The sequence below is a fragment of the Defluviimonas sp. D31 genome (genome assembly GCF_033436765.1).
Classification (GTDB): Bacteria; Pseudomonadota; Alphaproteobacteria; order Rhodobacterales; family Rhodobacteraceae; genus Albidovulum.
This window is the reverse complement of sequence record NZ_JAWQFN010000001.1, coordinates 318,561-416,638: the sequence shown is the minus strand read 5'-3', so window position 1 is coordinate 416,638 and position 98,078 is coordinate 318,561. Positions and strand designations below refer to the sequence as shown.

The following is a 98,078-nucleotide window of genomic DNA, read 5'->3' as shown; positions in this document are numbered from 1 at the left end:
GGCGCTGCGCGCCGCGGGGATTTTCTCGCGCGGGGTCGGCGGCCGGTTCGAACTCAGCCTGCGGCCGGTCGGCGCGTCGGGCTCCTATGACGGCTCCGTGCGGATAGCCAACATCCGCGTCGTCGATGCCCCGGTGCTTGCGGCACTTCTCGACGCGGTCTCGGTTGTCGGCCTGCTCTCTCAGCTCTCGGGCCCCGGCATCCTCTTCTCAAACGTCGCCGGCGAGTTCCGGCTGACGCCCGGCGCGGTCGATATTCGCAGCGGCGCGGCGACGGGCCCCTCGCTCGGCATTTCGGTTTCGGGCCGGTATGAGACCGCGGCCAAGCGCATGGACTTGCAGGGCACCGTCTCGCCGATCTATATGCTCAACGGGATCGGCCAGATCTTCTCGCGCCAGGGCGAGGGGCTCTTCGGTTTCAACTACCGCCTTGCGGGCAACGCGGATGCGCCCCGCATCAGTGTCAACCCGCTCTCGATCCTCACCCCCGGCATGTTCCGCGAGATCTTCCGCACCAGCCCGCCGAAACCCAGCCAATGAAACTCTCCGATTTCGACTTCGAACTGCCCGACACGCTGATCGCCACCCGGCCGGTGCGGCCGCGTTCGGCGGCGCGGCTCTGCCTTGTCGAGGGCGACGAGATCCGCGATCTCCATGTCGGCGACCTCGTCGATCTGCTCGGCCCCGGCGACCGGCTGGTGCTGAACGACACCAAGGTGCTACCGGCGCGGCTCGCCGGAACCCGGGCCCGGGCGACCGGGCAGGGCGATGCGGTCGCGCGGATCGAGGTCACGCTGCTGGAGCCGCGTCCCGACGGGACCTGGGCCACGCTCGTCAAGCCCTTGAGAAAGCTCAAGGAGGGCGAGCATATCCGCTTTTCCGATCGGCTTTCGGCCGTGGTGGCGCGCATCGAGGAGGGGCAGGCGGAGCTCGACTTCAACCTTTCTGACGAAGAGTTCGACGCGGCGCTCGCCGAGGCCGGCGACATGCCGCTGCCGCCCTATATCGCGGCGATGCGCGCGCCCGACGACCAGGACCGGCAGGACTACCAGACCGTCTTTGCCCGCCGCGCGGGCGCGGTCGCGGCGCCCACGGCCTCCCTGCATTTCGACGACGAGCTGCTCGCGCGTCTCGCCGCGAAGGGCGTCAGCTTCACCCATGTCACGCTCCATGTCGGCGCCGGCACCTTCCTGCCGGTGAAGGTCGAGGATGTCGCGACCCACAAGATGCATGCCGAATGGGGCGAGGTGACCGACGAGGCCGCGGACGAGATCAACGCGACGCACGCCGCAGGCGGCCGGGTGATCCCGGTCGGCACCACCGCGCTCCGGCTGATCGAGAGTGCGGCCGGTGCCGATGGCCAGGTCCGTCCCTGGCGCGGGCCGACCGACATCTTCATCTATCCCGGCTATGCGTTCCGCGTGACCGACGGGCTGATGACCAACTTCCACCTGCCGAAATCGACGCTTCTGATGCTTGTCTCGGCACTGATGGGCGTGGAGCGGATGCGCCGCGTCTATGACCACGCGGTCGCGGAAGGTTACCGGTTCTTCTCCTACGGCGATGCCTCGCTTCTCCTGCCCGAACGGCGCAATCCAGCCACGCCCGGTCGCGACCGGGCCTGAAAGCCCGCGCCGATCCTGCACACTTCCCGCCGCCTCTTGATCCGAAAGACATTCCGATGCTGATCGTACTTCGCAACTCCTGGGCCCTGCTGCTGGGCATGATGCTGCTGATGATCGGCAACGGCGTGCAGGGTACGCTTCTGGGCATCCGCGGTGCGATCGAGGGGTTTTCGACGACGCAGATGTCCTTCGTCATGTCGGCCTATTTCCTCGGCTTCCTGTTCGGCTCGCAGATGACGCCGAACATGATCCGGCGCGTCGGCCATGTGCGGGTCTTCGCCGCGCTCGGCTCGATGATCTCGGCGGTTCTTGTGGCCTATGCGGCCGCACCCGACTGGATGGCCTGGGCGGTGATGCGGGTGGTGATCGGGTTCTCCTTCTCGGGCGTCTACATCACCGCGGAGAGCTGGCTCAACAACGCCTCGACGAACGAGACCCGGGGCCAGGCGCTGTCGCTCTACATGATCATGCAGATGCTCGGCATCATCTCGGCGCAGGGTCTGCTAAACGTCGGCGATCCGTCGGGCTACCTGCTGTTCGTGATCCCCTCGGTGCTGGTCTCGATCGCCTTCACGCCGATCCTGCTCACCGCCAGCCAGGCGCCGGCCTTCGAGCTCACGAAGCCGCTGAGCTTCTTCCGTCTCTACCAGATTTCGCCCCTCGGCTGCGTCGGCATCTTCCTCCTCGGCGGCATCTTCTCGGCGCAGTTCGGCATGGCCTCGGTCTGGGGCGCGACGGTGGGGCTGTCGGTGCGCGACCTGTCGATTTTCGTCGCCTCGATCTATGTCGGCGGGCTGGTGCTGCAATACCCGATCGGCTGGCTCTCGGACCGGATGGACCGGCGCAAGCTGGTGCTCGCGCTCGCGGTGCTTGGCGCTGTTGCGACGATCGTGCCGGTCGTCATGGAGCCGAACTTCGTCATGCTGGTCGCGGTCGGCGCGCTGATGGGCGGGGTGTCGAACCCGCTCTATTCGCTCCTCGTCGCCTATACCAACGACTTCCTCGAAGGCTCCGACATGGCCGCCGCCTCGGCGGGGCTGATCTTTATCAACGGCGTCGGCGCGATCGGCGGCCCGATCCTCACCGGCTGGATCATGGCCGAGATCGGACCGGCGGGCTTCTTCCTCTTCATCGCGGTGCTCTTCGCGATGATGGCGGTCTATGCCGCCTGGCGGATGAGCCGGCGCCCGGCGCCGCCGACCGACCATCCCGGCGCCTTCATGCCGCTCGCGCCGACGGCCGGCCTCGTCGCGGTCGAGGCCGCGATCGAGGTGCAGGCCGAGGCCCAGGACGCGACCGCGGGCACAAGCGAAACGAAAGCACCGGGGGAGGCGCCGACCGGCCGCGACACGGTCGACTGAGCATCATCGCACTGGCTTTTCGGGCCGCATCCTGCAAATCTGAAGCCCGGATCACAAGGATGCGGGGGGCAAGGGAATGTCTGAACCTGAAGCCGTGGTGGAGTTCTGGCTGCACGAGGTAGGACCGTCCGGCTGGTATGTCGCGGCCGACGATGTGGACGCGGAGATACGCGCACGGTTCGGCGCGGAGTGGCAGGCGGCCCACGCCGGCCAGCGCGAATTCTGGTGCAACGGGCCGCGCGGCACGCTGGCCTACCTGATCCTCACCGACCAGTTCCCGCGCAACATGTTCCGCGGCAAGCCCGAGGCCTTCGCCACCGATGCCCGCGCCCTCGCGGCCGCAAGGGCCGCCGTCGATCTCGGCTACGACCTCAAGGTGAAGGAGCCCGAGCGGGTGTTCTTCTACATGCCGTTCGAGCATTCCGAAGAGATCGGGGACCAGGATCTCTCGGTTGCGCTGGTCGAGCGCAACATGCCCGAGTCGGGTGCTGGCTACCTTCCCCATGCGCTGGCCCATCGCGAGATCATCCGCCGCTTCGGCCGCTTCCCGTTCCGCAATGCCGCGCTCGGCCGGAAGAGCTCTGCCGCAGAGGCCGAATTCCTTGAAAGCGGCGGCTATCGCGCGATCTTGGATGAACTCGCCAGCGCCTGAGCGCAGCCATGCGTCCTGCGCATGGCGTTCCTGCGGCAGGCGCATTGTGTAGAATCAAAAAGTAGTTTAATGGCAAACTACTTTTTCCGAGGGAGGTAGGACATGGCTGCGAAGACTTTCGACATGATCGTGATCGGTGCGGGTCCGGGCGGCTATGTCGCCGCGATCCGGGGCGCCCAGCTCGGGCTCAACGTCGCGATCGTCGAGCGCGAGCATCTGGGCGGCATCTGCCTCAACTGGGGCTGTATCCCGACGAAGGCGCTTTTGCGTTCGGCCGAGGTCTTCCACCTGATGCACCGCGCCAAGGAATTCGGGCTCAAGGCCGACGGGATCGGCTATGACCTCGACGCCGTCGTGCAACGCTCGCGCGGTGTGGCAAAGCAGCTTTCCGGCGGCATCGGCCACCTGATGAAGAAGAACAAGATCACCGTCTTCATGGGCGAGGCGACGCTGCCGAAGAAGGGCACCGTGTCGGTCAAGACCGACAAGGGGACCGAGGAACTGTCGTCCAAGGCGATCGTGGTCGCCACTGGCGCGCGGGCGCGGGAGCTGCCGGGGCTCGAGGCCGATGGTGATCTGGTCTGGACCTACAAGCACGCGCTGATGCCGAAGCGGATGCCGAAGAAGCTCCTGGTCATCGGCTCGGGGGCGATCGGGATCGAGTTCGCGTCGTTCTTCAACACGCTCGGCGCCGATACGACGGTGGTCGAGGTGCTCGACCGCGTGCTGCCGGTCGAGGATGCCGAGATCTCGGCCTTCGCCAAGAAGGCGTTTGCCAAGCAGGGCATGAAGATCATGGAGAAATCCACGGTCAAGAAGCTCGACCGCGCCAAGGGCAAGGTTACCGCGCATATCGAGGCTGGCGGCAAGACCGAGACGATGGAGTTCGACACCGTCATCTCGGCCGTCGGCATCGTCGGCAACGTGGAGAACCTCGGGCTGGAAGGTCTCGGCGTGAAGATCGACCGCACCCATGTCGTGACGGACGAGTATTGCCGCACCGGCGTCGAGGGGCTTTACGCGATCGGCGACATCGCCGGCGCGCCCTGGCTCGCCCACAAGGCCAGCCATGAAGGCGTCATGGTCGCCGAGCTGATCGCCGGCAAGAAGGCCCATCCGATCAAGCCGAACACCATCGCTGGCTGTACCTACTGCCATCCGCAGGTCGCCAGCGTCGGTCTGACCGAAGCCAAGGCCAAGGAGGCCGGCTACGAGGTCAAGGTCGGCCGCTTCCCCTTCATCGGCAACGGCAAGGCGATCGCGCTCGGCGAGGCGGAGGGTCTGGTCAAGACCGTCTTCGACGCAAAGACCGGCGAGCTTCTCGGCGCCCACATGATCGGCGCGGAAGTGACCGAGCTGATCCAGGGCTACGTCGTCGGCCGCACGCTCGAGACGACCGAGGGCGAGCTGATGGAGACGGTGTTCCCGCATCCGACGCTTTCGGAGATGATGCACGAGGCGGTGCTCGACGCCTACGGCCGGGCGCTGCATATCTGACGGCGCGCGACGGCCGGCGGGGTCACGCATGTGACCCGCCGGCGGTCGGTCCTTAAGGCAGGGCCGTAGTGGCGCCAGAGCGGAACGGGCGGTCGGTGCCCGGGACTGGGGGGAGCATGATCAAGACGACGATTGTCGGCGGGATGCTGGCCCTCGTGCCGCTTGGCTTCCTGGTTATCGTGCTCGAAAAGGCGTGGCTCGTTGCCAACAAGGTGGCCGGGCCGATAGAAGCAGCACTGCCCGAAGCGCACGCCGCGAGGCCGGTGTTGGTGAGCTTGGCGGCGTCGGTCCTGATCCTTGGCTTCTGCTTCCTGTCCGGGCTCGCGGTGCGCCATCGCATCGTGAAGTCGCGCGTCGCGGCGGTGGACGCGATCCTCACCGATACGATTCCGGGCTATGTCGCGGTCAAGGCCAAGGTCAGCGGCCTCGCGGAGTCAGAGGAGCGCGAGGGGCTGTTGAAGGCCGTTGTGGTCCGGTTCGACGACCATTGGCAGCTTGCCTACGAGGTCGAGCGGGACGGCGATCATGCGACCGTGTTCCTGCCGGGATCGCCCTCGGTCTGGTCAGGCACGACGATCATTGTCGAGACCGAGCGGATCTCACCGCTCGACTCGCCGCTCGCCGGGATCAACCGCGCGCAGCGCGCCCTGGGGCGCGGGACCCTGGGCATTGCCGGCCGGGCGATCGGGAACGGCGGCGAGCCGCCGAGCGCTTGATGGGTCAGCGGGTGACGGCGCCGCCCGCGGCGCGCCAGTCGCCGAAGCCGCCAAGGTTGTAGACCTCGCGGTAGCCGAGTTGCGCGAGCATCTGCGCCGCCATCTGGCTGCGGGCGCCGGACGCGCAGTAGAGCGCCACGGGGCGCTCGCAGGAAAGCTCCGCCAGGCATTCGGGGCTCGACGGGTCGCATTTCATGCGCAGGACCGCGAGCGGGACGTGAAGCGCGCCGGCCGCCTTGCCGGAAGCGGCGATCTCGGTGCCGTCGCGGACGTCGATCACGGTCAGCTCTCCCGCCGCGGCGCGGGCGACGGCGTCCTTCGGCGAAAGACCGGGCGCGCCGGAGGTGAGGGAGCGGATGAAGGACAGCATTGAAGGGCCTTTCACTGAGTTGATCTCGCCGTCTGATCTGGCGTGTCGGCCCTTCATATCAAGGTCCGGGCGGAAAATAAATTCAAAAAGATGAATTTGAAGAGGTGTGTCCGCATTTCGTGCAGTCCGCCCGAGCCATGATGTCAGCATGCATTGAGCAGTTCTTGTTATGTTCTTACTTTCCGGTTGGAGACTCGCGCGACATGCACTATTTGTTAACGCCTGATCCCCGGGGGCAGCATGGCCGAGCAGAAATTCATCGAGGTGCGCGGCGCGCGCGAGCACAATCTGAAGTCCATCGACGTGGATATCCCGCGCGACAAGCTTACGGTGATCACCGGGCTGTCGGGCTCGGGCAAGTCCTCGCTGGCCTTCGACACGATCTATGCCGAGGGCCAGCGGCGCTATGTGGAATCGCTTTCCGCCTATGCCCGCCAGTTCCTCGACATGATGGGCAAGCCCGATGTCGACCACATCTCCGGCCTCAGCCCGGCGATCTCCATCGAGCAGAAGACGACCTCGAAGAACCCGCGCTCGACCGTCGGCACGGTGACCGAGATCTACGACTACCTGCGGCTTCTCTTCGCCCGCGTGGGCACGCCCTACAGCCCCGCCACCGGCAAGCCGATCGAGGCGCAGCAGGTGCAGGACATGGTCGACGCGGTGATGGCGATGGGCGAGGGGACGCGCGGCTATCTGATGGCGCCGATCGTCCGTGACCGGAAGGGCGAGTACAAGAAGGAGTTCCTGGAGCTTCGCAAGCAGGGTTTCCAGCGGGTGAAGGTCGACGGCCAGTTCTACGAGCTGGAGGAGCCGCCGACGCTCGACAAGAAGTACCGCCACGACATCGACGTGGTGGTCGACCGCATCGTGGTGCGCGAGGGGCTGGAGACGCGGCTCGCCGACAGCTTCCGCACCGCGCTGAACCTCGCCTCCGGCATCGCGATCCTCGAGACCGCACCGGCCGAGGGCGAGCCGGAGCGCATCACGTTTTCCGAGAATTTCGCCTGCCCGGTCTCCGGCTTCACCATCCCCGAGATCGAGCCGCGGCTCTTCTCGTTCAATGCGCCCTTCGGTGCCTGTCCGTCCTGCGACGGGCTCGGGGTGGAGCTCTTTTTCGACGAACGGCTTGTCGTGCCGGACGTGACGCTGAAGCTCAAGGACGGCGCGCTCGCGCCCTGGAACAAGGGCAAGTCACCCTATTTCATCCAGACCATCGACTCGCTTGCCAAGCATTTCGGCTTCGATGCGCGCAAGCCGTGGAAGGACCTGCCCGAGAAGGTGCAAAACCTCTTTCTCCACGGCTCGGGCGACGAGGAGATCAAGTTCCGCTTCGACGAGGGCGGTCGGGTCTACGAGGTCAGCCGCACCTTCGAGGGCGTGATCCCCAACATGGAGCGCCGCTACCGCGAGACCGACAGCGCCTGGGTGCGCGAGGAGTTCGAACGCTACCAGAACAACCGTCCCTGCGGCGCCTGCGGTGGCCACCGGCTGCGTCCCGAGGCGCTGGCGGTGAAGATCGCGGGCCTGCATGTGGGCGAAGTGGTGCAGATGTCGATCAAGGAGGCCTATGCCTGGATCGACACGGTGCCCGGAAAGCTGACGAGGCAGAAGAACGAGATCGCGCGGCTGATCCTCAAGGAAATCCGCGAACGTCTCGGATTTCTGAACAATGTCGGGCTCGAATACCTGACGCTTTCGCGCAATGCCGGCACCCTTTCGGGCGGCGAGAGCCAACGGATCCGGCTCGCCTCCCAGATCGGGTCGGGCCTGACAGGGGTGCTCTACGTTCTCGACGAGCCCTCGATCGGGCTCCATCAGCGCGACAACGACCGGCTGATCGGCACGCTGAAGAACCTCCGCGATCAGGGCAACACGGTGCTGGTCGTGGAGCATGACGAGGAGGCGATCCGCGAGGCCGACTATGTCTTCGACATCGGCCCCGGTGCCGGGGTCCACGGCGGCCAGGTCGTGGCGCGCGGCACGCCGGAGGAGATCGCGGCCGATCCGGCCTCGCTGACCGGGCAGTACCTCTCGGGCAACCGCGAGATTGCGGTGCCGAAGCATCGTCGCGAGGGCAACGGCAAGAAGCTGACCGTGGTCAAGGCGACCGGCAACAATCTGAAGGAGATGACGGCCGAGTTTCCCCTGGGCAAGTTCGTCTGCGTCACCGGCGTTTCCGGCGGCGGCAAGTCGACGCTGACGGTGGAGACGCTCTACAAGAATGCCGCGCTCAGGCTCAACGGCGCGCGCGAGACGCCCGCGCCCTGCGAGACGATCAAGGGTTTCGAGCATCTCGACAAGGTGATCGACATCGACCAGCGCCCGATCGGGCGCACGCCGCGCTCTAACCCCGCGACCTACACCGGGGCGTTCACGCCGATCCGCGACTGGTTCGCGGGGCTGCCGGAAGCGAAGGCGCGCGGCTACGCGCCGGGGCGGTTCTCTTTCAACGTCAAGGGCGGGCGCTGCGAGGCCTGCCAGGGCGACGGCGTGATCAAGATCGAGATGCACTTCCTGCCCGACGTTTATGTCACCTGCGAGACCTGCAAGGGCCATCGCTACAACCGCGAGACGCTGGAAATTCTCTTCAAGGGCAAGAGCATCGCCGACGTTCTTGAGATGACGGTGGAGGATGCCCAGAGCTTCTTCCAGGCGGTGCCGGCGATCCGCGAGAAGATGGATGCGCTGGTCAAGGTCGGGCTTGGCTACATCAAGGTCGGGCAGCAGGCGACGACGTTGTCGGGCGGCGAGGCACAGCGGGTGAAGCTGTCGAAGGAGCTTTCAAAACGCTCGACGGGCCGCACGCTCTACATCCTCGACGAGCCGACGACGGGGCTGCATTTCGAGGATGTGCGGAAGCTTCTCGAAGTGCTGCACGAGTTGGTCGAACAGGGCAACACGGTCGTCGTGATCGAGCACAATCTCGACGTGATCAAGACCGCCGACTGGATCATCGACATCGGTCCCGAGGGCGGCGACGGCGGCGGGCGCATCGTGGCTTCGGGCACGCCCGAGGAAGTGGCGGCCGAAGAGCGCAGCCATACCGGCCGCTACCTCGCGCCGATGCTGAAGCCAAAGCGGGTCGCGGCCGAGTAGGGCTCAGCGCCGGCGAAAGTTGCGGATGACCTCGAGCACGCGGTGGTCGGTCGCATCGACCCGGTAGACGACGTAGTCCGCCTTGTAGTAGCGCCACGCCCCGTCCACGGGCGGCAGGCCATAGCGATCTATGTCGAGCAGCATGCTGTGGTCGTAGATCGGAAAAGCATCGCCGACCGCGAAATCCGGCTGACTGCGTTGCTCGACGGGGATGACGACGCACTTCGCCGTGGCGGACTGGGTGAGGCAGGTCTGTGCCGCCGCGTTGCCGCCGAACGAGATCAATACGGCGGCGGCGGGCGCCAGGATATGAACCGATGTCCGCATGCGGAATCTCCCGGAATCACTTTGAACAATGAGCCATTGTAACATGTATCCGACCGGATCGGGGCGTTGTCGTTGGCCCGGCTTCGCGGCGGCGGGCCGATGCGGCTTGCTTAGAGACACTAAATTGCGCAGGAATGTTGCGAACGAAGAGTGGAAGGGCTGCATGGTCGTATCGATCGCAGTTTTCGCGGGCCGCGTGCTTCAGATCGGTCTCGCGGCCGGTTTGCTCGGCTGGACGGCGCTTTTGGGGCACTTCCAGCTTGGAGCCCCATGGCGACAGGTGTTCGCCGCGCTGATCGCCGTGCTGCTGCTCGGGCTTTTCGTGCTCCTCTGGCGCCGCGAGTGGCGGCGGGTCTGGATCGCGATGGGGCTCGTTCTCGTGGCGGCGGGCCTCTGGTGGGGGTCGCTCGAGCCGCGCGCGGACCGCGACTGGAAGCCCGAGGTCGCCCACGGCGTCACCGCCGAGATCGGGCCGGAGCGCGTCACGCTGCACAACGTGCGCAATTTCGGCTGGACATCCGAGACCGAGGCGGCCGAACGCTGGGAAACCCGGGTCGTGGATCCCGGCGCTGTGGCTTCGGTCGACATCATCCTGTCGGTCTGGGACAGCCCCGACATCGCCCATACGCTGGTGAGCTTCGGCTTCGAAGATGGGCAGCACGTCGTCTTTTCGAGCGAGATCCGCAAGGAGAGGGACGAGGAGTTCTCCTCTCTCGGTGGGTTCTTCCGGGAATTCGAACTTGTGCTGATCGCGGCCGATGAACGGGACATCGTGCGGCTGCGCACCGACATGCGCGGCGAGCAGGTCTCGCTATATCCGATCACGATGGAGGCCGAACAGCGCGAGCGGCTGTTCCTGTCCTTCCTCGAACTTGGCAACGATCTCGACCGGGCGCCGCGCTGGTACAACACGCTGACAAGCAACTGCACGACGGTTCCCTACCATCTTGCGGCCCAGCTTTCTGACCGCGTGGTGTTCGATCCCCGCGTCATCCTGTCGGGGAGGTTGCCGGGCTATCTGCGCGACATCGGGGTGCTGCGTCCCGACCTCACGGCCGAGGAGGTCGCGGAACGCGCCTCGCTCGGCCGGCTCGGCCCGGCACTCGCGGACGGCGCGGAGTTCTCGCGCCGGATGCGAACGAATTGGGACAGCTGATCAGTTCTTCTTCATTGGGCAGGTCGAGAGGCCGAGAACCGTGTAGAGCGGGCAGCTCGAAAGGGCGCCTGTGAGAAGTGCGATCGCGCCAACGAGGGCGAGGATCCAGCGGTAGCCGAGATCGGGCATCGCGAAGAACGCCCCCAGAAGGACGATCCCGAGAAGGATGCGGATCACGCGGTCCGCGCCGCCGACATTGGTCTTGAACATGGTCAATCTCCTGTTTCCCGTGCCGGGCGGGTGCCCGGCCGTCACGGGTGGCAGGATGGCAGGGGCAGGGTGGTCAGGTCTGTGACCTTGTCACGCTATTCGGCCGCTGCGGCGAGGCGCCGCAGGGCGGGGGCGTCGGTCAGGCGCACCGCGCCGCGTTCCGTCGCGACCCAGCCCGACCGCTGGAACGCGTCGAGGCGCCGCGAGACGACCTCGCGGGCCGAGCCGATGGCGGTGGCGAGTTCCTGGTGGGTCGCATGGACCACGCCCTCCGTGGCGCGGTCGAGAAGCGCCTGGGCGAGGCGGCTTTCGACGCGCTGGAAGGCGACGCGTTCGAGGACATGCATCATGCCCTGCATCCGCGCGGCGAAGGCCGAGAATACATAGGCCCGGAAGGCGGGGGAGCTGTCCATCAGGGCGAGAAACAGGCCGCGCGGGATCAGCACCAGCCGGCAATCGGTCGCGGCCACGGCCTCGCCCGAGTAATCGTCGCCGCCGAGAAGGCCGAGCGTCGTTTGCACGCAGGACCCGCCGGGCTCGACGGCGTAGAGCAGGATGTCGCGCCCCGACGGACCGGTAAGGAACACCTCGATCCGGCCCGTTAGCACGACGACGAAGCCCTTCACCGTGTCGCCGGGGTGGAAGACCGGCGTGCCGCGCGCCAGTTCGACCGGAACAAGCGTCTCGATCTGGCGGCGCGCGGCGGCGTCCAGCGCGTCCAGTCCCATTGCCTCCGAGGTCCAGGCGGTCATGGCCGCGTCGGCGCGCTCTGGGGACGGGGCGGCATCGTCAGTCGAGCAGCGCCGAGGTCGCGCGGATGAAGTCGAGGATCTCGTAGGTCGCCTCGTCCACGCGGTAGATGCGGTTGTCGACGACGTAGTAACGCTCGCCGGGCCGGAGCGGCGGCAGCTCGTAGCGGTCCGGGTAGCGGATCTGGTGATAGTTGTAGTGGGTCACATAGTCGCCGCGATCGGGGTAGCGCACGCCCTTCTTGGCCTGTCCGGGCGGCACGCAGGGCACGGCCTTCTTGGCGAGGCCCGGCGGGCAGTTCTTGCCGCCGGCATGGACGGGAGCCGCGCTGAGCGCGGCGAGCGCGAGCGCGGAAAGGACGAGTCGGGTGGTTCTCAGGGTCATGCGGTATCTCCTTGGCCAGCGGAACCTAATCGCTGGCGCGGGTGAAGTGCTCCCCTACGATGTAGCATCGGCGGAAATCAGCCGCGATGGCGTTTTTCGAACCGCGGCAGCATCGCCGAGAAATCCATGCCCTTGCCGTCCTCGCGTTCCACGAATGTCTCGTAGAGCCGCGCGGCCAGTTCGCCCATCGGCGTGTCGGCATCGGCGGCCTCGGCCGCCTGCTGGCTGAGGCGCAGGTCCTTCAGCATCAGCTCGGCCGCGAATCCGGGCTTGTAGGCGTTGTCGGCAGGCGATTTCGGCCCGACGCCCGGCGCCGGGCAATAGGCGTTCATCGTCCAGCTGTAGCCCGAGGAGGTGGAGACCACGTCGAACATCTTCTGCCGGTCGAGGCCGAGCTTGTCGGCCAGCGCGAAGGCCTCGCAGGTGGCGATCATGGTGACGCCGAGGATCATGTTGTTGCAGATCTTCGCCGCCTGTCCGGCACCCGAGCCACCGCAATGCACCGCCTTCTGGCCCATGATGTCGAAGAGCGGCTGCACGACCGCGAAGGCCGCTTCGGAGCCGCCGGCCATGAAGGTCAGCGTGCCCGCGGCCGCCCCCGTGACCCCGCCGGAAACCGGCGCGTCGACGGCCAGAAGCCCCGCCTTCTCGGCATCGGCCGCGACCGCACGGGCGCTCGCGACGTCGACGGTCGAGCAGTCGCAGAGGACCGCTCCCGCTTTCATCGCCGGGATCACCTCGGCCGCCACCGCGCGCAGGATCGCGCCGTTCGGCAGCATGGTGATGACGACATCGGCGCCCTCCGCGGCCTCGGCCGCGGTGCCCGCCGTGCGCGCGCCTTCGACCGTCACGCCGGCCACGTCGAAGCCGGTGACCTCGTGGCCCTCCTTCACGAGGTTGGCCGCCATCGGCCCGCCCATGTTGCCAAGCCCGATGAATCCGATCTTCATGTCCGTTCCTCCTCGAATGTCAGGGCGTCCTCCCCGAGCGGCATCAGCATCTTCGCCACCTCGGCCGCCGGCACGGCTTCGGCGCTCTCGTGGCGCCAGCGCGGGTTGCGGTCCTTGTCGATGATCGCGGCGCGGATGCCTTCAAGGAAATCCGCATGCTCCATCGAACGGTAGGTGAAGCGATATTCCAGTTCCAGCGCGGCGCGCATCGCGGGCGCCGCGCGCAGGCGATGCAGGATCTCGACCGTGCAGGCGACCGACAGCGGCGCGGCACGGCCGAAGGCCTTGCGCGCCTCGGTCGCGACCTCGCCCTCGGCGGCGTTCAGCGCGCGGGCGATGTCGCCCGCCGTTTCGCCCGCGAAGAGCGCGTCGATCTCGGCTTGCAGCGCGGCGAGCCGTCCCGCCGGCGGCGTCGCGGTTCGCGTGTCGATCCGGCCCGCATCGCCGCTCTCGATCAACTCGGCCTTGAGTGCGGGCCAGTCGGCTTCGGGCACGAAGCGGTCGGCGAAACCGGCGAGGATCGCGTCCGCCGGGCCCATCCGCGCGCCTGTGGTGCCGAGATATTCGCCGAGGCGCCCCGGCGCCTGCGCCAGAAGGAAGGAGCCGCCGACGTCCGGCACCAGCCCGATCCCGCATTCCGGCATCGCGATCTGGCTCGTCTCGCCGACGATCCGGTGGCTGCCGTGGCAGCCGACGCCGACGCCGCCGCCCATCGTGAAACCCTGCAGGAAGCTCACCACCGGCTTCGCGAATGCGTCGATCCGCGCGTTCATGCGGTATTCGTCGGACCAGAACCTGCGGCCGTAGGACCAGTCGCCGCGCGTGCCGGTCGCGTACATCTCGGCGATGTCGCCGCCGGCGCAGAAGGCGCGCTCGCCCTCCGCGTCTATCAGCAGCAGCGCCACCGCGGGATCGTCCACCCAGGCCTTCAGCGCGCCGTCGATCTCAAGACACATCCCGTAGGTCAGCGCGTTGAGTGCCTTCGGCCGGTCGAGCGTGATCCGCCCGGCGCGGCCCTCCTTGCGGATCCGGATTTCCGCCATCAGCCACGTTCCGCGAGAAGCGCGCGGGCGGTGATCAGCCGCATGATCTCGTTCGTGCCTTCGAGGATCTGGTGCACCCGGAGATCGCGGACGATCTTCTCGATGCCGTAATCGGCGAGATAGCCGTAGCCGCCGTGAAGCTGCAGGCACTGGTTCGCGACCTCGAAGGCGTTGTCGGTCACGAGAAGCTTCGCCATCGCGCAGAACTTCGAGGCGTCCGGGGTCTTGTTGTCGAGCTTCCACGCCGCCTGGCGCAGGAAGGTGCGCGCCGACTGAAGCTTGACCTCAAGCTCGGCGAGCCGGAACTGCAGCGCCTGGAACTGGTCAATGGTGCGGCCGAAGGCCTTGCGCTCGCCCATGTAGGCGATGGTCGCGTCCATCGCCGCCTGCGCGCCGCCAAGGGCGGAGGCCGCGATGTTGAGCCGCCCGCCGTCGAGCCCCGCCATCGCGTAGGAAAACCCCTTGCCCTCCTCGCCGAGGAGGTTCCCGGCCGGGATCACGCAGTCGTCGAACTGCACCTGCGCGGTGGGCTGCGCCTTCCAGCCCATCTTCTGTTCCAGAGCGCCAAAAGAGAGCCCCGGCGTGCCGTCCTCGACGATCACGGTCGAGATGCCCTTCGGCCCGTCCTCGCCGGTGCGGCACATCACGACATAGACGTCGGAATAGGAGCCGCCCGAGATGAAGGCCTTGGTGCCGTTGAGTTTCCAGCCGTCATTGGTGCGCTCGGCGCGAGTCCTGAGGGCCGCCGCGTCCGAGCCCGATCCGGGCTCGGTCAGGCAATAGGCGAAGACCTTGCGCATCGAGGTCAATTCGGGCAGCCATTTCGCCTTGGTCTCGTCCGAGCCGAAGCGGTCGATCATGCCGCCGCACATGTTGTGGATCGACAGGAACGCGCCGACGGCCGGGCAGGCCATCGCCAGCGCCTCGAAGACCAGCGTCGCGTCGAGCCGGCCGAGCCCCGAGCCGCCGTACTCCTCGGCGACGTAGATGCCGCCGAGGCCGAGCTCGGCCAGCTTCGGCCAGAGGACTTTCGGAATCGTGCCGGCGGTCTCCCAGTCGCGGGCATGGGGCGCGATCTGCTGCTGCCCGAAGGCAAAGGCCATGTCGAAGATGGCCTGTTGTTCCTCGCTCAGTGCGAAATCCATCGGAACCCTCCTGGCGGCATGAATTGAACGCTTGTTAAATTCCAACTGTTGCAAGAATTTTGCAAGCCGAAATCTGCGCCACGAAAGCCCGTTTTCACAGGTCGGCGTGAAATTCCTCGATGAGGCTGCGGACCACGGCGCGCATCGCGCCGGTCTCATCGTCGCCGGCCTCGATCGCATCGGTGCGGACGGCGCGCTGTCGGTCGGCGCTGGTGCCGGATTCGAGCACGTCGCGCAAAGCCTCGATCTCCACCGCGCAGCCGAGCGCCTCGGCATCCTCGGCGACGAGGGCGATGAGTTCGTCGAGCAGCACCGCGAAATCGACGACCTCGAGCCGGCCGAAATCAATCAGCCCACCGGTGATCCCGTAGCGCTGCGCCCGCCAGCGGTTCTCTTCGATGAGGAAGTTGTCGTAGTGCCGCCAGCGCTGGTTCCTGCGCCGGAGCCGGCAGAGCATCCGCGTGAGGCATTGGGTGAGTGCTGCCAGCGACAGCGTCATCTCCAGACGGGGCTGGACGTCGCAGATCCGGGTCTCGATCGTCGGGAAGCGGGCGGAGGGGCGCAGGTCCCACCAGATCTTCGTCGAATCCTCGATCAGCTTCATGTGGACCAGCGCATGCACCGTGCGTTCGTACTCCGCCCAGCTCGAGAAGCGCGGCGGCAGGCCGGTGCGGGGCAGGTTGTCGAACACGGTCAGCCGGTAGCTCGCGAGACCGGTGTCCTCGCCCTGCCAGAACGGCGAGGAGGCCGACATCGCAAGAAGATGCGGCAGGAAGTAGGAAAGCTGGTTGACGAGGTCGATCCGCATGTCCTCGGCCGGGACGCCGACATGGACATGCATGCCCGAGATCAGCATCCGCCGCGCCACCCCGCCGAGATCGCGGCGCAGGACGTTGTAGCGTTCCTTGTCGGTGTGGTGCTGATCCTTCCAGTCGGAAAACGGATGGCAGGAGGCGGCGATCGGGGCGAGCCCGTGATCGGCGGCGTGGCGCGCGACGCAGGAGCGGAGCTTGCGCAGGTCTTCCCGCGCCGCGCCGATATCCTTGCAGACGCGGGTGCCGATCTCGATCTGGCATTGCAGGAATTCGGGGCTGACCTGACCCGCCATCTCGGCTTTGCAGGCCGCCATCAGCGCCTCGGGCGCCACCGCGAGCGCTAGGCTGTCGCGGTCGACGAGGAGGTACTCCTCCTCGATCCCGATGGTGAAATCCGGCTCGGTCATGGCACGCACCTCCCTCGGCCAGTTGAGCAGAGCCCGTGGCACGGGGCAAGCGCGGAGCGGGCGCCATTCCCCCCCGTTGAACGGCAAAGGGCCGGCGGTGTGCCGGCCCTCGCGTCGATCCGTCTATGGGCGAGGGCAGGGGCCCCCGCGCCGGTTCCGGCGTCAGTCCATCGCCTTGAAGTTGAACTCGCCACCTTCCTTGATGCCGGACGGCCAGCGCGCGGTCACGGTCTTGGTGCGCGTGTAGAACTTGAACGAGTCCGGACCGTGCTGGTTGAGGTCGCCGAACATCGACTTCTTCCAGCCGCCGAAGGTGTGGTAGGCGAGCGGCACCGGGATCGGCACGTTGATGCCGACCATGCCGATGTTGATCCGGTGCGCGAAGTCGCGCGCGGTGTCGCCGTCGCGGGTATAGATCGCCGTGCCGTTGCCGTACTCGTGATCCATCGCGAGACCGAGCGCCTCTTCGTAGGACTTGGCGCGCACCACCGACAGGACCGGGCCGAAGATCTCGGTCTTGTAGATGTCCATGTCGCGGGTGACATGGTCGAAGAGGTGCGGGCCGACGAAGAAGCCGTTCTCGTAGCCCTGGAGCGTGAAGTCGCGGTTGTCGACCACGAGCTTCGCGCCCTGCTCGACGCCGCTGTTGATCAGGCCGAGGATGCGCTCCTTCGCCTCGCGGGTGACGACCGGGCCGTAATCCACGTCGTTGCCGTCGGTATAGGGGGCGACGCGCAGCTTCTCGACCCGCGGCACCAGCTTTTCGATCAGCCGGTCGGCGGTCTCGTCGCCCACCGGCACCGCAACCGAGATCGCCATGCAGCGTTCGCCCGCAGCACCGAAGCCCGCACCGACGAGCGCGTCGGCGGCCTGGTCCATGTCGGCGTCCGGCATGATGATCATGTGGTTCTTGGCGCCGCCGAAGCACTGGGCGCGCTTGCCGTTCGCGGTGGCGCGGCTGTAGATGTACTGCGCGATCGGGGTCGAGCCGACGAAGCTGACGCCCTGGATCGTCTCGCTGTCAAGCAGCGTGTCGACCGCCTCCTTGTCGCCGTTGACGACCTGGAAGACGCCTTTCGGCAGGCCCGCCTCGACGAAGAGTTCGGCGAGCATCAGCGGCACAGAGGGGTCGCGCTCGGAGGGCTTCAGGACGACCGCGTTGCCGCAGGCGAGCGCCGGGCCGACGTGCCAGAGCGGCATCATGGCCGGGAAGTTGAACGGCATGATCGAGGCGACGACGCCGAGCGGCTGGCGCATCGAGTACATGTCGATGCCGGGGCCGGCGTCGTCGGTGAACTCGCCCTTCAGCATCTGCGGCGCGGCGATGCAGTATTCGATCACTTCAAGGCCGCGCTGCAGGTCGCCCTTGGCGTCCGGGATGGTCTTGCCGTGCTCGCGCGAGAGCGCTTCGGCGAGTTTCTCCATGTCGCGGTTCATCAGGCCGACCATGGCCATCATGACGCGCGCACGGCGCTGCGGGTTCATCGCGCCCCAGGCCGGCTGCGCGGCAGCGGCCTTGGCGATCGCGGCTTCGGTCTCGGCGGCCGAGGCCAGCGGGCACTTGGCCTGCACTTCGCCGGTCGCGGGGTTGAAGACGTCGGTGAAGCGGCCCGACGTGCCCTTGACGTATTCGCCGTTAATCCAGTGGTTCAGTTCTTTCATGGAAGCCTCCCAGGAAGTTCGCGGGCACATTACCCTTGCAATTTTGCTTGATAAAGAGGCAGTTTCCCAAAGGTGTTTTGCATTTTCGCAAAGGTGACCAATGGCGGATTGGGATGATCTGAGGGTGTTTCTCGCGGTGGCGCGGGCCGAAAGCCTTTCCGGGGCGGGCAAGCTCCTGAAGCTCGACCCGGCCACTGTCGGCCGCCGTGTCGCGCGGCTGGAAGAGGCGATGGCGGTCCGGCTCTTCGTGCGCTCGGCGCAAGGTTACACGCTCACGGGCGAGGGGCAGCGGCTTCTGGCCCATGCCGGCCGGGCCGAGCAGGCAGTCGCAGAGGCGATGGAGGAGGTGGGCTCGGAAGGCACGGGCCTGACCGGGCAGATCCGCATCGGCGCACCGGATGGCAGCGCCAACTACCTTCTGCCGCAGATCGTCGCGGCGATCTGCGCCGATCATCCCGGGCTCGAGGTCCAGATCGTCGCGCAGCCGCGGGTCTTCAACCTGTCGAAACGCGAGGCCGACATGGCCATCGCAGTCAGCCCCCCCGCCTCGGGCCATCTGACGGTGCAGAAGCTGACCGATTACCGGCTGCACCTCGCCGCCTCGCAGGGCTACCTCGACAGTCATCCGCCGATCCGGACCCCTGCCGACCTGAAGCACCACCGCACCATCGGCTATATCCAGGACCTCGTTTTCGACAAGGAGCTGGACTACCAGAGCGAGGCGGGGATGGAGGCGGTGACGCTCGCCTCGAACTCGGTCTCGGTGCAGTTCAACTGGGTCCGGACCGGCGCCGGCATTGCCGTCGTGCATGATTTCGCGCTGCCCGCGGCGCCGGGTCTCGTCAAGGTCCTCGCCGACAAGGTCTCGCTCACGCGGTCGTTCTACCTCATCCGCCATCCCGACGATCGACGGGTGGAGCGGCTCAACCGCTTCGCCGAGCTTCTGGCCCAGGGCGTGCGGCGTGAGGTCGCGCGGCTCGAAGCACTGGCTTGACAGCGGCGGATCAAGGCGCGACGCTTAGGGAAAGTCGCTTTACGCTCAGGAGGTTGCCCATGCAGGTTCACCAGATTCTTCGTTCAAAGGATCAGACCGGCATCATCACTGTGGCGCCCGAGACGAGCGTCGCCGACGCGGCGCGACTCCTGGCGGAACGCCGGATCGGCGCCGTCGTCGTCTCGCGCGATGGCAAGACGCCGCTCGGCATCCTGTCCGAACGCGACATTGTGCGCGACCTCGGCCGGCGCGGCTCGGGCTGTCTCACCGACAAGGTCGAGGCGCTGATGACCCGCAACCTGGTCTCCTGCGCGCCCACAGATGCCGCGGACAGCGTGCTGGAAAAGATGACCGCGGGGCGCTTTCGCCATATGCCGGTGATGGAGGGCGAGACGATGGTCGGCTTCGTGTCCATCGGCGATCTCGTCGCGGCGCGGATCTCCGAACTGGCGATGGAGAAGGACGCGCTGGCCGGCATGATCATGGGCAACTGAGCGGGGAAACGGCCGTCTTTTGAACCTCTTGCAATCCGTGGCGCAATATCGTTGCGTTGGCGTCACGAAACGCCCCCAGAGAGACAGGGACCCATGCGCATCGGCCTATATCCTGGCACGTTCGATCCGATCACGCTCGGCCACACGGACATCATTCAGCGCGCGATGGCGCTCGTCGACCGGCTGGTGATCGGCGTTGCCATCAACCGCGACAAGGGACCGCTTTTCAGTCTTGAGGAGCGGGTGGCGATGGTGGAGGCCGAATGCGCCAGCATCATCGCCAAGACCGGTGGCGAAATCGTTGTTCATCCCTTCGAGAACCTCCTGATCGATTGCGCTCGCGACGTCGGCGCCTCGGTGATCGTCCGGGGGCTGAGGGCGGTTGCGGATTTCGAGTATGAATTCCAGATGGTGGGCATGAACCGGGCAATGGACGACACGGTCGAGACCGTGTTCCTGATGGCCGACGCGCGGCGGCAGGCGATTGCTTCGAAACTCGTCAAGGAGATCGCGCGCCTGGGCGGCGACATCTCAAAATTCGTGCCGCCTGACGTTCGCGCCGCCGTCTATGCCAAGCTTGGACGTGCGTGAGGCTTCCCGCGCCTGACAACTGAGTTGTCGCGCTTGCCCTGAGGGTCGGGCGTTCGACCGATTGCGGCGCGTCTCCGAAGGCATGTCGGCGCCTATCCACTTTGCGAATGGGGAGCCGGGATCGTGTTCCACGCCGATCGCCCACCCGGGCGGAAGCCCGGCACCTCGATCAAAGCTGCCAGAATTTCCCGCAGCCGTCGGCGGCCGTCAGATCAGCTTGCCGATCGCGACGGCGGTATCGGACATGCGATTGGAAAAGCCCCATTCGTTGTCGTACCAGGAGAGGATCCGGCACATCCGCCCCTCCATTACCTTGGTCTGGTCCATGTGGAACACGGACGAGCGCGGGTCGTGGTTGAAGTCCGACGAGACGTTCGGGTGGTCGGTATAGCCGAGGATGCCCTTGAGATAGCCGTCGGCGGCCGCCCGGATCGCCGCGTTAATCTCGTCCACGCTGGTGTCGCGCGCGGCCTCGAAGACGAGGTCCACCACCGAGACATTGGGGGTGGGCACCCGGATCGCCACGCCATCAAGCTTGCCGTTCAGTTCCGGCAGGACGAGACCCACGGCCTTCGCAGCACCCGTCGAGGTCGGGATCATGGAAAGCGCCGCCGCCCGCGCCCGGTAGAGATCCTTGTGCATCGTGTCGAGGCTGGGCTGGTCGCCCGTGTAGGAGTGGATCGTGGTCATGAAACCCTTGGAAATCCCGATCGCGTCGTTCAGCACCTTGGCAACGGGACTGAGGCAGTTCGTCGTGCAGGAGGCGTTGGAGACGACGATATCGTCGCGAGTCAGGCTCTTGTGGTTGACGCCGTAGACGATGGTCTTGTCGGCGTTCTTGCCCGGCGCCGAGATCAGCACGCGGCTGGATCCGTTCTCCAGATGGGCCTGACAGGCCTCCTTCGAGGTGAAGATCCCGGTGCATTCCATCACCACGTCAACATGAGCCCAGGGCAGGTCGGCCGGATTGCGCAGCGCCGTGACCTCGATCGGGCCGCGGCCGACGTCGATCGTGGTCTCGGTCGTGGTCACCTCCGCGGGAAACCGGCCATGCACCGAATCAAAGCGCAGCAGATGGGCGTTGGTCTCGACCGGGCCGAGATCGTTGATCGCGACGACCTCTATGTCCTTGCGCCCGGACTCGATGATCGCCCTGAGCACGTTGCGTCCAATGCGGCCGAAACCGTTGATCGCCACCTTCACTGCCATCTCAAACCTCCTCTCGCAAAGCGCCGGCGCCCCGCAGGGAGCCGTTACCGCTAACACCAAAAACAGCCTATAGGTCAACTGCAGAGTAGCGGTCTCAGCGCCAGAAGGCGAGATATTCGACGAGATCGAGCAGCTTGCGCCCCAGGAAGAGGGGCGCGCCGAGGTTCAGCCAGAAATGGTCCACCAGAAAGAAGGCGGCTAAGAGTGCCGCTAGGGCGATGGCGATCCGGTTGGTCATGGGCGGGGGCGCAAGGCCCCCCGGGGCTCCTTACTGAAGGAGCCGCCCCATCGCGCCGGCGACATCGGCCATCCGGCAGGAGAAGCCCCATTCGTTGTCGTACCAGGCCAGGACCCGGACGGTGCGGCCGCCCACGACCTTGGTCTGGTCCGGCGCGAAGATCGAGGAATAGGGGGTGTGGTTGAAGTCGATCGAGACCTTGGGTTCCGGGTCATAGGCAAGAACCATGCCCATGTATCCTGCCGCGGCTTCCCTTACGATTTCGTTGACGTCGGCGACGGTCACGTCCTTTCCGGCCTGGAAGGTCAGGTCGACGGCCGAGACGTTCGGCGTCGGCACCCGGATCGCGGTGCCGTCGAGCTTGCCCGACAGTTCCGGCAGCACTTCGCCGAGCGCCTTCGCGGCGCCGGTCGAGGTCGGGATCATTGCCATCGCCGCGGCGCGCGCACGGTAGAGATCCTTGTGGCGGCGGTCGAGCGTCGGCTGGTCGCCGGTATAGGAGTGGATCGTCGTCATTATGCCCGACTCGATCCCGATCGCGTCGTTCAGCACCTTGGCGAGCGGAGCGAGGCAGTTCGTGGTGCAGGAGCCGTTCGAGACGACGAGATGCTCGGCCGTAAGCTGGCGGTGGTTGACGCCATAGACGACGGTCTTGTCGGCGTTCTTCGCCGGAGCGGAGACCAGCACGCGCTTGGCGCCGCGGCCGAGATGCACCGCCGCCTTGGCGCGGTCGTTGAAGTTGCCGGTGCATTCGAGGACGACGTCGACGCCCTCCCAGTCCAGCTCTTCGGGGTTGTAGGTCGACATCACCTCGATCGGGCCGCGGCCGAGGTCGATGGTGTTCTCGCCGACCTTAACCGGCCCGGCGAAGCGGCCATGGACGGAGTCGTATTTCAGGAGATGCGCGTTGGTCTCGATCGGCCCGGTGGCGTTGATCTTGACGACCTGGACGTCGTTGCGCGCGGCTTCGGCTATATGTGCCAGCGTGCAGCGGCCGATCCGGCCAAACCCGTTGATGCCGATGGTGACGGTCATGTGCCTCATCTCCTGTGCCCGATACGCGGGAGCCAAGCCGCGCCAGTTCCTGCGCATAGCAGAGGTCATGAGATGGGAAAACCCGCTATATCAACATGGTAGCGAAAACAGGGCGGTGTTAGCGAAAACAGGCGCGCCGAATCCGGCTGGGTTCGGGCCGTTCCGGCGCCGCGCCGTCGCGATCGCCTTGCCTCGGCGGCAGGATTCGCTAGGTTGGCGCCGGTTTGCAGGGAAGGGACGACCATGAGCGGATTGCTGGCGCTACTCGACGACGTGGCCGCGATCGCCAAGGTCGCGGCGGCGAGTGTCGACGATGTCGCTGGCATGGCGGCCAAGGCCGGCTCCAAGGCCGCGGGCGTGGTGATCGACGACGCGGCCGTCACGCCGAAATACGTCCACGGCTTCGAGGCCAGGCGCGAACTGCCCATCATCTGGAAGATCACCAAGGGCTCGCTGTTCAACAAGCTGGTGATCCTTTTGCCGGCGTCGATGCTGATGAACGCCTTCGCGCCCTGGCTGATCACGCCGCTTCTCATGCTCGGCGGCGCCTATCTCTGCTTCGAGGGCGCCGAGAAGATCTTCCACAAGCTCTTTCCCCACGGCGACGCCCATGTCGAGGCCGACATGGAGGTCGGCGATCCGGTGCATCTGGAGGAAAAACGCGTCCGCGGCGCGATCAAGACCGACTTCATCCTCTCGGCCGAGATCATGACCATCGCGCTTGCCGCGATCCCGGAGGGCGTGCTCTGGATGGAGGCGCTGACGCTCGCCGTCGTCGCGGTCGGGATCACGGTCGCGGTCTATGGATCGGTGGCGCTGATAGTGAAGATGGACGATATCGGGCTCTTTATGGCGGCGACGGCGCGGACCGGGGTCGGACGCGCGCTCGGCACCGGGCTCGTGAAGGCGATGCCGAAGCTCATGGCGCTCCTCTCGACGATCGGCACCGCGGCGATGCTCTGGGTCGGCGGTTCGATCATCATTCATGGGCTCGACGTACTGGGCTGGCCGGTGCTCTACGACACCATCCACCACTGGGCCGAGGCCGTCGCCCATACGGTGCCGGAGCGCATCGCGGGCTTCACCGGATGGGCGGTGACGGCTCTGGCGGATGGCGTGTCCGGCCTTGCACTCGGGATGGCTCTCATTCCGCTCGTCACGCGCCTGGTCGGGCCGCTCTGGCGCACCATCGCGGGCAGCGACCCCGGCGCGCAATAGCTCGGGGCGCCGGCGCGTCGTCGCCGTTGGTCTTAGCCTTACGTTAACCGTTTCTGGGCACTGTCGCGGCATGAGCGCGCCCGCCCCGCATATGCATCCTGACTACTGGTTGCGCACGATCTTCGCCTCCCAGGCGGCGATCCGCGGCGGGGTGATCCGACGTTCTGTCCGGGACGTGGAGATGATCGTCGGTCGCGCGGCGTTCGAGCGCGAACTGAAGCGACGCGGCTACCACGCGGTCGAGAACGCAGGCCAGTTCGTGATCTTCTGCAACAACGAGCCGGTCCGTATCCTGTGCTGATCCAAAATCCATCAATGGATTTTGGAACGATTTTTCAAAAAATCGTTCCTCCGCAGCGGCGAACTAGCCCCTGAGCGAGACATTCACCGCGAACGGCCCCTTGTCGCCGTCCATCAGGCTGAACTCGAGATCAGTGTCGAGGCCGATCCGCTGCCAGTCGCTGCCGACGACGCTGTCGCGCTGGAAATAAACCTCGAGCCCGCCGCTCGACTTGATGAAGCCGTACCCCTCATCCGCGAAAAGCCGCACGACGCGGCCGTGATGGCGCTCGGGGTGGCTCTTCACGTCGACGCCCTTCATCTTGCGCACATGCTCGTCGAGCTGGCGCCGCGCGGCGTTGAAGCTGTCGCGGATCGCGACATGCAGATCCTCGTGGGCGCCGAGATCGCCGGGCTTCCTGTTGACGATGATCATGCCGCCCGGCACCTCGGCCTCGACGGCCACCTGGTAGATTTGCCCCTTGTTGCCGCGCGCGGTGCGCTTCTCGACGATCACCCGGCAGGAGGTGATGCGCTGATGGACCTGTTCGAGCTTGCCGATCTTGCCGTGGATCTCGGCGGTGACGGCTGGGGAGGCATCCATGCCGTGAAAGACGATCTGCGGTTCGGTTTCCATGTGAGGCTCCGCTATGGCTGCGGCAATCATGCAGCGGGCTTGCGTCCGGGGCACTGACCCGCGTCAACGCGCGGCGGGCCGGACCGTGCTTTCTTTCCGCCGATCCTGAGATGCGAGGAGGCTGACATGAGCGCGCTCGGACTGAAGATGATCGACGAGGCGGTGCAGTCCGCCAATATCTGGGTGAACGAGGTCGACAGCCGCACCGGCTGGGACAACAAGCAGCGCAGCTATAGGCTGCTGCGGGCGGTGCTGCACGCGGTCCGCGACCACCTGACGGTCGACGAGGCGACCGACCTCGGAGCGCAGCTGCCGACGCTGATCCGGGGCATCTACTACGAGGGCTGGAACTCGGCCCGGAATCCGGTGCGGATGCGCCATGCAGAGGACTTCGTCGCAGCGGTGCAGAAGGGGTTCGAGCCCGATCCTCTGGGCGATGCCGACCGGGCGGTGCGGGCGGTCTTTAACCTTCTCGACAGCCACATCTCGGCGGGCGAGATGAAGGACGTGCGCAGCGCCTTCACCAAGGAGATCCGCAGTCTTTTCGGGCTTACCTGACGCGGCCGGTGGCGGCGCAGGGAAAACCCCGCCGGAGGAAGGTTCCGGCGGGGCTGAGTTGGTCCAGTAATCGTCGCAACGTCAGAGAAGCGCCTTCACCCGTGCCGCGACGGCTTCTGCGGTGATGCCGTACTCCTGGTAGAGCCGTTCGGCCGGGGCAGAGGCGCCGAAGCTCTCCATGCCGACGAAGCCTGCCTTGGCCTCGCGGCCGCGCTCGCCGAGGAGCCAGCGGTCCCAGGGCTGGCGCACCGCCGCCTCGACCGCGACGCGGACCGGGCCCGCGGGCAGTACGCGCTTGCGGTAGGCCTCGTCCTGCGCCGCGAAGAGTTCCATGCAGGGCATGGAGACGACGCGGGTACCGATGTCTTCGGCCTGCAGGAGGTCGCGCGCCTTGAGCGCGATTTCCACTTCCGAGCCCGTCGCGAGCAGGATCGCCCTGCGCTTGCCCTCGGCCTCGCGCAGCACATAGGCGCCCTGGGCCGAGAGGTTCTTCGACGTGTGCTGGGTGCGGACCGTCGGCAGGTTCTGGCGGCTGAGCGCGAGGACAGACGGAGTCTTCTCGGCGGTCAGCGCCAGTTCCCAGGCTTCGGCCGTCTCGATCAGGTCGGCGGGGCGGAAGGTCCAGGTGTTGGGCGTCGCGCGGCAGATCGCCAGATGCTCGACCGGCTGGTGCGTCGGGCCGTCCTCGCCGAGGCCGATCGAGTCATGCGTCATGACATAGACGGAAGGAACCCCCATCAGCGCCGACAGCCGCATCGCGCCGCGGGCGTAGTCGGTGAAGCAGAGAAACGTGCCGCCGTAGGGCCGCACGCCGCCATGCAGCGCCATGCCGTTCATCGCCGCCGCCATGCCGTGTTCGCGGATGCCGAAATGGACGTAACGGCCCTTGCGGTTCTCGGGGTTGAAGATGCCGAGATCGCCGGTCTTGGTGTTGTTCGAACCGGTGAGGTCGGCCGAGCCGCCAATGGTCTCGGGCATCGCCGGGTTGACGACCTCGAGCACCATCTCGGAAGCCTTGCGGGTCGCGACCTTGGGCTGGAGCTCGCTGTTCTGCTTCTTCAGTGCGCGGATGACGGCGGCGAGCTTCTTCGGCGCTTCGCCGGCCATCTGGCGCAGGAACTCGGCCCGGCGGCTGTCCGATAGGGCGGCGAGCCGCGCTTCCCATTCCGCCCGCGCGGCGCCGCCGCGGCTGCCGATCGCCGCCCAGGCAGCGCGGATGTCGGCCGGGATCTCGAAGGCCGGGTGGGTCCAGCCGTAGATGTCCTTCGTCACCTTGATCTCGTCGGGACCGAGCGGCGAGCCGTGGGCGCCCGCGGTGTCCTGCTTCTTCGGGCTGCCGAAGCCGATATGGGTCTTGCAGTCGACGAGGACCGGGCGGTCGGAGGACTTCGCCTCGGTCAGCGCGCGGTCGATGTCCACCGGATCGTGGCCGTCGCAGGACAGAACCTTCCAGCCGGCCGCGGCGAAGCGGGCGCGCTGGTCGGTTACGTCGCTGAGGCTGATCCGGCCGTCGATCGAGATGTCATTGTTGTCCCAAAGCACGATGAGCTTCGAGAGCTTCTGCATTCCCGCAAGCCCGATCGCCTCGTGGCTGATGCCTTCCATGAGGCAGCCGTCACCGGCGATCACCCAGGTGTAGTGATCGACGATCTTGGCGCCGAAGCGGGCGCGCAAGGACTCCTCGGCCATCGCGAAGCCCACCGCGTTTGCAATGCCTTGGCCCAGGGGGCCGGTCGTGGTCTCGACGCCCTTGACGTGGCCGTATTCCGGATGGCCGGCGGTGATCGCGCCCCACTGGCGGAAGTTGCGGATCTGGTCGAGCGTCATGTCGGCGTAGCCGGACATGTGCAGGAGCCCGTAGATCAGCATCGAGCCGTGCCCGGCCGAAAGGATGAAGCGGTCGCGGTCGGCCCAGTCCGGGGTCGAGGCGTCGAACTTCAGGTGTTTTTCGAAAAGGACCGTGGCGACGTCGGCCATGCCCATCGGCATGCCGGGGTGGCCGGAATTGGCGGCCTGGACCGCATCCATCGCAAGCGTGCGCAGAGCGCAGGCTTTCCCCCAGTGATCGGCGTGTTTGTCGCGAAGCGTGGCGATGTCCAAGTCCCTGATCCTTCTTCTTCCGGAATGCTGAGCGCGCGGGCTTGATAGCAGGCTCGGGGGCAAGTTCAAGCGCGCCGCCTAAGCACTTGGTCCGAAAGGGGGAGGAATCCTGTCGCCCTTCGGTCTAAACTCGGTCCGCGCGGGGGCGCGTCCGATTCGCCGGCGAAGACCGGAAGGATGCCTGTCCCCGAGAGGCATGACACAGGCAGAAACCGGGTCAGGGGGCCGCGATACATGAGTGACATAGCCGAACTGGAGCGCCGGATCTCAGCGGCGCTGGAACGGATCGGAGCGGGTGTGGAGAAAGCGCGCGCGGAGGCGGAGGCCGCGACCGTCGCGCATGACCAGGTCAGGGCCGCTGCCGAGCTTCGCGAGGCGCTGGAAACCGAACGCGCGGCCAACGCGCAACTCACCGACAGGGTGCGCGCGATCAAGGAGAAACAGGAGACGATGGTCGATGCGCTCGAGAAGAAGGTCGCGCGGTTGACGGAGCGGCTCGAAGTCGCAGGCGCCGAACTCGAGCGCCAGAAACGGATCAATGCCGACCTGACCGAGGCGCAGCGGGCGCTTCGCGAGGCCGCGCAGGACCGCGTGCAGGAGCCCGAGCAGATCAACCGGTCGCTGATCGCCGAACTTGAAGCGCTCCGCGCCGCGCGCGCGGCGGAGATGGCCGAGATGCAGGAGATTCTATCCGAGCTGCGGCCCCTGATCGAGGAGGTGGCCTGATGCCGGACGTTTCGATCACCATTGGCGGGCGCGAGTTCCAGGTCGCCTGCCAGGACGGCGAGGAGCATTTCCTGCGCTCGGCCGCGCAGATGCTCGACAACGAGGCGACGACGCTCGTCTCGCAGATCGGACGGATGCCCGAGGCGCGGATGCTGCTGATGGCGGGTCTGATGCTGGCCGACAAGGCGGCCGGCCTCGAGGACCAGGTGCGCGCCGCGGAGGAGCGGGCGCTCGTGGCCGAGCGCGTCGCCACCGATGCGCGGGCCAAGCCGCAGCGGGTTGAGGTCGCGGTGATCCCTGATGCCGTCACCGAGACTTTCGCCGAGATCGCGGCGCGCGCCGAGGCGCTGGCCGAACGGATCGAGGAGCGCAAGGCGGGCTGAGGATTTCGCGCCTTCGGGCGCCCCGCCCGCCCACCCTGCGCCCTCAGGCGCGAAGGCCGCCCCGACGGGCGGCCTTTTTGCGAGCGGTGCCGTCCGGACGCCGGGTCAGGCGTTGGCGGCGCGGATCTTGTCGGCGGCGTCCTTGTCATAGGCCACGCCGCTTTTGTCGAAGAGCTGGTCGAGCTCGCCCGAGAGAGTCATCTCGGTGATGATGTCGCAGCCGCCGACGAACTCGCCCTTGACGTAGAGCTGCGGGATCGTCGGCCAGTCGGAGAAGTCCTTGATCCCCTGGCGGATCTCGGCGTCTTCGAGCACGTTCACGTCGACATAGTCGACGCCCATGAAGTTCAGCACCCCCGCGACGCGGGAGGAGAAGCCACATTGCGGCATCGCCTTGGTGCCCTTCATGTAAAGGACGACGGTGTTCTTCGTCACGGTGTCGCGGATCTGGTCCTGGGCGGTCGTCGTGGTCATGGGCTGTTACTCCGGAGCCTTGGTCGTCAGCGCGAGCGCGTGCAGTTCGCCATGCGCGCCATCCATCTTTCCCTTCAGCGCGGCATAGACCGCGCGCTGCTGCTGGACGCGGTTCATGCCGCGGAAGCTTTCGTCGATGACCTCGGCGGCGTAGTGGTTGCCGTCGCCCGCGAGATCCGTGATCGTGATCTTCGCGTCCGGGAACGCGGCCCGGATGAGGTCTTCGATATCCTGTGCTTCCATCGCCATGAAGCGTCCTTCCCGTATGCGCTTGGGCTGAATGTAGGCCCCGCAGCCGGGACCCGCAAGATTGACCGCGTGTCGCAGTCTCGCCGCCGCTCCGCGGCTCAGGCCACCGCTGCCGCGAAGGCCGAGCGGTAGATCGAGGCAAGTTCCGCCAGCGGCGCCTCGGCGGTGCCGAAGCGGACGGTGCGGCCGCCGAACCGGCCGACCGCGCTGGCCGGAACGCCGGCCGCGCGGGCCGCATCCAGAAGCGCCTCGGCCTTGTCCGCCGCGACGGCGACGATATAGCGCGCCTGGTCCTCGCCGAAGAGCTGGCCGGTTTCGCCGCTCTCGAGCGCGACGCCGAGGCCCGCCGCCTCCGCCATCTCGAAGGCCGCGAGCGCGAGGCCGCCGTCAGAGAGGTCGGTCGCGGCGCGCAAGCTCTTGCGGCTGGCGCGCAGGAACTCGCCGTTGCGCCGCTCGGCGGCGAGGTCGACATGCGGCGCGTCGCCGTCCTCGCGACCGAAGGCCTCGCTGAGGAGCGCCGACTGGCCGAGATGGCCCGCGGTCTCGCCGATCACCACGGCGACGTCGCCGTCCTGCGGCTGGCCCGCGATGAGGTCTTCGAGCGAGGCGACGAGCCCCACCGCGCCGATCGTCGGGGTGGGCAGGATGCCCTTGCCGTCGGTCTCGTTGTAGAGCGAGACGTTGCCCGAGACGATCGGCATGTCGAGCGCCGCGCAGGCCTCGCCGATGCCTTTGATGGCGCCGACGAACTGGCCCATGATCTCGGGCTTCTCGGGGTTGCCGAAGTTGAGGTTGTCGGTTGCCGCGAGGGGCAGGGCGCCCACCGCGGTGAGGTTGCGGTAGGCTTCGGCCACCGCTTGCCTGCCGCCCTCGACCGGGTTCGCCTTGACGTAGCGCGGGGTCACGTCGGAGGTGAAGGCCAGCGCCTTGTCGGTGCCGTGGACGCGCACCACGCCGGCGCCGAGGCCGGGGATGCGGACCGTGTCGGCCATGACCATCGTGTCGTACTGCTCCCAGACCCAGCCCTTGTGGGCGTAGTTCGGCGAGGAAATCAGCGCCTTCAGACCGGCGATGGCGTCGATCTGCGGCGCGTCGGCCAACGCGTCGCGCTTCGGCGTCTCGACCCAGGGACGGTCGTATTCGGGCGCCGAGGAGGAGAGCTTCGACAAGGGCAGGTCGGCCTTCACCTCGTTGCCGTGCAGGATCAGGAAGCGGTCCTCAGGGATGGTCTCGCCGACGATGGCGAAGTCGAGGTCCCATTTTTCGAAGATCGCCCGCGCCTCGGCCTCCTTCTCGGGCTTCAGCACCATGAGCATCCGCTCCTGGGATTCGGAGAGCATCATCTCGTAGGCGGTCATGTTCACTTCGCGCTGCGGCACCTGGTCGAGCGTGAGCTTGATGCCGAGGCCGCCCTTGTCGCCCATCTCGACCGCCGAACAGGTGAGGCCCGCGGCCCCCATGTCCTGGATCGAGATGACCGAGCCCGAGGCCATCAGCTCGAGGCAGGCTTCGAGAAGGCGCTTTTCGGTGAACGGGTCGCCGACCTGCACGGTCGGGCGCTTCTCCTCGATCGTGTCGTCGAACTCGGCCGAGGCCATGGTGGCACCACCGACGCCGTCGCGCCCGGTCTTGGCGCCGAGATAGACCACCGGCATGCCGACGCCGGAGGCCGCCGAATAGAAGATCTTGTCGGCATCCGCGAGGCCCGCCGCAAAGGCGTTCACGAGGCAGTTGCCGTTGTAGGCGGGGTGGAAGCGCACCTCGCCGCCCACGTTCGGCACGCCGAAGCAGTTGCCGTAGGAGCCGATGCCCTCGACAACGCCCTTCACGAGATGCGCGGTCTTGGGATGCGAGGGCATGCCGAACGAGAGCGAATCCATCGCGGCGATGGGACGCGCGCCCATCGTGAAGACGTCGCGCAGGATGCCGCCGACGCCGGTCGCGGCGCCCTGGTGCGGCTCGATGTAGGACGGGTGGTTGTGGCTCTCCATCTTGAAGATCACCGCCTGGCCGTCGCCGATATCGACGACGCCGGCGTTCTCACCCGGGCCGCAGATGACCTGCGGACCCTTGGTGGGCAGGGTGCGCAGCCATTTCTTCGACGATTTGTAGGAGCAATGCTCGTTCCACATCGCCGAGAAGATGCCCAGCTCGGTAAAGGTCGGCTCGCGGCCGATGATCTCGAGGATGCGCTGATACTCGTCCGGTTTCAGGCCATGCGCGGCGATCAGGTCTTCGGTGATCTGAGGTTCCTGCATTTCATCCCCCGGAGCTGCACGATTGCCGCGTCTTTTAGGGGTGAAGGGCGGCGGAGAAAAGGGCCAAACCGTTGCCGTCCTCAATGCGGGCGGGCAGCGTCCCGCTCTGCCTTGCTCAGGATAGTGGGGGGCGTTACGGGCGCTCCGGCCGCGTCGAAGAACGGATTGGTCCTGTAGCTGCCGGTGAGGCGGGCCTGCGCGGCGCGGCTGAGAACGCCGAGGACCGCCCGCGCAAGGCCACTGGCTTTCACCGGGGCGCGGGCGGCGGCGGTGTTCGCCCAAACCCGGACTGGGCCGAAGCGGTCCTCGTCCGGCCGCAGGATCGCGCCGACGAAGGGAAGGCCGGGGCCGGACAGGGTGTTGGCGATCGGCGTGCCGCAGCAGGCGGCGTACCAGCGGAACAGGCCCTTCGGGCCGAGCCGCAGCAGCGCGACATGGGCCATGCCGTCGGGAAAGCCGAGACTGTGCGGCACCGTCTGGAAGATCGCGCTGCCGCCCTTCGCGTCGAGCCAGTCGGTGCCGCGACCGAGATGGCGGGCGAAAGTCTGGCAGTCGGCGCAGTAGCATTTCAAGAGGGTTCCGCGTGCGGCGCGCGCGATCGTCCAGCGCGTCGCGCCGCAGCGGCAGGACAAATCGTGTGTGTCCGACATCATGTGCTCCGGGCCGAAGCGGGCTCTGCGCGCCGACATTACACCGTTGAAGATGCGCGGAAATAAAAAAAAGGCCGAGACAAGCTCGGCCCAAGTCCAACAGGGAGGTAGAAAGCGATGAGAATTTCTTCAATCATCAACTTCTGTTCCCCACCTAGGGTGTCGAGGCGGAGCGATCAAGGAAAATGATGCCGTAAGGGAAGCATGGCGGCTATGCGTTGCCATCATGCCTCACTTCAACGTCAGATTGCCGCCCCGTCGGATTGCTGGCGGCGGTAGCTGATGATTTCCTCCAGCACGAAGTCGCGGAAGGCGGCGACTCGCTTCGACTGCCTGAGTTCCTCGGGATAGGCGAGGAAGACAGGAACCTCGCTCGATTCCACTTCCGGCAGCACCCGGACGATGTTCGGGAAGTCCTCGGTCAGGTAATCGGGTAGCACGCCGATCCCGAGATTGCAGAGCACCGCCTGCAGCACGCCGTAGTAGTTGTTCACCGCGAGCGTCGAGCGGATGTCGTTCGACAGGAGCCACTGGACCAGCGTCGCGCCGGCCGAGACCTGAGGGGCAGTCGGGCTCTGGCTGACCAGCCGGTGGCTCGCCAGATCCTCGACCGAGGTCGGCGTGCCCGCCGCGGCGAGATAGTCCGGCGAGGCGTAGAGCCGCATCCGGATGTTCATCAGCCGCCGCCGGATCAGGTCGGCCTGCGAGGGCTCCTTCATGCGGATCGCGACATCGGCCTCGCGCATCGGCAGGTCGAGGACGCGTTCCTCGAGCATCAGTTCGATCTTCAGGTCGGGATAGCGTTCATAGAGCTTGCCGAGCCGCGGCGCGAGCCAGAGCGAGCCGAAGCCTGTCGTCGTTGTGACGCGAAGCTCGCCGAAGACCTCGTCCTCGCTGTCGCGGATCCGCGCCGCCGCCGTCTCCAGCCGCTTGTTCATCGACGAGGTGGCGTCGAACAGAAGCTCGCCCTGCTCGGTGAGAATCAGTCCCCGTGCATGACGGTGGAACAGGGTCGTGTTCAGGCTCTCTTCGAGCGCGCGGATCTGCCGGCTCACGGCCGACTGCGACAGGTGCAGCGCCTCACCCGCATGGGTCAGGCTGCCGGCATCCGCCACCGCGTGAAATATTCTGAGCTTGTCCCAGTCCATACCGTATCTTTCTGTCGATTTCGGCCCCCGCTTTATGGCCGAATTGCGTTGTCCGCGAAAGCAAAACCCAAGCGAAAGGGGGATATAGTTGTCTGACCGGTCGGAAAAAAGAGGCTTTGTAGGTCAGTGATTTTGACCTATAATGGCGGAGCGCTCGAACAGCGGGGAGGACCACATGTCGAAGCCGGAAATCACCCTCAATGACCGTTACGACCTCGCGAAATCGCCGGTCCTCCTGAACGGGACGCAGGCGCTCGTCCGGCTGATGCTGATGCAGAAGGAGCGCGACCGGAAGGCGGGGCTGAACACTGCCGGGTACGTTTCGGGCTATCGCGGCTCGCCCCTCGGGGGGGTCGACCTCAACATGGCCAAGGCTGGCAAGCTTCTCAAGGCGAACGACATCCGCTTCGAGCCGGGTCTCAACGAGGACCTCGCCGCGACCGCGATCTGGGGCACCCAGCAGACCGAGCTTCGGGGCGAGGGCAAGTATGACGGCGTCTTCTCGCTCTGGTACGGCAAGGGTCCGGGGGTCGACCGCACCGGCGACGTGATGCGCCACGCCAACCTCGCCGGCACGTCGAAGCATGGCGGCGTGCTGATGGCGATGGGCGACGACCACACCGCCGAAAGCTCGCTGACGCTGCACCAGTCCGACTGGGCGCTGGTCGATGTCTACATGCCGGTTGTGAGCCCGGCGGGGGTGCAGGAACTACTCGACTTCGGCCTCTACGGCTGGGCGCTTTCCCGCTATGCCGGCGTCTGGGTCGGCCTCAAGACCATGAAAGACACCGCCGAGGCGACCGCCGTCGTCGACGGCGATCCGTTCCGCCTCTCTTTCGTCGAACCGGAATTCCGGATGCCGGAGGGCGGGCTCAACATCCGGCTCGGTGACAATCCGGTCCAGCAGGAAATCCGGATGATCGACTACAAGCGCCACGCGGCCGAGGCCTTCGCCCGCGCCAACGGCATCGACCGCCGGGTCTGGGGCAAGCCGGGCGCCAGGATCGGCATCGTCTCGGCGGGCAAGAACTGGCTAGACCTGATGCACGCCTTCCAGATGCTTGGCATCGACGCCGCCGAGGCGGAGAAGCTCGGGATCACCACCTACAAGGTCGGCCAGACCTGGCCGCTCGACATGCAGGGCTTCCACGACTGGGCCGAGGGGCTCGACCTCGTCATCGTGGTCGAGGAGAAGCGCAAGCTGATCGAGGTCCAGGTCAAGGAATCGATCTTCGACGACCGCCAGGGGCGCCGGGTCTACGGCTGGAAGAAGGGCAATTACGGCGAGGAGCTGTTCCCGACCCGCTACGCGCTCGACCCCGCGATGATCGCCGAGAAGATCGGCCATATCCTGATCGAGGAGGGCAGGGCGACCGACCACATGCGCGCGGCGCTCGAAGAGGTGGCGGCGGCGCGGCGTGCCGACAACGTGCCGGAACTGGCGCAGCGCACACCCTATTTCTGCTCGGGCTGCCCGCACAACACCTCGACCAAGGTGCCCGAGGGCTCGATCGCCTATTCCGGCATTGGCTGCCACTTCATGGCGGTCTGGATGGACCGCGACACGCTCTGGCCCACGCAGATGGGCGGCGAGGGCGTGAACTGGATCGGCCAGGCGCCGTTCTCGAAGACCGAGCATGTGTTCCAGAACCTCGGCGACGGCACCTACAACCATTCCGGCTCGCTCGCGATCCGCGCGGCATTGGCGGCCAAGACCAACATCACCTACAAGATCCTCTTCAACGACGCCGTGGCGATGACCGGCGGCCAGCCGAACGAGGGCGAGCTTTCCGCCGACCGCATCGTCCGCGAGGTCCAGGCGATGGGCGTCGAGCACATCGCCTTCGTCTATGACGAGAAGGAGGAGGTGGATCTTTCGAAACTTCCCAAGGGCATCGAGATTCACACCCGCGACGGGCTACCCGAGGTGCAGGAGAAGTTCCGCAAGACCAAGGGCGTGTCGGTCATCGTCTATGTCCAGACCTGTGCGGCCGAGAAGCGCCGGCGCCGAAAGCGCGGCACCTTCCCCGACATCGACAAGCGGGTCTTCATCAACACCGACATCTGCGAGGGCTGCGGCGATTGCGGCATCCAGTCGAACTGCGTGTCGATCGTGCCGGTGGAGACGGAGCTTGGCCGCAAGCGCGCCATCGACCAGTCGTCGTGCAACAAGGACTTCTCCTGCCTCGACGGCTTCTGCCCTTCCTTCGTGACGCTCAAGGGCGCCGAGGTGAAGAAGGCCGCGGCCGCCGACTTTGCGCTGCCCGACCTGCCCGCGCCGGTGCTGCCTGCGATCAAGGGCACCTACAACGTGCTGATCACCGGCGTCGGCGGCACCGGCGTGGTGACCATCGGCGCGGTGCTCGCGCAGGCCGCGCAGCTCGACGGCAAGGGCGCGGGCATGATGGAGATGGCCGGCCTCGCCCAGAAGGGCGGCGCGGTGAACATCCACCTCAGGCTTGCCGAGAAACCCGCCGACATCAACGCGATCAGGGTCGCGGCCGGCGAGGCCGACTGCGTGATCGGCGGCGACCTCGTGGTCACTGGCGGCGCCAAGGTGCTCGGCCTGATGAAGACCGGCCGCACCGGCGCGGTGGTGAACGCGCACGAAATCATCACCGGCGCCTTCACCCGCAACCGCGACTTCCATCTGCCGACCGAGGGGCTGAAGCTCTCGATCGAGGCGCGGCTCCGCGACCGGGTGAGTTTCCTCGACGCGTCGGTACTCGCCAAGAAGCTGATGGGGGACTCGATCTACTCCAACATGCTGATCCTCGGTGCTGCGTGGCAGATGGGCCTCGTGCCGCTCTCGGCCGATGCGATCCGCCAGGCGATCGAGCTGAACGGCGCCGCCGTGAAGGGCAACCTGCGCGCCTTCGAGATCGGCCGCTGGGCCGCCGAACGCCCCGCCGAGACCGCTGAGTGGATTCAGGAGCCGGACGCGAAGCCGATGACACTCGAAGAGCGGATTGCCTTCCGCGCCGAGCATCTCGTCGCCTATCAGAGCGCCCGCTACGCCCGCCGTTACCGCAAGCTCGTCGATGCCGCGCCCGCCGACATGCGCGAGGCGGTGGCGCTCGGCTATCACAAGCTCTTGGCCTACAAGGACGAATACGAGGTCGCGCGGCTCCATCTCGAAACCGCCGAGAAGGCCCGCGCCGAATTCGGCGGCGATTTCGAGATGACCTTCCACCTAGCCCCGCCGATCTTCCAGCGCGAGGGCAAGGGCGGCCGCCCGGCAAAGCGCGAATACGGGACCGGCATGCTCCGCGTCTTCCGGATGCTCGCGAAGCTGAAGCGCCTGCGCGGCACGCCGCTCGACGTCTTCGGCCGCTCGGCCGAGCGGCGGATGGAGCGCGCGCTGATCGCCGAGTACGAGAAGGACATGGCCGAGGTCCTGCCCAAGGTTCGGCCCGAGACGCTCGACGCCGCGATCGCGCTTGCCGAACTGCCGCTCTCCATCCGTGGCTTCGGCACGGTGAAGGAGGCCGCGCAGCGCGCCGCCGCCAAGCGGCGCGAGGAACTGCTGGCGACGATCCGCGCCGGCGGGGCGCCGCTGAAGGCCGCGGCCGAGTGAGCCGTCACATCTCCGTCACAGGCCCCGCGTAAAGCCTCCCCAGATGGGGCTGACACAGGGCCGGTGAACGGAATGAAAGCCGAGATCGCCCGAGAGATATCGTATTCGTCCTCGGCGCGGTCGCGCGGCGGGCGGGTGATGATCCGGGCGCTGGAGAACGCGACGGGCCGGATCGGCCTGATACACCGCGCCAGGGGTTATGAGGACGAGATCGCAGCCGGACGAGACTTCTGGCAGGTGATCGTCGAACGCTACGGTCTCAGCCTCGACGTGGTCGGCGGCAGTCTCGCGAACATCCCGGCAGAGGGGCCGCTGATCCTCGTCGCGAACCATCCCTACGGCATCCTCGACGGGCTGATGATGGGCCATATCCTGTCGCAGGTGCGCGGCGATTTCCGCATCATCGCGCACCGCATCTTCCGCAAAGCGGAAGATCTCAACCGGGTGATCCTGCCGATCAACTTCGACGAGACCAAGGAGGCCGCGCGCCAGAACATCGAGGTCCGCGCGTCCGCGCTCGACTATCTCGGCGCGGGTGGGGCGATCGGCATCTTCCCCGGCGGCACGGTCGCGACCGCGGCGAGGCCCTTCGCCCGTCCGATGGATCCGGTCTGGCGCAACTTCACCCCCAAGATGATCGCGCGCTCGGATGCCACGATCGTGCCGATCTATTTCGATGGCCAGAACTCGCGCCTCTTCCAACTCGCGAGCCATCTTCACTACACCTTGCGCCTCGCGCTCCTGATCAAGGAGTTCCGCGCCCGCGTGGACGAACCCGTGCGCGTCGTAATCGGCGCGCCGCTTTCCCGCGACCTACTCGCGCCGTTCCGCACCGATCCGAAACAGATGATGGATTTCCTCCGCCGCTCGACGTATGACTTGTCGCCAGGGCCGCGTCGCTTCTACGATTACGGCTTTGAATTTGAAGAGAAATACCGCGCCTGAGGCGATCGCCCGGCGCCGGGGGAGGGCAGGGCATGGCGGTTGGCATCTTCGATTCGGGTCTCGGCGGCCTCACGGTCCTCGACGCCGTTGCCAAGGCGCTGCCCGATGTGGCCTTCGTCTATTACGGCGACAATGCCCACACACCCTACGGGGTGCGCGACGCCGAGGACATCTTCAACCTGACCTGCAAGGGCGTGGAGCGGCTCTGGGCCGAGGGCTGCGACCTCGTGATCCTCGCCTGCAACACCGCCTCTGCCGCCGCACTGAAGCGGATGCAGGAGACCTGGGTGCCGAAGGACAAGCGCGTGCTCGGCGTCTTCGTCCCGATGATCGAGGCTCTGACCGAGCGGCAATGGGGCGACAACTCGCCCCCGCGCGAGGTCGAGGTGAAACATGTGGCGCTCTTCGCCACGCCCGCGACGGTGGCCTCCCGCGCCTTCCAGCGCGAGCTTGCCTTCCGCGCCATCGGCGTCGACGTCGAGGCGCAGCCCTGCGGCGGCGTCGTGGACGCGATCGAGGAGGGCGACGAGATTCTTGCGGAGGCGCTGGTGCGCTCGCATGTCGAGGCGCTTCAGCGGCGGATGCCGAAGCCCGAGGCGGCGATCCTCGGCTGCACGCATTACCCGCTGATGGAACCGGCCTTCCAGGCCGCGCTCGGGCCGGAGGTCAAGGTCTATTCGCAGGCCAATCTCGTCGCCGCGAGCCTCAAGGACTATCTCGACCGCCATCCGGATTTCCTCGGTTCCGGGACCGAGTCGAAGTTCCTCACGACCGGTAACCCGGCGCGGGTGTCGAACAAGGCGACGCAGTTCCTGCGCCGGAAGATCAGCTTCGAGGCTGCCTGACGGGGCTTCGCTTCGCTGCTGACGCGCGGTTCGGGTTCCGGGCGCGTGCTCAGAGGGAGCGGGTCCAACCGCACCGATCAGCGCGGCCGGGCATCGAGAAATCGGGCGATCCGCCCCGGCACCCGGGGATCCTTCCAGGAGCCCATGTGGTCGACACCGGGCAGGATCTCGAGGTCGAAATCCGGTCGGGCACGTGCGAGCCGTTCCAGATGGGGCCGCTCCACGTCGAACTCGCCCACGATCCCGGACATCGGCAGGTCGATCGCGGCGATCTGCGCCTCCGGCAGCCCCACCGTCGCGTCCACCGCGTCAACGGCCGCGGAAAGCGCGTCTAGGTCGTCCACGGCATCCTGCTCCGTCCGCTCGCGGGCCCAGTCCATGTGGATCCGGTATTCATCGACGATCTCGGGTGGCGACCAGCCCGAGGCGATCAGGTAGAGCGAGCGGATGATCGCCGGGTGATCGACCGCGAGCGGCAGCGAGAGCTCCGCCCCCATGGAGAACCCGACGACATGCGCGCCGGACGGCGCCTCGGCTGAGATCAACTCTGCCACGTCCGAGACCAGCTTTCGGCCGTAGCGTGCCGGGTCATGAGGCTTGTCGCTGTCGCCGTGGCCCCGCATGTCCGGTGCGAGCAGCCGGTAGCGCCCGCCGAGGGCGTCGACGACGCCGTTCTGCCACCACATCCCCGATGACATGCTGAAACCGTGCAGAAGGACGACCGGCGGGCCGGCACCCGCCACCCGATACCGGATAAGGATCCCGTCGGATGTCGTGAACGACTTTTGAGTGGGCTGCTCCATCGCATGGCCCCCCGTCGAGAGAATCACGATTCAGACCATAGCGCGAAAACTGTAGCGCCTCATGGCGCGCCGCGACCGCAAGCCTTGCAGGAAGCCTCGATACGCCTGGCCCCGGCGCCGATCACGAAGAATCCGGTTGAAAGCCGCCCCTCACTCGGACATCAAGCTCCCCGTACCCGACCGGAGGTCCCCATGACCCACAAGATCGCCATCCTCGGCGCGTCCGGCTATACCGGCGCCGAACTCGTGCGGATCATCGCCACCCATCCCGCGATGGAGATCGCGGCGCTCTCGGCTGACCGCAAGGCCGGGCAGGAGATGGCGAGCGTCTATCCGCAGCTGCGCCACCTGAATCTGCCCACGCTCTCGACCATCGAACAGATCGACTTCTCCCGGATCGACCTGTGCTTCGCGGCCCTTCCGCATGGCCTCAGCCAGGCGCTGGTGCGCGACCTGCCGGCGTCGGTCAAGGTTGTCGACCTCGGCGCCGATTTCCGGCTGCGCGATCCGGCGGCCTACGAGAAATGGTACGGCGCGCCCCATGTTGCTACCGAGCTTCAGAAGGAGGCCGTCTACGGCCTGACCGAGTTCTACCGGGACGAGATCCGCTCCGCGCGGCTCGTCGCCGGCACCGGCTGCAACGCGGCGACCGTGCAATTCGCGCTCCGGCCGCTGATCGAGGCCGGCCTCATCGACCTTGACGAGATCATCTGCGACCTGAAGAACGGCATCTCCGGCGCCGGGCGCAGCCTGAAGGAAAACATGCTCTTCACCGAGCGCCAGACCGATGTCCTCGGCTACAGCCAGGGCGGCAAGCACCGGCACCTGGGCGAGTTCGACCAGGAGTTCAGCGCCATCGCGGGGCGGAAGGTGGAGATCATGTTCACCCCGCACCTCGTGCCGATGTCGCGCGGCATCCTTGCCTCCTGCTATGTCCGGGGCGAGGCCGAGGCGATCCATGCAGCCCTCGCCGCGCGCTATGCCGCCGAGCCCTTCCTCACCGTCCTGCCCTTCGGCCAGGCGCCGGGGACCGGGGCGGTGGCGGGCTCGAACTTCTGCCACATCGGCGTGATCGGCGACCGCAAGCCGGGCCGCGCGCTGGTCGTCGCGGCCCTCGACAACCTCAACAAGGGCTCCTCGGGGCAGGCGGTGCAGAACGCCAACCTCATGCTCGGGCTCGACGAGACGGCGGGGCTGATGCTCGCGCCGGTGTTCCCGTGAGGCGGCCATGAAGGGATTGAAGAAACAGCGCCGGATCCAGATCCTCGTCCTTGCAGCCGTGGCGATGGCGGCGAGCTTCGCGGCCTTCTACTACGCCGCACCCGACGCGCTGCAGTACTTCCGCTCGCCCTCCGAAGTCGCCGAGAAGGCGCCCGCCCCGAACGAGACCTTCCGCATCGGCGGGCTGGTCGAGGAGGGCAGCCTCGTGCGCGGCCAGGGCGCAGCGATCACCTTCAACGTCACCGACGGCGGCGCGGTCATCCCGGTGCGCTACGAGGGCGTGCTGCCCGACCTCTTCGGCGAGGGCGAGGGCGTGGTCGCGACCGGCAAGCTCGTCGACGGCACGTTCGAGGCGACCGAGATCCTCGCCAAGCATGACGAGACCTACATGCCGAAGGAAGTGATCGACGCCCTCAAGGATCAGGGCATGTATGTCGAACCGGACGCTCAACCTGCGACGAATTAACCTTTTCGAACGAGCCTTTCCCCGGATTTGCGGGGAGAGGCCATGCAGAGCGTCACCGACATCGCCAGAGAGATCGTCGCCCGCGAGGGCGGCTATGTGAACGAGCCCGACGATCCCGGCGGGGCGACGAAATACGGGGTCACGATCCATACGCTGAAACGGCTCGGGATCGACCTGACGGGCGACGGGCGGGTGACCGGGGCTGACGTCCGGCGGCTCAGCCGCGACCGGGCGGTGGCGATCTTCGTCGAGCACTACTTCCGCCGCCCTCGCATCCATGACCTGCCCGAGGTGCTGCAGCCGCCGGTCTTCGACATGTATGTCAATGCCGGCGCCGGCGCGGTGAAGATCCTCCAGCGGCTCCTGGCCGAGATGGGCCACGCGATGGCCGATGACGGGGTGATCGGGCCGCGCACCATCGCCGCCGCCCACCGCGCCGCCGAGGAGGCGCCGGACCTTATCGCCGACGCCTACGGCATCGCACGGCGCAATTATTACTACGCGCTCGCCGACGCGCGGCCGGCGAGCCGCAAGTATGTTCGGCGCCGCGATGGCGGCAAGGGCGGCTGGATCACCCGCGCCGAGGCATTCATCGCGCTCCGCTTCCACCTCAGCGAGGCCGCGCATCGCGAAAGGGTGGCAGCATGGGCCTGATCGGACGGATCCTCGGCGCGCCGGCCGCAGCCACGGCGATCGGCGAGGCGGCGAGTTCGGTGGCCGAGGTTTTCACACCGAATGCCACGAAGCGGATGGAGGCGGGGCAGGCGGCTTACCTCGCCGCGCTCGACGAGCTCGGGGCGGAGTTCCAGAGCGCCGGACCCGGCGCTTTCGACCGCTTCGTGAACGGGCTGAACCGGTTGCCGCGGCCGCTGCTGGCGCTCGGTACGATCGGCCTTTTCACCCATGCGATGGTCGATCCGGAAGGCTTCGCGCGCCGCATGACCGGCCTTGCCACCGTGCCCGAGCCGCTCTGGTGGCTTCTTGCCGCCATCGTCGGCTTCTACTTCGGCGCGCGCGAGGCGCATTACCTGCGGAGCCGGCCCGCATCCGTGCCACATAGACCCGCCGCACGGCGCGTTGCGCCGACAGTTCGCGATGCCAATCCCGCGCTCGACGAGTGGCGCCGGGGGCGCTGATCGGGGGGGCGGCGGGCGCGGGCGGTCGTTGACGCCGCCGGGCGGACTTGTAGTGTCGGGCCATGACATTCGCCGCCCGCCTGACTCGCTGCCCCATACCTTTCGAACCGGCCCGGATCGAGGAGCCGCGCGCGCGTTTCGCAGCACTCGCGCCCGAACTCCGGGCGCTTCTCGAAGGGACCGCCGGCTGCAGCCCCTATCTCGCGGGGCTGATGGAGCGCCAGGCCGACTGGCTCGAATCGGCGCTCGCCGGATCGCCGGAGGCGGCGCTCGATGCCGAACTCGCGGGGCTCGGCGCGCTCGACAGCGAGGCGCTTGGCCCGGCGCTGCGCCATGCCAAGGCGCGGATCGCGCTGCTCGCCGGGCTCGCCGACCTCGGCGGGGTCTGGCCGCTCGAAATGGTCACCGGGGCGCTGACCCGGCTCGCCGATGCCGCCGTCCACCATGCGCTTCGCGCGCTCACCGCCGACGAGATCCGGCGCGGCAAGGTGCCGGGCGCGGTGCCTGAGGATGCTTTGGCCGCCTGCGGCATCGTCGCTCTGGCGATGGGCAAGGGCGGGGCGGGGGAACTCAACTATTCCTCCGACATCGACCTCATCTGCCTCTTTGACGAGACCCGCTACGCGTCCGACGACGTGCAGGAGGCCCGCGCCGCCTTCATCCGCGTGGTGCGCAAGATGACGGCGATGCTGTCGGACCTCACCGCCGACGGCTATGTCTTCCGCACGGATCTGCGACTGCGCCCCGACGCCTCGGTCACGCCGGTCTGCATCTCGATGGCCGCGGCCGAGCAGTATTACGAGGCGCAGGGCCGCACCTGGGAACGCGCCGCCTACATCAAGGCAAGACCCTGCGGCGGCGATCTTGCGGCCGGGGCGCGGTTCCTCGAGACGCTGACGCCCTTCGTCTGGCGCCGCCATCTCGACTTCGCGGCGATCCAGGACGCCTACGACATGCGGCTCAGGATCCGCGAGCACAAGGGCCTCCATGGGCCGATCGTGCTCGAAGGCCACAACATGAAGCTCGGGCAGGGCGGCATCCGCGAAATCGAGTTCTTCACCCAGACCCGCCAGCTCATCGCTGGCGGTCGCGACCCGAGCTTGCGCGCGAGCGACACCGTCGGCGGCCTCGCCGCGCTCGCCGCGAAGGGCTGGGTGCCCGAGGCCGACGCGGCGGACCTCACCGCGCTCTACCGCGCCCATCGCGAGATCGAGCACCGGGTGCAGATGGTCGCGGACGCACAGACCCACGACCTGCCGACCACGCCGGAGGGTTTCGACCGCATCGCCCGGATGTGCGGAGAGGGTGACACCGATGCCTTCCGCGCGGCACTCCTCGAAAGGCTGGGGCGTGTGGCCGAGTTGACCGAGGGCTTCTTCGCGCCCGGCGAGGCGCGCAGCGGCCCCGAGATGAGCGCCGAGATGCGCGAGACCGTCGAGGGCTGGCGCTCCTACCCCGCGCTCCGCTCCGAGCGCGCGGTGGCGATCTTCAAGCGGGTCGAGCCCGAGATCCTCTCTCGGCTCGACCGTGCGGCGAACCCGTCCGAGGCGCTGCGCCAGTTCGACGGCTTCCTCGCCGGACTGCCCGCTGGGGTGCAGCTTTTCTCGCTTTTCGAGGCCAATCCGCAGCTTATCGACTTGATTGTAGATATCTGCGCAACTTCGCCGGGGCTCGCGAGCTACCTGTCGCGCAACGCGGCGGTGCTCGACGCGGTGATCGGCGGGGATTTCTTCGCGCCCTGGCCGGGCACGGCGGCGCTGGCCGAGGCACTCTCCAGGCGGCTGGAGGAGCGGGCGGATTACGAGGCGCGGCTGAGCGCGGCGCGGATCTGGACGCGGGAGTGGCATTTCCGGATCGGCGTCCACCACCTGCGCGGACTGATCGACGCCGGTCAGGCGGGCCGCGAATATGCGGACCTCGCGGGGGCGGTCCTCGCGGCGCTCTGGCCGGTCGTGGTCGCGGAGTTCACCCGCAAGCACGGCAAGCCGCCGGGGCGGGGCGCGGTGGTGCTCGGCATGGGCTCGCTCGGCGCGGAGCGTCTGAACGCGCAATCCGATCTCGACCTGATCGTGATCTACGACGCGGACGGGGTGGATGCCTCGGACGGGCCGCGCCCGCTGGCCGCGCGCGCCTATTACGCGCGGCTCACGCAGGCGCTGGTGACCGCGCTCTCGGCGCCGATGGCGGACGGGCGGCTCTACGAGGTCGACATGCGGCTCCGGCCCTCGGGCCGCCAGGGGCCGGTCGCGACCGCGATCCAGTCGTTCCGCTCCTACCAGATGGAGGAGGCCTGGACCTGGGAGCATCTGGCACTGACGCGGGCGCGCCCCGTGGCGGGCGATCTCGCGCTCGCCGCCGAGGTCGAGGCGGCGCGGATGGCGGTCCTTGCCGAGAAGGGCGGGGCAGAGCGCGTGCTGGCGGACGTCGCCGAGATGCGCGAGCGGATCTTCGCGGCCAAGGCGCCCGACGGCGCTTGGGAGGCGAAGATCGGCCCCGGCCGGCTGCAGGACATCGAGCTTCTCGCGCAGGTCGGCGCGCTGCGCTCCGCAGCGCCCGCGCGGCGGGTCGAGGCGCAGCTTCGCGCCGGTCTCAAGGCAGGCTACCTGACCCGCGAGGACGAGGCGGCGCTGCAGGAAGCCTACCGGTTCTTCTGGCGGCTCCAGTCCGGGGCGCGGCTCCTGACCGAGCAGCCGCTCGACATGGCGGCGGTCGGCGCGGGCGGGCAGGCGTTCCTCCTGCGCGAGACGGGAGCGTCGAATCTCGACGGGATGGCGTCGCAGTTGGAAGGCCACAGGGAGCGCGTTTCGGCAATTATCGCGCGCGGTCTTGCTGCATGATCCCATGCCGCCGGGCCGAACGGCGTCGGGAAGAGCGGGTATGGCGAGGAAGATCATGGAGATGTCTCGGGCGGACCCGAAGGGGTTGATCCGCGAAAGCTATTCGATCGAGGGGATCACGGCGCCGGAATGCCGGTCGATCTTCCTCGACTGGGCGCTGAGCATCGCGATGGACACCGACCAGCCAGAGGCGCTCAGGGCGCTCCTGGCGCACTACGGCCTCGACCGGCCCGACCATCCGATGACGGCGGTGCTGACGGCGGGGCTGACCGCCCCGTCCAAGCCGGCACGGCGCGGCGGCCGCATGGGGCGCGTCGAACCGGGCGAGCGGCGCTGAGGCGAGACGCGAGCCGGGCCGCTGCGCGCGTTCCGCCGGTCGGCGCGCGACCAGAGATTCCCGTGACCAAACCGCCCCGGCCGGATGCCTCTTTTCGCGCCGGTTCGCGTGACCTGCGCGTGGCGCGCGGCGCTTTAAGCGCCGGCGCATCATCGCCGCGCTTGCCCTCGCGCGTGGCGGGCCTTAGGCAGGTCGCATGAGGCTGATGTTTCTGGGCGATGTGGTGGGGCGGTCGGGGCGTGCGGGGATCACCGCGCGCCTGCCGGGATTGCGTGCCGATTGGGGGCTCGATTTCGTCGTGGTGAACGGCGAGAACGCGACCTCCGGGGCAGGGCTTTCAGCCGATCACGCCAAGGCGCTGCTCGCCGCCGGGGCCGATTGCGTGACGCTCGGCGATCATGCCTTCGACCAGAAGGACATGCTGTCCTACATCGAGACCGAGCCGCGGATTCTCAGGCCCCTCAACTACGCCAAGACCGCGCCCGGCAAGGGCGCGCGGGTCTTCGAGGCGAAGGGCGGGCGCAAGGTGCTGGTGGCGCAGGTGCTCGGCCAGGTCTTCATGAAGCGGCCCTTCGACGATCCCTTCTCGGCCATCGACGCGGTCCTGCGCGCTCATCCGCTTGGGGGGGCGGTCCAGGCCGCCGTCGTCGAGATCCATTGCGAGGCGACGAGCGAGAAGATGGGCATGGGCCACTGGTGCGACGGACGGGCGAGCCTCGTCGTCGGCGCCCATACCCATGTGCCGACCGCGGATGCACAGATCCTGCCCGGCGGGACCGGGTTCCAGTCCGATGCCGGCATGTGCGGCGACTACAACTCGGTCATCGGCATGGACAAGCTCGAACCGATGCGCCGCTTCGTGACCGGCATGCCTAAGGAACGCTTCACGCCCGCGAACGGCGAGGCGACGCTCTGCGGCACCTATGTCGAGACCGACGACCGCACCGGGAAGGCCACGAAGATCCGCATGATCCGCGTCGGTGGCGGGCTCGAGGGGGCGCGGCCCTGATGGAGGCGCGCCGGCTCTTTCTCGCGCTATTCGTGATCGGGGGAAGCTGGGGGCTGACCGCGCCCCTGTCGAAGATCGTCGTGATGGGCGGGTACCGCCATTTCGGCATCATCTTCTGGCAGCTCGTCATTGGCTCGGCGCTGCTCGGGCTCTGGCTCGTGCTTGCAAGGCGGCGGCTGCCGCTGACGCGGCCCGCGCTCTCGCGCTACGTCTTCATAGCACTTTTCGGGACGATCCTGCCGAACGCCGCCTTCTACACCGCGCAGGAGGGGCTGCCGGCCGGTCTCGTCGCGGTGTTCATCGCGCTGGTGCCGATGTTCGCGCTGCCGATGGCCTTTGGCCTCGGGCTCGAACGGCCCGAGCCGGTTCGCTTCCTCGGCATCCTCGCCGGGCTCGCCGGCATCCTGATGATCGTCCTGCCGGAGGCGAGCCTGCCCGACCGCGCGGCGCTCGTCTTCGTGCCATTCGCGCTTGCCGCTGCGGCACTCTACGCGGTCGAGGCGGCCGGGCTCGGCCGGATCGGCACGGCCGGGCTCGACCCGATCCAACTTCTCCTCGGTGCCTCGCTTGCGGGTATGGTCCTCGTCCTTCCGGCGGTCGTGGCGAGCGGCAGCTGGATCACGCCCGCGCTGCCCGTGACCTCGGCCACGGCGGCGCTTGTCGTCACCGCGGCGATCCATGCGCTGGCCTATGCCGGATATGTCTGGGTCGTCGGCCACGGTGGCGCGGTCTTCGCGGCACAGGTCGCCTATATCGTGACGGGTACCGGCGTCCTATGGTCGATGGTGATCCTCGGCGAACGCTATTCGCTCTGGGTCTGGGCGGCGCTGGCGCTGGTCCTTGCCGGGCTCTTTCTCGTGCAACCGCGCCCCACTCGGCGCGAGGAGCTGGGTCCCATCGTGCTGCCCGCCACCGAACCGTCCATCGTTTTCCACGAACAGCAGGATCGCTGAATGATCGACCTTCCCATATCGCAGAACGGCGAGGCCATCCTGACCCTGCTGATCGTGCTCGGCATGTTCGTGATGTTCGTGCGCGAGCGCTACCCCGTCGAAGTCGTGGCCATCGGTGGTGCGGCGCTCTGCCTCGTTCTCGGCCTTCTGCCTTACGAGGCCGGGCTGAACGCGCTGACCAATCCCGCGCCCTGGACGATCACCGCGATGTTCCTGATCATGGGGGCGCTCGTCAGGACCGGTACACTCGAATGGCTGACGCAGACGGCCGAGGCCAATGCCGACCATCGCCCGACGGTAACATTGGTGATCCTGTTCGGCTTCGTCGCGCTTGCCTCGGCCTTCCTCAACAACACGCCAGTCGTCGTGGTGATGATCCCGGTGATGGTCTCGATCGCGCGCAAGCTCAATGTCTCGGCCTCGAAACTGCTGATCCCGCTGTCCTATGCCGCGATCCTCGGCGGCACGCTGACGCTGATCGGCACCTCGACAAACCTGCTCGTCGACGGCGTGGCGCGCAACGCCGGGATGGAGCCCTTCACCATCTTCGAGATCACGCCCCTCGGCGCGATCCAGGTCCTGATCGGCATGGTCTACATCGCCCTGATCGGGCGCCGGATCCTGCCCGATCGGCAGTCGTTGGGGGGGATGCTCTCGGACCGGCGCAAGCTCAAGTTCTTCACCGAGGTGGCGCTGCCCGAGGATTCGAACCTCGTGGGCCAGCCGGTGCTCTCGGTCGATCTCTTTAAGCGTGCCGGGGTCCGGGTGATCGACGTGTTGCGCGGCGACGCCTCGCTGCGCCGCGACCTCGCGCCGGTGGTGTTGCAGGCCGGTGACCGGGTCGTTCTCAGGACCGAGATGGCCGAGTTGCTCGGGATGCAGGAAAGCAAGGACATCCGCCTCGTCGACAAGCTCTCCTCGGTGCAGACCGAGACCGTCGAGGTGCTGATCTCGCCGGGCTGCCGGATGATCGGCCGCTCGCTGGGCGAGCTGCGCCTGCGACGGCGTTACGGCGTCTATACGCTCGCCGTGCACAGGCGGAACCAGAACATCGGCCGCCAGCTCGACGACCTCGTCGTCGTGGTCGGCGACACGCTGCTTCTCGAAGGCGCGCCCGAGGACATCCAGCGGCTCGCGGCCGATATGGATCTCGTCGATGTCTCGAAACCGACCGTCAAGGCCTACCGCCGCAAGATGGCGCCGGTGGCCTTCGCCGTCCTGGCCGGGATCGTCGCGCTCTCGGGGCTTGGCGTGGCGCCGATCCTCGCGCTCTCGGTTGTGGGGGTGGCGGTGGTACTCCTCACCCGCTGCATCGACGCGGACGAGGCGTTTTCGTTCATCGAGGGGCGGCTTCTCGCGCTCATCTTCGCGATGCTCGCGGTCGGTGCGGCGCTCGACGAGACCGGCGCGGCGCGGCTGCTCGTCGGCTGGATCAGTCCCGCGCTCACCGACCTGCCGCCGCAGCTTGTCGTGCTCGCGGTCTATCTCCTGGCGATGTTTCTGACCGAGATCGTGTCGAACAACGCCGTCGGCGTGATTTTCACGCCGGTGGCGATCGAGCTTGGCCACTCGCTCGGGCTTGACCCGAGGGGGCTTGTCGTCGCGATCATGTTCGCGGCCTCGGCGGCCTTCTCGACGCCGATCGGCTACCAGACCAACATGCTGGTCTACGGCCCGGGAGGGTATCGCTTCACCGACTACCTCAAGGTGGGCATTCCTCTGAACCTGACGCTCGCCATCACCGCGAGCCTGATGATCCCGATCCTCTGGCCGCTCTGAGGGCAATCCGACGGAGACGCCTTCGGCGTCGCGCCTTTCGTGGCGCCACGCTTTCGCGCGGCGCGGGGGCGGGGGCTGTCTGCCCCCTCTTGCCGCTTGCGCGGCAATTCACCCCCGAGAGTATTTGATGACAGAAAGTGGCGGCGGCGCCTTGCAGGCGGACTCGTCGATGGTGGCGTGAGCCTTCGCGCTCCGCGCGAAGGCGAGAGATCTCGTCGCGCCGGAACGGCGCGGCCGTCTTGTCAGAGCGGCCAGACGAGAAGGATCGTCGGCAGGGCGACCGCGATGACGAGGATCTCGAGCGGCAGGCCCATCCGCCAGTAATCGCCGAACTCGTAGCCGCCGGGGCCGAGGATCAGCATGTTGTTCTTGTGTCCGATCGGGGTCAGGAAGGCCGAGGAGGCGGCGACCGCGACCGCCATCAGGAACGGGTCCGGCGAGGCGCCGAGCGCTTTCGCCATGGCGATGCCGACCGGCGCCGCGACGATCGCGGTCGCGGTGTTGTTCAGGACATCCGACAGCGTCATCGTCACCACCATTAGCACCAGGAGCGCCACCCAGGCCGGCGCCCCCGCCGTCAGCGCGACAAGGCCTCGTGCGATAAGTTCCGTGCCGCCCGAGCCTTCGAGCGCCGCGCCGAGCGGGATCATCGAGCCGAGCAGCACGATCACCGGCCATTCGATATGGTCGTAGATCTCCGCGAGCGGCAGCACGCGCGTCACCACGTAGCCGATCACCACCGCGCCGAGCGCGATCGGCAGGTCGACGAGGCCGAGGCTCGCGGCGAGGACCGCCACCGCGAAGATCGCGATCGCGGGCCAGGTATGGTTCTGCTTCGTCAGCGCGAGCCCGCGTTCGGCGAGCGGCAGGCAGCCGAGCCAATCGACAACCTCGTCGGCGGTCTCGGACGGCGCGAGCAGGAGAAGGATGTCGCCCGCGCGGATCTTCGCCTTGCCGAGCGGTCCCTTGATGCGGTGGCCGCGGCGCGAGATGCCCATGAGCGCGGTGCGGTGGCGCCAGATCAGGCCCACAGCCTCGACAGTCTTGCCGCGGATCCGCGCATCGGTCCGCACCACCGCCTCGACCATCGTGAAGCCGGCCTTTTCGGCCTCGAGATAGTGCTTGCGGCGGTGGTCGGCGAAATCAAGCTTGAGGGCGGCGCGGAACTCGTCGAGCGGTTCGGCCTCGGCCTCGACGAGGATCACGTCGCCGCCGGCGATGGTCTCGGCTCGGGCCGCGCCGTAGCGGCGCTTGTCGCCGCGGATGAGCGCCATGAGCGCGACACCGGCCTTGTCGGCCTCGTCGTAGAGATCCCCCATGGTCTTGCCGACGAGCTTGGAGTCCTTTGGAACGCTCAGTTCGGCGACATAAGCCGCGGTGTCGCGCACCGCGCCCTCGTCCTCGCGCTTGGGGATGAGCCGCCAGCCGACGAGCGCCACGAAGAGGAGGCCCGCAATGGCCACGACGCCTCCGACCGGGGCGAAGTCGAACATCCGAAAGCTCTGGCCGAGAGCGTCCTCGCGGATCGTGGCGATGATGATGTTGGGTGGCGTGCCGATCAGTGTAACCATGCCTCCGAGGATCGTCGCGAATGAGAGCGGCATCAGCGATAGGCCCGGCGCGCGGCCGGCCTTGCGCGCGCTCGCCACATCGACCGGCATGAGAAGCGCGAGGGCCGCCACGTTGTTCATGAAGGCGGAGAGGATGCCGCCCACCGCGCCCATCATGGTGATGTGGGCGGCAAGGCCGCGTCCGGTGTCGACGAAGGTGCGGGTGATCAGCATCACCACGCCCGCGCGCGTGAGCCCGGCCGAGACGACGAGCACCAGCGCGACAACGAGCGTCGCCGGATGGCCGAAGCCCGCGAAGGCGGTCTTGGCCGGCACCACGCCGGCGAGCACGCCGGCGATGAGCGCGGTAAAGGCCACGAGATCGTAGCGCCAGCGCCCCGAGATCAGCGCCGCGAAGACAAGGCCGAAGAGCGTGAAGAGGATGATCTGGTCCTGGGTCATGGCGGACTCCGGCTTTGCCGCCCCACTCAAGCCGCCCGGGAGAGCGGATGCAAGCGCCGGATGCCGGCTCGGGCTTGCGGGCAGGCGGGGCGCTGACATATAGAGGCGCGAAACCCGAAAGATTGACGGAGAAGGTCATGGCCGGCCATTCAAAATGGGCCAATATCCAGCACCGCAAGGGGCGGCAGGATGCGGCGCGTTCGAAACTGTTCTCGAAGCTGGCGAAGGAGATCACCGTCGCCGCCAAGATGGGCGACCCCGACCCCGAGAAGAACCCGCGCCTGCGGCTTGCCGTGAAGGCGGCCAAGGCGGTTTCCTGCCCCAAGGACGTGATCGACCGCGCGATCAAGAAGTCGCAAGGTGGCGACGCCGAGGATTATACCGAGATCCGCTACGAGGGTTACGGCCCGAACGGCATCGCGGTGATCGTCGAGGCGATGACCGACAACCTCAACCGCACCGCGTCGAACGTGCGGAGCTACTTCACCAAGCATGGCGGCAACCTCGGCACCACCGGCTCGGTCAGCTTCATGTTCGACCGGGTGGGCGAGATCATGTATCCGCTGAGTGCCGGTGACGCCGACACGGTGATGGAGGCGGCGATCGAGGCCGGGGCCGACGATGTCGAGACCGACGAGGACGGCCACTGGATCTATTGCGCCGACACCGAGCTTTCGGCTGTCTCGGACGCGCTCGAGGCGGCCCTCGGCGAGAGCGAGGAAGCCAAGCTCGTCTGGAAGCCTCAGAACCGCACCAATGTCGATCTCGAGACGGCGCAGAAGCTGATGAAGCTGATCGACACGCTCGAGGACGATGACGACGTCCAGAACGTCACGGCGAATTTCGACATTCCCGAAGAGGTTGCCAGGCAGCTCGCCTGAGCCCTCGGGCTTGACCGATCGGGCACCGGGCCGCCGGGGCGGCCCGGTGCCTCCGGCGGGGATATTTGGGGCAGGATGAAGGGGAAGGGCGGTCGCGCCCATCCCGGTGACGGGGGACGCCCTTCTGTGCGGCTCCGCCACGGTGGGTCAGGCTGGAACGGGCGGAAGCAGGACGGAAGCCGCCTGGGCGCGGATTGCGCGGGTCAGGGGCGCCATCGCCGCGCCTGTCAGCCGCCCGACCTGCCAGTAAAGCGCGATATCCAGCGGCGCGTCCGGCACAAGCGCCGCAAGCTCTCCCGCGGCAAGGTCTCGGCGGATCAGGGGCTCGGGGTTCATGCCCCAGCCGAGGCCGAGCCTGGCGGCGTCGACATGGCCCCGGCTCGAGGCGAGGTAATGGCTCGGCGGGGCGATCCGACGGCCGGTGACGCGAAGCGCCCAAAGCGTCGGAAGCCGGTCCTTCTCGTTGAAGGTCAGCGCAGGGGCGCGGCCGAGTGCCTCGGCGGTGACGCCGTCGGCAAACCACCGGGCGATGAAGGCGGGGCTTGCCGACGCGATGCAGCGCAGCTGGCCGAGCGGGTGGCTGTCGCAGCCCGCGACCGGTGCGTCGTGCGCGGTCACGGCGGCCTGTACTTCGCCGCGCCGGAGCCAGTTGGCGGAATGATCCTGATCGTCGATCACCAGTTCATAGAGCAGGTCCGGCACCGCGGCGAGCGCGGGCAGGACCCAGGTCGCGAGGCTGTCGGCGTTGACCGCGATCCGCACCGTTGGCCGCTCTGCCGCGAGCTCTGCCCCGAGATCGGTGGCGAGCGCGTGTTCCAGGAGCTGCACATCCTCGAAATGGCGCGCGAGGCGGGCGCCTGCGGTGGTCGCGCGGGCCGGTTGGCCGCGGCTCACCAGGACCGTGCCAAGCCGCTCTTCGAGCGCCTTCAGGCGCTGCGAGATCGCCGAGGGCGTGACATGCAGTGCCGCAGCCGCCGCGTCGAACGAGCCGGTGCGCAGGATCGCCGCGAGGGCCTGGAGCTGGGCCGGTTCAAGCATTAATGAATCTTAACTGCGAAAAGAAACATTAATTCGACTTACCAAAGGGCGCCCGTTAGTCAAGTCCCGGACAAGAGGAGGGGATCATGCTAGCGGCGGGTCTGTCGGGATTTCAGGTGTCGGTCGGGCTGATCATGGCGATCGGGGCGCAAAATGCCTTCGTGCTGCGGCAGGGGCTTCGGCGCGAGCATGTGCTCGCTTGCGTGCTGTTCTGCGCCACCTCGGACGCGGTGCTGATCGCCACGGGCGTCGCGGGTCTCGCGGCGGCGAATGCGGCGGTGCCCTGGCTTGATCCGGTGCTGCGCTGGGGCGGGGTGGCGTTCCTGCTGGCCTATGGCTTCAGGGCGGGCTGGTCGGCGCTCCGGGGTGGCAGTGCGCTCGCGCCGCGAAGCGTGGCGCCGGGGACGCTCGGCCAGACCCTCGCGACGCTCGCGGCGATCACCTGGCTCAACCCGCATGTCTATCTCGACACCGTGGTGCTCATCGGTTCGATCGCGGCGCAGTACCCTGGCCGCCAGGTGGCGTTCGGGGCGGGGGCCGCGCTCGGCTCGTTCGTGTTCTTCTTCACGCTCGGCTATGGTGCGCGGCTCCTCGCGCCGGTCTTCGCACGGGAGGCGGCCTGGAGGGTGCTCGACGGCGGGGTGGCGGTCGTCATGGTCTCGATCGCGGCACGGCTCGCCACCGGCTGAGCCTTGCGCCCGCCGCCGCGATAAGGTCATGTCGCGCCATGACCGTCGTCGATCAAGGCCGCCCCGTAGCGGGCATATTGTGGATGCTCGCGACCGGGCTCTCGTTCGTCGCGGTAACCGGGACGGTGCGCCATCTCGGCACCGGGTTGCCGGCGGTGGAGGCGGCGTTCATCCGCTTCGTCTACGGCATCGTCTTCTTCGCCCCGACACTTCTGCCCGCATTCCGGCGCGCGCAGGCAGCCGGGGTCTGGCCGCTGGTCGCGGGGCGCGGCGCCTTCCATGTTCTGGCGGTGACGCTGTGGTTCTTCGCGATGGCGCGAATCCCGGTCGCCGAGGTCACGGCGATCGGCTATCTGAACCCCGTGGTTGTAACGCTCGGCGCGGCGCTCTTTCTCGGCGAACGGCTGGCGGCGCGGCGGCTGATCGCGATCGTCGTGGCGCTGGTCGGGGCGATGATCGTGCTCAGGCCGGGCGTCAGGGAGGTGAGTACGGGCCACATCGCGCAGCTCGGCGCGGCGATGTGCTTCGGCGTCTCCTACCTCTTCGCCAAGCGGCTCTCGGCCTCCCTGTCTCCGGCGACGATCGTGGCGCTGATGTCGCTGACGGTGACCGTGGGGCTAGCGCCCTTCGCCATCGCGGTCTGGGTGTGGCCGAGTCTCGAACAGCTCGGCTGGCTCGGCGTGGTCGCGGCTTTCGCGACGCTCGGCCATTACACGATGGCGCGGGCCTTCGCGGCCGCGCCGCTGACGGTGACCCAGCCGGTGACCTTCCTGCAGCTCGTCTGGGCGACGGCGCTCGGCTGGTTCGCCTTCGGCGAGGCGGTGGATCCCTTCGTGCTGGCCGGCGGCGCGCTGATCATCGCGGCGATCAGCTACATGACCTGGCGCGAGGCGCAGCTGAAGCGGCGCGCGGTCACCCCGCCGCCGGAGGCGGCGAAGATCTGACCCCGGCGCGCCCCGGATTTGGGAGATTGGCCGGATTGGCTTAGACTTCCCTTTTTCGGAAAGGGGGACTGCATGTCGGACGTTTCGGTGATCGGCCTCGGGGCCATGGGCAGCGCGCTCGCTGCCGCGCTCATAAAGGGCGGCTACGCGGTGACGGTCTGGAACCGGTCGCCGGAGAAGGCCGCGCCGCTCGTCGCGGCGGGCGCGGCGCAAGCGAGTTCGGCGGCGGAGGCGCTCCGGGCAAGCCCGGTGACGGTGATCTGCATCGCCTCGCACGACAAGACGCTGGAGCTTCTCGGCGCGGCGGGCGACGCGGTGTCGGGGCGCACGATCATTGAACTCAGCACCGGCGGGGCCGAGGATGCCGAGGCGCTGGCCGCGCATCTGGACGGGCAGGGGGCGGAGTGGATGATCGGCATCATCAACGCCTATCCGACCGGGATCAACCTGCCCGAGACCGTGCTTCTGATGGTCGGCGCGGAGCCGGTCTGGCAAAGATGCGCGCCGATCATCCGCACGCTCGGCGGCGGCTCGGCGCGGGTGGGCGACCGGGCGGGCATGATCGCGGCGCTCTTCGCGGCACTCTTCACGACCCGGCAGGGCTTCATGTTCGGCATGATCTACGGCGGGCTCGTGTGCAAGAAGGCCGGCATCCCGCTCGATGTCTTCGCGTCGCAGATTCCGGTGTCGATGGGGGTGCTGCCCGCCTATCACAAGTACTTCTCCGACACCGTTCCGGCGGGCAAGTTCGACAACCCGCCCGCCACGATGACGGTCTATGCCGCGGCACTCGACGACGCGCTTGCGACGTTCCGCGCGCTCGGGGCGCATGCGGAACTGCCGCAGCTTTTCAGCGACCTCGCCCATCGCGGCGTCGAGGCCGGGCTCGACGACAAGGCGCTGACCGCCCTCGTCGAGCTCATGTCGCGGGACTGAGCCCGCCCTTCACCCGCGCGGGTCGAGGAGCCGCCCGATCACGCTTTCCCGGGTGATCCGGCCGAGCGTCTGACCGCCCTCGGTAACGGCAAGTGCGGGCACCTCGCGGAGCTTTTCCATCACCTCGCGCACGGGCGCGTCGGGATGCACGTCGGGCATGTTCGGCGCGCGCGCGGTGTCGGGCTGCATGATGTCCGAGGCGGTCAGCACGCCGAGCGGGTTCATATGCGCGACGAAATCGGCGACATAGTCCGAGGCCGGATTGGCGATGATCTCGCGCGCGGTGCCGCATTGCACGATGCGCCCGCCCTCCATCAGCGCGATCCGGTTGCCGATCTTGAACGCCTCGTCGAGGTCGTGGCTGACGAAGATGATCGTGCGGTGCAGCTTTTCCTGAAGCTCCAGCAATTCGTCCTGGAGTCGGGTCCGGATCAGCGGATCGAGGGCCGAGAAGGGCTCGTCCATGAGAAGGATCGGCGCTTCGGTGGCGAAGGCGCGGGCGAGGCCGACGCGCTGCTGCATGCCGCCGGAGAGCTCGCCCACCTTGCGATCGGCCCAGTCGCTGAGGCCGACCAGCGCGAGCTGTTCGTCGATCTTGGCGCGCCGCTGGGTCGGGGTCTGGCCGGCAAGCTCGAGGCCGAGGCCCACGTTCTCGCGCACGGTCCGCCAGGGCAGGAGGCCGAACTGCTGGAACACCATCGCCACGCATTCGCGCCGCACCTTTAGCAGATCGGGTGCCGAGGCACCGCCGACCTCGCAGCTCCAGCCCTCGTCATGGATCGTCACCTTGCCGCGGCAGACCGGGTTGAGCCCGTTCACGGCGCGCAGGAGAGTCGACTTGCCCGAGCCCGACAGCCCCATCAGCACGAGGATCTCGCCCTTCGCGACCGTCAGCGAGCAGTCATGTACGCCGAGCACCTGTCCGGTGCGCTTCTGGATCACGCCCCGGCTCAGACCCTCGTCCATCAGCGGCAGGGCGCGTTCGGGATGCTCGCCGAAGACGATGTTTACCTTGTCGAACTCGACCGCGATGTCCTGGCCGACCATTGTGGCGTCCCCCCTCATTGTGCGCTTCCCCGGCGCAGCATGCGGTCGAGCACGATGGCCACGACCACGATCACGAAGCCCGATTCAAAGCCGAGCGCGGTATTGACCGACTGCAGCGCCCGCATCACCGGCACGCCGAGGCCGCTCGCGCCGACGAGGGCGGCGATGACGACCATCGACAGCGAGAGCATGATCGTCTGGTTGAGGCCGGCCATGATCTGGGGAAAGGCGTAAGGCAGTTCCGCCTTGAAGAGCACCTGCCGCTTGGTCGCCCCGAAGGCGGTCAGCGCCTCGATCAGGGCGGTCGGCGTCGAGGAGACGCCGAGATGGGTCAGCCGGATCGGTGCCGGCAGCACGAAGATCACCGTGGCCAGAAGGCCCGGCACCATGCCGAGGCCGAAGAAGATGATCGCCGGAATGAGGTAGACGAAGGTCGGCAGCGTCTGCATCAGGTCGAGAATCGGCTGCATCGCGGCATAGAGCTTCGGCCGGTGCGCGGCCGCGATGCCGATCGGCACGCCCACCGCCATGCAGACGATGCAGGACGACAGGATCAGCGTCATGCTCTGCATCGTCTCGTCCCAGTAACCCTGGTTGAGGATGAAGAGGAAGCCGAGCGCCACCAGCACGCAGGTTTTCCAGTTGCGCTGGACGAACCAGGTGATCGCGACGAAGACCGCCACGATGATTAGCGGATGCGGCGTGTCCAGCAGCCAGAGGATGCCGTTGATCATGGCATCCATGATGTCGGAGATCAGCCGGAAGGCCGGTTTCAGATTGTCCTTCATCCAGTCGAAAAGTGTTTTTGCGGCCTTTCCGACCGGGATCTTGTGATCCGCGAGCCAAAGCTGTTCGAGCCAGTCCATCCCTCATCCCCAAAATCGCGGCCGGCCACGCGGGCCGCTGCCACGGTTTCCCCGTTCAGGCAAAAAAGCCCCTCTCCGCCGCAGGGAGTGTGACGGAGAGGGACCTCGCGCGAACCGGTTGTCAGTTCAGCGCGGCTTCCACGGCGGCCATCGCGTCGCCGCCATCCTTCGTGGTCACGCCGTCGAGCCAGGGGCCGAGCGCGTCCTTGTTCTCGGAGAGCCATTTCGTGGCGGCCTCGTCCGGCGCCTCGCCGTCATTGAGGATCCCGTCCATGATCTCGTTTTCCATCTCGAGCGTGAACGTGAGGTTGGTGAGCAGCTTGCCGGTATTCGCGCATTCGGCGACATAGCCCTTGCGGGTGTTGGTGAAGACCTCGGCGCCGCCGAAGTTCGGGCCGAATACATCGTCGCCGCCCGAAAGGTAGGTCATCTCGAAGGTCGCGTTCATCGGATGCGGTTCCCAGCCGAGGAAGACGATCGGCTTGCCGTCGCTGTCGGCGTTGCCGACCTGCGCCAGCATCCCCTGTTCGGAGCTTTCGATGACCTCGAACCCGTCCAGCCCGAACTGGTTCGCCGCGATCATGTCGATGATCAGCCGGTTGCCGTCGTTGCCGGGCTCGATCCCGTAGATCTTGCCCTCGAGCGCATCCTTCTGCGCGGCGATGGCGGCGAAGTCGGTGATGCCGAGATCGGCACCGGCCTTGTTGGTGGCGAGCGTGTATTTCGCGCCTTCGAGGTTGCGGCCGATCGTCTCGACCGTGCCCGCCTCGCGGTAGGGGGCGATGTCGGCCTCCATCGTCGGCATCCAGTTGCCGAGGAACACGTCGATGTCGCCTTCGGCGAGGCCGGTATAGGTCACCGGCACCGACAGGACCTTGACGTCGGTCTCGTAGCCGAGCGCCTCGAGGATCGTCGTGGTCACTGCGGTGGTCGCGGTGATGTCGGTCCAGCCGACATCCGAGAACACCACCTTGTCGCAGCCGGCGGCGAAGGCCGGCGCCGCGACGGTGAGCGCGGCCGAGGCCAGCAGAGTCGCACGCAGGGTCTTGGAAAGTGTCATTCGCTGTCTCCCTGTTTTCTTGATTGACGGATCAATAAACATACATACCGCAGCGGAGCGCAAGAAAAATCTCGGGCCATCGTGGCGGTTTCCGTCATTTCGTGCGGGCAAGACTAGTGCAACTGCAAGAAATCGCAAAGGAACCTCTGCGGCTTGCGGTTTCTTTTTGTTGATTGACGAGTCAATAAAACTTCGTGTAGCGATAGAGGCCTCATCGGAAAGGGCGGGCGGATGCCGAAAGTTGGGATGGAACCGATTCGCAAGGCGGCCCTGGTAAAGGCCACGATCACCGAGATCGGCCGCACCGGATCGCTGGATGTCACGGTCAGCCAGATCGCCAAGCGGGCGGGCATGTCGTCGGCCCTGGCGCACCACTACTTCGGCTCCAAGGAGCAGATATTCCTTGCCGCGATGCGCCACATCCTGACGCTCTACGGCGCCGAGGTGCGCGGCGCGCTGGCAGCCGCTGACGGTTCGCGCGGGCGGCTTCAGGGCATCGTCCGGGCGAGCTTCGCACCTTCGAGCTTCCGCCGCGAAACCATTGGCGCGTGGCTGAATTTCTACGTCCTGTCCCAGACGCTGCCGGAGGCGCGGCGGCTGCTCGGAATCTATCAGCGGCGGCTGAACTCGAACCTGTGCAACGATCTGCGCCCCCTGATCGGGATGCGCGCCGAGGCCGTTGCACGGGGCCTGGGCGCGATGATCGACGGCGTCTACATCCGCGAAGCGCTGAAGGGCGGCACGCCGGACGGGGCAGGGGCCGCCGAGATCGTAATGGAATACCTGGAACGCGAACTGGAGACGACCGCATGAGAGCGCAGCCGAAAGCCAGCCATTTCGTCGATGGCGCCTATCTCGAAGACAGGGCGGGCGCCGAGATCGAGGTGATCTACCCCGCGACGGGCGAGGTGATCGCGCGCGTCCACGAGGCGACGCCCGCCGTGATCGAGCGCGCCGTCGCGTCGGCCGCGCGGGCGCAGGCGGACTGGGCCGCGCTCAAGCCGGTCGAGCGCGCCCGCATCCTGCGCCGCGCCGCCGACCTGATCCGCGAGCGCAACCGCGAGCTGTCGGAGCTGGAGACGCTCGACACCGGCAAGCCGCTGCAGGAGACCCTGGTCGCCGACGCGACCTCGGGGGCGGACGCGCTCGAATATTTCGCCGGCCTCGTGCCCGCCGTCACCGGCGAGACGATCCCTCTGGGCCGCGATTTCGTCTACACGGTGCGCGAGCCCCTCGGTACTTGCGTCGGCATCGGCGCCTGGAACTACCCGACCCAGATCGCCTGCTGGAAGTCGGCGCCGGCCTTGGCCTTGGGCAATGCGATGATCTTCAAACCGTCTGAAGTCACGCCGCTATGTGCCTTGAAAGTCGCGGAAATCCTCGTCGAGGCGGGGCTTCCCGCCGGGCTGATGAACGTGGTGCAGGGCCGGGGCGCCGTGGGTGCCGCGCTGATCACCGATCCGCGCGTCGCCAAGGTCTCGCTCACCGGCTCGGTGCAGACCGGGCGCAAGGTCTATGCCGCCGCGGCCGAGGGGATGCGCCATGTCACGATGGAGCTTGGCGGCAAGTCGCCGCTGATCGTCTTCGATGACGCCGATGTCGAGGATGCGGTCGGCGGCGCGCTTCTGGGCAATTTCTACTCCTCGGGTCAGGTCTGCTCGAACGGCACGCGGGTCTTCGTCCAGAAGGGCATCAAGGAGCGGTTCCTCGCCCGGCTCAAGGAGCGCACCGAGGCGATCCTTCTCGGCGATCCGATGGACGAGGCGGTGCAGATGGGCCCCGTCGTCTCGGCCGCACAGATGGACAAGGTTCTGGGGTACGTCGAGGCCGGCAAGGCCGAGGGCGCGCGGCTGGTGACCGGCGGCGCGCGGGCCGGGGACGAGGGCTATTACGTCCGGCCCACGGTCTTCGCCGATGTCACCGACACGATGGCGATCGCGCGCGAGGAGATCTTCGGGCCGGTGATGGCCGTACTCGACTTCGAGGACGAGGACGAGGTGGTGGCGCGCGCCAATGCGACCGAGTTCGGGCTGTCGGCGGGGGTCTTCACCCGCGACCTCGCCCGCGCCCACCGCGTGGTCGGGCGGCTCGAGGCCGGGTCTTGCTGGATCAACGCCTACAACCTCGCCCCCGTGGAGGCGCCGTTCGGCGGCGTCAAGCTTTCCGGGGTGGGGCGCGAGAACTCGAAGGCGGCTATCGAGCACTACAGCCAGATCAAGAGCGTCTACGTCGGCATGGGGCCGGTCGAGGCGCCGTACTGAGGGCGGGGTGCCGGTGGCCGCCGGGGAGACTCCGGCGGGGATATTTTGGGCAGGATGAAGCTGCAGGCGCCGCGCGGCGCCGGGCCCGGTAGGAATGGAGGACTTGGGATGGAAGCCGATTATGTGGTCGTGGGCGCGGGGTCGGGCGGCTGCGCGATGGCCTATCGGCTGGCCGAGGCCGGCAAGCGGGTGATCGTCATCGAGCATGGTGGCACCGACGCGGGGCCGTTCATCCAGATGCCCGGCGCGCTCAGCTACCCGATGAACATGTCGATCTACGACTGGGGTTACCAGTCCGAGCCCGAGCCCCATCTCGGCAACCGCAGGCTCGCGACTCCGCGCGGCAAGGTGATCGGCGGATCGTCCTCGATCAACGGCATGGTCTATGTGCGCGGCCATGCCAAGGATTTCGACCATTGGGCCGAGAGCGGCGCCGGTGGCTGGTCCTATGCCGACGTGCTGCCCTATTTCCGGCGGATGGAGACCTGGCACGGCGGCGAGCCGGGCGAGTTCCGGGGCCATGACGGGCCCTTGCATGTCTCGCGCGGGCCCCGGACCAACCCGCTGTTTCACGCCTTCGTCGAGGCCGGCCGCCAGGCGGGATACGAGGTGACGAACGACTACAATGGCGAGAAGCAGGAAGGGTTTGGCCCGTTCGAGGCGACGATTTTCAAGGGCCGGCGCTGGTCGGCTGCGAACGCCTATCTGAAGCCGGCGCTGAAGCGCGACGGCTGCACCCTGGTGCGCGCCCTCGCCCGCAAGGTCGTGATCCGCGACGGCCGCGCGGTGGGGGTCGAGGTCGAGCGTGGCGGCAAGGTCGAGGTGATCGGGGCGCGGGCCGAGGTGATCCTCGCCGCCTCGTCGATCAACACGCCGAAGCTCCTGATGCTGTCGGGGGTGGGGCCGGCGGCGCATCTGGCCGAACACGGGCTCGAGGTCGTGGCCGACCGGCCGGGGGTCGGGGCGAACCTGCAGGATCACCTGGAAATCTACATGCAGTACGCCTCGCTGCAGCCGATCACGCTTTACAAGTACTGGAACCTCCTGGGCAAGGCGATGGTGGGGGCGCAGTGGCTCCTGACCGGGACCGGGCTCGGCGCGTCGAACCAGTTCGAGAGCTGCGCCTTCATCCGCTCGGACAAGGGCGTCGACTATCCGGACATCCAGTACCACTTCCTGCCGATCGCGGTGCGCTATGACGGCAAGGCGGCGGCCGAGGGGCACGGGTTCCAGGCCCATGTCGGGCCGATGCGCTCGAAGTCGCGCGGGGCGGTGACGCTCGCCTCGGCCGATCCGAAGGCGGCGCCGCTGATCCGCTTCAACTACATGTCGCATCCCGACGATTGGGCGGAGTTCCGCAAATGCGTGCGGCTGACGCGCGAAATCTTCGCGCAGGAGGCGTTCAAGCCCTTCGTCAAGCACGAGATCCAGCCCGGCACCGGCTACGAGAGCGACGAGGAGATCGACAGCTTCATCCGTGAGCATGCCGAGAGCGCCTACCATCCCTGCGGCACCGCGCGGATGGGCCGGCGCGACGATCCCATGGCGGTCGTCGATCCGGAATGCCGGGTGATCGGGGTCGAGGGGCTTCGGGTCGCCGACAGTTCGATCTTCCCGCGCATCACCAACGGCAACCTCAACGCGCCCTCGATCATGGTGGGCGAGAAGGCGGCCGATCATGTGCTCGGGCGCGGCATGCTGGCCCCGGCAAACTCCGAGCCGTGGCTGAGCCCGCGCTGGAGCGTGGCGCAGCGCTAAAGGAAGCCGGGAGGGCGCTGCCCTCCCGGACCCTCCCGGGGTATTTTCGCAATGAAGAAGATCAGGGCGCGGGGACGAGCCGCGCCGGGATGAGGCCGCGGAGCGCGTTGCCCATGAAGAGCCGGGCGCGGGCGAGGTCCGCCTCGGTGATCACCTGCTCGCGGGCCTGGCCGGAGGCGAGCATCTCGTCGCGCAGGATGCCGGGCAGGCAACCGCAGGCGAGGGGCGGGGTGATGAGGCCCTGGCCGAGATCGGCGAAGAGATTGGTGATCGTGCCTTCCGCCGCCGCGCCGCTCGTGTTGAGGAAGATCGCCTCGTCGATACCGGCCGGCAGCGCGGCGCGGACCCTGTCGTAGAGGGCGCGTTCGGTCGTCTTGTGGCGCAGCAGCGGGGCGTCGGGGTCGAGCTTCTCGGGCGCGATCATCAACCGCCACTCGGGCGGGTTGGGGGCGATGGGGCCGGTCGTGACCTCGGCGTCGCCGGCGCGGCCGAGGGTGAGGCGGGTGCGGAGCGGGGCAGGGCCGGTCACGGTGGCGAGGGCCGCGTCGATCGCGGCGCGGTCCCAGGCGAAGCCGAGCGCCGCGGCCGAGGCGCGGGCGCGGGCGAGATGCGCCTCGAGCCGGTGGAACGACGCGCCGTCCCAGCGAAACGTCTCGATCAGGCGGGTGTCAGCTCTGCAAACCGGGCTTTCCACAGGGCCTCCTCGTATTCGCCATGGGCGGTAGAATCGATGACGATGCCGCCGCCGACGCCAAGCTCGACCTCGCCCTCGCCGAACAGCGTCAAGGTGCGGATCGCGACGTTGAAGCTCGACGCGCCGTCCGGCCCCATCCAGCCGATCGCGCCGCAATAGACGCCGCGCGGGCCGGCTTCGAGCTCGCGGATGATCTCCATCGCGCGGATCTTCGGCGCGCCGGTGATCGAGCCGCAGGGAAAGAGCGCGCGGAAGATCGCGGAAGGTTCAGTGCCGGGCAGAAGCCGGCCGGTGACGCGGCTCACCATCTGGTGCACGGTGGCATAGCTCTCGATCGCGAAAAGTTCCGGCACCCTGACCGAGCCGACCTCGCAGATCCGCGAGATGTCGTTTCTCAGAAGGTCAACGATCATAAGGTTTTCAGCGCGGTTCTTGATGCTCTGCTCGAGCTCGAGTCGCAGCGCCGCGTCATGGGCCGGGTTGGAGGCGCGTGGGGCCGTGCCCTTCATCGGGCGGGTCTCGATCCGGCCTTCCGCATCGGTCGTGAAGAATAGCTCTGGCGAGCGCGAGACGAGGACCGGCAGGTCGGGAAGGGCCACATAGGCGCCGTGGCGGACCGGCTGGCGGGCGCTGAGGGCGGCGTAGAGGCCCGGCGCGCTGCCGGTGCGGCGCGCGGTCATGCGCATCGTCAAGTTGGCCTGGTAGACGTCGCCCGCGGCGATATAGGCCTGGATCCGGGCGAGCGCCGCGCCGTGCTCGTCGGCGCTCCAGCCGGGCGCGGGCAGGCTGAGGCTCGCCGATCCGGCCTCGGCGCTGGCGCGGGCGAGGAGCGCTTCGGCCGGGGCGGGCGCGTCATAGAGACCGAAGGCCAGGAGCGGCAGGCGGCGATCCGGCGGCATCAGCGGCGCAAGCCGCGGCTCGAGCGCGTAGCCAAGTTCGTAGGAGGCAAAACCGGCGATCCAGAGCCCCTCGGCCCGCGCCGCATCGAGCGCGGCGAGCGCGGCCTCGACCTCGGCCGGCCCATCGGCGCGGATCAGCCGACGGGGCGCGTCGAAGAGCGCGGGGGCGCCCTTGGGGCCGTCTTCGAGAAGGATCATCTGGGTCCGCGCAATATTGGAATCGCGCCGCGAACTTGGGGGCATAAGGCCGCGAGCGCAAGCGTTATGCCGGCGCTTTGGTGGTCGTTCGCGCCCTCTTTCACACGCCCGGTTTGACCGAGGTCAAGGAGCGGGGATGTGGCGCGGGCTAGCAAGGGGCGGGACAACAAAGGAGCGCAGGAATGTCGCATACCCCTCACGAGCTGCACGAGGAATTCCCGGCCGAGGCCGACAAGATCCATGAACTCAAGGTCTCGAACGCGCATTTCGCGCGGCTCGCCGACGAGTATCACAGCATCAACCGCGAGGTGCACCGGGCCGAGACCGGGATCGAGCCGGTCGACGGGCTCGTCGAGACCGAGATGCGCAAGAAGCGCGCCCATCTGAAGGACGAGATCGCCCGGATGCTGGCCGAGGCCTGAACCCTCCGGACGGCACGGCATCACTCGATGTCGTAGGGCAGGAGCCCGCGCCGGTCGGGATCGACGCGGAGCTTGCGTTCCAGGGGCGGCACCGATCTCTGATGGCAGTCCTTGCGCTCGCAGATCCGGCAGGAGATCCCGATCGGCTCGAAGGCGCGGGCATTGGTCAGGTCGAGGTCGTCGGCATAGACGAGCCCCTTGGCGTGGCTGATCTCGCAGCCGAGCCCGATCGCGTAGCGCCGGACCGGCGCGTGGAACGAGCCGCCATGCTTTGAGACGTCGCGGGCGAGGCAGAGATAGCGCACGCCGTCGGGCGTCTCGGCAAGCTGGCGCAGGAAGCGGCCCGGCGTCTCGAATGCGCGGTGGACGTTCCAGAGTGGGCAGGCGCCGCCGAAGCGGGCGAACTGGAGCCGCGTCGCGGAATGGCGCTTGGTGATCGTGCCGGCCTGGTCGACGCGGACGAAGAAGAACGGGATACCCTTCTGCCCCGGCCGTTGCAGCGTCGAGAGCCGGTGCGCCACCTGCTCGATCGAGGCGCCGAAGCGGTCGGCCAGGCGCTCGAGGTCGTGCCGGGTCTCCTCGGCCGCCTCGAGGAAGGCGCGGTAGGGCAGGAGCGCCGCCCCCGCGAAGTAGTTCGCCAGGCCGATCTTGGCGATCGAGCGCGCCGCGTCGGACTGGAAGCGCGCGAGGTCGAGCGTCGCCTCCAGAAGCTCGTTCTGGGTGGCGAGCGCGAGCTGGAAGAGAAGCTGGAAGCGCCGCGTCTCGGGCGCGGCGCGGGTCGAGAGCGTTAGCCGCCCATCGGTCACGAGGCGGATCTCGGCGCTGTCCGAAAGCACCACCTCGATGCCGCGCTCGGCCAGCAGTGTGCGCGCCCGCGCCTCGGGGGCGCGGCGCGCCTCGGCGGTGTCGGCGAAGCGTTCGGCGGCACGGTCGACAGCGTCGATGTAGTTGTCGCAGTAGTGGAAGAAGTCGCGCACCTCCTCCCAGGGCGAGGCGCGGGTCGCGGTCTCGTCGCGCCCGAGCGCCTCGTCGAGCGAGGCGAGGCGTTCGTGGCTCTGCCGGTAGGCGCGGTGCAGCCCGAGAAACGCGCGGGCGAGCATCGGCGCGTTCGAGGCGGCGAGGCGCAGGTCGGCCAGCGGCGGGGCGGTGTCGGCGAAGATCGGATCGGCCAGCGCCTCGCGCATGTCGGAGACGAGCCGTTCGGCGTCGCCCGCCGAAAGCTCGGTCACGTCGAGCCCGAATTCGCCGGCGAGCGCCAGCACGACGGCGGCCGAGACCGGTCGGTGGTTGTTCTCCATCTGGTTGAGATAGGGCAGCGAGACGCCGAGCTTGGCCGCGAAGGCCTTCTGGGTCAGGCCGAGCCGGCTGCGGGTCTCGCGCAGCTTCGCGCCGGCATAGAGCTTCTGCGTGGGCATCGCGCCTCCCGTGACTTTGCGAAGCCGAGCCTAGCTTTTGCAAATCGCGCCGCCAAGGGGCTCTGCGCTCAGAGGCCGAGCGTCCGGGCGCGGCGGATCACCATGAGGATGCAGATGACCGAGGCGGCCGAGCTGAAGGACATCAGAGCGATCAGCGGCAGCGCCCCGCCGCCGAGTCCGAGCGCCCAGCCGGCGAGCGCCGACAAAGCCGCGCCGCCGCCGATCATGATCGCGCCGCCGAGGCCCGAGGCGGTGCCCGCAAGCCCCGGCCGGACCGAGAGCATCCCGGCGTTGGCATTGGGCAGCGCCATGCCATTGCCGATCCCGACCGCGATGGTGAGCCCGAAGAAGGCATTGGCGCCGGCAAGGCCGGCCAGGTCGAGGGCGGCGAGAAAGAGCATCCCCGCCGTCGTGATCGCCGTGCCCGCAAGCACCATGCGGTTGAGCCCGACCGCGACCGAATAGCGCCCCGAGATGTAGTTGCCGGCCGCGTAGCCGATCGCCGGGGCGGCGAAGTAGAGGCCGAGCAGGCTCGGCGGCAACCGGTAGATCTCGGAGCCGACATAGGGCGCGCCGCCGAGATAGGCGAAGAAGGTGCCCGAGGTGAAGGCGGCGGCGAGGCAATAGCCCCAGAAGCGCGGCGAGGTCAGCAGTTCGGGATATTGCCGGACCTGGTCGGCGAAGCGCGCCCTGTGCCCGGCCGCCGTCTCGCCGAGATCGGCCCAGACGAGCCACAGCACCGCGACCCCGAGCACGATGAGAAGCGCGAAGTTCGCCTGCCAGCCGAACGCCTCGTCGAGCACACCGCCGACCACCGGGCCGACCATCGGCACGACCGACATGCCCATCGTCACATAGCCGATCATCGAGGCCGCCTGCTCGCCCGGGACCATGTCGCGGATGACCGCGCGGCTCAGCACCATGCCCGCAGCGACCACCGCCTGCATCATCCGGAAGGCCAGGAATACGCCGACGTTCGGTGCGAGAAGCGTGCCGAGCGTGGCGACGAGGAACAGCCCGACCGACCACAAGAGCACCGAGCGGCGTCCGAACCGGTCGGAGATCGGGCCGATCACGACCTGCAGCGCCGCGCTCGCCGCGAGATAGAGCGATACGGAAAGCTGCATCAGCCGGTAATCGGTCGCGAACCATTCGGTCATGCCCGGCAGCGACGGCAGGAAGATGTTCATCGCCAGTGCCGACAACCCCGCCACCATCACCAGCGTGACGATATGGGGCGGCGTGCCGCGGTCCAGGAACCGGATTTTAGGGCGCACATCGTGGCTCATCGGCATGAGCTAGGCCCGGGGCGCGGGCTTGTCCATCGCTTTCGCGCACAATGTGCGTGCGATGGATCAGTTCCAGCGGTGGAAGATGAAGAAGGCGCCGAGCCCTATCAGCGCGAATCCGACCGCGTGGTTCCAGCCGAGGCTCTCCTTGAGATAGGTCACCGAGAAGGCCGCGAAGACGACGAGCGTGATCACCTCCTGGATGGTCTTGAGCTCGGCCGCGCTGAAATGGCCATGCCCGATCCGGTTCGCCGGCACCTGCAGCAGGTATTCGAAGAGCGCGATCCCCCAGCTCGCGAGGATCACGGTCACAAGGGGGGCGGCCTTGAACTTGAGATGGCCGTACCAGGCGAAGGTCATGAAGACGTTGGAAGCGACGAGAAGGCCGATGGTGACGACGGGAACCGGAAGCGTTATGGGAAGCCAGGCCATGGGATTCTCACATGTGGCGGACCGTGCGGCTATAGCGCGCCGCGGCCTGTGCCGAAAGGGGCGGATCGTGTCCCGCAGGGCAGATAATTTTGCAGTTATTCAATTAGCAAATTGACCTCTGCGTAAATGTTGCAAATTTTCCCGAATCCGCTTTGAGCATGCAACGGTACACGCTAGTGTGCCGCAACGATCATGGGGGGAGAGCATGAAAGACATCCTGGAGCAGCTGGAAAATCGTCGGTCCGCCGCCCGTCTCGGCGGGGGGCAGCGCCGGATCGACGCGCAGCACGCGCGCGGCAAGCTGACGGCGCGCGAGCGGATCGAGCTTCTGCTCGACGAGGGCTCGTTCGAGGAATTCGATATGTTCGTTTCCCATCGTTGCACCGAGTTCGGGATGGAGAACGACCGGCCCTCGGGCGACGGCGTCGTCACCGGCTGGGGCACGGTCAACGGCCGCATGGTCTATGTGTTTTCGCAGGATTTCACCGTCTTCGGCGGCTCGCTCTCGGAAACCCATGCCCAGAAGATCTGCAAGATCATGGACATGGCGATGCAGAACGGCGCCCCGGTGATCGGCCTGAACGACTCGGGCGGCGCGCGGATCCAGGAGGGCGTGGCCTCGCTCGCCGGTTACGCCGAGGTGTTCCAGCGCAACATCATGGCCTCGGGCGTGGTGCCGCAGATCTCCGTCATCATGGGCCCCTGCGCCGGCGGCGCGGTCTATTCCCCGGCGATGACCGACTTCATCTTCATGGTGAAGGACACGTCCTACATGTTCGTCACCGGCCCCGACGTGGTGAAGACCGTGACGAATGAGATCGTGACGGCCGAGGAACTGGGCGGCGCCTCCACCCATACCAAGAAATCCTCGGTCGCCGACGGCGCCTTCGAGAACGACGTCGAGGCCTTGGCCGAGGTGCGCAGGCTCGTCGACTTCCTGCCGCTCAACAACCGCGACAAGGCGCCGACCCGGCCCTTCTTCGACGACGTGGCGCGGGTCGAGGACAGCCTTGACACGCTGATCCCCGACAACCCGAACCAGCCCTACGACATGAAGGAACTGATCCTGAAGGTCGCGGACGAGGGCGATTTTTACGAGATCCAGAAGGATTACGCGGGCAACATCATCACCGGCTTCATCCGGCTCGAAGGCCAGACCGTGGGCGTGGTGGCGAACCAGCCGCTGGTGCTCGCCGGCTGCCTCGACATCGACTCGAGTCGCAAGGCCGCGCGCTTCGTCCGGTTCTGCGACGCCTTCGAGATCCCGATCCTGACCTTCGTCGACGTGCCGGGCTTCCTGCCGGGGACGGGTCAGGAATATGGCGGCGTCATCAAGCACGGCGCGAAGCTCCTCTTCGCCTATGGCGAGGCGACGGTGCCGAAGGTGACCGTGATCACCCGTAAAGCCTATGGCGGGGCCTATGACGTCATGGCGTCGAAACACCTGCGCGGCGACTTCAACTACGCCTGGCCGACGGCCGAGATCGCGGTGATGGGCGCCAAGGGCGCGGTCGAGATCCTCTACCGCAGCGAACTGGCCGACAGGGAGAAGATCGCCGAGCGGACGAAGAACTACGAGACCCGCTTCGCCAACCCCTTCGTCGCCGCCGAGAAGGGCTTCATCGACGAGGTGATCATGCCGCATTCCACCCGCAAGCGGGTGGCGCGGGCCTTCGCCTCGCTCCGGACCAAGAAACTCAGCAATCCCTGGAAGAAGCACGACAATATTCCGCTGTGAAGGTCGCCGCGGAGGAGTTGATGCCACCTGAAAATGTCGCAGCCATGAGCCTCATCACGGCAAGCCCCCCGCTCGGGGGGCTGTCGTGAGGATCTGGCTGGCTGGAATTGCACTGGGAGTGATTGCCGCGATGCTGTGGTTTGCCAAGAACGGAAACGAGACGGCCGTGCCTGCGGCCCAGGGGGCGATCGTCGCGCCCTCGGGCCAGGAGGTTACCGCGCTTGACGTGATCCGCTCGGCGCCGGGGCCCGAGGGGCTGACATTGCGCTTCCGGTTTCTCGCGCCGGCGATCGGCCGCGAGGAAGGGGGTGTCAGCGCCGAAGCGGCCCAGGCCGACATGGCCTGGCTCTGCGAGACCTATGCCCTGCCGCGCCTGCCGGAGATCGGGCCGCAGCCTGCGCAGATCGTGATTTCGCTCGCAGACAGGCCGGTTCCGTTCGGCGAAGTGGCACCGGATGCGACACAATTTTTCGAGGCGTTCAGCCGCGACGGCGACCGCTGTGTATGGGAGGCGTTCTGATGCGCGCGACGGCTTTTTTGCGGCCTGCAGTTCTTGAAAAGTCAAGTGATGCTGCGGCGCCACAACTCGCGAACTTGACAACGGACGCATGGGCCAGCTTGATGTCATCCACTATGATGTGCGACGGCGGCGACAACGCAGCCGATATTGAAAAACACCGGCAGTCGAAAGCGGAAGATCCCTTCGCTGCCCCCTTGAGCAGGAGTCACAAATGTCCAAAAAAGCGCTGTTCGCGTGCATGCTCGTCGCCTTCGTGGCGGCTTGCGCCCAGCAGGAAGAGCCGGTCGTCGTCGAACAGCCGGTCACGACCGAGCCGACCTTCTCCGGCAAGTACGGCAGCTAATTCCAACGGCCGGGTCCGGGCGCTACGCCCGGTCCCGGCTCGCTTCGGGTCGCCCATCTCGGGAGGCGGCTCATGCTGAAGCATCGCGGCTTTCCGGGCCGCCTTCCCGGCACCGATTTCCAGTTCGTCATCCGTCGCGCGAATCCCAAGGGGATTACCCGGATCATCGCGCGTGAGCGTTTTCGCGACCGCAGTCCCGCGGATCGCCGCGCCGATGCCGGTTTCATGGCCGCGCTCTGGGATCATTTCGGCGAGGAACCCTTCGAACGCGGCAATCTCGACGCCGGGCGCCTGTCCTGGCTGTTCGGCCGCGAGGTGATTCCCGCGGAGGAGGATTTCGATCCCGAAAGCTACGAGGCGCTGCTGAAGATCGATGTCGCGCGCGCCCGCGCCGCCTTCCCCGACGTCTTCGAGGCGGAGGACTAGGCGTGTTTCTGCGCAACGCTTCCGATCTTGGGCGCATATCTGCCGATAGTTTCTGGTCTGGAAACTTTCTGTTTGCGCTATCCGGCGGTCGTGTCAGTGTCTCCGATGGGGCGTCACCCTACAGCAAGCAATTCGCCCCGATTTGTCAAAACCGTTACCCTTCCCCTTCTCTACGGCCTGGCCCAGTTAGGGTCAGGCCATTTTTCCGGGCTGCGGCGACACGGGGCGACGCCACGCGCGAACGGCAATCTGCTGCCGATGCCGCGAAATCACGCCGATTTCACTTTCGGAGAGCCGCGATTTCGCTAAACAGATTCGGCACAACAAAATTTGCTGAAGGAAGAGCAGAATGCGTGTTTCCAAAGTCCTCGTTGGCCTGGCCCTCATGGCCTCTCTTGCGGGCTGCATGCAGTCCGATGGAGAGCGTGCATTGGCCGGTGCAGCGGCGGGTGCCGTCATTGCCGACGTCACAGACAACAACGTCCTCACCGGTGCTGCCATCGGCGCGGCTGGCGGCGCGCTCTGCGACGACGTCAACCTCTGCTGAAGACCGGGTGACGGCGTCCGGCCGTTTCGGCCGGACCAGTTGTCGTAAAAAGAGAAACCATCGAAAGCCGACCGGCTTCGATGGTTTTTTTGTGCCTTCCGCCGGCCGGCCCGGGTCGCGGCCGGATGGCGCGGGCTCGACCCCTCCGGCGCGGGGTGCCTCCGCACCGCGCGGCGCGCGGCGCTCTGCGTCCCGTCCCCCGCGTCTCTTTCGCAACCATTCCCTGTCTGCCGCGCCACTTGTGCGCCCGTTCGCTCCGCTGGCCCCGATTGCGATCGGCCATCGGCCGTCCGGCTTTGCCCCGGGCAGGTGGACCAAGTCTTCATGCAGCCCAGACGGGTGCGTGACCCAAACCGCGTCCGGCCCCGTGCCTGGAACGCATAGCGATGACCTTTCTCGGCGAGGACACTGAGCATGTTTAAGAAGATCCTGATCGCGAACCGTGGCGAAATCGCCTGCCGCGTCATCAAGTCGGCCCGCAAGATGGGTATCAAGACCGTCGCGGTCTATTCCGATGCCGACCGGCACGCGCTGCACGTCAAGATGGCCGACGAGGCGGTGCATATCGGCCCGCCGCCGGCGAACCAGTCCTATATCGTGATCGACAAGATCATGGACGCGATCCGCCAGACCGGCGCCGAGGCGGCGCATCCGGGGTATGGATTTCTTAGCGAAAACATGAAGTTCGCCGAGGCTCTTGAGAAGGAGGGCGTGGTCTTCGTCGGCCCGCCGAGCCCCGCGATCGAGGCGATGGGCGACAAGATCACCTCGAAGAAGATCGCGATGGAGGCGGGGGTATCCACCGTGCCGGGCTACATGGGCCTCATCGCCGATGCCGAGGAGGCGGTGAAGATCAGCCGCGAGATCGGCTATCCGGTGATGATCAAGGCCTCTGCCGGCGGCGGCGGCAAGGGGATGCGGATCGCCTGGAACGACGTCGAAGCGGCCGAGGGCTTCCAGTCATCGAAGAACGAGGCCGCGTCCTCCTTCGGTGACGACCGGATCTTCATCGAGAAGTTCGTGACCCAGCCGCGCCACATCGAGATCCAGGTGCTCGCCGACAAGCACGGCAACTGCGTCTACCTGCACGAGCGGGAATGCTCGATCCAGCGCCGGAACCAGAAGGTGATCGAGGAGGCGCCGAGCCCCTTCCTCGACCCCGAGACCCGCAAGGCGATGGGCGAGCAGGCCTGCGCGCTGGCCAAGGCCGTCGGCTACACCAGCGCCGGCACCGTCGAGTTCATCGTCGACGGCGAGAAGAACTTCTACTTCCTCGAGATGAACACCCGCCTGCAGGTGGAACATCCCGTCACCGAGCTGATCACCGGCGTCGACCTCGTCGAGCAGATGATCCGCGTGGCCGCCGGCGAGAAGCTCCCGTTCGCGCAGAAGGACCTCAAGATCAACGGCTGGGCCATCGAGAGCCGGCTCTACGCCGAGGATCCCTATCGCAACTTCCTGCCCTCGATCGGCCGGCTCACCCGCTACCGGCCGCCGGTCGAGGCAGTCGGCGACAAGGCCATCGTCCGCAACGACACCGGCGTCTACGAGGGCGGCGAGATCTCGATGTACTACGACCCGATGATCGCCAAGCTCTGCACCTGGGCGCCGGACCGGGCCGGGGCGATCGAGGCGATGCGGGTCGCGCTCGATGCGTTCGAGGTGGAGGGGATCGGCCACAACCTGCCGTTCTGCTCGGCGGTGATGGACCATCCCCGCTTCATCGAGGGCGCGATCACGACCGCCTTCATCGCCGAGGAGTTCCCCGAGGGCTTCAACGGCGTGGTGCTTGGCGAGGGCCGGCTGCGGATGGTCGCCGCGGCCGCCGCGGCGATGAACCGGGTGGCCGAGATCCGGCGCACCCGGATCACCGGGCGCCTTGGCAACCACGAACGCCATGTCGGCGACGACTGGGTCGTGGCGCTGCAGGGCGAGGAGATCGCGGTGAAGATCGACGCCGACCGCGACGGCGCCACCGTGCGCTTCGCCGACGGCACAGCGCACAGGGTGACCTCGGACTGGACCCCCGGCCAGTCGCTCGCCCGGCTCGAGGTCGATGGCGCGGCGGTGGTGCTGAAGGTCGACAAGATCCCCGGCGGCTTCCGCATCCGCACCCGCGGCGCGGACCTCAAGGTCTATGTCCGCACCCCGCGCCAGGCCGAGCTTGCCCGGCTCATGCCGGAAAAACTGCCGCCCGACACCTCGAAGTACCTCCTTTGCCCGATGCCCGGCCTCGTCGTGAAGATCTCGGTCGAGGAGGGCCAGGAGGTGCAGGAGGGCCAGGCGCTCGCCACCGTCGAGGCGATGAAGATGGAAAACATCCTGCGCGCCGAGAAGAAGGGCGTCGTGAAGAAGATCTCGGCGCAGGCGGGCGCGAGCCTCAAGGTCGACGACGTGATCATGGAGTTCGAATGAACTATCCGTCGCCCAGCCGCTTCATCCGTAGTTCCTCGCGCCTGAGCGGGAACTTGTCGATGGCGCGGACGATCTCGCGGACCCGCCAGGGTAGGGGCTTGCGCAGTTTCACCGCGCCGTCCTTGTCGAGGAGCACCATCGAGAAGCCTCTCGGGCGCAGCCTCCGGCGCGCGTCCGACAGGGCGGAGGGATCGGTATCGGTGAGAATCACCACGTCGCGCTTGATGAGCTCGTCGGGATCCTCGGCGAGATATTGCAGCTGGGTGCGGAACGCCGGGTCGTTCGGGCTGTCGGCAAAGACGACGACCGGGCGCTTCTCCCAGCGGAAATCGTCCAGCTCCACCGTCTCGGCCGGGATCGGCTCGAGGGTGACGGGAGCGGACTCCTGGGCCACGGCGCCAAGAGCAAGGCAGCCCGACAGGATCACGAACAAGAGTGGCTTCATGCAATCTCCTCCGTCCCAGATATAGGCGAAACGGGCGGATTGCCAAAGGCTTATACCGGCGCCTCTCGCGGGGTCCGGTCAGCGATGAAAGGAATGACCGATGACGGACAAGATGGCAGCCTGGCGGACGCTGGCGGAAAAGGAACTGAAGGGCCGCACGCCCGACGATCTGACCTGGAACACGCTCGAGGGAATCGCGGTCAAACCGCTCTACACCGAGGCGGACACCGCGCCCCTCGGCCACATGGGCACGCTGCCGGGCATCGCGCCCTTCACCCGCGGCGTGCGGGCGACGATGTATGCCGGGCGGCCCTGGACGATCCGGCAATATGCCGGCTTCTCGACGGCCGAGGAATCGAACGCCTTCTACCGCAAGAACCTCGCCGCCGGTCAGCAGGGCGTCTCGGTCGCCTTCGACCTCGCCACCCATCGCGGCTATGACAGCGACCATCCCCGCGTCGTGGGCGATGTCGGCAAGGCCGGCGTCGCGATCGACTCGGTCGAGGACATGAAGATCCTCTTCGACGGCATCCCGCTCGAGAAGATCAGCGTTTCCATGACCATGAACGGCGCCGTGATCCCGATTCTCGCGAGCTTCATCGTTGCGGGCGAGGAGCAGGGCGTCGACCGCGGCCTCCTGTCGGGCACGATCCAGAACGACATCCTGAAGGAATTCATGGTGCGGAACACCTATGTGTACCCGCCCGAGCCCTCGATGCGGATCATCGCCGACATCATCGAATACACCTCGAACGAGATGCCGAAGTTCAACTCGATCTCGATCTCCGGCTACCACATGCAGGAGGCGGGCGCGAACCTCGTGCAGGAGCTGGCCTACACCATCGCCGACGGGCGCGAATACGTCCGCGCCGCCATCGCGCGCGGCATGAATGTCGACGATTTCGCCGGGCGGCTCTCGTTCTTCTTCGCGATCGGCATGAACTTCTTCATGGAGGCCGCGAAGCTGCGCGCCGCGCGGTTGCTCTGGCACCGGATCATGACCGAGTTCGGGGCGAAGAAGACCTCCTCGCTGATGCTGCGCACCCACTGCCAGACCTCCGGCGTGTCCTTGCAGGAGCAGGACCCCTACAACAACGTCATCCGCACCGCCTACGAGGCGATGAGCGCGGTCCTCGGCGGCACCCAGTCCTTGCACACCAACGCGCTTGACGAGGCGATCGCGCTGCCGACCGAGTTCTCGGCCCGGATCGCGCGCAACACCCAGCTGATCCTCCAGGAAGAGACCGGGGTGACCAATGTCGTCGACCCGCTCGCCGGCTCCTACTACGTCGAGAGCCTGACGGCGGAACTGGCCGAGAAGGCCTGGGCGCTGATCGAGGAGGTCGAGGAGATGGGCGGCATGACCAAGGCCGTCGCCTCCGGCATGCCGAAACTCCGGATCGAGGAATCGGCGGCCCGCCGGCAGGCGATGATCGACCGCGGCGAGGAGGTCATCGTCGGCGTCAACAAGTACCGCAAGGAAAAGGAAGACCCGATCGACATTCTCGATGTCGACAACGTCAAGGTGCGCGAGGCGCAGGTGGCGCGGCTGGAGAAGATCCGCGCGACCCGCGACGCTGCGAAATGCGAGGCGGCGTTGGCCGAACTCAGCCGCCGGGCGGACCGGGGCGGCAACCTTCTGGAGGCGGCCGTCGAGGCCGCGCGGGCGCGGGCATCGGTAGGAGAGATTTCGATGGCGATGGAAAAGGTGTTCGGCCGCCACCGGGCCGAGGTGAAGACGCTCGCCGGTGTCTACGGCGCGGCCTACGAGGGCGACGAGGGCTTCGCGGCGATCCAGAAGGACGTCGAGGCCTTCGCCGAGGAGGAGGGCCGCCGCCCGCGCATGCTCGTGGTGAAGATGGGCCAGGACGGCCACGACCGCGGCGCCAAGGTGATCGCGACCGCCTTCGCCGACATCGGCTTCGACGTCGACGTGGGCCCGCTCTTCCAGACCCCAGAGGAAGCCGCGCAGGATGCCGTCGACAACGACGTTCACGTCATCGGCGTTTCCTCCCAGGCGGCGGGCCACAAGACGCTCGCGCCGAAGCTGATCGAGGCTTTGAAGGAGAAGGGCGCGGGCGATATCCTCGTGATCTGCGGCGGCGTGATCCCGCAGCAGGATTACGAGTTCCTCGAGAAGGCCGGGGTCAAGGCGATCTTCGGGCCGGGCACCAACATCCCGACGGCCGCGAAGGACATCCTGCGGCTCATCCGCGAGGCGCGGAAGGCATGAACGACCGGCCGCCGCCCCTCCGGGCGGCGGTCTGCGCTTGAAGGACTGGAACGGGAGGCGTGACATGAACATCCTGATGCTCGGGGCCGGCGGAATCGGCGGCTTTCTCGCGGCGAAGCTCGCGCCGGCGGGGCATTCGGTCTCGCTCCTCGCGCGCGGCGCGCATCTCGCCGCTATCCGCGAAACCGGGCTGAAACTGGTGATGGACGGCACCGAAACCGTGGTCCGGCCGGACGCGGTGAGCGACCGGCTGGAAGACCTGCCGCAAGCCGACCTCGCGGTCTTCGCCGTCAAGGGCCAGGACATGGAGGCCATGATCGCGGCCTATCTGCCGCATGCCGGGCCGAAGACGCTGGTGCTGCCGTTCCAGAACGGCGTCGACGCGCCCGACCTTCTCGCCGCGGCCTTCGGCGACGCGCGGACGCTGATCGGCGTCGCCCGCATCTTCTCCAACATCACCGCGCCGGGGGTTGTCACCCAGTACGGCGGCGGCAGCGCCTTCACCATCGGCGACCGGCAGGGCAGCCAGACCTCGCCGGAGGCCGCGACGGTGATCGAGGCGTTCCGCGCCGCCGGGATCACCGTGCCGGAGCGCGCCGACGTCACCGTCGATCTCTGGCAGAAGTTCCTGCTCTTCAACGCGGTCAGCGGCGCCACCGCCGCCGCCCGTTGCCGCTTCCGTGAGATCCGGGCGCATCCCGAACTGATGGAGTTCTTCCGCGGCCTCGTGCGCGAGGCCGATGCGGTCGGACGGGCGCGCGGCGTCGCCCTGCCGGCGGACGCGGTCGAGAAGACGCTGCAATTCTGGTCGCGGCTGCCCGACGAGGCGCGCGCCTCGACCGCCCATGATCTCGAGCTCGGCAAGCCCCTCGAGGTCGACCGTATCTGCGGCGCGGTGGCGCGCATGGGGCGCGAGCTTGGCGTGCCGACGCCGAACAGCGCCGCGGTCGCCGCCGTGCTCGCACCCTATCGCGCGGGCACGGCCTGACGCGGTCTCAGTTCTGGACGGCCGCGGCGGGTTCGGCGGCGTCGGCCTCCTCCTCCTCCTCCTCCGCCTCTCGGCGCTGCGCGGCCATCAGAAGCACCACATAGCCGGTTATCGCCGAGACCGCCGAACCGGCAAGAACGCCGAGCCGCACCGCGTTCATGTTGTCGGCCGTATCGAAGCTGAGGCCGCCGATGAAGAGCGACATCGTGAAACCGATCCCGGCGAGACAGGCGAGCCCGTAGATCTGCGCCCAGGTCACGCCATGGGGCAGCCGCGCCCAGCCCGCGCGCACCACGAGCCATGTCGCGCCGAAGACGCCGAGCTGCTTGCCGATCACGAGGCCCGCCGCGATCCCGATCGGCAGCGGCGCGAAGAGGTCGCCGAGCGTCAGGCCCGTGAGCACCACGCCGGCATTGGCGAAGGCGAAGACCGGCACGATCAGGAAAAGCACGTAAGGCGACAGCGCGTGTTCAAGCGAGTGGAGCGGCGACTTGCCGTACTTGTCCTTCAAGGGCACGAAGAAGGCGGTGACGACACCGGCGAGCGTCGCATGGACCCCCGATTTCAGCACCAGCACCCAGAGCACCGTGCCCAGCAGGACAATCGGCGCGATCCGGTGCGCCCCGGCACGGTTGAGCAGGTACAACCCCGCGAGCGGCAGGAGTGCTACGAAGAGGTAATCGACATGCAGCTCCTTGGTGTAGAAGAGCGCGATGATCAGGATCGCGCCGAGGTCGTCGAGGATCGCCAGCGTGAGCAGGAAGATCTTCAGCGCCGCCGGCAGCCGCTTGCCGAGAAGCGCCAGCACGCCCACCGCGAAGGCGATGTCGGTCGCGGCCGGGATCGCCCAGCCGCCGCGCGTCACCGGATCGGACCAGTTGAAGGCGAGAAAGACGAGTGCCGGCACCACCATGCCACCCACCGCCGCCAGCCCCGGCAGCATCACGTCGGCGGGGTTCTTGAGCTTGCCCTCGACCATCTCGCGCTTGAGTTCCAGCCCGATGAGGAAGAAGAACACCGCCATCAGACCGTCGTTGATCCACAAGATCAGCGGTTTCGACAGCCCCTCGCCCTCGATAAGGATCGAGAATTTCTTCAGCAGAAGCTCGTGGTAGCCCGCCGAAAGCGCCGAATTTGCGACGATCAGCGCGAGAAGGGCCGATGCCATGAGAAGGATGCCGCCGGCGGCGTCGTGGCGAAAGAAACGGTCCAGGGCGCGCCCAAGGCTCATCAGCTATCCCTCCGGGGTTTTTACCATTCGGTTTGAATTGGGGCTTCGAGCCGCCATGTCAAGCTTTTAGTGGGCCGAAATCGGCGCTTGCGGCGCTCCGCCGGCGCTCTAGGATGCCGCGCGTGGGAGGCGGCATGGCGGCATTCGATCATCTCGCGGTTGCGGCGGCGACGCTCGGCGAGGGGGCCGCGGCGGTTGAGGCCGCACTCGGCGTGGCGCTGGTGCCAGGCGGTCGGCACGCGGCAATGGCGACGCACAACCGGCTCCTGGGCCTCGGGCCGCACGAATATCTCGAGGTGATCGCGACCGACCCCGAGGCCGCGCCGCCGGGACGGCCGCGCTGGTTCGGACTGGACGTTTTCGCCGGTCCGCCGCGGCTCACGCACTGGATCGCGCGGGTAGGGGATCTCGACGCGGCACTCGCCGCGGCGCCCGCCGGGGCAGGGCGGGCGACGGCGCTTGCGCGCGGCGATTTCCGCTGGTGCTTCGGTGTGCCCGAGGATGGCCGCCATCCTTTCGACGACTGCTTTCCGGCGCTGATCGAATGGCAGGGCGACCGGCACCCCGCCGCGGCGCTTCCCGACAGCGGCTGCCGGCTCGTCCGGCTGGAGATCGCGCATCCCGATCCCGAGGCGCTGAAGGCCGCTCTGCCGGTCCGCGACCCGCGTATCGCGGTCTGCGCCGGCCAACCCGCGCTCCGCGCCACGATATCGACCCCTCACGGCGAAAGGACGCTGGCATGATCATCCGCCCGGCCCGCGAAACCGACATTCCCGCGCTCATAGCGCTCTGGAATCCGGTGATCCGCGACACCACGATCAGCTTCTCGGACGAGGAGAAGACGCCCGAGAGCCTCGCGCAGATGATCGAGGACCGCCGCGCGGCGGGGCGCGAGTTCTTCCTTGCCGAGAGCGGCGGGCTCCTCGGTTTTGCGACCTATGCCCAGTTCCGGGGCGGCAACGGTTATGCCCATGCGATGGAGCACACGATCATGCTCGCACCGGAGGCGCGCGGTCGCGGCGCGGGGCGGGCGCTGATGGCGAGGATCGAGGAGCATGCCCGGATCGGCGGGGCGCATACGCTTTTTGCCGGGGTCTCGGGCGAGAACCCGGACGGGGTCGCGTTTCACGAACGCATGGGTTTCACCCATGTCGCGCGCATCCCCGAGGCGGGGCGCAAGTTCGGCCGCTGGCTCGACCTCGTTCTGATGATGAAGTTTTTGTGACGCACTGACATTTTGCCCACCGCCGGGATAAGCTTACCGCATGTCTATATGGACCCGCATCTCCGACGCTCTGGCCGCCCTCGCGAAGGGCGAGGGGCTGTCGGCCGTCTTCGATCGGCTGAAAACGCCGCCGGAACGCTCGGTCGGCTTCACCATCGCGGTGATCGCGCTCGGCGCCAAGATGGCCAAGGCCGACGGCCAGGTCACCCGCAACGAGGTCGCCGCCTTCCGCGAGGTCTTCACCATCCCCCGCGCCGAGGAGGAAAACGCGGCGCGGGTCTTCAACCTCGCCCGCCAGGACGTCGCCGGCTTCGACCAGTACGCGGCCAAGATCGCCGGCATGTTCGGTGCCGGCGACCCGGTGCTCGTCGACCTCATGGAGGGGCTCTTCCACATCGCGGTCGCGGACGGCGACTACCACCCGCACGAGGACGCCTTCCTGCGCGAGGTGGCGCGGATCTTCGGTGTCGGCGACCGCTGCTTCCGCTCGATCCTCGCGCGCCATGTGCCCGAGGCGCCGCCCGATCCCTACGACACGCTCGGCGTCGCCCATGACGCGCCGATGGAGGAGGTCCGCGCCGCCTTCCGGCAGGCGGTGCGCGACTGCCACCCCGACCGGCTCCTCGCGCGCGGCCTGCCGGAGGAGGCGCTGCGCCTCGCCGAGCAGCGGCTCGTCGCCGTCAACCGCGCCTGGGAGGAGATCCGGGCCAAAGAGGCGGCCTGAGCCGATGCGGATCGCGACCTACAACGTCGAGTGGTTCACCAACCTCTTCGACCGCGACGGCAAGATGCTGGAGGACGGCGGCTGGTCGGCGCGGTACAACGTAACCCGCGCCGACCAACTCACCGCGCTCGGCATCGTCTTCACCGCGCTCGACGCCGACGCGGCGATGATCATCGAGGCGCCCGACAGCAACCGCCGCCACAAGACCGTGGACATGCTCGAAGCCTTCGCGGCGCGCTACGAGCTTCGGACCCGCAAGGCGCTTCTCGGCTACGAGAACGAGACCCAGCAGGAGATCGCGCTCCTGTACGATCCCGACCGGCTGACGGTGCGCCACGACCCCCTCGGCCAGCCCGACCACGCCCATTCCGGCGCCGCGCCACGCTTCGATTCGAGTTACCGGATCGACCTCGACATCGACGCCACGCCCGACCTCGTGCGCTTTTCCAAGCCGCCGCTTGAGATCGCGGCCAGGACGCCGGCCGGCCGCGCCTTCCGGATGATCGGCGTCCACATCAAGTCGAAGGCCCCGCACGGCGCCTCGACCGAGGCGCAGGTCAAGCGGCTCGCGATCGAGAACCGCCGCAAGCAGCTCGCCCAGTGTATCTGGCTCCGCGAACGGGTGCTCGAACATCTCGCGGCGGGCGACAGCCTGATGGTGATGGGCGATTTCAACGACGGCCCCGGCCTTGATGAATACGAAAAGCTCTTTGGCCGCTCCGGGGTGGAGATCGTGCTCGGCTGGGACGAGCCGCACGAGACCCGGCTTTACGACCCCCATGCGCGGGTCGCCTTCGGCAAGAAGCTTGCCGCGGCACCCGCCACCGCGCGGTTCTATCTCGATGACCGCGGCTGCTACTTCTCGGCGCTGCTCGACTACATGATGGTCTCGCCGGACCTGAAGGCGATGAAGCCGAAATGGCGGATCTGGCACCCGTTCGACGACCCCGGCAGCTACCGGGTGCCGGAACTGCGCGAGGCGCTCCTGACCGCGTCGGACCATTTCCCGGTCACGCTCGACATCGACCTCTGAGCGGACCTGTGAATAAGGCGCCGCATCTCCTATATTAGGGGCATGAGACGCATAGCCCATGCCCTTGCCGTCCTCTTGATCGCCGCCGCGCCCGCTGCGGGTCAATCCGGCGGCGAATCCGGCGGCGAACCCGGCGAAAAGTCGGCCGAGGAAGGTCTGAGCCTTCTCGAGGAGGGCGCGCGGATCATCCTGCGCTCGATGATCGGCGAGGTCGAACCGGCGCTGAAGGACCTGCACGAGGAGATGGGCCGCGCACTGGCCGAGATGGAGCCGGCGTTCCGCGATCTCGCCGCGATGATCGGCGACATCCGCAATTACCACGCGCCCGAGATGCTGCCGAACGGCGACATCATCATCCGCCGCAAGTCGCCCGCCGAACTTGCCGTTCCGAAAACGGATGGCGAGATAGAGCTTTAGGAGACGACGCTCAGACTACGCTCACTTCGCTCTGCGCCCCGAGCGCCTCCGCGAGCGCCCCGAACCGCGACTGTGCGACCTCGCCGAAAAGCGGCTCGGCATGGGCGTTGAGCCGCAGACCGAGGACCTTCTTCTTCGGCCGCCAGGTCAGCTCTCCCGCCTCCTCGGGGGATTTCACCGCGAACATTGCGCCGAAGCGCATCGCCTTGCCGAGCACTTCGGCCTCCCGCATCTGGTCCTCGTTCAGGAGCGCGAAGAGCGGCTCCAGCCGCGACCCGGCGCGCGAGTTCTTGTAGCGGTGCAGGAGCGAGAGCCCGAGGAACACACGTTCCTGATGCGACAGCCCGCCGAGGTTGGCGCGGGTGGCGTTGTCGAAGCAGACCTCGGCGCGGTAGTCGGGATGCGCTCGCCATGTCGTGTCGTGCAGGAGGCAGGCGGCACGGACCATGCGCAGCTTCTCGTAGCTCGCGTTCCTGTAGAGCGGCAGCAGGAACTGGTAGAGCTTCTTGCCGAAGCCCGGCATCCGCGCCATCGTCCGCTCGGCATGGCGGCAGGCCTCGATCAGCGGATCTCGCATCCTCAGCCGCTCCGGCATCTGCTCGTAGAGAAGCCCCTCGCGGATCCCGTAGGAGGAGACGTCGATCTCCTTGGGGTGGAAGCTCAGCACAAGCTGGCGCAGCACCTGCGCGGCGATCGGCACCAGTTCCATCCGCGCCGCCGAGGTGCCGGTGCGGGCCCGCAGCGCGTTGAGGTCGCTCTCGGCGATCCAGTTCACCGTCTGCAGGACCGATTGCGGTCCCATCCGGTATTCGTGCAGCACCGTCATCGGATAGGCGCGCCGCTCCATGTCGAGCCGCGCGATCGCCCGCCACGAGCCTCCGACGAGATAGATCCGCTCGTGCCCGGTGCCAAGCTCGGCGGCCAGCGCCTCGACCGTGTCCTTGATGAACCTCGCCATGCCCTTCTTGCCGCCGGGCACCTGCTGCAACTGGAACGGGCCGAGCGGCGAGGTCACGCGGCGCCCGACCCTGCCGCCGGAAACCTCCGCAAGCTCCATCGAGTTGCCGCCGATGTCACAGACCAGCCCTTCCGCCTCGGGCCAGCCAAGAAGCACGCCTTGCGCCGAGAGCCGCGCCTCCTCCTGGCCGTCGATCACCCAGAGCCTGAGCCCGGTCTCGCGCTCCACCTCGGCGCGGAACTCCGGCCCGTCGACGGCCTCGCGCACCGCCGCCGTTGCGACGCAGGAGAGGGGCGGCAGGCTCATGCCCTCGGCGAGCGCCGCGAAGCGCTTCAATGCGGCCAGCGCACGTTCGCGACCCTGCGGATTGAGCCGCCCGGTCTGCGCCAGCCCTTGGCCGAGGCCCGCCATCACCTTCTCGTTGTAGAAATAGGCCGGGCTCCGCGCCGCGCCGTCGAAGACCACCATCCGGACCGAGTTCGAGCCGACATCGACCACGCCCACGCGCTCCAGCGCACGGGCCGAGGGATCGTCGAAGAGCGGCCGGCCGAACGGCCCCCATTCCTCGGCCAGCGCCTCGCCGCGGATCTTGGTTTTGCCGCCCTTGGTCTTTCTGGATTCCATTCCGCCCGGCATGACCGCTCCCTCAATCGGCCGCGTGGGCAAGTTTCGGCACGTCCTTCGCCCCGGCCGATCCGCGGCCCGAAAGCGAGGGATTCTCCACGAAGAACCGGTGGCAGCTGAAGAGATCGTCGCGCCCCTCGGGAAGGTCGCGGACGTAGCGGCCGTCCGGCTGGAGAACCCAGCTCTGCGCCTCGTCTGCGAGGTTCGCGGCCATGATCTGGCTCACGATCTGCGCCTTCACGGTCGGATTGGTCGCCTCGACCAGCGTCTCGACCCGGCGGTTGAGGTTGCGGCCCATCCAGTCTGCCGAGGAAAAGAAGACCCGCGCGTTCTTCGACGGCAATCCGTGGCCGTTGCCGAAACAGACGATGCGGCTGTGTTCGAGGAACCGGCCGACGATGGATTTCACGCGGATGTTCTCGCTCAGGCCCTTGATGCCCGGCCTCACGCCGCAGATGCCGCGCACGACGAGGTTGATCTTCACCCCGGCCTGGCTCGCGGCATAGAGCGCATCGACCATGTCGGCCTCGATCAGCGAGTTCATCTTGGCCCAGATTTCCGCCGGCTTGCCGGCGCGCGCATGCTCCGCCTCAGCCGCGATCAGCTCCAGAAGCCGCGGCTTCAGGCTGATCGGCGAGATCGCGATGTTCTCCAGCCCCTCGGGCTGCACGTAGCCCGACAGGTAGTTGAAGACCTTGGTCGCGTCGCGGCCGAGCTGGGCATCGCAGGTGAAGAACGACAGGTCGGTGTAGATCCGCGCCGTGATCGGGTGGTAGTTGCCGGTGCCGTAATGGGTGTAGGTCACGAGGTTCTCGCCCTCGCGCCGCACCACGGTCGAGATCTTGGCGTGCGTCTTGTAGTTGATGAAGCCGTAGACGACATGGGCGCCCGCGCGTTCGAGCCTGCGCGACTGGCGGATGTTCGCGGCCTCGTCGAAGCGCGCCTTCAGCTCCACGAGCGCGGTCACCGACTTGCCGCTCTCGGCCGCGTCGCAGAGCGCGGCGACGATCGGGCTGTCCTGCGAGGTGCGGTAGAGCGTCTGCTTGATCGCGAGCACGTTCGGATCCGCCGCCGCCTGGTTGAGAAAGCGGATCACCATGTCGAAGGTCTCGTAGGGGTGATGCAGCAGCATGTCCTTCTGGCGGATCGCCGCGAACATGTTGCCCTCGTGGTCCTGGACCCGCTCGGGCACGCGCGGCGTGAAGGCGGGCCATTGGAGGTCGCGCCGGCTGTCGAGCACCAGCTCCTTCAGATCCGCCATGCCGACCATGCCCTTGACCTCGACCACCTCGTCGGGCGCGACGGCAAGCTCCTCCATGATCAGGGCGCGAAGATCCTCCGGTGCGCCGGAAGTGATCTTCATGCGGATCACCTGGCCGCGCCGCCGCCGCTTCAGCGCGGTCTCGAACTCGCGCACCAGATCCTCGGCCTCGTCCTCGACCTCGATGTCGCTGTCGCGCAGCACCCGGAACGCGCAGTGGCCGGTGTCGCGGTAGCCGGGGAAGAGCGAGCCGAGATGCAGAAGCAGAAGCTCCTCCATCGGCACGAACCGCTTGCCGCCCGGCAGTGCCACGAACCGCTCGATCTGCTGCGGGATCGGCAAAAGCGCCTGGAGCCGTCGCTTGTCCGAGGCCCGTTCGAGCGCGAGCGCGAGGCAAAAGCCGGTATTGGGGATGAACGGGAACGGATGCGCGGGGTCGATCGCCAGCGGAGACAGGATCGGGAAGACCTTGTTCAGGAAGTAGTCGGCAAGAAACGCCTCGTCCTTCCTGGTCAGCTTGGAGCGCGTCAGAAGCGCGATCCCCTCGGCCTCCAGCTCCTTCTTCAGCTTGTTCCACACGGCCTGCTGCATCTGCAGCAGGCGCCGCGCGTCATCGTTGATCAGCGCAAGCTGCTCGGCCGGGCTCAGCCCGTCGTCCGAATGCAGGACGTTGCCCTCGCGCCTAAGCTCGCGCAGGCCCGCGACGCGCACGGTGTAGAACTCGTCGAGGTTGGTGGCCGAGATCGACAGGAACCGCAGCCGCTCGAGGAGCGGCACGCGCGGGTTGCGCGCCTCGTCGAGGACGCGCCAGTTGAAGGCGAGCCAGCTCAGTTCCCGGTTGAAGAACCGCTTCGGGCCGGAAATCTCCGCCTCCGGCAGGACGGCCGGTTTCGGGAACGGGGCTTTGAGGAAATCTGCCTGTGTCATGCTCGGCTTATCTAATGCTCATATGACGGTTCTATGACTGATCCGCATCATGGCGCGTCCAGGATGGCGGAGTCCAGAATCTCGGCCGCGAGCGCACGGGTGACCGGGCCGCCTCGCGCGAGCGAGCGGGCGTCGAGCTCGGCGACGAGCCGGCGCGCTGCGGCGAAGGACCGGTCCATCCGCTGCACCAGCCAGGGGATCAGCGCCGGCGCCACCGCGATCTGCCGGTCGGCGAAGAGCTTGACCAGCACCGCCGCGAGCAGCGCGTCGTCGGGCGGCAGCAGCTGCGCGCTCGCCGTCGCCTCCATCCGGCTTGCGAGGTCGGGCAGCGTCAGCCCCCAGGACCGCGGCGCCGCGCGCGCGGTGATGAGCAGCCGGGCGCGGCCCGACAGCATGTGGTTGTGGAGGTGGAAGAGCGCCACCTCGGCTGGTCGGTCGCCGGCGATCCGGTCGGCATCCTCGACCACAAGCGGCGCCGGATCGGGCAGGGGCAGGGCGGCAAGCTCGGCCGCGGCGATGACCCGCGCCGATTCCGCCCCGGCCCAGACTTGCGCCAGGTGGCTCTTGCCCGCGCCCTCCGGGCCGATCAGCAGCATCTTTCCCTGCGGCCAGTCCGCCGCGGCATCGAGCGCCGCCAGTGCCAGCGCATTGGCGGGCGAGACGAAGAAATCCTCGCGCCCCAGCGCCGGGCGAACGGGCAGGTCGAAGGTCAGTTGGCGGGCCATCTCATTCCTCGTCCCTGCCCGCGAGTCCCTGGTAGAGGCGGCTTTCGAGATATTGCGACACCGCGAACCGCGCCAGCACGCCGAGTGCCGCGGCGACCGGCACGGCGACCAGCATGCCGACGAAGCCGAAAACGGTGCCGAAGGCCGAAAGCGCGAACAGGAGCCAGACCGGGTGCAGCCCGATCGACTTGCCGACGAGGCGCGGCGTGATGATGTTGCCTTCGAGGAACTGGCCGGCCGCGAAGATCCCCGCGACGATGGCGATGGAGACCCAGTCGCCCCAGAACTGGAAGAGCGCGAGCCCGATGGCCAGCGCCCCCCCGATCAGCGCGCCGACATAGGGAATGAAGGTGATGAGCCCTGCGATGGCGCCGACGATCAGCCCGAAATCGAGCCCCGCGAGCATCAGCGTGACCGAGTAGAACGTGCCGAGAATCAGGCAGACCGAGACCTGTCCGCGCACGAATCCCGCGAGCACCCGGTCGATGTCGCGGGCGAGCGCCCGAACCGTGCCCCGATGGTCGCGCGGCAGCCAGCCGTCGATCTTGGCGATCATGTTGTCCCAGTCGAGCAAGAGGTAGAAGGTCACGACCGGCACGACGACGATGAAGACGATGGCGTTGATCACCGAGAGCGCCGAGGTCAGGAGCCCCTGCGCCAGCTCTCCGCCCCGCGCCTTGATCGTCTGCCCGATGGCGTCGAGCGTGTCGCGCACGACGCCTTCGTCGTTCAGGAGCACCGGGAATCGCGTCGCGAGAAACTCGTGCAGCTGGGAGAAGATCGTCGGCGCCGCGTTCACGAGTCCGACGAGCTGGCGTACCAGCATCGGCACGATCAGCAGTGCCAGAAGCACGAAGGCCAGAAGGGCGGCGATCGAGATGACCGAGGTCGCCGCGGCGCGGCTCAGGCCCGCGCGCTCCAGCCGGTCGGCGACCGGGTCGAGGAAATAGGCCAGCGCGCCGCCCACCACGAAGGGCAGGATCACGTTGCCCAGGCCCCAAAGCACGGCAAAGAACAATGCCGCCGCGATGCCCCAGTATGCCGCCTGCTGCCGGACCGGCAATGCCATGATGATCTCCCGTGTCGGGCCAGTCATGGCGCAAGCGGCGGCGGCACGCAAGCCGCGCATGGCGGCGCGCGCGGCACGACCTTGTCCGTCTCGCGCGACGTAACGGGGCCGGGACGCCGCTTTTTCTTGCCAAGCAACGGAACCACGCTATCCTGCAGCCCGACAGAGGAATGCCGCAGTGCAGAAACATACCGATTTCGCCGAGTTCATCGAGATTACGCCGACCGCGCGGATCGATCCCGCGCGCCATGGCTGGCGTGCGAAATGCCTGCAGCGGCTGATCCGGCTCGACCTGCCGGTGCCGCGCACCGCGGCGCTGCCCTGCGACACGGTCCGCGCCATCGCCGCCGGCCAGCTTCCGGACGTCGAGCGTCTCGCAGCCCTGTTCGACGGGGTGCTCGTCTCGATCCGGCCCTCGCCCGCGAATCCGGCCTGGGGCGGGCCGGGAACCGTGCTCAATGTCGGGATGAACGCCGAGAAACACGCCCAGCTCACCCGCGAGCAGGGCGCCGCCTTCGCCGACGCGATCTATCTCAGTTTCATTCAGTCCTACGCGATCCATGTCGCCCGGCTCGATCCCGACATGTTCACGGCCGAACCGTCCGCCACGGCACTCGCCGCGGCACTCGCCGCCTACGAGGCGGAAATGGACGAGGAGTTCCCGCAGTCGCGCGCCAAGCAACTCACCGAGGTCATGCGCTCGATGGCGCGCGCCTGGGAGGGCACGACCGCGCGGCTCCTGCGCGAGGCCAAGGGCGCACCGGCCGACGCCGCCCTCGGGCTCGTGGTGCAGGAGATGGCGCAGGCGATGGGGCCGGCGCTCTCCGGCCGCGGCACGATCCAGATGATCGAGGGGGTGACGGGTGCGCCGCAGATTACCGGGCGCTTCCGCGGCCTCAACCCCGCCAACCGCAAGGCCGAGGAGACGCTCTACCTCGTCAAGGACAAGCGCGGCCACTCGCTGGAGGAGGCCGCGCCCGAGGTCTTCGCCGAGCTGCAGAAACACTGCCTCACCTGCCGCGCGCGCCTGCGCGAGGAGATGCAGGTCGAGTTCGCGCTGGAAAACGGCGCCCTGAAGGTGATCGACGCGGTCACCGTGCCGCGCTCCTCGCGCGCCGCGGTCCGGGTCGCCGTGACGCTCGCCAAAGACGGCATCATCAGCCGCGACGACGCGATCCTCCGGGTCGAGCCACGCGCGCTGTCGGAGCTTCTGCACTACCAGGTCGACCCCCGCGTGCCGCGCGACCGCATCGTGACCGGCATCGCCGCGAGCCCCGGCGGCGCCTCGGGCCGGATCGTCTTTTCCGCCGCCGACGCCCAGGCCTCGGCCGCGCGCGACGAGCGCTGCATCCTTGTCCGACGCGAGACCGCGCCCGAGGATATCCGCGGCATGCATGCCGCCGTCGCCATCGTGACGGAACGCGGCGGCATGACCAGCCATGCCGCCGTCATCGCCCGCGGGCTTGGTCTTCCCTGCATCGTCGGCGCCTCCGACATCAGCATCAGCCTGCGCGACAAGACCCTGACCGCGAAGGGCGGGCGGGTCTTCCGCGAGGGCGACGTGATCACCGTCGACGGAACCTCGGGTGAGGTGCTCGCGGGGCAGGCCGAGATGCTGGAGCCCGCGCTCGACAAGTGGTTCACCACGCTCCTGCACTGGGCCGACAACGTGCGCGACATCGGCGTCCGGGCGAACGCGGACACGCCCGACGACGCCCGCACCGCGCGCATGTTCGAGGCCGAGGGCATCGGGCTCTGCCGCACCGAGCACATGTTCTTCGACGAGGACCGGCTCACGGTGATGCGCGAGATGATCTTCGCCGACACCGCGAAGGACCGGAAGGTGGCGCTCGACCGGCTCCTGCCGATGCAGCGCGCCGACTTCACCGCGCTCTTCGACATCATGGCCGGGCTGCCCGTCTGCATCCGGCTCTTCGACCCGCCGCTGCACGAATTCCTCCCCCACGACCGCGAGGGGATGCGCGAGCTGGCCGAGGCGCTCGACCGGCCGCTCTCGGAGGTGATGCGCCGGGTCGAGGCGCTGTCGGAATTCAACCCGATGCTCGGGATGCGTGGGGTGCGGATCGGCGTCACGGTGCCCGAGATCTACGAGATGCAGGCCCGCGCCATCTTCGAGGCCACCGTCGAAGCCTCGAAGCGCGGCGCCGCCGTGGTGCCCGAGGTGATGATCCCGCTGGTCTCGGCCAAGCGCGAGGTCGAGCTGGTGAAGACCCGCGTCGACGCCGTGGCCGCAGCCGTGCGCAACGCCACCGGGGCCGAGTTCGACTACCGGCTCGGCGTCATGGTCGAGACCCCGCGTGCCGCCCTCCGCGCCGGCGAGATCGCCCAGCACGCGGCCTTCCTCTCGTTCGGGACCAACGACCTGACGCAGATGACCTATGGCCTGTCGCGCGACGATGCCGGTCGCTTCATGAGCGACTACGTCCAGAAGGGAGTCTACCCAGAGGATCCCTTTCACGTCCTCGACGAAGACGGCGTCGGCGAACTTTTGCTCATCGGCAGCGCGCGCGGAAGACAAATACGACAAGATGTGACGCTTTCGGTCTGTGGGGAGCATGGCGGCAACCCCGCGTCGATCGCATTTTGTCGCAGGTCGGGCTTTGACTACGTTTCCTGCTCTCCGTTCCGGGTTCCCGTCGCGCGACTGGCGGCTGCCCAATTTGCGCTGATCGACCAGCGTGACGCAGAGAAAACGTATTGAATTCAGAGTCTTGTGCGGGCTTATTGGCCGCGCGCAGTGATCGCCATTGTTTCCGAACCTGCGCCATAGGCTAAGATTCGCCACTATACTGTTGCCGAATTGTCGCTCGTCTAGACCTTTCGCAAGGTTTCCGTTATGTCACCCTCCGTCCTAAAGCCTTGGGGGCTGGGGCTCGACGAAGCAATTCGGGATAGTGATATGTCAGTGCTGAAGTGCTGGACCGGGGGCATGGCTATGCTCCTCGCCCTCACCGGAGGCGTGCATGCCGAGATGACGGTGAGCCAATCCAACGATCCGACCGCAGCTTTGGGCGTCAACCTCTCGACACTGCTCGGCCAGGAAAGGGCGGCCTTGGGCGCCGTCGACGGCGAGCGGCTCGAGGCGATCGTGACGCCGCCGAAGCCAAAAGCGAAAGCCAGGACGGCCGCGATCTCCTACGACGCGGACTGGCTCGCGAGCCAGCCGGCCCCGAAGGGCGGGCCGGAATTCGAATGCCTCGCAACCGCACTCTACTTCGAGGCGCGCGGCGAGGGCATCAAGGGCCAGGCCGCTGTGGCCGAGGTGATCCTCAACCGGGTCGAGAGCAAGTCCTTCCCGCGCACCATCTGCGGCGTGGTGAACCAGGGCAACGCCAACGGCTGCCAGTTCTCCTATACCTGCGACGGCCGTCCGGAGCGGATCAGCGAGAAGCGCGCCTGGAAGACCGCGCGGAAGGTCGCGCGCGCAATGATGGACGGCGCGCCGCGCCAGCTCACCGATGGCGCGACCTATTTCCACACCCCGTCGGTGCGGCCGTCGTGGTCGAAGAAATTCGACCGCACGGCGATGATCGGCTCGCATATCTTCTACCGCGCGCCGGTGCGTACCGCACTGAACTGAACCTGCGGCGCGGGCGCGGCGCAAAGCGCCGCGTTCGGGCTTTCGGTGCCGGGCGCGCGCGCTATGATGCGCGCGACCCAGCGCCGGAGCCGATGCGACATGACCGACGAGATCCACCAGGCCTTCGCCCATCCCGAGGACCGCGCGGCGGCGATGGCGCCGGCCGATCCGCCTGACCGGCTTTCCTTGCGCGACCACATCGTCGCGGCCGATATAGGCGCCTTCCAGCAGGAGCGCGGCCAGGAACAGCGCCTGCGCTTCAGCGTGGTGGTGGAGCTTGCGCGCGGCGGCGGCGACGCCGGTGACGATGTCGACCAGATTCTCTCCTACGACCGCCTCACCGAGGCGATCGCGGCCGAGCTTGCGGCCGAGAGGCTCAACCTCCTCGAAACGCTCGCGGAAAACATCGCCGCGCGGATCCTCGCCGAGCCGCAGCCCACCCGCGTCTTCCTCCGGATCGAGAAGCTCGACCGCGGCCCCGGCGCGCTCGGGGTGGAGATCGTGCGCAGCCGCGCCGAGGCCGCGCCGGTGGCCGCCGCCGAGGCGCCGCACCCGGTCGTCGCATATCTCGACAACGCCACCATCGCCGCGCCCGACCTCTCGGCCCGGCTCGACCGGCTCGCCGCGACGGCGGCACCCGTCGTGCTCGCGGTCGGCCTGCCCGACACGACACGTCCGGCGACCGGCGACGGACCCTGCCAGATCCGGATCGACCTTCTCGCGATCGAGCAGAACGCCTGGGTCCTGGCCTCGCGCGATCCCCGCCTCAACGTGGTCGCGACGCGGACCGAGCTCGACTGGGCGATGAAGCAGGGCAACATGGTGGTCTGGGCGCCCGCGAAGCTCGTGCTCGACACCCCCGGCGCGCCGGCTTCGGGCGAGGACGGCGTCGCCCTCGCGGCCTGGCTCGCGGGCGAGCTTGCCGCCCTCCGTCTCGTCGTTCACGGCCCTGTTTCAGTTCCGGCGGCTTGTCGCGTGCCGGTCGAGCCCGCCTGACGCGACCGCTTGCCTTCGCCGCCGCGAGCGCCCAAAACCCGGTCATGGATTACTTTCGCCCGATCGCGATGACCGACCCCGCCCGGCCCGAAGGCGCCCTGACTCTGGCGGGCGGCTGGTGCTGGTTCGACCGCGCCGAACGCCTGACCCGCGCGGGCTCGCGCGGGCTCGTCGCCGCCTCCGACCTGCCTGAAGAGGCGCGCGCCCGCCTCACCGCGCCCCGCTCGCCGCTCGCCGGGCTTTCGCTCGACGCGCCGCGGCTCATGGGGATCCTCAACGTCACCCCCGACAGTTTCTCCGACGGCGGCCGCTTCCACGCGCCGGACCGCGCGCTCGCCCATGCCCGCGCGATGGAAGCGGCCGGGGCCGAGATCCTCGACATCGGCGGCGAGAGCACGCGGCCCGGCTCGGCGGATGTCGAGCGCGAGGAGGAGATCGCCCGCACCGCGCCGGTGATCGCCGCCCTGAAAGAGGGCGGCCTCCGGGTGCCGGTCTCGATCGATACCCGCAAATCCGCCGTGGCCGTCGCGGCGCTCGATTCCGGGGCGGAAATCGTCAACGATGTCGCGGCTTTGAGCTACGATCCTGATCTTGCGACGCTGGTCGCCCGGCGCGGCGTGCCGGTCTGTCTCATGCATGCGCAAGGCACGCCCGCGACCATGCAGGCCGATCCCCGCTACGACAACGTCCTCCTCGATGTCTATGATTTCCTTTCCGAACGCGTCGCGGCGGCAGAGGCGGCGGGAATCCCGCGCGAGCGGATCATCGTCGACCCCGGCATCGGCTTCGGCAAGACCGTGGCGCACAACCTCGCGCTGCTCCGGGGGCTTTCCATCTTTCACGGGCTCGGTTCTGCGGTGCTCCTCGGCGCCTCGCGCAAGCGCTTCATCGGCGTGCTCGCAGGCGGCGAGGCCGAAAGCCAGGCCGACTGCCGCGTGGCAGGCACGCTCGCGGTGACGCTCGCCGGGGTGGCGCAAGGAGTGCAGATCCACCGGGTCCATGATATCGTCGAGGCAAAACAGGCGCTGCGGCTCTGGCTGGCCGCGACCCAAGGAGAAGAAACATGAGCAGGAAGCTTTTCGGCACCGACGGCGTTCGGGGCACGGCCAACTCCCATCCGATGACGGCGGAGATGGCGCTGAAACTCGGCGCGGCGGCGGGGCGCTACTTCCGCACCGACGGCCGCAACGGCCACCGCGTCGTGATCGGCAAGGACACAAGGCTCTCGGGCTACATGATCGAGAACGCGCTGACCGCGGGGCTCACCTCGACGGGCATGAACGTGCTCCTCCTCGGCCCGGTGCCGACGCCTGCCGTCGGTTATCTCACCCGCTCGATGCGCGCCGATCTCGGCATCATGATCTCGGCCTCGCACAATCCCCACCACGACAACGGCATCAAGTTCTTCGGCCCCGACGGCTTCAAGCTCTCCGACGAGGCCGAGATCGAGATCGAGCGCATCCTCGGCGCCGAGATCGAACTCTCCTCCCCGGAGAATATCGGCCGTGCGAAGCGGATCGACGACGGGCTTGGCCGCTATGTCGAATATGCCAAGACCACCTTCCCGGCGCGGGGCGCGCTCTCGGGGCTCAAGGTCGTCGTGGATTGCGCCAATGGCGCCGCCTACAAGGCCGCGCCCGAGGTGCTCTGGGAGCTTGGCGCCGATGTCGTCCCGGTCGGTGTCGCGCCGAACGGCTTCAACATCAACGAGAAATGCGGCTCGACCCATGTTGAGACCGCCGCCGAGGCGGTGGTGGCCCACGGCGCCGATCTCGGCATCGCGCTCGACGGCGACGCCGACCGGGTGATGATCCTCGACGAGACCGGCGCGGTCGCCGACGGCGACCAGATCATGGCGCTCTTCGCCGCCCGCTGGGCCGAGGCGCAGAAGCTGAAGGGCGGGGCGCTGGTCGCCACCGTGATGTCCAACCTCGGGCTCGAACGCTTCCTGACGGGCAGGGGCCTGCGCCTCGAACGCACCGCCGTCGGTGACCGCTACGTCGTCGAGCGGATGCGCGAGGGCGGCTACAACCTCGGCGGCGAGCAGTCGGGCCATATCGTGATGACCGATTACGCCACGACCGGCGACGGGCTGATCGCGGGCCTGCAGTTCCTCGCCGCGATGGCCGAGACCGGGCGCCGCGCCTCCGAGCTCGTCCACCAGTTCCCGAGCGTGCCGCAGCTTCTGAAGAACGTCCGCTACGGCGCTGGCAAGGAACCGCTTTCCGCTCCGACGGTGAAAGACGCGATCACCGGCGCCGAGGCGCGGCTGAACGGCACCGGCCGGCTCCTGATCCGCAAGTCCGGCACCGAGCCGCTGATCCGGGTGATGGCCGAATGCGAGGATGAGGCGCTCTTGGCCGAGGTCGTGAGCGACATCGTCGCGGCGGTCGAGGCGGCGGTCTGACCCTCTGTCAGCGCCGCCGATGGCTCAACGTCAGGCCGGCGAGGATCAGCCCCAGCGCCACAAAGAAGCGCGGCGCCAGAACCTCGCCCAGAACCAGCGCGCCGAAGAAGAACGACCAGAGCGGGACTTGATAACTGGTCAGCGCCATGAAGCTTGGACCCGCCGCGCGGATCACCTGCACACGGATCAGCGTTGCGAGCGCCGTCGGCACGAGGCCGAGGATCACGATCGCCGCCATTGGCACGGCACCGGCGGGGCGGGGCAATCCCTCACTCCACAGCATCGCCGGGATCAGGGCCAAGGCGCCCACGAGCAACGCGAACGCGGCCAGCAGGATCGGATCGATGGGCGGACAGCGCCGGGTGGTGATGGACGCCACCGCGTAGCAGAGCGCCGCGCAAAGGCAGGCGAGACGCGGCAGCGCGGTGGCACTGCCGCTGAGCGCGTCCGACCCCATCAACACCAACACCCCGATAAACCCGAGCGAGAAGCCTGACGCCTTGCGCCAGCTCAACTGCTCTCCGGGCACAAGGGCATGGGCCAGCGGCAGGACGAAGAGCGGCCCGGCCGCCATCGAGAGCCCGGCGAAGGCCGACGGCACGCTTTGCTGCCCCCAGGACAGCAGGAAGAACGGAAAGGCGGTCGAGAACAGCCCGATGACGAGGACATGGGCGCCAAGCCGTGCCGACCAGCGGGGCAGGGGGCGCCCGAGTGCCAGAACGGCGATCCAGAGCGTCACGGCACCAAGAGTGGTGCGCGCCGTCGCGATCGTGACCGGCCCGTATCCGCGCAAGGCCAGCGCGATGACCATGAAGGTCGCGCCCCAGATAAGGCCGAGGGCCCCGATCGACAGCCAGTCACGCAGGGTCGGTTGTGGCATCGGGGCTCCGCAAAATGAAAGGGGGCAGCATGGATGCTGCCCCCTGCAATTGCTTCGGTCCAGAAGGAAGGTCAGTTCCGCGACTTGTCGACCATCTTGCCCTTGGAGATCCAGGGCATCATCGCGCGGAGCTTCTCGCCCACCTGCTCGATCTGGTGCTCGTCGTTGAGGCGGCGGGTCGCCTTGAAGAACGGCTGGCCGACCGCGTTCTCCTGCATGAAGTCGCGCACGAACTTGCCGGTCTGGATGTCGCTCAGAACCGCCTTCATCCGCGCCTTGGTCTCGTCGTAGGGCAGGATGCGGGGCCCCGAGACATACTCGCCGTATTCGGCGGTGTTCGAGATCGAGTAGTTCATGTTGGCGATGCCGCCCTCGTAGATCAGGTCGACGATCAGCTTCACCTCGTGGAGGCACTCGAAATAGGCCATCTCGGGCTCGTAGCCGGCCTCGACCAGCGTCTCGAAGCCCATGCGGATCAGTTCCACGAGACCGCCGCAGAGCACCGCCTGCTCGCCGAAGAGGTCGGTTTCGCATTCCTGGCGGAAGTTGGTCTCGATGATGCCCGAGCGGCCGCCGCCGATGGCCGAGCAGTAGGACAGGCCGATTTCCATCGCCTTGCCGGAGGCGTCCTGGTGGACCGCGACGAGGCAGGGCACGCCGCCGCCCTTGACGTATTCGCCGCGCACCGTGTGGCCGGGGCCCTTCGGCGCCATCATGATGACGTCGACGCCGGGCTTCGGCTCGATCAGGCCGAAATGGACGTTGAGGCCGTGGGCGAAGGCGATCGCCGCGCCCTCGCGCAGGTTGTCATGGACGTATTTCCTGTAGGTCTCGGCCTGCAGCTCGTCCGGCATGGTGAACATGATGACATCGCACCACGCGGCCGCCTCGGCGATGCCCATGACCTTCAGGCCTTCCTTCTCGCACTTGGCGGCCGAGGCCGAGCCCTCGCGGAGCGCGATGACCACGTTCTTGGCGCCGGAATCGCGCAGGTTCAGCGCGTGGGCGTGGCCCTGGCTGCCGTAGCCGAGAATGGCGACCTTCTTGTCCTTGATGAGGTTGATGTCGCAGTCGCGATCGTAATAAACGCGCATGATGCGGTCCTTTCTTCGTTTCTGGCGGCGAGCATAGGGAGATTTTCCGGAATACCCGTGCAAAATTTGACCACCCGCGATTTTTCTGCGAAAAATCATTCGCCAATTCTGCAAAGCCGGGAATATTCATGCAGATCGACGACACCGACCGCCGCATCCTGCGCCAGCTTCTGGCCGAGCCGGGGCTCGCGACCGCCGAGCTCGCGGAGCGGGCGGGCGTGACCGCCGCGACCGCGTGGCGGCGGCTCGAACGGCTGACCGAGGCCGGCATCCTCAGGGGCCAGCACGCCGTCATCGACTGGCGGGCACTCGGCTGGGCGGTCGAGGTCTCGCTGCGCTTCACCCTCGACAAGACCCATCCGCACGCCTTCGACGAGTTCCTCGCCGCCGCCCGCGCGGTGCCCGAGGTGATCGAGATCCAGACCTTCCTCGGCCGCGTCGACATCCGCCTCAACGTCATCGCCCGCGACATGGGCCATTACCAGGAGGTCTACCGCGAGCGCATCCTCACGCTGCCTCATATCGCCGACATCGAGAGCCTGATGCTCGTCTCCACCATCAAGGAAACCGGGAGCCTCGCCTTATGATCGCGCTCGACGACACCGACCGGGCGATCCTCAAGGCGCTGGTGGCCGACGCCACCCGGAGCGCCGGCGCGATCGGCCGCGCCCTCGGCCTCAGCCAACCCGCCACCTGGCGCCGCATCCGCCGGCTCGAGGAAGCGGGTGTGATCGCCGGCCGCCGCATCGACCTCGACGCCGAGCGGCTCGGCTTCGGCGTCACCGTCTTTCTCGGCGTGAAGCTCGCCACCAAGGGCCGCGTCAGCCTCGAGGATTTCGAACGCGCCGCGACCGCGATCCCCGAGGTCCAGACCGTCCAGCACGTCCTTGGCCTCTACGACTACCGCCTGCGCGTCACTGCCCGCGACCTCGCCGATTTCGAGCGCGTGCTGCGGCGCCGGATCATGACCCTGCCCGGTCTCGGCAATGTCGAGGCCAACGTGCTCCTTTCGGAAGAACGCCGCCCCGGCCCGCTCGGCTGACCCTTCTTCATTGCCCAAATACCCCCGGGGGGTCCGGGGGCGGGACGCCCCC

Annotated in this window: 95 protein-coding genes; 56 read left to right on the top strand and 39 right to left on the bottom strand. The window is 67.6% G+C overall.

Annotated features, from left to right (window positions below; translation table 11 throughout):
• The 6 genes from R5H32_RS02010 to R5H32_RS01985 all read left to right on the top strand — a co-directional run.
• Positions 1-538, top strand: a 538-nt coding sequence (locus tag R5H32_RS02010) for an AsmA-like C-terminal region-containing protein (protein WP_318337009.1), incomplete at its 5' end; no start/stop codon positions are given.
• Positions 535-1,623, top strand: a complete 1,089-nt coding sequence (gene queA / locus R5H32_RS02005; RefSeq protein ID WP_318337008.1) for a tRNA preQ1(34) S-adenosylmethionine ribosyltransferase-isomerase QueA — start codon at positions 535-537, stop codon at positions 1,621-1,623. The genes R5H32_RS02010 and queA, both read left to right, overlap by 4 nt.
• 56 nt (positions 1,624-1,679) lie before the next feature.
• A complete protein-coding gene (locus tag R5H32_RS02000; protein ID WP_318337007.1) occupies positions 1,680-2,984 on the top strand; it encodes an MFS transporter in 1,305 nt (434 codons plus the stop codon).
• Positions 2,985-3,060: 76 nt separating this feature from the next.
• Complete coding sequence (locus R5H32_RS01995; RefSeq protein ID WP_318337006.1) at positions 3,061-3,636, top strand: DUF924 family protein; 576 nt, start codon at positions 3,061-3,063, stop codon at positions 3,634-3,636.
• Positions 3,637-3,738: 102 nt separating this feature from the next.
• The gene (lpdA, locus tag R5H32_RS01990) at positions 3,739-5,133 is read left to right on the top strand and encodes a dihydrolipoyl dehydrogenase (RefSeq protein WP_318337005.1); all 1,395 of its coding nucleotides are present in this window, start codon (positions 3,739-3,741) and stop codon (positions 5,131-5,133) included.
• Positions 5,134-5,249: 116 nt separating this feature from the next.
• On the top strand, positions 5,250-5,849 hold the full coding sequence (locus R5H32_RS01985) for a DUF502 domain-containing protein (RefSeq protein ID WP_318337004.1): 600 nt from the start codon (positions 5,250-5,252) through the stop codon (positions 5,847-5,849).
• A gap of 4 nt (positions 5,850-5,853) precedes the next feature.
• Here the strand turns inward: R5H32_RS01985 and R5H32_RS01980 are convergent, their stop codons facing one another.
• Positions 5,854-6,219 carry a rhodanese-like domain-containing protein gene (locus tag R5H32_RS01980; protein WP_318337003.1) on the bottom strand — a complete coding sequence of 122 codons (366 nt, stop codon included), beginning with the start codon at positions 6,217-6,219 and terminating at the stop codon, positions 5,854-5,856.
• A 240-nt stretch (positions 6,220-6,459) separates the two neighbouring features.
• Here R5H32_RS01980 and uvrA point away from each other — a divergent pair, with 240 nt between their 5' ends.
• The gene (uvrA, locus tag R5H32_RS01975; RefSeq protein WP_318337002.1) at positions 6,460-9,318 is read left to right on the top strand and encodes an excinuclease ABC subunit UvrA; all 2,859 of its coding nucleotides are present in this window, start codon (positions 6,460-6,462) and stop codon (positions 9,316-9,318) included.
• A 3-nt stretch (positions 9,319-9,321) separates the two neighbouring features.
• Here the strand turns inward: uvrA and R5H32_RS01970 are convergent, their stop codons facing one another.
• Positions 9,322-9,645 carry a hypothetical protein gene (locus R5H32_RS01970; RefSeq protein ID WP_318337001.1) on the bottom strand — a complete coding sequence of 108 codons (324 nt, stop codon included), beginning with the start codon at positions 9,643-9,645 and terminating at the stop codon, positions 9,322-9,324.
• A gap of 163 nt (positions 9,646-9,808) precedes the next feature.
• Here R5H32_RS01970 and R5H32_RS01965 point away from each other — a divergent pair, with 163 nt between their 5' ends.
• Complete coding sequence (locus R5H32_RS01965) at positions 9,809-10,801, top strand: DUF4105 domain-containing protein (RefSeq protein WP_318337000.1); 993 nt, start codon at positions 9,809-9,811, stop codon at positions 10,799-10,801.
• Here R5H32_RS01965 and R5H32_RS01960 read toward each other — a convergent pair whose 3' ends face one another.
• The 8 genes from R5H32_RS01960 to R5H32_RS01925 form a co-directional block, all read right to left on the bottom strand.
• The gene (locus R5H32_RS01960; RefSeq protein WP_318336999.1) at positions 10,802-11,011 is read right to left on the bottom strand and encodes a DUF2892 domain-containing protein; all 210 of its coding nucleotides are present in this window, start codon (positions 11,009-11,011) and stop codon (positions 10,802-10,804) included. It abuts the gene before it with no gap.
• A 95-nt stretch (positions 11,012-11,106) separates the two neighbouring features.
• Positions 11,107-11,763, bottom strand: a complete 657-nt coding sequence (locus tag R5H32_RS01955; protein ID WP_318336998.1) for a Crp/Fnr family transcriptional regulator — start codon at positions 11,761-11,763, stop codon at positions 11,107-11,109.
• A gap of 37 nt (positions 11,764-11,800) precedes the next feature.
• On the bottom strand, positions 11,801-12,145 hold the full coding sequence (locus tag R5H32_RS01950; RefSeq protein ID WP_318336997.1) for an excinuclease ABC subunit A: 345 nt from the start codon (positions 12,143-12,145) through the stop codon (positions 11,801-11,803).
• Between the two features lie 77 nt (positions 12,146-12,222).
• The gene (gene mmsB / locus R5H32_RS01945; RefSeq protein ID WP_318336996.1) at positions 12,223-13,095 is read right to left on the bottom strand and encodes a 3-hydroxyisobutyrate dehydrogenase; all 873 of its coding nucleotides are present in this window, start codon (positions 13,093-13,095) and stop codon (positions 12,223-12,225) included.
• Complete coding sequence (locus tag R5H32_RS01940) at positions 13,092-14,138, bottom strand: enoyl-CoA hydratase/isomerase family protein (RefSeq protein WP_318336995.1); 1,047 nt, start codon at positions 14,136-14,138, stop codon at positions 13,092-13,094. The genes mmsB and R5H32_RS01940 overlap by 4 nt, the downstream gene beginning before the upstream one ends.
• Positions 14,138-15,283 (bottom strand): acyl-CoA dehydrogenase family protein, encoded by a 1,146-nt coding sequence (locus R5H32_RS01935; RefSeq protein ID WP_318336994.1) that lies wholly within the window; start codon positions 15,281-15,283, stop codon positions 14,138-14,140. Before R5H32_RS01935 ends, R5H32_RS01940 begins: the two co-directional genes overlap by 1 nt.
• 94 nt (positions 15,284-15,377) lie before the next feature.
• Positions 15,378-16,505, bottom strand: coding sequence for a carboxylate-amine ligase (locus R5H32_RS01930; RefSeq protein WP_318336993.1), 1,128 nt, complete (start codon positions 16,503-16,505; stop codon positions 15,378-15,380).
• A 162-nt stretch (positions 16,506-16,667) separates the two neighbouring features.
• Positions 16,668-18,167: a CoA-acylating methylmalonate-semialdehyde dehydrogenase gene (locus tag R5H32_RS01925; RefSeq protein WP_318336992.1), complete on the bottom strand. Its 1,500-nt coding sequence runs from the start codon at positions 18,165-18,167 to the stop codon at positions 16,668-16,670.
• A 100-nt stretch (positions 18,168-18,267) separates the two neighbouring features.
• Between R5H32_RS01925 and R5H32_RS01920 the strand changes: the two genes are divergently transcribed.
• The 3 genes from R5H32_RS01920 to coaD all read left to right on the top strand — a co-directional run bounded on the left by R5H32_RS01920 (position 18,268) and on the right by coaD (position 20,246).
• Positions 18,268-19,161 (top strand): LysR family transcriptional regulator, encoded by an 894-nt coding sequence (locus R5H32_RS01920; protein ID WP_318336991.1) that lies wholly within the window; start codon positions 18,268-18,270, stop codon positions 19,159-19,161.
• Positions 19,162-19,220: 59 nt separating this feature from the next.
• A complete protein-coding gene (locus R5H32_RS01915) occupies positions 19,221-19,655 on the top strand; it encodes a CBS domain-containing protein (protein ID WP_318336990.1) in 435 nt (144 codons plus the stop codon).
• Between the two features lie 93 nt (positions 19,656-19,748).
• On the top strand, positions 19,749-20,246 hold the full coding sequence (gene coaD / locus R5H32_RS01910; RefSeq protein WP_318336989.1) for a pantetheine-phosphate adenylyltransferase: 498 nt from the start codon (positions 19,749-19,751) through the stop codon (positions 20,244-20,246).
• A gap of 207 nt (positions 20,247-20,453) precedes the next feature.
• Here coaD and gap (R5H32_RS01905) read toward each other — a convergent pair whose 3' ends face one another.
• The 3 genes from gap (R5H32_RS01905) to gap (R5H32_RS01895) form a co-directional block, all read right to left on the bottom strand.
• On the bottom strand, positions 20,454-21,455 hold the full coding sequence (gap, locus tag R5H32_RS01905) for a type I glyceraldehyde-3-phosphate dehydrogenase (protein ID WP_318336988.1): 1,002 nt from the start codon (positions 21,453-21,455) through the stop codon (positions 20,454-20,456).
• 94 nt (positions 21,456-21,549) lie between these two features.
• Entirely contained in the window at positions 21,550-21,693 is a 144-nt protein-coding gene (locus tag R5H32_RS01900; RefSeq protein WP_318336987.1) for a hypothetical protein, read from the bottom strand.
• Between the two features lie 30 nt (positions 21,694-21,723).
• Positions 21,724-22,728: a type I glyceraldehyde-3-phosphate dehydrogenase gene (gap, locus tag R5H32_RS01895; RefSeq protein ID WP_318336986.1), complete on the bottom strand. Its 1,005-nt coding sequence runs from the start codon at positions 22,726-22,728 to the stop codon at positions 21,724-21,726.
• A gap of 243 nt (positions 22,729-22,971) precedes the next feature.
• On the opposite strand from gap (R5H32_RS01895), the gene R5H32_RS01890 reads away from it, so the two are divergent.
• Both R5H32_RS01890 and R5H32_RS01885 read left to right on the top strand, forming a co-directional pair.
• On the top strand, positions 22,972-23,946 hold the full coding sequence (locus R5H32_RS01890) for a DUF808 domain-containing protein (protein WP_318336985.1): 975 nt from the start codon (positions 22,972-22,974) through the stop codon (positions 23,944-23,946).
• Between the two features lie 70 nt (positions 23,947-24,016).
• Positions 24,017-24,247, top strand: a complete 231-nt coding sequence (locus R5H32_RS01885) for an N-(5'-phosphoribosyl)anthranilate isomerase (RefSeq protein WP_318336984.1) — start codon at positions 24,017-24,019, stop codon at positions 24,245-24,247.
• A gap of 63 nt (positions 24,248-24,310) precedes the next feature.
• Here the strand turns inward: R5H32_RS01885 and R5H32_RS01880 are convergent, their stop codons facing one another.
• A complete protein-coding gene (locus R5H32_RS01880) occupies positions 24,311-24,862 on the bottom strand; it encodes an HPF/RaiA family ribosome-associated protein (protein WP_318336983.1) in 552 nt (183 codons plus the stop codon).
• A gap of 126 nt (positions 24,863-24,988) precedes the next feature.
• Here R5H32_RS01880 and R5H32_RS01875 point away from each other — a divergent pair, with 126 nt between their 5' ends.
• The gene (locus tag R5H32_RS01875) at positions 24,989-25,420 is read left to right on the top strand and encodes a DUF2267 domain-containing protein (protein WP_318336982.1); all 432 of its coding nucleotides are present in this window, start codon (positions 24,989-24,991) and stop codon (positions 25,418-25,420) included.
• An 81-nt stretch (positions 25,421-25,501) separates the two neighbouring features.
• Here R5H32_RS01875 and tkt read toward each other — a convergent pair whose 3' ends face one another.
• Positions 25,502-27,520, bottom strand: coding sequence for a transketolase (gene tkt / locus R5H32_RS01870; RefSeq protein ID WP_318336981.1), 2,019 nt, complete (start codon positions 27,518-27,520; stop codon positions 25,502-25,504).
• Positions 27,521-27,754: 234 nt separating this feature from the next.
• On the opposite strand from tkt, the gene R5H32_RS01865 reads away from it, so the two are divergent.
• Positions 27,755-28,246, top strand: coding sequence for a hypothetical protein (locus R5H32_RS01865; RefSeq protein WP_318336980.1), 492 nt, complete (start codon positions 27,755-27,757; stop codon positions 28,244-28,246).
• Entirely contained in the window at positions 28,246-28,629 is a 384-nt protein-coding gene (locus tag R5H32_RS01860) for a cell division protein ZapA (protein WP_318336979.1), read from the top strand. Before R5H32_RS01865 ends, R5H32_RS01860 begins: the two co-directional genes overlap by 1 nt.
• 105 nt (positions 28,630-28,734) lie before the next feature.
• On the opposite strand, the gene grxD is transcribed toward R5H32_RS01860, so the two are convergent.
• From grxD to R5H32_RS01835, 5 genes are all read right to left on the bottom strand, one after another.
• Positions 28,735-29,103 (bottom strand): Grx4 family monothiol glutaredoxin, encoded by a 369-nt coding sequence (grxD, locus tag R5H32_RS01855; protein ID WP_318336978.1) that lies wholly within the window; start codon positions 29,101-29,103, stop codon positions 28,735-28,737.
• A gap of 6 nt (positions 29,104-29,109) precedes the next feature.
• Positions 29,110-29,352 carry a BolA family transcriptional regulator gene (locus tag R5H32_RS01850; RefSeq protein ID WP_318336977.1) on the bottom strand — a complete coding sequence of 81 codons (243 nt, stop codon included), beginning with the start codon at positions 29,350-29,352 and terminating at the stop codon, positions 29,110-29,112.
• Between the two features lie 98 nt (positions 29,353-29,450).
• On the bottom strand, positions 29,451-31,610 hold the full coding sequence (purL, locus tag R5H32_RS01845) for a phosphoribosylformylglycinamidine synthase subunit PurL (RefSeq protein WP_318336976.1): 2,160 nt from the start codon (positions 31,608-31,610) through the stop codon (positions 29,451-29,453).
• Between the two features lie 80 nt (positions 31,611-31,690).
• Positions 31,691-32,260 (bottom strand): DUF6151 family protein, encoded by a 570-nt coding sequence (locus tag R5H32_RS01840; RefSeq protein ID WP_318336975.1) that lies wholly within the window; start codon positions 32,258-32,260, stop codon positions 31,691-31,693.
• A gap of 242 nt (positions 32,261-32,502) precedes the next feature.
• A complete protein-coding gene (locus tag R5H32_RS01835) occupies positions 32,503-33,408 on the bottom strand; it encodes a LysR family transcriptional regulator (RefSeq protein ID WP_318336974.1) in 906 nt (301 codons plus the stop codon).
• A 175-nt stretch (positions 33,409-33,583) separates the two neighbouring features.
• Here R5H32_RS01835 and R5H32_RS01830 point away from each other — a divergent pair, with 175 nt between their 5' ends.
• The 3 genes from R5H32_RS01830 (at position 33,584) to R5H32_RS01820 (ending at position 38,775) form a co-directional block, all read left to right on the top strand.
• Entirely contained in the window at positions 33,584-36,985 is a 3,402-nt protein-coding gene (locus R5H32_RS01830; RefSeq protein ID WP_318336973.1) for an indolepyruvate ferredoxin oxidoreductase family protein, read from the top strand.
• Between the two features lie 72 nt (positions 36,986-37,057).
• The gene (locus tag R5H32_RS01825; protein WP_318336972.1) at positions 37,058-37,930 is read left to right on the top strand and encodes a lysophospholipid acyltransferase family protein; all 873 of its coding nucleotides are present in this window, start codon (positions 37,058-37,060) and stop codon (positions 37,928-37,930) included.
• 32 nt (positions 37,931-37,962) lie between these two features.
• Positions 37,963-38,775, top strand: a complete 813-nt coding sequence (locus tag R5H32_RS01820) for a glutamate racemase (protein ID WP_318336971.1) — start codon at positions 37,963-37,965, stop codon at positions 38,773-38,775.
• A gap of 77 nt (positions 38,776-38,852) precedes the next feature.
• Here the strand turns inward: R5H32_RS01820 and R5H32_RS01815 are convergent, their stop codons facing one another.
• Complete coding sequence (locus tag R5H32_RS01815; RefSeq protein ID WP_318336970.1) at positions 38,853-39,605, bottom strand: alpha/beta hydrolase; 753 nt, start codon at positions 39,603-39,605, stop codon at positions 38,853-38,855.
• A 165-nt stretch (positions 39,606-39,770) separates the two neighbouring features.
• Between R5H32_RS01815 and argC the strand changes: the two genes are divergently transcribed.
• From argC to R5H32_RS01770, 9 genes are all read left to right on the top strand, one after another.
• A complete protein-coding gene (argC, locus tag R5H32_RS01810) occupies positions 39,771-40,799 on the top strand; it encodes an N-acetyl-gamma-glutamyl-phosphate reductase (RefSeq protein WP_318336969.1) in 1,029 nt (342 codons plus the stop codon).
• 7 nt (positions 40,800-40,806) lie between these two features.
• Positions 40,807-41,265: a cytochrome c maturation protein CcmE gene (ccmE, locus tag R5H32_RS01805; protein WP_318336968.1), complete on the top strand. Its 459-nt coding sequence runs from the start codon at positions 40,807-40,809 to the stop codon at positions 41,263-41,265.
• Between the two features lie 42 nt (positions 41,266-41,307).
• Positions 41,308-41,919 (top strand): holin-associated N-acetylmuramidase, encoded by a 612-nt coding sequence (locus R5H32_RS01800; RefSeq protein ID WP_318336967.1) that lies wholly within the window; start codon positions 41,308-41,310, stop codon positions 41,917-41,919.
• On the top strand, positions 41,910-42,401 hold the full coding sequence (locus tag R5H32_RS01795; RefSeq protein ID WP_318336966.1) for a holin family protein: 492 nt from the start codon (positions 41,910-41,912) through the stop codon (positions 42,399-42,401). The genes R5H32_RS01800 and R5H32_RS01795 overlap by 10 nt, the downstream gene beginning before the upstream one ends.
• A gap of 62 nt (positions 42,402-42,463) precedes the next feature.
• Positions 42,464-45,238, top strand: coding sequence for a glutamine-synthetase adenylyltransferase (locus R5H32_RS01790; RefSeq protein ID WP_318336965.1), 2,775 nt, complete (start codon positions 42,464-42,466; stop codon positions 45,236-45,238).
• Between the two features lie 55 nt (positions 45,239-45,293).
• Positions 45,294-45,575: a hypothetical protein gene (locus tag R5H32_RS01785; protein WP_318337332.1), complete on the top strand. Its 282-nt coding sequence runs from the start codon at positions 45,294-45,296 to the stop codon at positions 45,573-45,575.
• A gap of 196 nt (positions 45,576-45,771) precedes the next feature.
• Positions 45,772-46,584 (top strand): TIGR00282 family metallophosphoesterase, encoded by an 813-nt coding sequence (locus R5H32_RS01780; RefSeq protein ID WP_318336964.1) that lies wholly within the window; start codon positions 45,772-45,774, stop codon positions 46,582-46,584.
• Positions 46,584-47,537 (top strand): DMT family transporter, encoded by a 954-nt coding sequence (locus R5H32_RS01775; protein WP_318336963.1) that lies wholly within the window; start codon positions 46,584-46,586, stop codon positions 47,535-47,537. Before R5H32_RS01780 ends, R5H32_RS01775 begins: the two co-directional genes overlap by 1 nt.
• Positions 47,538-49,316, top strand: coding sequence for an SLC13 family permease (locus R5H32_RS01770; RefSeq protein ID WP_318336962.1), 1,779 nt, complete (start codon positions 47,538-47,540; stop codon positions 49,314-49,316).
• 242 nt (positions 49,317-49,558) lie between these two features.
• Here R5H32_RS01770 and R5H32_RS01765 read toward each other — a convergent pair whose 3' ends face one another.
• Positions 49,559-51,328 carry an SLC13 family permease gene (locus tag R5H32_RS01765; protein WP_318336961.1) on the bottom strand — a complete coding sequence of 590 codons (1,770 nt, stop codon included), beginning with the start codon at positions 51,326-51,328 and terminating at the stop codon, positions 49,559-49,561.
• 137 nt (positions 51,329-51,465) lie between these two features.
• Between R5H32_RS01765 and R5H32_RS01760 the strand changes: the two genes are divergently transcribed.
• Positions 51,466-52,209, top strand: coding sequence for a YebC/PmpR family DNA-binding transcriptional regulator (locus R5H32_RS01760; protein WP_318336960.1), 744 nt, complete (start codon positions 51,466-51,468; stop codon positions 52,207-52,209).
• A 147-nt stretch (positions 52,210-52,356) separates the two neighbouring features.
• On the opposite strand, the gene R5H32_RS01755 is transcribed toward R5H32_RS01760, so the two are convergent.
• Positions 52,357-53,247, bottom strand: a complete 891-nt coding sequence (locus R5H32_RS01755) for a LysR family transcriptional regulator ArgP (RefSeq protein WP_318336959.1) — start codon at positions 53,245-53,247, stop codon at positions 52,357-52,359.
• An 86-nt stretch (positions 53,248-53,333) separates the two neighbouring features.
• On the opposite strand from R5H32_RS01755, the gene R5H32_RS01750 reads away from it, so the two are divergent.
• From R5H32_RS01750 to R5H32_RS01740, 3 genes are all read left to right on the top strand, one after another.
• A complete protein-coding gene (locus R5H32_RS01750) occupies positions 53,334-53,936 on the top strand; it encodes a LysE/ArgO family amino acid transporter (protein WP_318336958.1) in 603 nt (200 codons plus the stop codon).
• Between the two features lie 38 nt (positions 53,937-53,974).
• Positions 53,975-54,880: a DMT family transporter gene (locus tag R5H32_RS01745; protein WP_318336957.1), complete on the top strand. Its 906-nt coding sequence runs from the start codon at positions 53,975-53,977 to the stop codon at positions 54,878-54,880.
• A gap of 72 nt (positions 54,881-54,952) precedes the next feature.
• A complete protein-coding gene (locus tag R5H32_RS01740) occupies positions 54,953-55,816 on the top strand; it encodes an NAD(P)-binding domain-containing protein (RefSeq protein WP_318336956.1) in 864 nt (287 codons plus the stop codon).
• A gap of 9 nt (positions 55,817-55,825) precedes the next feature.
• Here R5H32_RS01740 and choV read toward each other — a convergent pair whose 3' ends face one another.
• The 3 genes from choV to choX all read right to left on the bottom strand — a co-directional run bounded on the left by choV (position 55,826) and on the right by choX (position 58,789).
• Entirely contained in the window at positions 55,826-56,881 is a 1,056-nt protein-coding gene (choV, locus tag R5H32_RS01735; protein ID WP_318336955.1) for a choline ABC transporter ATP-binding protein, read from the bottom strand.
• Complete coding sequence (gene choW, locus R5H32_RS01730) at positions 56,878-57,729, bottom strand: choline ABC transporter permease subunit (RefSeq protein WP_318336954.1); 852 nt, start codon at positions 57,727-57,729, stop codon at positions 56,878-56,880. Before choW ends, choV begins: the two co-directional genes overlap by 4 nt.
• 121 nt (positions 57,730-57,850) lie before the next feature.
• Positions 57,851-58,789, bottom strand: a complete 939-nt coding sequence (gene choX, locus R5H32_RS01725) for a choline ABC transporter substrate-binding protein (RefSeq protein WP_318336953.1) — start codon at positions 58,787-58,789, stop codon at positions 57,851-57,853.
• Positions 58,790-59,020: 231 nt separating this feature from the next.
• Between choX and betI the strand changes: the two genes are divergently transcribed.
• The 3 genes from betI (at position 59,021) to betA (ending at position 62,808) form a co-directional block, all read left to right on the top strand.
• Positions 59,021-59,602 carry a transcriptional regulator BetI gene (betI, locus tag R5H32_RS01720; protein WP_318336952.1) on the top strand — a complete coding sequence of 194 codons (582 nt, stop codon included), beginning with the start codon at positions 59,021-59,023 and terminating at the stop codon, positions 59,600-59,602.
• Entirely contained in the window at positions 59,599-61,050 is a 1,452-nt protein-coding gene (gene betB / locus R5H32_RS01715; protein ID WP_318336951.1) for a betaine-aldehyde dehydrogenase, read from the top strand. The genes betI and betB overlap by 4 nt, the downstream gene beginning before the upstream one ends.
• Positions 61,051-61,158: 108 nt before the next feature.
• On the top strand, positions 61,159-62,808 hold the full coding sequence (betA, locus tag R5H32_RS01710) for a choline dehydrogenase (RefSeq protein ID WP_318336950.1): 1,650 nt from the start codon (positions 61,159-61,161) through the stop codon (positions 62,806-62,808).
• 61 nt (positions 62,809-62,869) lie between these two features.
• On the opposite strand, the gene R5H32_RS01705 is transcribed toward betA, so the two are convergent.
• Together R5H32_RS01705 and R5H32_RS01700 are read right to left on the bottom strand one after the other, a co-directional pair.
• Complete coding sequence (locus tag R5H32_RS01705; protein WP_318336949.1) at positions 62,870-63,502, bottom strand: aminotransferase class IV; 633 nt, start codon at positions 63,500-63,502, stop codon at positions 62,870-62,872.
• Positions 63,466-64,599, bottom strand: coding sequence for an aminodeoxychorismate synthase component I (locus R5H32_RS01700; protein ID WP_318336948.1), 1,134 nt, complete (start codon positions 64,597-64,599; stop codon positions 63,466-63,468). Before R5H32_RS01700 ends, R5H32_RS01705 begins: the two co-directional genes overlap by 37 nt.
• A 182-nt stretch (positions 64,600-64,781) precedes the next feature.
• Between R5H32_RS01700 and R5H32_RS01695 the strand changes: the two genes are divergently transcribed.
• Positions 64,782-65,021: a YdcH family protein gene (locus tag R5H32_RS01695; RefSeq protein ID WP_318336947.1), complete on the top strand. Its 240-nt coding sequence runs from the start codon at positions 64,782-64,784 to the stop codon at positions 65,019-65,021.
• Between the two features lie 20 nt (positions 65,022-65,041).
• Here R5H32_RS01695 and R5H32_RS01690 read toward each other — a convergent pair whose 3' ends face one another.
• From R5H32_RS01690 to R5H32_RS01680, 3 genes are all read right to left on the bottom strand, one after another.
• Entirely contained in the window at positions 65,042-66,436 is a 1,395-nt protein-coding gene (locus tag R5H32_RS01690) for a helix-turn-helix domain-containing protein (protein ID WP_318336946.1), read from the bottom strand.
• Positions 66,437-66,504: 68 nt separating this feature from the next.
• Positions 66,505-67,713 carry a Bcr/CflA family efflux MFS transporter gene (locus R5H32_RS01685; RefSeq protein ID WP_318336945.1) on the bottom strand — a complete coding sequence of 403 codons (1,209 nt, stop codon included), beginning with the start codon at positions 67,711-67,713 and terminating at the stop codon, positions 66,505-66,507.
• 78 nt (positions 67,714-67,791) lie between these two features.
• Complete coding sequence (locus R5H32_RS01680; RefSeq protein WP_318336944.1) at positions 67,792-68,157, bottom strand: DMT family protein; 366 nt, start codon at positions 68,155-68,157, stop codon at positions 67,792-67,794.
• 205 nt (positions 68,158-68,362) lie between these two features.
• On the opposite strand from R5H32_RS01680, the gene R5H32_RS01675 reads away from it, so the two are divergent.
• From R5H32_RS01675 to R5H32_RS01650, 6 genes are all read left to right on the top strand, one after another.
• On the top strand, positions 68,363-69,895 hold the full coding sequence (locus R5H32_RS01675; RefSeq protein WP_318336943.1) for an acyl-CoA carboxylase subunit beta: 1,533 nt from the start codon (positions 68,363-68,365) through the stop codon (positions 69,893-69,895).
• A gap of 130 nt (positions 69,896-70,025) precedes the next feature.
• Positions 70,026-70,415, top strand: a complete 390-nt coding sequence (locus tag R5H32_RS01670) for a DUF6497 family protein (protein WP_318336942.1) — start codon at positions 70,026-70,028, stop codon at positions 70,413-70,415.
• 211 nt (positions 70,416-70,626) lie between these two features.
• Complete coding sequence (locus R5H32_RS01665; protein WP_263333231.1) at positions 70,627-70,758, top strand: hypothetical protein; 132 nt, start codon at positions 70,627-70,629, stop codon at positions 70,756-70,758.
• A gap of 72 nt (positions 70,759-70,830) precedes the next feature.
• Positions 70,831-71,184, top strand: a complete 354-nt coding sequence (locus R5H32_RS01660) for a hypothetical protein (protein WP_318336941.1) — start codon at positions 70,831-70,833, stop codon at positions 71,182-71,184.
• A 349-nt stretch (positions 71,185-71,533) separates the two neighbouring features.
• On the top strand, positions 71,534-71,731 hold the full coding sequence (locus tag R5H32_RS01655) for a hypothetical protein (RefSeq protein WP_318336940.1): 198 nt from the start codon (positions 71,534-71,536) through the stop codon (positions 71,729-71,731).
• 414 nt (positions 71,732-72,145) lie between these two features.
• Positions 72,146-74,146, top strand: a complete 2,001-nt coding sequence (locus R5H32_RS01650) for an acetyl/propionyl/methylcrotonyl-CoA carboxylase subunit alpha (RefSeq protein WP_318336939.1) — start codon at positions 72,146-72,148, stop codon at positions 74,144-74,146.
• A 1-nt stretch (position 74,147) separates the two neighbouring features.
• On the opposite strand, the gene R5H32_RS01645 is transcribed toward R5H32_RS01650, so the two are convergent.
• The gene (locus tag R5H32_RS01645) at positions 74,148-74,591 is read right to left on the bottom strand and encodes a DUF4174 domain-containing protein (protein ID WP_318336938.1); all 444 of its coding nucleotides are present in this window, start codon (positions 74,589-74,591) and stop codon (positions 74,148-74,150) included.
• 100 nt (positions 74,592-74,691) lie between these two features.
• Here R5H32_RS01645 and scpA point away from each other — a divergent pair, with 100 nt between their 5' ends.
• The gene (gene scpA / locus R5H32_RS01640) at positions 74,692-76,824 is read left to right on the top strand and encodes a methylmalonyl-CoA mutase (protein ID WP_318336937.1); all 2,133 of its coding nucleotides are present in this window, start codon (positions 74,692-74,694) and stop codon (positions 76,822-76,824) included.
• Between the two features lie 64 nt (positions 76,825-76,888).
• Positions 76,889-77,812 (top strand): 2-dehydropantoate 2-reductase, encoded by a 924-nt coding sequence (locus tag R5H32_RS01635; RefSeq protein ID WP_318336936.1) that lies wholly within the window; start codon positions 76,889-76,891, stop codon positions 77,810-77,812.
• Between the two features lie 7 nt (positions 77,813-77,819).
• Here the strand turns inward: R5H32_RS01635 and nhaA are convergent, their stop codons facing one another.
• Positions 77,820-79,043 (bottom strand): Na+/H+ antiporter NhaA, encoded by a 1,224-nt coding sequence (gene nhaA, locus R5H32_RS01630; protein ID WP_318336935.1) that lies wholly within the window; start codon positions 79,041-79,043, stop codon positions 77,820-77,822.
• Between the two features lie 134 nt (positions 79,044-79,177).
• Here nhaA and R5H32_RS01625 point away from each other — a divergent pair, with 134 nt between their 5' ends.
• From R5H32_RS01625 to R5H32_RS01605, 5 genes are read left to right on the top strand one after another with little or no spacing between them, the layout of a single operon-like run.
• Positions 79,178-79,786 (top strand): VOC family protein, encoded by a 609-nt coding sequence (locus tag R5H32_RS01625; RefSeq protein ID WP_318336934.1) that lies wholly within the window; start codon positions 79,178-79,180, stop codon positions 79,784-79,786.
• A complete protein-coding gene (locus R5H32_RS01620) occupies positions 79,783-80,268 on the top strand; it encodes a GNAT family N-acetyltransferase (protein ID WP_318336933.1) in 486 nt (161 codons plus the stop codon). Before R5H32_RS01625 ends, R5H32_RS01620 begins: the two co-directional genes overlap by 4 nt.
• A 40-nt stretch (positions 80,269-80,308) precedes the next feature.
• Positions 80,309-80,992, top strand: coding sequence for a molecular chaperone DjiA (locus tag R5H32_RS01615; RefSeq protein ID WP_318336932.1), 684 nt, complete (start codon positions 80,309-80,311; stop codon positions 80,990-80,992).
• Positions 80,993-80,996: 4 nt separating this feature from the next.
• Positions 80,997-82,025: an endonuclease/exonuclease/phosphatase family protein gene (locus tag R5H32_RS01610; RefSeq protein ID WP_318336931.1), complete on the top strand. Its 1,029-nt coding sequence runs from the start codon at positions 80,997-80,999 to the stop codon at positions 82,023-82,025.
• A gap of 42 nt (positions 82,026-82,067) precedes the next feature.
• Positions 82,068-82,442: a hypothetical protein gene (locus R5H32_RS01605; protein WP_318336930.1), complete on the top strand. Its 375-nt coding sequence runs from the start codon at positions 82,068-82,070 to the stop codon at positions 82,440-82,442.
• A gap of 10 nt (positions 82,443-82,452) precedes the next feature.
• On the opposite strand, the gene R5H32_RS01600 is transcribed toward R5H32_RS01605, so the two are convergent.
• From R5H32_RS01600 to R5H32_RS01585, 4 genes are read right to left on the bottom strand one after another with little or no spacing between them, the layout of a single operon-like run.
• Complete coding sequence (locus R5H32_RS01600; protein ID WP_318336929.1) at positions 82,453-84,024, bottom strand: Ppx/GppA family phosphatase; 1,572 nt, start codon at positions 84,022-84,024, stop codon at positions 82,453-82,455.
• Between the two features lie 22 nt (positions 84,025-84,046).
• The gene (locus tag R5H32_RS01595; RefSeq protein ID WP_318336928.1) at positions 84,047-86,212 is read right to left on the bottom strand and encodes an RNA degradosome polyphosphate kinase; all 2,166 of its coding nucleotides are present in this window, start codon (positions 86,210-86,212) and stop codon (positions 84,047-84,049) included.
• Positions 86,213-86,259: 47 nt separating this feature from the next.
• Complete coding sequence (locus tag R5H32_RS01590) at positions 86,260-86,937, bottom strand: chromosomal replication initiator DnaA (RefSeq protein ID WP_318336927.1); 678 nt, start codon at positions 86,935-86,937, stop codon at positions 86,260-86,262.
• Between the two features lies 1 nt (position 86,938).
• Positions 86,939-88,006, bottom strand: a complete 1,068-nt coding sequence (locus tag R5H32_RS01585; protein ID WP_318336926.1) for an AI-2E family transporter — start codon at positions 88,004-88,006, stop codon at positions 86,939-86,941.
• 178 nt (positions 88,007-88,184) lie between these two features.
• Between R5H32_RS01585 and R5H32_RS01580 the strand changes: the two genes are divergently transcribed.
• The 5 genes from R5H32_RS01580 to glmM all read left to right on the top strand — a co-directional run bounded on the left by R5H32_RS01580 (position 88,185) and on the right by glmM (position 95,010).
• On the top strand, positions 88,185-90,728 hold the full coding sequence (locus R5H32_RS01580; protein ID WP_318336925.1) for a putative PEP-binding protein: 2,544 nt from the start codon (positions 88,185-88,187) through the stop codon (positions 90,726-90,728).
• Positions 90,729-90,926: 198 nt separating this feature from the next.
• Positions 90,927-91,607: a cell wall hydrolase gene (locus R5H32_RS01575; RefSeq protein ID WP_318336924.1), complete on the top strand. Its 681-nt coding sequence runs from the start codon at positions 90,927-90,929 to the stop codon at positions 91,605-91,607.
• A gap of 99 nt (positions 91,608-91,706) precedes the next feature.
• Positions 91,707-92,603 (top strand): dihydroneopterin aldolase, encoded by an 897-nt coding sequence (locus R5H32_RS01570; protein WP_318336923.1) that lies wholly within the window; start codon positions 91,707-91,709, stop codon positions 92,601-92,603.
• 44 nt (positions 92,604-92,647) lie between these two features.
• Positions 92,648-93,670, top strand: a complete 1,023-nt coding sequence (gene folP / locus R5H32_RS01565) for a dihydropteroate synthase (RefSeq protein ID WP_318336922.1) — start codon at positions 92,648-92,650, stop codon at positions 93,668-93,670.
• On the top strand, positions 93,667-95,010 hold the full coding sequence (gene glmM, locus R5H32_RS01560; protein WP_318336921.1) for a phosphoglucosamine mutase: 1,344 nt from the start codon (positions 93,667-93,669) through the stop codon (positions 95,008-95,010). The genes folP and glmM overlap by 4 nt, the downstream gene beginning before the upstream one ends.
• 7 nt (positions 95,011-95,017) lie before the next feature.
• Here the strand turns inward: glmM and R5H32_RS01555 are convergent, their stop codons facing one another.
• Both R5H32_RS01555 and ilvC read right to left on the bottom strand, forming a co-directional pair.
• Complete coding sequence (locus tag R5H32_RS01555; RefSeq protein WP_318336920.1) at positions 95,018-95,890, bottom strand: DMT family transporter; 873 nt, start codon at positions 95,888-95,890, stop codon at positions 95,018-95,020.
• A 71-nt stretch (positions 95,891-95,961) separates the two neighbouring features.
• A complete protein-coding gene (ilvC, locus tag R5H32_RS01550; protein WP_412098982.1) occupies positions 95,962-97,083 on the bottom strand; it encodes a ketol-acid reductoisomerase in 1,122 nt (373 codons plus the stop codon).
• A 29-nt stretch (positions 97,084-97,112) separates the two neighbouring features.
• Here ilvC and R5H32_RS01545 point away from each other — a divergent pair, with 29 nt between their 5' ends.
• Together R5H32_RS01545 and R5H32_RS01540 are read left to right on the top strand one after the other, a co-directional pair.
• Positions 97,113-97,571 (top strand): Lrp/AsnC family transcriptional regulator, encoded by a 459-nt coding sequence (locus R5H32_RS01545; protein ID WP_318336919.1) that lies wholly within the window; start codon positions 97,113-97,115, stop codon positions 97,569-97,571.
• Positions 97,568-98,026: an Lrp/AsnC family transcriptional regulator gene (locus tag R5H32_RS01540; protein WP_263333186.1), complete on the top strand. Its 459-nt coding sequence runs from the start codon at positions 97,568-97,570 to the stop codon at positions 98,024-98,026. The genes R5H32_RS01545 and R5H32_RS01540 overlap by 4 nt, the downstream gene beginning before the upstream one ends.
• The last annotated feature ends 52 nt before the right edge of the window (positions 98,027-98,078 follow it).

Coding starts and splice junctions, on each gene's coding strand:
- R5H32_RS01675 (WP_318336943.1), top strand. CDS start 68,363: ATGAAAGACATCCTGGAGCAGCTGGAAAATCGTCGGTCCGCCGCCCGT.
- R5H32_RS01585 (WP_318336926.1), bottom strand. CDS start 88,006: ATGGCATTGCCGGTCCGGCAGCAGGCGGCATACTGGGGCATCGCGGCG.
- R5H32_RS01820 (WP_318336971.1), top strand. CDS start 37,963: ATGGCGGTTGGCATCTTCGATTCGGGTCTCGGCGGCCTCACGGTCCTC.
- choW (WP_318336954.1), bottom strand. CDS start 57,729: ATGGACTGGCTCGAACAGCTTTGGCTCGCGGATCACAAGATCCCGGTC.
- R5H32_RS01610 (WP_318336931.1), top strand. CDS start 80,997: ATGCGGATCGCGACCTACAACGTCGAGTGGTTCACCAACCTCTTCGAC.
- glmM (WP_318336921.1), top strand. CDS start 93,667: ATGAGCAGGAAGCTTTTCGGCACCGACGGCGTTCGGGGCACGGCCAAC.
- scpA (WP_318336937.1), top strand. CDS start 74,692: ATGACGGACAAGATGGCAGCCTGGCGGACGCTGGCGGAAAAGGAACTG.
- R5H32_RS01595 (WP_318336928.1), bottom strand. CDS start 86,212: ATGACACAGGCAGATTTCCTCAAAGCCCCGTTCCCGAAACCGGCCGTC.
- R5H32_RS01545 (WP_318336919.1), top strand. CDS start 97,113: ATGCAGATCGACGACACCGACCGCCGCATCCTGCGCCAGCTTCTGGCC.
- R5H32_RS01970 (WP_318337001.1), bottom strand. CDS start 9,645: ATGCGGACATCGGTTCATATCCTGGCGCCCGCCGCCGCCGTATTGATC.
- R5H32_RS01860 (WP_318336979.1), top strand. CDS start 28,246: ATGCCGGACGTTTCGATCACCATTGGCGGGCGCGAGTTCCAGGTCGCC.
- nhaA (WP_318336935.1), bottom strand. CDS start 79,043: ATGAGCCTTGGGCGCGCCCTGGACCGTTTCTTTCGCCACGACGCCGCC.
- gap (WP_318336986.1), bottom strand. CDS start 22,728: ATGACCGTCACCATCGGCATCAACGGGTTTGGCCGGATCGGCCGCTGC.
- R5H32_RS01590 (WP_318336927.1), bottom strand. CDS start 86,937: ATGGCCCGCCAACTGACCTTCGACCTGCCCGTTCGCCCGGCGCTGGGG.
- R5H32_RS01835 (WP_318336974.1), bottom strand. CDS start 33,408: ATGGACTGGGACAAGCTCAGAATATTTCACGCGGTGGCGGATGCCGGC.
- R5H32_RS01775 (WP_318336963.1), top strand. CDS start 46,584: ATGGAGGCGCGCCGGCTCTTTCTCGCGCTATTCGTGATCGGGGGAAGC.
- uvrA (WP_318337002.1), top strand. CDS start 6,460: ATGGCCGAGCAGAAATTCATCGAGGTGCGCGGCGCGCGCGAGCACAAT.
- R5H32_RS01600 (WP_318336929.1), bottom strand. CDS start 84,024: ATGGAATCCAGAAAGACCAAGGGCGGCAAAACCAAGATCCGCGGCGAG.
- R5H32_RS01850 (WP_318336977.1), bottom strand. CDS start 29,352: ATGGCGATGGAAGCACAGGATATCGAAGACCTCATCCGGGCCGCGTTC.
- gap (WP_318336988.1), bottom strand. CDS start 21,455: ATGGCAGTGAAGGTGGCGATCAACGGTTTCGGCCGCATTGGACGCAAC.
- R5H32_RS01880 (WP_318336983.1), bottom strand. CDS start 24,862: ATGGAAACCGAACCGCAGATCGTCTTTCACGGCATGGATGCCTCCCCA.
- R5H32_RS01950 (WP_318336997.1), bottom strand. CDS start 12,145: ATGACCCTGAGAACCACCCGACTCGTCCTTTCCGCGCTCGCGCTCGCC.
- R5H32_RS01800 (WP_318336967.1), top strand. CDS start 41,308: ATGCAGAGCGTCACCGACATCGCCAGAGAGATCGTCGCCCGCGAGGGC.
- R5H32_RS01670 (WP_318336942.1), top strand. CDS start 70,026: ATGCTGTGGTTTGCCAAGAACGGAAACGAGACGGCCGTGCCTGCGGCC.
- betB (WP_318336951.1), top strand. CDS start 59,599: ATGAGAGCGCAGCCGAAAGCCAGCCATTTCGTCGATGGCGCCTATCTC.
- R5H32_RS01875 (WP_318336982.1), top strand. CDS start 24,989: ATGAGCGCGCTCGGACTGAAGATGATCGACGAGGCGGTGCAGTCCGCC.
- R5H32_RS01615 (WP_318336932.1), top strand. CDS start 80,309: ATGTCTATATGGACCCGCATCTCCGACGCTCTGGCCGCCCTCGCGAAG.
- R5H32_RS01780 (WP_318336964.1), top strand. CDS start 45,772: ATGAGGCTGATGTTTCTGGGCGATGTGGTGGGGCGGTCGGGGCGTGCG.
- R5H32_RS01890 (WP_318336985.1), top strand. CDS start 22,972: ATGAGCGGATTGCTGGCGCTACTCGACGACGTGGCCGCGATCGCCAAG.
- R5H32_RS01995 (WP_318337006.1), top strand. CDS start 3,061: ATGTCTGAACCTGAAGCCGTGGTGGAGTTCTGGCTGCACGAGGTAGGA.
- lpdA (WP_318337005.1), top strand. CDS start 3,739: ATGGCTGCGAAGACTTTCGACATGATCGTGATCGGTGCGGGTCCGGGC.
- betA (WP_318336950.1), top strand. CDS start 61,159: ATGGAAGCCGATTATGTGGTCGTGGGCGCGGGGTCGGGCGGCTGCGCG.
- R5H32_RS01605 (WP_318336930.1), top strand. CDS start 82,068: ATGAGACGCATAGCCCATGCCCTTGCCGTCCTCTTGATCGCCGCCGCG.
- R5H32_RS01830 (WP_318336973.1), top strand. CDS start 33,584: ATGTCGAAGCCGGAAATCACCCTCAATGACCGTTACGACCTCGCGAAA.
- R5H32_RS01650 (WP_318336939.1), top strand. CDS start 72,146: ATGTTTAAGAAGATCCTGATCGCGAACCGTGGCGAAATCGCCTGCCGC.
- R5H32_RS01750 (WP_318336958.1), top strand. CDS start 53,334: ATGCTAGCGGCGGGTCTGTCGGGATTTCAGGTGTCGGTCGGGCTGATC.
- R5H32_RS01575 (WP_318336924.1), top strand. CDS start 90,927: ATGTCAGTGCTGAAGTGCTGGACCGGGGGCATGGCTATGCTCCTCGCC.
- R5H32_RS01540 (WP_263333186.1), top strand. CDS start 97,568: ATGATCGCGCTCGACGACACCGACCGGGCGATCCTCAAGGCGCTGGTG.
- R5H32_RS01885 (WP_318336984.1), top strand. CDS start 24,017: ATGAGCGCGCCCGCCCCGCATATGCATCCTGACTACTGGTTGCGCACG.
- queA (WP_318337008.1), top strand. CDS start 535: ATGAAACTCTCCGATTTCGACTTCGAACTGCCCGACACGCTGATCGCC.
- R5H32_RS01555 (WP_318336920.1), bottom strand. CDS start 95,890: ATGCCACAACCGACCCTGCGTGACTGGCTGTCGATCGGGGCCCTCGGC.
- grxD (WP_318336978.1), bottom strand. CDS start 29,103: ATGACCACGACGACCGCCCAGGACCAGATCCGCGACACCGTGACGAAG.
- purL (WP_318336976.1), bottom strand. CDS start 31,610: ATGCAGGAACCTCAGATCACCGAAGACCTGATCGCCGCGCATGGCCTG.
- R5H32_RS01920 (WP_318336991.1), top strand. CDS start 18,268: ATGGCGGATTGGGATGATCTGAGGGTGTTTCTCGCGGTGGCGCGGGCC.
- R5H32_RS01620 (WP_318336933.1), top strand. CDS start 79,783: ATGATCATCCGCCCGGCCCGCGAAACCGACATTCCCGCGCTCATAGCG.
- ccmE (WP_318336968.1), top strand. CDS start 40,807: ATGAAGGGATTGAAGAAACAGCGCCGGATCCAGATCCTCGTCCTTGCA.
- R5H32_RS01570 (WP_318336923.1), top strand. CDS start 91,707: ATGACCGACGAGATCCACCAGGCCTTCGCCCATCCCGAGGACCGCGCG.
- R5H32_RS01925 (WP_318336992.1), bottom strand. CDS start 18,167: ATGAAAGAACTGAACCACTGGATTAACGGCGAATACGTCAAGGGCACG.
- R5H32_RS01690 (WP_318336946.1), bottom strand. CDS start 66,436: ATGCCCACGCAGAAGCTCTATGCCGGCGCGAAGCTGCGCGAGACCCGC.
- R5H32_RS01915 (WP_318336990.1), top strand. CDS start 19,221: ATGCAGGTTCACCAGATTCTTCGTTCAAAGGATCAGACCGGCATCATC.
- R5H32_RS01655 (WP_318336940.1), top strand. CDS start 71,534: ATGCGTGTTTCCAAAGTCCTCGTTGGCCTGGCCCTCATGGCCTCTCTT.
- R5H32_RS01785 (WP_318337332.1), top strand. CDS start 45,294: ATGGAGATGTCTCGGGCGGACCCGAAGGGGTTGATCCGCGAAAGCTAT.
- coaD (WP_318336989.1), top strand. CDS start 19,749: ATGCGCATCGGCCTATATCCTGGCACGTTCGATCCGATCACGCTCGGC.
- R5H32_RS01825 (WP_318336972.1), top strand. CDS start 37,058: ATGAAAGCCGAGATCGCCCGAGAGATATCGTATTCGTCCTCGGCGCGG.
- R5H32_RS01770 (WP_318336962.1), top strand. CDS start 47,538: ATGATCGACCTTCCCATATCGCAGAACGGCGAGGCCATCCTGACCCTG.
- R5H32_RS01865 (WP_318336980.1), top strand. CDS start 27,755: ATGAGTGACATAGCCGAACTGGAGCGCCGGATCTCAGCGGCGCTGGAA.
- R5H32_RS01745 (WP_318336957.1), top strand. CDS start 53,975: ATGACCGTCGTCGATCAAGGCCGCCCCGTAGCGGGCATATTGTGGATG.
- R5H32_RS01790 (WP_318336965.1), top strand. CDS start 42,464: ATGACATTCGCCGCCCGCCTGACTCGCTGCCCCATACCTTTCGAACCG.
- R5H32_RS01765 (WP_318336961.1), bottom strand. CDS start 51,328: ATGACCCAGGACCAGATCATCCTCTTCACGCTCTTCGGCCTTGTCTTC.
- R5H32_RS01935 (WP_318336994.1), bottom strand. CDS start 15,283: ATGGATTTCGCACTGAGCGAGGAACAACAGGCCATCTTCGACATGGCC.
- R5H32_RS01965 (WP_318337000.1), top strand. CDS start 9,809: ATGGTCGTATCGATCGCAGTTTTCGCGGGCCGCGTGCTTCAGATCGGT.
- R5H32_RS01635 (WP_318336936.1), top strand. CDS start 76,889: ATGAACATCCTGATGCTCGGGGCCGGCGGAATCGGCGGCTTTCTCGCG.
- R5H32_RS01795 (WP_318336966.1), top strand. CDS start 41,910: ATGGGCCTGATCGGACGGATCCTCGGCGCGCCGGCCGCAGCCACGGCG.
- R5H32_RS01625 (WP_318336934.1), top strand. CDS start 79,178: ATGGCGGCATTCGATCATCTCGCGGTTGCGGCGGCGACGCTCGGCGAG.
- R5H32_RS01960 (WP_318336999.1), bottom strand. CDS start 11,011: ATGTTCAAGACCAATGTCGGCGGCGCGGACCGCGTGATCCGCATCCTT.
- R5H32_RS01700 (WP_318336948.1), bottom strand. CDS start 64,599: ATGATCCTTCTCGAAGACGGCCCCAAGGGCGCCCCCGCGCTCTTCGAC.
- R5H32_RS01940 (WP_318336995.1), bottom strand. CDS start 14,138: ATGGCGGAAATCCGGATCCGCAAGGAGGGCCGCGCCGGGCGGATCACG.
- R5H32_RS01980 (WP_318337003.1), bottom strand. CDS start 6,219: ATGCTGTCCTTCATCCGCTCCCTCACCTCCGGCGCGCCCGGTCTTTCG.
- R5H32_RS01680 (WP_318336944.1), bottom strand. CDS start 68,157: ATGGCCTGGCTTCCCATAACGCTTCCGGTTCCCGTCGTCACCATCGGC.
- R5H32_RS01695 (WP_318336947.1), top strand. CDS start 64,782: ATGTCGCATACCCCTCACGAGCTGCACGAGGAATTCCCGGCCGAGGCC.
- choV (WP_318336955.1), bottom strand. CDS start 56,881: ATGAGGGGGGACGCCACAATGGTCGGCCAGGACATCGCGGTCGAGTTC.
- R5H32_RS01840 (WP_318336975.1), bottom strand. CDS start 32,260: ATGTCGGACACACACGATTTGTCCTGCCGCTGCGGCGCGACGCGCTGG.
- mmsB (WP_318336996.1), bottom strand. CDS start 13,095: ATGAAGATCGGATTCATCGGGCTTGGCAACATGGGCGGGCCGATGGCG.
- R5H32_RS01955 (WP_318336998.1), bottom strand. CDS start 11,763: ATGACCGCCTGGACCTCGGAGGCAATGGGACTGGACGCGCTGGACGCC.
- ilvC (WP_412098982.1), bottom strand. CDS start 97,083: ATGATTTTTCGCAGAAAAATCGCGGGTGGTCAAATTTTGCACGGGTAT.
- argC (WP_318336969.1), top strand. CDS start 39,771: ATGACCCACAAGATCGCCATCCTCGGCGCGTCCGGCTATACCGGCGCC.
- folP (WP_318336922.1), top strand. CDS start 92,648: ATGGATTACTTTCGCCCGATCGCGATGACCGACCCCGCCCGGCCCGAA.
- R5H32_RS01930 (WP_318336993.1), bottom strand. CDS start 16,505: ATGACCGAGCCGGATTTCACCATCGGGATCGAGGAGGAGTACCTCCTC.
- R5H32_RS01660 (WP_318336941.1), top strand. CDS start 70,831: ATGCTGAAGCATCGCGGCTTTCCGGGCCGCCTTCCCGGCACCGATTTC.
- R5H32_RS01740 (WP_318336956.1), top strand. CDS start 54,953: ATGTCGGACGTTTCGGTGATCGGCCTCGGGGCCATGGGCAGCGCGCTC.
- R5H32_RS01985 (WP_318337004.1), top strand. CDS start 5,250: ATGATCAAGACGACGATTGTCGGCGGGATGCTGGCCCTCGTGCCGCTT.
- betI (WP_318336952.1), top strand. CDS start 59,021: ATGCCGAAAGTTGGGATGGAACCGATTCGCAAGGCGGCCCTGGTAAAG.
- R5H32_RS02000 (WP_318337007.1), top strand. CDS start 1,680: ATGCTGATCGTACTTCGCAACTCCTGGGCCCTGCTGCTGGGCATGATG.
- R5H32_RS01900 (WP_318336987.1), bottom strand. CDS start 21,693: ATGACCAACCGGATCGCCATCGCCCTAGCGGCACTCTTAGCCGCCTTC.
- R5H32_RS01760 (WP_318336960.1), top strand. CDS start 51,466: ATGGCCGGCCATTCAAAATGGGCCAATATCCAGCACCGCAAGGGGCGG.
- R5H32_RS01645 (WP_318336938.1), bottom strand. CDS start 74,591: ATGAAGCCACTCTTGTTCGTGATCCTGTCGGGCTGCCTTGCTCTTGGC.
- R5H32_RS01755 (WP_318336959.1), bottom strand. CDS start 53,247: ATGCTTGAACCGGCCCAGCTCCAGGCCCTCGCGGCGATCCTGCGCACC.
- choX (WP_318336953.1), bottom strand. CDS start 58,789: ATGACACTTTCCAAGACCCTGCGTGCGACTCTGCTGGCCTCGGCCGCG.
- R5H32_RS01665 (WP_263333231.1), top strand. CDS start 70,627: ATGTCCAAAAAAGCGCTGTTCGCGTGCATGCTCGTCGCCTTCGTGGCG.